Annotated in this window: 107 protein-coding genes, 2 pseudogenes and 4 riboswitches; of the genes and pseudogenes, 18 read left to right on the forward strand and 91 right to left on the reverse strand. The window is 31.7% G+C overall.

Annotation, left to right across the window (positions count from 1 at the left end; translation table 11 throughout):
* Positions 1–36: 36 nt before the first annotated feature.
* Positions 37–765 carry an HAD family hydrolase gene (locus T473_RS0106830; RefSeq protein WP_024621225.1) on the forward strand — a complete coding sequence of 243 codons (729 nt, stop codon included), beginning with the start codon at positions 37–39 and terminating at the stop codon, positions 763–765.
* A 207-nt stretch (positions 766–972) separates the two neighbouring features.
* Here the strand turns inward: T473_RS0106830 and T473_RS0106835 are convergent, their stop codons facing one another.
* The 17 genes from T473_RS0106835 to T473_RS0106920 form a co-directional block, all read right to left on the reverse strand.
* Positions 973–1,464: a hypothetical protein gene (locus tag T473_RS0106835; RefSeq protein WP_024621226.1), complete on the reverse strand. Its 492-nt coding sequence runs from the start codon at positions 1,462–1,464 to the stop codon at positions 973–975.
* A gap of 9 nt (positions 1,465–1,473) precedes the next feature.
* A complete protein-coding gene (locus T473_RS0106840; protein ID WP_024621227.1) occupies positions 1,474–1,881 on the reverse strand; it encodes a hypothetical protein in 408 nt (135 codons plus the stop codon).
* Between the two features lie 121 nt (positions 1,882–2,002).
* The gene (locus T473_RS0106845) at positions 2,003–2,851 is read right to left on the reverse strand and encodes a DUF5685 family protein (RefSeq protein WP_024621228.1); all 849 of its coding nucleotides are present in this window, start codon (positions 2,849–2,851) and stop codon (positions 2,003–2,005) included.
* Between the two features lie 183 nt (positions 2,852–3,034).
* Complete coding sequence (locus tag T473_RS17230; RefSeq protein ID WP_024621229.1) at positions 3,035–3,697, reverse strand: helix-turn-helix domain-containing protein; 663 nt, start codon at positions 3,695–3,697, stop codon at positions 3,035–3,037.
* A 103-nt stretch (positions 3,698–3,800) separates the two neighbouring features.
* A complete protein-coding gene (locus tag T473_RS0106860) occupies positions 3,801–5,192 on the reverse strand; it encodes a M20 family metallopeptidase (RefSeq protein WP_024621230.1) in 1,392 nt (463 codons plus the stop codon).
* Positions 5,193–5,294: 102 nt separating this feature from the next.
* Positions 5,295–6,038 carry a glutamine amidotransferase gene (locus tag T473_RS0106865; RefSeq protein WP_024621231.1) on the reverse strand — a complete coding sequence of 248 codons (744 nt, stop codon included), beginning with the start codon at positions 6,036–6,038 and terminating at the stop codon, positions 5,295–5,297.
* A gap of 14 nt (positions 6,039–6,052) precedes the next feature.
* Positions 6,053–7,327: a M20 family metallopeptidase gene (locus T473_RS0106870; RefSeq protein ID WP_024621232.1), complete on the reverse strand. Its 1,275-nt coding sequence runs from the start codon at positions 7,325–7,327 to the stop codon at positions 6,053–6,055.
* Positions 7,328–7,383: 56 nt separating this feature from the next.
* Positions 7,384–8,379, reverse strand: a complete 996-nt coding sequence (locus T473_RS0106875) for an ABC transporter permease (protein ID WP_024621233.1) — start codon at positions 8,377–8,379, stop codon at positions 7,384–7,386.
* Positions 8,363–9,874, reverse strand: coding sequence for a sugar ABC transporter ATP-binding protein (locus tag T473_RS0106880; RefSeq protein ID WP_024621234.1), 1,512 nt, complete (start codon positions 9,872–9,874; stop codon positions 8,363–8,365). The genes T473_RS0106875 and T473_RS0106880 overlap by 17 nt, the downstream gene beginning before the upstream one ends.
* 128 nt (positions 9,875–10,002) lie before the next feature.
* Positions 10,003–10,956, reverse strand: a complete 954-nt coding sequence (locus T473_RS0106885) for a substrate-binding domain-containing protein (protein ID WP_024621235.1) — start codon at positions 10,954–10,956, stop codon at positions 10,003–10,005.
* A 190-nt stretch (positions 10,957–11,146) separates the two neighbouring features.
* Entirely contained in the window at positions 11,147–12,037 is an 891-nt protein-coding gene (gene rbsK / locus T473_RS0106890) for a ribokinase (RefSeq protein ID WP_024621236.1), read from the reverse strand.
* A gap of 35 nt (positions 12,038–12,072) precedes the next feature.
* On the reverse strand, positions 12,073–13,089 hold the full coding sequence (locus T473_RS0106895; RefSeq protein ID WP_024621237.1) for a LacI family DNA-binding transcriptional regulator: 1,017 nt from the start codon (positions 13,087–13,089) through the stop codon (positions 12,073–12,075).
* Positions 13,090–13,298: 209 nt separating this feature from the next.
* Positions 13,299–13,562: a hypothetical protein gene (locus T473_RS0106900; protein ID WP_024621238.1), complete on the reverse strand. Its 264-nt coding sequence runs from the start codon at positions 13,560–13,562 to the stop codon at positions 13,299–13,301.
* Between the two features lie 91 nt (positions 13,563–13,653).
* Complete coding sequence (locus tag T473_RS0106905) at positions 13,654–14,727, reverse strand: DUF362 domain-containing protein (RefSeq protein ID WP_024621239.1); 1,074 nt, start codon at positions 14,725–14,727, stop codon at positions 13,654–13,656.
* Positions 14,728–14,760: 33 nt separating this feature from the next.
* The gene (locus tag T473_RS0106910) at positions 14,761–15,228 is read right to left on the reverse strand and encodes an RrF2 family transcriptional regulator (protein ID WP_024621240.1); all 468 of its coding nucleotides are present in this window, start codon (positions 15,226–15,228) and stop codon (positions 14,761–14,763) included.
* A 23-nt stretch (positions 15,229–15,251) separates the two neighbouring features.
* On the reverse strand, positions 15,252–16,034 hold the full coding sequence (locus T473_RS0106915) for a sensor histidine kinase (RefSeq protein ID WP_161627542.1): 783 nt from the start codon (positions 16,032–16,034) through the stop codon (positions 15,252–15,254).
* Between the two features lie 98 nt (positions 16,035–16,132).
* A complete protein-coding gene (locus T473_RS0106920) occupies positions 16,133–16,501 on the reverse strand; it encodes a hypothetical protein (RefSeq protein WP_024621242.1) in 369 nt (122 codons plus the stop codon).
* Between the two features lie 367 nt (positions 16,502–16,868).
* Here T473_RS0106920 and T473_RS0106925 point away from each other — a divergent pair, with 367 nt between their 5' ends.
* Complete coding sequence (locus tag T473_RS0106925; protein WP_024621243.1) at positions 16,869–18,095, forward strand: HD-GYP domain-containing protein; 1,227 nt, start codon at positions 16,869–16,871, stop codon at positions 18,093–18,095.
* A 141-nt stretch (positions 18,096–18,236) separates the two neighbouring features.
* On the opposite strand, the gene htpG is transcribed toward T473_RS0106925, so the two are convergent.
* The 52 genes from htpG to purE all read right to left on the reverse strand — a co-directional run bounded on the left by htpG (position 18,237) and on the right by purE (position 65,466).
* Positions 18,237–20,198, reverse strand: a complete 1,962-nt coding sequence (htpG, locus tag T473_RS0106930; RefSeq protein ID WP_024621244.1) for a molecular chaperone HtpG — start codon at positions 20,196–20,198, stop codon at positions 18,237–18,239.
* A gap of 86 nt (positions 20,199–20,284) precedes the next feature.
* Positions 20,285–21,607 carry a tetratricopeptide repeat protein gene (locus T473_RS0106935; RefSeq protein ID WP_024621245.1) on the reverse strand — a complete coding sequence of 441 codons (1,323 nt, stop codon included), beginning with the start codon at positions 21,605–21,607 and terminating at the stop codon, positions 20,285–20,287.
* Positions 21,608–21,742: 135 nt separating this feature from the next.
* Positions 21,743–22,096 carry a FliM/FliN family flagellar motor switch protein gene (locus T473_RS0106940; RefSeq protein ID WP_024621246.1) on the reverse strand — a complete coding sequence of 118 codons (354 nt, stop codon included), beginning with the start codon at positions 22,094–22,096 and terminating at the stop codon, positions 21,743–21,745.
* Positions 22,097–22,099: 3 nt separating this feature from the next.
* A complete protein-coding gene (locus T473_RS0106945) occupies positions 22,100–22,981 on the reverse strand; it encodes a FliM/FliN family flagellar motor switch protein (RefSeq protein WP_024621247.1) in 882 nt (293 codons plus the stop codon).
* Positions 22,982–22,999: 18 nt separating this feature from the next.
* Positions 23,000–23,761, reverse strand: coding sequence for a flagellar hook-basal body complex protein (locus tag T473_RS0106950; protein ID WP_024621248.1), 762 nt, complete (start codon positions 23,759–23,761; stop codon positions 23,000–23,002).
* A gap of 19 nt (positions 23,762–23,780) precedes the next feature.
* Positions 23,781–24,551 (reverse strand): flagellar hook-basal body complex protein, encoded by a 771-nt coding sequence (locus T473_RS0106955; protein WP_024621249.1) that lies wholly within the window; start codon positions 24,549–24,551, stop codon positions 23,781–23,783.
* 11 nt (positions 24,552–24,562) lie between these two features.
* Positions 24,563–24,748, reverse strand: coding sequence for a hypothetical protein (locus tag T473_RS0106960; RefSeq protein ID WP_024621250.1), 186 nt, complete (start codon positions 24,746–24,748; stop codon positions 24,563–24,565).
* On the reverse strand, positions 24,733–25,146 hold the full coding sequence (locus T473_RS0106965) for a DUF6115 domain-containing protein (RefSeq protein ID WP_038300383.1): 414 nt from the start codon (positions 25,144–25,146) through the stop codon (positions 24,733–24,735). The genes T473_RS0106960 and T473_RS0106965 overlap by 16 nt, the downstream gene beginning before the upstream one ends.
* Positions 25,147–25,148: 2 nt before the next feature.
* Positions 25,149–25,952, reverse strand: coding sequence for a sigma-70 family RNA polymerase sigma factor (locus T473_RS0106970; protein ID WP_242825882.1), 804 nt, complete (start codon positions 25,950–25,952; stop codon positions 25,149–25,151).
* A complete protein-coding gene (locus tag T473_RS0106975) occupies positions 25,949–26,746 on the reverse strand; it encodes a flagellar biosynthesis protein FlhF (protein ID WP_024621253.1) in 798 nt (265 codons plus the stop codon). The genes T473_RS0106970 and T473_RS0106975 overlap by 4 nt, the downstream gene beginning before the upstream one ends.
* Positions 26,747–28,798 carry a flagellar biosynthesis protein FlhA gene (gene flhA, locus T473_RS0106980; protein WP_024621254.1) on the reverse strand — a complete coding sequence of 684 codons (2,052 nt, stop codon included), beginning with the start codon at positions 28,796–28,798 and terminating at the stop codon, positions 26,747–26,749.
* Positions 28,799–28,868: 70 nt separating this feature from the next.
* Positions 28,869–30,680 carry a fused FliR family export protein/FlhB family type III secretion system protein gene (locus T473_RS0106985; RefSeq protein ID WP_024621255.1) on the reverse strand — a complete coding sequence of 604 codons (1,812 nt, stop codon included), beginning with the start codon at positions 30,678–30,680 and terminating at the stop codon, positions 28,869–28,871.
* Between the two features lie 9 nt (positions 30,681–30,689).
* Positions 30,690–30,959: a flagellar biosynthesis protein FliQ gene (gene fliQ / locus T473_RS0106990; RefSeq protein WP_024621256.1), complete on the reverse strand. Its 270-nt coding sequence runs from the start codon at positions 30,957–30,959 to the stop codon at positions 30,690–30,692.
* Between the two features lie 15 nt (positions 30,960–30,974).
* Positions 30,975–31,637, reverse strand: coding sequence for a flagellar type III secretion system pore protein FliP (fliP, locus tag T473_RS0106995; protein ID WP_024621257.1), 663 nt, complete (start codon positions 31,635–31,637; stop codon positions 30,975–30,977).
* A gap of 4 nt (positions 31,638–31,641) precedes the next feature.
* Positions 31,642–32,001, reverse strand: coding sequence for a flagellar biosynthetic protein FliO (locus T473_RS0107000; RefSeq protein ID WP_024621258.1), 360 nt, complete (start codon positions 31,999–32,001; stop codon positions 31,642–31,644).
* Positions 32,002–32,013: 12 nt separating this feature from the next.
* Positions 32,014–32,427: a flagellar basal body-associated FliL family protein gene (locus T473_RS0107005; RefSeq protein WP_024621259.1), complete on the reverse strand. Its 414-nt coding sequence runs from the start codon at positions 32,425–32,427 to the stop codon at positions 32,014–32,016.
* A complete protein-coding gene (locus T473_RS0107010; RefSeq protein WP_024621260.1) occupies positions 32,417–33,130 on the reverse strand; it encodes an OmpA/MotB family protein in 714 nt (237 codons plus the stop codon). The genes T473_RS0107005 and T473_RS0107010 overlap by 11 nt, the downstream gene beginning before the upstream one ends.
* The gene (locus tag T473_RS0107015; protein ID WP_024621261.1) at positions 33,120–33,956 is read right to left on the reverse strand and encodes a motility protein A; all 837 of its coding nucleotides are present in this window, start codon (positions 33,954–33,956) and stop codon (positions 33,120–33,122) included. Before T473_RS0107015 ends, T473_RS0107010 begins: the two co-directional genes overlap by 11 nt.
* A gap of 27 nt (positions 33,957–33,983) precedes the next feature.
* Positions 33,984–34,889 (reverse strand): flagellar hook-basal body complex protein, encoded by a 906-nt coding sequence (locus T473_RS0107020; RefSeq protein WP_024621262.1) that lies wholly within the window; start codon positions 34,887–34,889, stop codon positions 33,984–33,986.
* 3 nt (positions 34,890–34,892) lie between these two features.
* Positions 34,893–35,408 carry a flagellar hook assembly protein FlgD gene (locus tag T473_RS0107025; protein WP_024621263.1) on the reverse strand — a complete coding sequence of 172 codons (516 nt, stop codon included), beginning with the start codon at positions 35,406–35,408 and terminating at the stop codon, positions 34,893–34,895.
* A 16-nt stretch (positions 35,409–35,424) separates the two neighbouring features.
* Positions 35,425–36,681: a flagellar hook-length control protein FliK gene (locus tag T473_RS0107030; RefSeq protein ID WP_024621264.1), complete on the reverse strand. Its 1,257-nt coding sequence runs from the start codon at positions 36,679–36,681 to the stop codon at positions 35,425–35,427.
* Positions 36,682–36,721: 40 nt separating this feature from the next.
* Positions 36,722–37,141 (reverse strand): flagellar export protein FliJ, encoded by a 420-nt coding sequence (gene fliJ / locus T473_RS0107035; RefSeq protein ID WP_024621265.1) that lies wholly within the window; start codon positions 37,139–37,141, stop codon positions 36,722–36,724.
* Positions 37,142–37,475: 334 nt separating this feature from the next.
* Positions 37,476–38,819, reverse strand: coding sequence for a flagellar protein export ATPase FliI (gene fliI / locus T473_RS0107040; RefSeq protein WP_024621266.1), 1,344 nt, complete (start codon positions 38,817–38,819; stop codon positions 37,476–37,478).
* The gene (locus T473_RS19075) at positions 38,819–39,208 is read right to left on the reverse strand and encodes a FliH/SctL family protein (RefSeq protein WP_242825883.1); all 390 of its coding nucleotides are present in this window, start codon (positions 39,206–39,208) and stop codon (positions 38,819–38,821) included. The genes fliI and T473_RS19075 overlap by 1 nt, the downstream gene beginning before the upstream one ends.
* Positions 39,209–39,258: 50 nt before the next feature.
* Positions 39,259–39,549 (reverse strand): hypothetical protein, encoded by a 291-nt coding sequence (locus T473_RS19080; protein WP_242825884.1) that lies wholly within the window; start codon positions 39,547–39,549, stop codon positions 39,259–39,261.
* Positions 39,533–40,588, reverse strand: coding sequence for a flagellar motor switch protein FliG (gene fliG, locus T473_RS0107050; protein WP_029791596.1), 1,056 nt, complete (start codon positions 40,586–40,588; stop codon positions 39,533–39,535). The genes T473_RS19080 and fliG overlap by 17 nt, the downstream gene beginning before the upstream one ends.
* A 14-nt stretch (positions 40,589–40,602) precedes the next feature.
* The gene (gene fliF, locus T473_RS0107055; protein WP_024621268.1) at positions 40,603–42,168 is read right to left on the reverse strand and encodes a flagellar basal-body MS-ring/collar protein FliF; all 1,566 of its coding nucleotides are present in this window, start codon (positions 42,166–42,168) and stop codon (positions 40,603–40,605) included.
* A 23-nt stretch (positions 42,169–42,191) separates the two neighbouring features.
* The gene (fliE, locus tag T473_RS0107060; RefSeq protein WP_024621269.1) at positions 42,192–42,515 is read right to left on the reverse strand and encodes a flagellar hook-basal body complex protein FliE; all 324 of its coding nucleotides are present in this window, start codon (positions 42,513–42,515) and stop codon (positions 42,192–42,194) included.
* A 9-nt stretch (positions 42,516–42,524) separates the two neighbouring features.
* Positions 42,525–42,929, reverse strand: a complete 405-nt coding sequence (flgC, locus tag T473_RS0107065; RefSeq protein WP_024621270.1) for a flagellar basal body rod protein FlgC — start codon at positions 42,927–42,929, stop codon at positions 42,525–42,527.
* Between the two features lie 4 nt (positions 42,930–42,933).
* Entirely contained in the window at positions 42,934–43,251 is a 318-nt protein-coding gene (locus tag T473_RS0107070) for a flagellar basal body protein (protein ID WP_024621271.1), read from the reverse strand.
* 244 nt (positions 43,252–43,495) lie between these two features.
* Positions 43,496–45,652 carry a glycosyltransferase family 2 protein gene (locus T473_RS0107075; RefSeq protein ID WP_024621272.1) on the reverse strand — a complete coding sequence of 719 codons (2,157 nt, stop codon included), beginning with the start codon at positions 45,650–45,652 and terminating at the stop codon, positions 43,496–43,498.
* A gap of 435 nt (positions 45,653–46,087) precedes the next feature.
* Complete coding sequence (locus tag T473_RS0107080) at positions 46,088–46,936, reverse strand: flagellin N-terminal helical domain-containing protein (protein WP_024621273.1); 849 nt, start codon at positions 46,934–46,936, stop codon at positions 46,088–46,090.
* A gap of 109 nt (positions 46,937–47,045) precedes the next feature.
* Positions 47,046–47,270, reverse strand: coding sequence for a hypothetical protein (locus tag T473_RS0107085; RefSeq protein ID WP_024621274.1), 225 nt, complete (start codon positions 47,268–47,270; stop codon positions 47,046–47,048).
* 115 nt (positions 47,271–47,385) lie between these two features.
* Positions 47,386–48,882 carry a flagellar filament capping protein FliD gene (gene fliD / locus T473_RS0107090; protein WP_024621275.1) on the reverse strand — a complete coding sequence of 499 codons (1,497 nt, stop codon included), beginning with the start codon at positions 48,880–48,882 and terminating at the stop codon, positions 47,386–47,388.
* A gap of 15 nt (positions 48,883–48,897) precedes the next feature.
* Entirely contained in the window at positions 48,898–49,272 is a 375-nt protein-coding gene (gene fliS / locus T473_RS0107095; protein ID WP_024621276.1) for a flagellar export chaperone FliS, read from the reverse strand.
* Between the two features lie 19 nt (positions 49,273–49,291).
* Positions 49,292–49,504 (reverse strand): carbon storage regulator CsrA, encoded by a 213-nt coding sequence (gene csrA / locus T473_RS0107100; protein ID WP_024621277.1) that lies wholly within the window; start codon positions 49,502–49,504, stop codon positions 49,292–49,294.
* Entirely contained in the window at positions 49,504–49,890 is a 387-nt protein-coding gene (fliW, locus tag T473_RS0107105; protein WP_024621278.1) for a flagellar assembly protein FliW, read from the reverse strand. The genes csrA and fliW overlap by 1 nt, the downstream gene beginning before the upstream one ends.
* Before the next feature lie 14 nt (positions 49,891–49,904).
* On the reverse strand, positions 49,905–50,828 hold the full coding sequence (flgL, locus tag T473_RS0107110; RefSeq protein WP_024621279.1) for a flagellar hook-associated protein FlgL: 924 nt from the start codon (positions 50,826–50,828) through the stop codon (positions 49,905–49,907).
* Positions 50,829–50,839: 11 nt separating this feature from the next.
* Positions 50,840–52,120, reverse strand: coding sequence for a flagellar hook-associated protein FlgK (flgK, locus tag T473_RS0107115; RefSeq protein ID WP_024621280.1), 1,281 nt, complete (start codon positions 52,118–52,120; stop codon positions 50,840–50,842).
* Between the two features lie 12 nt (positions 52,121–52,132).
* Positions 52,133–52,549, reverse strand: coding sequence for a flagellar protein FlgN (locus tag T473_RS0107120; protein WP_024621281.1), 417 nt, complete (start codon positions 52,547–52,549; stop codon positions 52,133–52,135).
* Between the two features lie 4 nt (positions 52,550–52,553).
* Positions 52,554–52,829: a flagellar biosynthesis anti-sigma factor FlgM gene (flgM, locus tag T473_RS0107125; RefSeq protein ID WP_024621282.1), complete on the reverse strand. Its 276-nt coding sequence runs from the start codon at positions 52,827–52,829 to the stop codon at positions 52,554–52,556.
* A gap of 150 nt (positions 52,830–52,979) precedes the next feature.
* Complete coding sequence (locus T473_RS0107130) at positions 52,980–53,291, reverse strand: FliM/FliN family flagellar motor switch protein (protein WP_024621283.1); 312 nt, start codon at positions 53,289–53,291, stop codon at positions 52,980–52,982.
* Positions 53,292–53,322: 31 nt separating this feature from the next.
* Positions 53,323–53,745, reverse strand: a complete 423-nt coding sequence (locus T473_RS0107135; RefSeq protein WP_024621284.1) for a YaaR family protein — start codon at positions 53,743–53,745, stop codon at positions 53,323–53,325.
* Between the two features lie 6 nt (positions 53,746–53,751).
* Positions 53,752–54,456, reverse strand: coding sequence for a lytic transglycosylase domain-containing protein (locus tag T473_RS0107140; RefSeq protein WP_051365882.1), 705 nt, complete (start codon positions 54,454–54,456; stop codon positions 53,752–53,754).
* A 178-nt stretch (positions 54,457–54,634) separates the two neighbouring features.
* Positions 54,635–58,441, reverse strand: a complete 3,807-nt coding sequence (locus T473_RS0107145) for a phosphoribosylformylglycinamidine synthase (RefSeq protein ID WP_024621286.1) — start codon at positions 58,439–58,441, stop codon at positions 54,635–54,637.
* Between the two features lie 23 nt (positions 58,442–58,464).
* On the reverse strand, positions 58,465–59,715 hold the full coding sequence (gene purD / locus T473_RS0107150; protein WP_024621287.1) for a phosphoribosylamine--glycine ligase: 1,251 nt from the start codon (positions 59,713–59,715) through the stop codon (positions 58,465–58,467).
* 10 nt (positions 59,716–59,725) lie between these two features.
* Positions 59,726–61,261 (reverse strand): bifunctional phosphoribosylaminoimidazolecarboxamide formyltransferase/IMP cyclohydrolase, encoded by a 1,536-nt coding sequence (gene purH, locus T473_RS0107155; RefSeq protein ID WP_024621288.1) that lies wholly within the window; start codon positions 61,259–61,261, stop codon positions 59,726–59,728.
* Entirely contained in the window at positions 61,254–61,847 is a 594-nt protein-coding gene (gene purN / locus T473_RS0107160) for a phosphoribosylglycinamide formyltransferase (RefSeq protein ID WP_024621289.1), read from the reverse strand. The genes purH and purN overlap by 8 nt, the downstream gene beginning before the upstream one ends.
* The gene (gene purM, locus T473_RS0107165; RefSeq protein WP_024621290.1) at positions 61,841–62,917 is read right to left on the reverse strand and encodes a phosphoribosylformylglycinamidine cyclo-ligase; all 1,077 of its coding nucleotides are present in this window, start codon (positions 62,915–62,917) and stop codon (positions 61,841–61,843) included. Before purM ends, purN begins: the two co-directional genes overlap by 7 nt.
* Positions 62,918–62,922: 5 nt before the next feature.
* Entirely contained in the window at positions 62,923–64,278 is a 1,356-nt protein-coding gene (gene purF, locus T473_RS0107170; protein WP_029791598.1) for an amidophosphoribosyltransferase, read from the reverse strand.
* A gap of 11 nt (positions 64,279–64,289) precedes the next feature.
* Positions 64,290–64,985 carry a phosphoribosylaminoimidazolesuccinocarboxamide synthase gene (gene purC, locus T473_RS0107175; RefSeq protein ID WP_024621291.1) on the reverse strand — a complete coding sequence of 232 codons (696 nt, stop codon included), beginning with the start codon at positions 64,983–64,985 and terminating at the stop codon, positions 64,290–64,292.
* A 4-nt stretch (positions 64,986–64,989) separates the two neighbouring features.
* Positions 64,990–65,466, reverse strand: coding sequence for a 5-(carboxyamino)imidazole ribonucleotide mutase (gene purE / locus T473_RS0107180; protein WP_024621292.1), 477 nt, complete (start codon positions 65,464–65,466; stop codon positions 64,990–64,992).
* A 312-nt stretch (positions 65,467–65,778) separates the two neighbouring features.
* On the opposite strand from purE, the gene T473_RS16425 reads away from it, so the two are divergent.
* Positions 65,779–67,698, forward strand: coding sequence for a glycosyltransferase family 2 protein (locus T473_RS16425; RefSeq protein ID WP_024621293.1), 1,920 nt, complete (start codon positions 65,779–65,781; stop codon positions 67,696–67,698).
* A gap of 30 nt (positions 67,699–67,728) precedes the next feature.
* Positions 67,729–68,831: pseudogene (wecB, locus tag T473_RS16430) on the forward strand (non-hydrolyzing UDP-N-acetylglucosamine 2-epimerase).
* A gap of 98 nt (positions 68,832–68,929) precedes the next feature.
* Here the strand turns inward: wecB and T473_RS0107200 are convergent.
* From T473_RS0107200 to T473_RS0107215, 4 genes and pseudogenes are all read right to left on the reverse strand, one after another.
* Positions 68,930–69,847, reverse strand: a complete 918-nt coding sequence (locus T473_RS0107200) for a hypothetical protein (RefSeq protein WP_024621294.1) — start codon at positions 69,845–69,847, stop codon at positions 68,930–68,932.
* Between the two features lie 165 nt (positions 69,848–70,012).
* Positions 70,013–70,627, reverse strand: coding sequence for a TetR/AcrR family transcriptional regulator (locus T473_RS16435; protein WP_051365883.1), 615 nt, complete (start codon positions 70,625–70,627; stop codon positions 70,013–70,015).
* Between the two features lie 12 nt (positions 70,628–70,639).
* Positions 70,640–71,673 (reverse strand): annotated as a pseudogene (locus T473_RS16440) (ABC transporter permease).
* Positions 71,657–72,391, reverse strand: a complete 735-nt coding sequence (locus tag T473_RS0107215) for an ABC transporter ATP-binding protein (RefSeq protein WP_024621295.1) — start codon at positions 72,389–72,391, stop codon at positions 71,657–71,659. Before T473_RS0107215 ends, T473_RS16440 begins: the two are co-directional and overlap by 17 nt.
* 274 nt (positions 72,392–72,665) lie before the next feature.
* On the opposite strand from T473_RS0107215, the gene T473_RS0107220 reads away from it, so the two are divergent.
* Complete coding sequence (locus tag T473_RS0107220; RefSeq protein WP_024621296.1) at positions 72,666–73,502, forward strand: alpha/beta fold hydrolase; 837 nt, start codon at positions 72,666–72,668, stop codon at positions 73,500–73,502.
* A 139-nt stretch (positions 73,503–73,641) separates the two neighbouring features.
* A riboswitch (Fluoride riboswitch) is annotated at positions 73,642–73,706 on the forward strand.
* 74 nt (positions 73,707–73,780) lie between these two features.
* A complete protein-coding gene (locus T473_RS0107225) occupies positions 73,781–75,037 on the forward strand; it encodes a voltage-gated chloride channel family protein (protein WP_024621297.1) in 1,257 nt (418 codons plus the stop codon).
* A 33-nt stretch (positions 75,038–75,070) separates the two neighbouring features.
* Here T473_RS0107225 and T473_RS0107230 read toward each other — a convergent pair whose 3' ends face one another.
* Positions 75,071–75,955 (reverse strand): DMT family transporter, encoded by an 885-nt coding sequence (locus tag T473_RS0107230; protein ID WP_024621298.1) that lies wholly within the window; start codon positions 75,953–75,955, stop codon positions 75,071–75,073.
* A 282-nt stretch (positions 75,956–76,237) separates the two neighbouring features.
* Between T473_RS0107230 and T473_RS0107235 the strand changes: the two genes are divergently transcribed.
* From T473_RS0107235 to T473_RS0107245, 3 genes are read left to right on the forward strand one after another with little or no spacing between them, the layout of a single operon-like run.
* Positions 76,238–77,074, forward strand: coding sequence for a DUF3100 domain-containing protein (locus T473_RS0107235; RefSeq protein WP_029791601.1), 837 nt, complete (start codon positions 76,238–76,240; stop codon positions 77,072–77,074).
* Between the two features lie 2 nt (positions 77,075–77,076).
* Positions 77,077–77,547: a hypothetical protein gene (locus tag T473_RS0107240; RefSeq protein ID WP_024621299.1), complete on the forward strand. Its 471-nt coding sequence runs from the start codon at positions 77,077–77,079 to the stop codon at positions 77,545–77,547.
* Between the two features lie 25 nt (positions 77,548–77,572).
* Complete coding sequence (locus T473_RS0107245) at positions 77,573–78,886, forward strand: amidohydrolase (RefSeq protein WP_024621300.1); 1,314 nt, start codon at positions 77,573–77,575, stop codon at positions 78,884–78,886.
* A 112-nt stretch (positions 78,887–78,998) separates the two neighbouring features.
* On the opposite strand, the gene T473_RS0107250 is transcribed toward T473_RS0107245, so the two are convergent.
* Entirely contained in the window at positions 78,999–80,285 is a 1,287-nt protein-coding gene (locus T473_RS0107250; RefSeq protein ID WP_024621301.1) for a hypothetical protein, read from the reverse strand.
* A 242-nt stretch (positions 80,286–80,527) separates the two neighbouring features.
* Positions 80,528–80,606: riboswitch (ZMP/ZTP riboswitch) on the forward strand.
* A gap of 55 nt (positions 80,607–80,661) precedes the next feature.
* Here T473_RS0107250 and T473_RS0107255 point away from each other — a divergent pair.
* Complete coding sequence (locus T473_RS0107255; RefSeq protein WP_024621302.1) at positions 80,662–81,174, forward strand: folate family ECF transporter S component; 513 nt, start codon at positions 80,662–80,664, stop codon at positions 81,172–81,174.
* Positions 81,175–81,258: 84 nt separating this feature from the next.
* Here the strand turns inward: T473_RS0107255 and T473_RS0107260 are convergent, their stop codons facing one another.
* Both T473_RS0107260 and T473_RS0107265 read right to left on the reverse strand, forming a co-directional pair.
* Positions 81,259–81,573 (reverse strand): DMT family transporter, encoded by a 315-nt coding sequence (locus T473_RS0107260; RefSeq protein WP_024621303.1) that lies wholly within the window; start codon positions 81,571–81,573, stop codon positions 81,259–81,261.
* Positions 81,573–81,917 carry a DMT family transporter gene (locus tag T473_RS0107265; RefSeq protein ID WP_024621304.1) on the reverse strand — a complete coding sequence of 115 codons (345 nt, stop codon included), beginning with the start codon at positions 81,915–81,917 and terminating at the stop codon, positions 81,573–81,575. The genes T473_RS0107260 and T473_RS0107265 overlap by 1 nt, the downstream gene beginning before the upstream one ends.
* A gap of 54 nt (positions 81,918–81,971) precedes the next feature.
* Positions 81,972–82,067: riboswitch (guanidine-I (ykkC/yxkD leader) on the reverse strand.
* A 345-nt stretch (positions 82,068–82,412) separates the two neighbouring features.
* Between T473_RS0107265 and nadB the strand changes: the two genes are divergently transcribed.
* From nadB to nadA, 3 genes are read left to right on the forward strand one after another with little or no spacing between them, the layout of a single operon-like run.
* Positions 82,413–83,924, forward strand: a complete 1,512-nt coding sequence (gene nadB / locus T473_RS0107270) for an L-aspartate oxidase (protein WP_024621305.1) — start codon at positions 82,413–82,415, stop codon at positions 83,922–83,924.
* A 6-nt stretch (positions 83,925–83,930) separates the two neighbouring features.
* Positions 83,931–84,785 (forward strand): carboxylating nicotinate-nucleotide diphosphorylase, encoded by an 855-nt coding sequence (gene nadC / locus T473_RS0107275; protein WP_024621306.1) that lies wholly within the window; start codon positions 83,931–83,933, stop codon positions 84,783–84,785.
* A complete protein-coding gene (gene nadA, locus T473_RS0107280; protein WP_024621307.1) occupies positions 84,773–85,870 on the forward strand; it encodes a quinolinate synthase NadA in 1,098 nt (365 codons plus the stop codon). Before nadC ends, nadA begins: the two co-directional genes overlap by 13 nt.
* A 138-nt stretch (positions 85,871–86,008) precedes the next feature.
* On the opposite strand, the gene T473_RS0107285 is transcribed toward nadA, so the two are convergent.
* From T473_RS0107285 to T473_RS0107320, 8 genes are all read right to left on the reverse strand, one after another.
* On the reverse strand, positions 86,009–86,647 hold the full coding sequence (locus T473_RS0107285; RefSeq protein WP_024621308.1) for a thiamine phosphate synthase: 639 nt from the start codon (positions 86,645–86,647) through the stop codon (positions 86,009–86,011).
* Positions 86,647–87,750 carry a 2-iminoacetate synthase ThiH gene (thiH, locus tag T473_RS0107290; protein WP_024621309.1) on the reverse strand — a complete coding sequence of 368 codons (1,104 nt, stop codon included), beginning with the start codon at positions 87,748–87,750 and terminating at the stop codon, positions 86,647–86,649. Before thiH ends, T473_RS0107285 begins: the two co-directional genes overlap by 1 nt.
* Positions 87,751–87,795: 45 nt before the next feature.
* Complete coding sequence (locus T473_RS0107295; protein ID WP_024621310.1) at positions 87,796–88,566, reverse strand: thiazole synthase; 771 nt, start codon at positions 88,564–88,566, stop codon at positions 87,796–87,798.
* A 20-nt stretch (positions 88,567–88,586) separates the two neighbouring features.
* Positions 88,587–89,408, reverse strand: coding sequence for a sulfur carrier protein ThiS adenylyltransferase ThiF (thiF, locus tag T473_RS0107300; protein WP_024621311.1), 822 nt, complete (start codon positions 89,406–89,408; stop codon positions 88,587–88,589).
* Position 89,409: 1 nt separating this feature from the next.
* A complete protein-coding gene (thiS, locus tag T473_RS0107305; RefSeq protein WP_024621312.1) occupies positions 89,410–89,601 on the reverse strand; it encodes a sulfur carrier protein ThiS in 192 nt (63 codons plus the stop codon).
* Between the two features lie 77 nt (positions 89,602–89,678).
* The gene (gene thiC / locus T473_RS0107310) at positions 89,679–90,980 is read right to left on the reverse strand and encodes a phosphomethylpyrimidine synthase ThiC (RefSeq protein WP_024621313.1); all 1,302 of its coding nucleotides are present in this window, start codon (positions 90,978–90,980) and stop codon (positions 89,679–89,681) included.
* Positions 90,981–91,122: 142 nt separating this feature from the next.
* Positions 91,123–91,234, reverse strand: a riboswitch (TPP riboswitch).
* Between the two features lie 82 nt (positions 91,235–91,316).
* Positions 91,317–91,703, reverse strand: a complete 387-nt coding sequence (gene mscL, locus T473_RS0107315; protein WP_024621314.1) for a large conductance mechanosensitive channel protein MscL — start codon at positions 91,701–91,703, stop codon at positions 91,317–91,319.
* A 286-nt stretch (positions 91,704–91,989) separates the two neighbouring features.
* Positions 91,990–92,829 (reverse strand): histidinol-phosphatase HisJ family protein, encoded by an 840-nt coding sequence (locus T473_RS0107320; RefSeq protein WP_024621315.1) that lies wholly within the window; start codon positions 92,827–92,829, stop codon positions 91,990–91,992.
* 368 nt (positions 92,830–93,197) lie between these two features.
* Between T473_RS0107320 and pdxS the strand changes: the two genes are divergently transcribed.
* The 3 genes from pdxS to T473_RS0107335 all read left to right on the forward strand — a co-directional run bounded on the left by pdxS (position 93,198) and on the right by T473_RS0107335 (position 95,243).
* Positions 93,198–94,076 (forward strand): pyridoxal 5'-phosphate synthase lyase subunit PdxS, encoded by an 879-nt coding sequence (gene pdxS, locus T473_RS0107325; protein WP_024621316.1) that lies wholly within the window; start codon positions 93,198–93,200, stop codon positions 94,074–94,076.
* 101 nt (positions 94,077–94,177) lie between these two features.
* Positions 94,178–94,771, forward strand: a complete 594-nt coding sequence (locus tag T473_RS0107330; protein WP_024621317.1) for a DedA family protein — start codon at positions 94,178–94,180, stop codon at positions 94,769–94,771.
* 127 nt (positions 94,772–94,898) lie between these two features.
* Positions 94,899–95,243 (forward strand): RidA family protein, encoded by a 345-nt coding sequence (locus T473_RS0107335; RefSeq protein WP_024621318.1) that lies wholly within the window; start codon positions 94,899–94,901, stop codon positions 95,241–95,243.
* A gap of 359 nt (positions 95,244–95,602) precedes the next feature.
* On the opposite strand, the gene rsiV is transcribed toward T473_RS0107335, so the two are convergent.
* Positions 95,603–96,457, reverse strand: a complete 855-nt coding sequence (rsiV, locus tag T473_RS0107340) for an anti-sigma-V factor RsiV (RefSeq protein ID WP_024621319.1) — start codon at positions 96,455–96,457, stop codon at positions 95,603–95,605.
* A 1-nt stretch (position 96,458) separates the two neighbouring features.
* Positions 96,459–96,953: an RNA polymerase sigma factor gene (locus tag T473_RS0107345; protein WP_024621320.1), complete on the reverse strand. Its 495-nt coding sequence runs from the start codon at positions 96,951–96,953 to the stop codon at positions 96,459–96,461.
* A 310-nt stretch (positions 96,954–97,263) separates the two neighbouring features.
* Between T473_RS0107345 and T473_RS0107350 the strand changes: the two genes are divergently transcribed.
* Together T473_RS0107350 and T473_RS0107355 are read left to right on the forward strand one after the other, a co-directional pair.
* Positions 97,264–98,133: a CAP domain-containing protein gene (locus T473_RS0107350; RefSeq protein WP_024621321.1), complete on the forward strand. Its 870-nt coding sequence runs from the start codon at positions 97,264–97,266 to the stop codon at positions 98,131–98,133.
* 184 nt (positions 98,134–98,317) lie between these two features.
* Positions 98,318–99,289, forward strand: a complete 972-nt coding sequence (locus T473_RS0107355; protein WP_024621322.1) for an alpha/beta hydrolase — start codon at positions 98,318–98,320, stop codon at positions 99,287–99,289.
* Positions 99,290–99,371: 82 nt separating this feature from the next.
* On the opposite strand, the gene T473_RS0107360 is transcribed toward T473_RS0107355, so the two are convergent.
* From T473_RS0107360 to T473_RS19405, 4 genes are all read right to left on the reverse strand, one after another.
* Complete coding sequence (locus tag T473_RS0107360) at positions 99,372–100,736, reverse strand: sulfurtransferase (RefSeq protein WP_024621323.1); 1,365 nt, start codon at positions 100,734–100,736, stop codon at positions 99,372–99,374.
* A gap of 149 nt (positions 100,737–100,885) precedes the next feature.
* On the reverse strand, positions 100,886–101,497 hold the full coding sequence (locus T473_RS0107365) for a pentapeptide repeat-containing protein (RefSeq protein ID WP_029791604.1): 612 nt from the start codon (positions 101,495–101,497) through the stop codon (positions 100,886–100,888).
* 237 nt (positions 101,498–101,734) lie between these two features.
* The gene (locus tag T473_RS20090) at positions 101,735–101,896 is read right to left on the reverse strand and encodes a LytTR family transcriptional regulator DNA-binding domain-containing protein (protein WP_077173585.1); all 162 of its coding nucleotides are present in this window, start codon (positions 101,894–101,896) and stop codon (positions 101,735–101,737) included.
* Positions 101,897–102,097: 201 nt separating this feature from the next.
* Entirely contained in the window at positions 102,098–102,217 is a 120-nt protein-coding gene (locus T473_RS19405) for a Y-family DNA polymerase (protein ID WP_077173586.1), read from the reverse strand.
* Between the last annotated feature and the right edge of the window lie 105 nt (positions 102,218–102,322).

Here is a 102,322-nt window from a genome sequence, read left to right on the forward strand (position 1 = left end):
ATAATAATATAAAATGATTAATTTAGGGGTGATTTTTTGGGAAAAACGGCGGCCTTTTTCGATATAGATGGAACTTTGTATAGAGATTCACTAATGATAGAACATTTTAAAAAACTAATTAAATACGATATAATCGATCAAAAAGACTGGTACAGCAATGTGCGAGATACTTTTATGGACTGGGATAAAAGACAGGGAAACTACGATGACTACTTACTCGAGGTAAGTGAGCTATATGTTAGATCAATTATAGGGCTGGATACTACATGCATTAATTTTACAAGCGATCAAGTTATAAAGTTAAAAGCCGATAGAGTTTATAAATATACTAGATCTAGAATTGACTCGCATTTAGCACAAGGGCATATTGTAATTTTCATTTCAGGTAGCCCAAATTTTTTAGTTGAGAAGATGGCTAAGAAATACAACGCTACTGATTTTTGTGGAAGTGAATATATTTTTGAAAATGATGTTTTTACTGGTAATTTAGTTCCTATGTGGGATTCTGAGAGCAAAAATACTTCTATAAATAATTTTACTAAAAAATACGATATCAATCTTGAAAATTCATACGCTTACGGGGATACAAATGGTGATTTCAACATGTTGAGACGTGTCGGAAAACCAATCGCTATAAATCCTACAAAAGAACTTTTAAAAATGATAACTCTCAACGGAAATATGAAAAACAAAACTAAGATTATAGTTGAGAGAAAAGACCTTGTATATTCTCTAGTCCCAAGTGTTGAAATTGTCGATATCTAATATATTATTGCAAAGATTTAAGCTTCTCAATTAATACTTATACATTAATTGAGAAGCTTTAAATTCTAAATATATTATTGTTTTACAATTTTTTGTTAACTATATAGTTCCTTTATATATTTGTCTTTAACCTCTTTATCCAAATATTTTTGTAGGTATAGCTTCTCTGCTGATATCGAACTATCACATCTACTAGATTTAACTCACTTAACCTCTAAAAATCATTTTTCTAAGTTTTTGATTGTAGTAATTGATAAATAATGTATAAGCATAATCATAAACCAAAAATACCACTTGAAACGCTAAAATAATGAATATATTCATTCGAATGTAGACTATAGCTCTAAGCATAAAATAAAGTGTAAAAATAGCTATATTTGCAAATACCAACTTCAGAACATACTCTAAGTATATTGGCCTGTCTTTTTCAATCAAGTATTTTACTATACCATAAATCGCAAAAGTACAAATATATACTACCCAGTGTACTTTATTTGACATAACTAAAAATCCAAGTAATGCTGACCCCATATAGAATGCAATTCCTGTTTTTAAACCCCACTCCATTACTACAACTGCTACAAGAAGAGATGCTAGACCCATCAAAAACATTGTATTATTAGGAATTATATTTATCAAAAACAGCAGTATTACATTTACTGCCAACAACATTCCACCATAAGCTATTTTCTTATTCATATTCATCACCTAACAACAAGTTATAAGATCTCCTCCGCAACATTCACAACATGAATCTAAACACCATAATTTACAACATGTATCACAGCAGTCATCACCGCAACAACAACAACATCCACCTAGATCGCTTTGGCGTCTTCTATTGTAATTATCAGCTCTATCATTGTAATTATTTCTATATTGAGTATAGTTGTCAAAAGCTCTATTGTACTCTCCATTATTTGGATCCATAAATCTAGCTCTTTTAATATAGTCTTCTCCTTCTTCATAGAAACCTATATTCATTGCAGATATTCCAGATAAATAGTACCACTCAGCACACTTGTCAGATATCGACTTTAAGAAATTGTAAGCCTTTCTAAATTCCCTATTGTCTATCATTCTTCTAACTTCAATAAAACCGCCATTGTTATACATTTTTTGTTCTCCCCTTTCAAAGTACTTCTTAGTTTGCCTAAAAACTACATAATTTCCCAGGAAATTATACACAATATTAGTAGTTTCAGTTTAACTAAATACTATTTTCGATGTTTTTATTTTAATTATTCTGTTGATTTATTTCACTATTTTCTTTGTTTAGTATTTTCCTATATCTAAGGTAAACCCCAGAGTATATTATATTCTCAAGTATATTCCTATTGACTTTTAAATCTAGACTATCAACTGCATCTCCCATTAATCCAAGTGAAAAACTTATTATTTTATCTACTCTTTCTCTTAACTCATCTCTTCTATCGACATATTCTTTAAATGGGTTATAGCTTCCTTTTTTTATATCCTCATTCAGATCTTCAAAAGCATCTAGTATATAGATGTACTTTCCTATGTTAAACCCTACTGTTCTGAGCCTTTCCTCGTACTCGTCTTCTCTATATGCAAATATCTCACTCATCAGATTTCCAAAAGTATTTGATACTTCATCTATATTTATATTACCATCTTTTTCAAGCCTATCTAGCTCCTGAAGTTGATCTTTTATATATTCAGCTTTATCGGGATATTTTTCATAAGCATTTTTTATTTTACCTTTGTATATATTATATGCTAATTTATTTTTAATACCTCCCTCATCACGAACATTGTCTTCCAATTTATAGTAAGTGAGTAATATATTCATAATTGCTGCGTATTCTGTAACTTCATTTATAAGAACTTTATTCTTTTTAATAGGAGATGAAATACATGTCTCTTCAGTCACAACTGACTTAGGTCTATATATTGATGACAATAAAACGATCAAAAAAGTTATATCAAAATTTAATGAAAGTCTAGATATCTCTCCGTGATTTCTCTTAAGGCATTTACATAGACCACAGTAGTATGACTTGTAATGGTCGTACTCTCTAAATGTTAAGTCCATCTTGTTTATTTTTACATAACCAAACATATTTATTCCCTTCTAAATTCTATTTACGTAGAAATTAATATCTTATAGTATAACATTTTTTTCTGAATATTTCTAACAACAAAGTGTTACATTTAGATTAGAATTTGATTAAAATAAAAGAACAACATAGTAATAATAAATCTATGCTATCCTTTTCATCGTTTATTTATTTATATTCTCTCTTCATTTACAATCGTCTATTTCAATATCAATTAATCCGCGTTTTTTGATTTTCACGTTATATTTCAGGCGATAATTTTTTTCTTTATTAGCTATTGCTTTGTAAATTTCTTCAATTTCATTTTTTATATCCTCTTCAGATGCGTACCATCCTAACATGACAGTGTTCTCTCCCCAGAAAGTGTGCCTATCAATACCTAAAAGCATTGCGTAAGGTTGATTTTTTTTAGGTTTAAAAACTCGAGATACATTAAATTTATAGTATGATGATAAAATTTTTCCTGTACAATCAATAATAGATATTTTATCGGTATTATTGTTATTATTACGGTCATTGCTGCTATTGTATATATTGCTAGTATAGACTTTTCCACCTTTAATATTTCTATTTAAATTTTCTTCGGAAATAGCTCTATATTTAACATTTAATTTTTCATCAACTGACTTTATACCACTATCTATTATATCGACTTCATCATCAAGCAGATAATCATAAGTTACATCGAAAACTTTTACAATCTTAGTTAACTTTTCATGATCAGGGACTGAACTCCCATTTTCATATTTTGAAATAGATTGCCTTGATACATTCAATATTTCCGCTAATTTTTCTTGTGACATATTATTTTCTACTCTTAAAAATTTAATTTTCTTTGATAATGTCATTCTTTCACCCCCATGGATTAATTATAGATTAGAAGCGAAAAATTAAAACCAATTTATAGTTGCATGTTGCTACTTTTAGTTGCAATAATATTAATTTAAGACGCTACAGTATAGGTTTGTATATAAAATCGCCTTTTGTTTCTACTAACTCTGCTTTAGCCTTTTTAACTAATTCTTTGTCATTCATTACATCTACTACCGTACATGCTATAGATTTAGATGCTAATAACATAGCTTTAAATCCCATATCAGATCCGGCACTTGAACACGACTGCCAAGTATGAGCTGAAACTCCTATAGGCCAAACTGAGCATGAACACTGTGCAGTTGGAACCATATAACTTATATCTCCTATATCTAGAGATAACGGTATACAGTTATTTTGAACTACAGTATCATCAGTAACTTCGGTGTGTAGGTATTTATCAATTATATTTAAATTTCCACTTAGTACGTTTGCAACCATGCCTCTGTCAGATTTAGATATCTCTTTAGTCAATGCTTTTGCAAATTCGATGTCTTTATCATTGTATTTTTGTGTACCAATCGCCTTCATATTTTCTGAAAGCACATCAGTTAAAGCACTGTTTGGAATATAGTCATAAACACCGCTTATTACCTCGTACTCCATCTGCGTACTAGTCATAATCGCTGCCCCTTTAGCAACATCTACAACCCTTTCAAATACACTTTGTACATGCTCCATCTTAACTCCTCGAACGTAGTACCAAACTTCTGCAAAGGCCGGAACTATATTAGGCGCTCCCCCACCATCTGTAATTGAGTAATGTAATCTACAGCTGTCAAATATATGCTCTCTTAGATAATTACATCCCACATTCATAAGTTCAACTGCATCAAGAGCACTTCTACCATTTTGAGGAGCCTGTGCGGCATGTGCGCTTATTCCCCTAAATCTAAATTTAATTGAATAGTTCGCAAGTGTAGGAATTCTTATAGGTGTATTTATATCAAATGGATGCCAACTAAATGCACAGTCTATTCCATCAAAACAGCCTTTATCTATCATGTATATTTTACCTGATAAATCCTCTTCTGCCGGAGTTCCAAAGTACTTTACTGTTCCACTTACCTTTCCATCCTCAATCATCTTTTTAACGGTTACAGAGGCCCCTAGCGCTCCTGTTCCAAGTAAGTTATGTCCGCATCCATGTCCCGGTGCTCCTTCTGTGACAGGTTCTTTAACCGTTGAGACTTTTTGAGATAACCCAGATAAAGAATCGTATTCGCCAAGTATACCCATAACCGGCTCTCCACTTCCGTAAATAGCTATAAATGCAGTATCCATGCCATCCACTTCTTCAATTTTGAAACCCTTGCTTTTTAAGTACTCCTTGTGTAGATTTGATGCAAAGTATTCCTTGTATTGAAGCTCTGGATTTGACCAAATTTGGTCTGAAATATCTCTTAGTTCATTTTCAATACTGTCAATGTAGTCTACTGTCATTTGCTTGTTTGGATCAAGATTGCTCATAGTTGTCATCTCCTCGTAATATATATTAATCATTCTTTATATTACAAAAACCTCTTGTAAAGTCAAAACGAGACTATTCAAGAGGTTTTAAAGTTCATATAATTATTTAGTTAACCAGTTTACCATATTAACCCATAGTGTGTTGTAGTATTCCCAATCAGTGAATTCTTTTGGTCCCCAGTGAGGAGCACAGTCAGAACTGAATATAGCTGATTTACCTTTACCGAATTCTCCAACTGCAACAAATGGATCTCCACCTATTGTAGCTAAAACTTCGCAACCTTCTTTAGCTATAGTCTTATTATATCCTAAGAATTTTGGCCACTCTGTCGGTATACCTTTTAAAACATCGTGGTTTGAGTTTACTATTACAGGAGTTATTCCCGCTGGTCTTTCTACTCTGTCGTCTTTATCTATCATTGTTACAGGAAGAACTTCTGCAAGAGCAGTTTCCCCGTAACGAGTTTTTGCATCTATACCAGTAAATGACATGTATCCACCTACCATTATTAGAGCTCCACCATCTCTTACGTAATCGCTTAATAATGCTAATCTGTCAGGATTTGAATTACAATCTACGAAAGTGCTGTTTGATAGTAAGAATGAGTTAGAACCTATATCTGAAAGTATTATACAGTCATACTCTTTTAATCCTTCCATTTGGTATGGGAATCCATCTACAGCTTCATGAGCTGGCATATGAGTAACTTCATATCCACCTGACTCTATACCTTCTTTGATCCATTTTACTGCTACTTCGTAGTGAGAAGTTACAAATGTATCAAATCCCTTTATATGAGTTATATTCTTAACCCAAGATTCTCCAACAATTAAAACTTTTTTCATTCTTTTGTTTCCTCCTATTTTGATAAGTTTAAGATCATGCTTGCATACATAAGTATGCTCTCTAAATAGCTTTCTATCTCCACATATTCATCTACAGAGTGACACTGATTAATTGAGGCTGGTCCTAATATAATAGTAGGAATTTCTGCCATATTTTGCATTATTCTAGCATCATTACCCGCTGTAGATGAAATGATTTTAACTTCTCTATCAAGCGTATCTTCAAGTATTACCTTAGTCTTAGTTACAAACTCAGACTTTGTATCAATTTCAAAACCAAATCCTGATTGAGATATTGTTATCTCTGGCATATTCTCTCTTAGCCAACTATCCCCTTCAGCTCTAGTCTTAATAGTGTTAAATATATCTTCTACAACTTGATCATAGCTCATAACTGTAGGTAAGAAATGCGCCATAGCTTTAAAAGTGCATTTACCCGCTACAGTTGAAGCTGCATCTCCGCCTTGTATAACTCCTAGATTTATTGTAGGAGCAGGAAGCAGTGGATGCTTATATTTCATAAGCCAGTTGTGCTCAAGTTCTTTAAGATCCTGTATAAGCAACATAGCTTTTTCTATTGCATTAACACCTTTCCATTTGCTACCGGCGTGAAGGGCAACACCCTTGACATCTACATCAAATCCAACAAATCCCATATGAGCGACTATCATGTTCTTTTCTGAACACTCGCATACAACACAATAATCTCCTTCAATACCATTCATTACAGCGTTTACAGTACCATTGCCTCCACCTTCTTCGTCACATACAGACATGACTTTAACAGTTCCTGGAAGCTCTAGTCCACTATCTTTTATAAGTTTAACTGCCATAAATGGTGCTATAAGACCTGATTTCATATCAGCGGCACCAAGGCCGTAGATTTTCCCATCAACCTCAGTACCTGTATATGGATCGTATGTCCATTTACTTAGATCTCCTGCTGGCATAGTATCTATATGTCCATTAAAAACAATTGTTTTACCTGGGTTTTTTTCACTATACTCACAAATAAGGTTGTATCTATCATGGTCTTTATAATTATGACCAATATTTCCTTCTTTGTTTATTTCTCTTGATTTCAAAATTGTCTCTTCGCTCATATCTTGACGTTGAGCTTCAAATCCAACTTCTTTTGCAAGCTTTTCTAAATAAACTTGTCCTTCTTTTTCATATCCACCGAGTACACCGTGACCAATATTTTCTGTCTTGATTCCAATTAGACCTTTCAGATCCTCAATATACTCTTGTTTGTTTTTGTTTATAGTATCTATTAAAATTTTTTTCATAATAACCTCCAAATATTAGGCTATATAATCCTAACTAAATTACAACTTTTTTAAATTTAGTTAGAGTTTGCTTTTTTTAATTTTAGGTTATTGATCCATATAGCAAATAACATAACTAAACCTTTTATAATCATTTGATTGTATGAAGAAACACCTAATAAGTTTAGACCATTTCCAAGTATACCTATTATACCGACACCTATACATGTCCCAAGTATCGAACCAGAACCACCCATCATGTTAGTTCCTCCAAGTACAACAGCTGCTATAGCATCAAGCTCAGCGCCATCACCAACTGTTGGAGATCCAGAAGCTAGACGAGAAGAAAGTATAATACCTGCAAGAGCAGTAAGTACGCCAGCTAAAGCGTAAACTTTCACTATTACACTTGTTACTTTTACACCGCAAAGTCTCGCTGCTTCTGGGTTTCCACCTACAGCAAGTACGTGTCTACCAAATGAAGTCTTTTTAAGTAAATAATGACCTGCTATAACTACTACAATCATTATTATTACTGGTATAGGAATTGGACCTATGTATCCTCTACCTATCATTTTAAATGCGTCTGTATTTACAGATATTGGTCTACCACCTGTAAACACGAAACTAAGACCACTGATAATAGTAAGCATTGCAAGCGTAACGATAAATGGTGGTAGTTTTTGTGTAGAAATAATTAAACCTTTAACTACACCTAATATACCACCTATACATAAAGCTAATATTATACCAACCCATATAGGCATATTGTAATTTACTACAGTTGCAGCCCATAAAGTACCAGTTAAAGCTATAACAGCACCAACACTCAGGTCTATACCTGCTGTTATAATTACAAATGTCATACCAACTGCTAGTATCGCATTTATAGAAATTTGTCTCATAACATTTACTAAGTTATCCATTGTCAAGAAGTTAGATGAAGCTACACTCATAATTATAAATAGTATTATAAGCCCTGCTGCTGCACTACCTTGCTCTCTTAAAAAAGGAAGTACTTTACTCTTAAATGTCGGTGGCGTATTTTCCTCTTTTTTAGTTATTGAACTCATCAATCTTACCTCCAAAAGCTAATTTTAAAACGTTGTTTTCTACTTTTTCTTCACCTTCTAAAAATCCGCCTACTTTACCTTCTCTCATAACCATTATTCTGTCACTCATAGAGATGAGTTCTGGAATCTCAGATGAAATCATTATTATACTAACTCCATTTTCTACCAAGTCACCCATCAAATTGTATATCTCTGATTTTGCATTTACATCTATACCTCTTGTCGGTTCATCCATTATAAGTATGTCTGGACTCAATAATAACCATCTTGCAATTATACCTTTTTGTTGGTTACCACCACTTAAACTTTGTATAATCTGATTCATATTAGGAGTTTTTACATTTAGTGATTTTATATATCCATCTACTATTTCTTTTTCTTTAGCATTGTCAATAACTGACCCAAATTTAGAGATCTTTCCTAAACCAGGCATTGTTATATTTTCTTTTACAGTCATCTGTAAAAACAGACCGGTTTTCTTTCTATCTTCTGTTATCAAACCTATACCATTTTTAATCGCTACTGAAGGGTCCTTAAATTTGACTTCTTTTCCACTTAAGAACATCTTACCTGAATCGAATGAAGTTAGTCCAAATATTGATTCTACAATTTCACTTCTCTTACTGCCAACTAGACCACCAATACCAAATATTTCACCTTTTCTGAGATTGAAACTTACATCGCTGAAAACTCCATCTCTAGTTAAGTTTTCAACTCTCAATATTTCATCAGTAATCTCAACCTGTCTTTTAGGGAAAAATTGGTCTAACTTTTTATCTATCATTAAATTTACTAACTCTTCTTCAGATGCAACCTCTTCTGTTATAAGTGTAGTAATGGTTTTTCCATCCCTCATGATTGTTATTCTGTCACATATCTCGAATAACTCTTCCATTCTGTGTGATATATAAATTATACTCACGCCATCTTTTCTCAAATCTTTTATTAATCTAAATAATATCTCTGTTTCTTTCTTACTTATAGATGATGTCGGCTCATCCATTATCAATATCTTAGTATCTAAAGACAGCACTCTCGCTATCTCAACCATTTGTTTCTGTGCAATGCTCAAACTGCTTACTAAACTTTTTGGATTTATGTCGATTCCCATATTGTCAAAGATTTTTTTTGCTTCATCATTCATTTTCTTATCATTAGTTAAAATTTTTCCGTTTATTTCTTTTCCCATAAATATATTCTGAGCTACGGTAAGCTCGTCAAATACTGTTAATTCTTGGTATATTGCATTTATACCTATTTCTTTCGATATAGTTGGTGATATATGTTCAATCTCTTTGTCTTGGAAAACAAATTTACCTGATGTTTTAGCATGTGCTCCAGTAAGAATCTTTATAAGTGTAGATTTACCCGCACCATTTTCACCTAGTAAGGCATGGACTTCACCTTTTTCAAGATTAAAGTTTATATCGTCTAATGCTCTAACTCCAGGAAATTCTTTGGCAATATTAGTTAATTTTAAAATTGTATTGCTCATTACTTCACTCCTTATATAAAGGTTGTCCCAAAATTGAATGATTGATGATCTCTTTAAAAGCTAAAGATTATAATCAAATGTCATTTACATAAACCAGACAATTTTGAGACATCCTCTTGATGCACTTCCTATTTAAAATCTTTTACGTTTGCTTTATCGTATAGAACTACTGGTACTGGTAAGTTTTTATCTACTTTTTCGCCTTTAATAGATTTAACAACTGCTTCTACAGCCATACGACCCATTTCTTTAGGTTGTTGCTGTATCATAGCAAGTACTGTTCCATCAGTTATTCCTGATGCAGCTTCTTCTGTTAAGTCAAATCCTACTATTTTAGCTTTAGTGTTTTTAGAAGACTCAAGAGCTGCTTTTGCGCCAAGAACACTGTTTTCAGCTGTAGCGTATACTATATCTACATCTGGATTTGATTGTAGTAAGTTTTCTACTGTGTTTAGAGATTCTTCTCTGTCATATCCTGGTAAGCTGTTTAATATCTTTATATCTGCTGAATCTTTGAAAGCTTCTTTAAATCCTTCAACTCTCTCTCTTTGTATATGAGATTTTAACTCAGTTACTATAGCTATTTGAGCTTTGCCGCCTAAATCTTTATCTATATGTTCTTTTGTGTATTCACCTAATTGCTTACCTGCTGCTTTACTCTCTGTACCGATGTAAGTAAGTACATTGTCTGTTGTAAGTTTAGCATCAACTGTTGCTACTGGCACTTTTTCTTGTGCATTTTCTACTGCTGGAACTATTGCAGAGTTATCAGTTCCCATAACTATCATTCCGTCAACACCTTGTTGTAAGAAATCTTCTATTGCAGACGTTTGCTTAGCAACGTCTTGGTCTGGATCATTTACTATAACTTTTACACCAAGTTTTTCAGCTTCTTCTTTGATACCCTCATCAATATCAATGTAGAATTGGTGTTGCATTGTTATTGTAGATACCCCAATAGTAAGGTCTTTTTTGTCTTTAGAATCTTTCTTATCCGATCCTGAAGAGCTTTCCATAGAGCAACCTGTAAGAGCACCTAAAGCTAGTGCAGTTACTACCCCTAATGATAATACTTTTTTCATAATTAACCTCCATTTAGTTAAAATAAATTAAATAAAACTTGTCCCAAAACCACTTAGCCTCTATTTAGATATAATTCGTAAACTGCGTACTATTTATGTCTTAGACTTTTTTTATACCTAAAAAGTTTATCTCTAGAAGCAAGCAGATTTATTACAAATGTTTTAACTTAAAACCAATAAAACTAATTTTTTATTTGTTTTGTAGATACTTAAGCACTTCATCTTGCGTTGGCATTCCAGGTTGAGCTCCAAGCTTTGTAACAGATATACCCGAAGCAACAACTGCATATTCAACAGAATCGAAAAGCGACTTACATTCTGTTATGCCTGCAGATAATGCACCGTTAAATGTATCTCCTGCACCAGTTGTATCCTTAACATCTACCTTTATACTAGGTATATGTCTAACCTGCTCTCCATCATGGAATCTAACTCCATTACTACCCTCTGTTATTATTAATTTATTTGGGTATTTTGCTAAAATACTTGGTATTTCTTCTTGAGTATTAAATACAATTTTGTACTCATGCTCATTTGGTGTCAAATAAGATACTCTATCTATAATTTCACATGAAAGTTCTACTGCTGGCGCTGGATTAAGCAACACCTTTATTTTGTTTTCATAGCAGAAGTTTACAACATATTCAACAGTTTTAAGCGGTACCTCTAGTTGTAGTAGTACTATATCTGCCTTCAATAGTTCGTCTTCAAACTGCTTAACTATATCTATATCCAATTTCTCATTTGCACCTTGAACTACGATTATGCTATTGTCGTTATCTGAAAGCACAATAGATGCAACTCCTGATGATACTCCTTCTTTTTTAGTTATCAAATTTGTACTTACATTGTTGTTTTCAAAGTTTTCAAGCATTTGATCACCAAAAGCGTCGTATCCCAAACAAGCTACAATGCTGACATTTCCGCCCAATTTTGATGCTGCAACTGCCTGGTTTGCTCCTTTTCCTCCAGGTGAGGTAAAGAAATCATTTCCTAAAACAGTCTCTCCACTTTTAGGTCTCTTATCAACTGCGCAAACCATGTCTAAATTTGCACTTCCTACAACTATTATATTTCCCATTCTTTTACTCCTTCATGTAGTCTCTATATGTCTATCTACAATTTTCTAGTTGATTCTCTAACTACTAACTCTGGTTCAAAAACCATGTCTTCTATAGAATCCGTATTATTGTTCGTATTTTCTAGATTTTTTATGAGGATTTCTCCAGCTTTATATCCAATATCGTACGAAGGCTGTCTTATTGTAGTAAGCGATGGACTTATCATACTAGACATATATATATCATCAAATCCAATGATGCTAACATCCTGTGGAACATTAAGCGCTCTACTTTGAAGGCCTTTCATAACTCCAATTGCAATAAGGTCGTTTGAGCAGAAAATTGCTGTAAAATCTAATTTTTCTATACTTCGGATAAAATCAAATCCCCACTCGATTGTGAACTGGCCTATAACTGCACTTTCAGGATACCATTCGATACTGTACTCTTCTAATGCTTTTTTATATCCTCCCAATCTATCTGATGCAATTTCGTTTTGGTTTGGACCACTCAAATACAATATTTTTCTGTGTCCATTGTCTAAAAGATATTTTGTTGCCTTATATGCACCATCAAGGTTGTTTACTCTTACTTTTCCCTTTAAATTTTCTAGATTTATATTGATATTTTTATCAATTAGAACTGTAGGTATTTTTATATTGGTATAACTGACTTCGTCCAAATTCGTGTTTGAAGAAGCCGCAAATATTATTCCATCGATTTTTCTCTCAAGTAAAGTAGTTATCCCTGCTTGTTCTCTTTCAGCATCTTCATCTGTATTACAAAGAATTACATTGTATCCGGATTCATGTGCTTTATCTTCTACTCCTCGAGAGATATCTGTAAAAAATGGATTTCGTATATCTGGAATCAAAAGTCCAATAGTATTAGTTTTCTTTGTTACTAAACTCTGAGCCAATTTATTTGGAACATAATTGTGTTCCTTTATAATTTTAAGAATTCTCTCTCTTGTTTCTTGGCTGATACTCTCATCTTTGTTGTTAATTACCTTTGATACTGTTGTCTTAGAAACACCAGCTAACTTACCTATTTCCTTTATTGTAACCCCCAATGTCACACCTCCAAATTTTGGGTAACCGGTATAAGTAAACGGTTACCTAAAATATTATCATAATAGTATTTTGAATACAATAGTTTTGATTTTTTATTTTGTAAAATTATTTCCAATTCTTTAAATTTTCTAAGTAAAATAAAATTCACCTTAATACAGCGCTAAAAAAGCACTGCAAAAGGTGAGATATACATAAGATTTTTCTTTTTTTACAATATGAATTTAGATTTTGTTCCATCACTTTTTTCTATGGTAATAACCTCTAGGCCACTATAATTTTTAAAGAGCCATTTTATATTATTCATACACTTATTCACCTGATTTTTATTTAAGTTGTTTATAAAATACTCTTTCCTTGTTTCTTCATATTCTTTAGTAGTTAAAAAATTTCTAAGAAAAGTAAATGCAAAGACATTAGGTATGTTGTTTACATTTGCTTTTTTACTTTTAATACTTTCACTATATATTTTCATTATAGATACCTCACATATATTTTTATTTGATAACACCCTCATAATCTTTATATGCATTTAAATTAAAAAGTATATAGTATTTTAAAACTTTTTAAATTTTTATTAACTCGTATTCTTTATTTCCCATACCCATCTCGTAAGCGTAATCAATTATCCTTGTAGCATTTATATCCGGATGAGCATGTTTAAATACATCATGTCCCATTTCTTTTACTACTAAATCATAACATGCTTGTTCAATAGCGATTGGGTCTGTTGAGGCAACTATCCCTATATCATTTGCTATAGGTCTACCTGACCAAGCAACACAGTCACATAGCGGAGTTACATTCATAATAAAGGAAATATAGCCAACCTTTCCTTCTTTATTTGAAACAGCACCATAAGCAAATTCCGCCATTTTTTCAATGAAAACGCTTTCGTCGCTTTCCCATTGAACGTTTATAGCCCTTGTTGGACAGACTGTTGGACATTCTCCACATCCATAACAAAGATCATGATCAATATTAGCCTTTTTATCTATTACTTTTATGGCTTCTCTAGGGCAACTCGCAACACACTTTCCACATCCTACACATTTGGCATCTTTTACTGAAGGTGTCACATCAGAATGTTGCATTTGCTTACCAGCTGCACTTGCACAACCCATTGCTAAGTTCTTTAGAACTCCACCAAAACCAGCCATACCATGACCTTTAAAGTGACTCATAACTATCATGGATGAAGAATTATATATTTCTCCACCGATCTTCACTTCATCGAAGTGTTTTTGACCTATCTTTACATTTTCATAGTTTCTACTAAAAATTCCATCCGCGATGATTATAGGAGCATCAACAACTGGATACGCAAATCCATTTTGTATAGCTGTTGTTATATGATCTATAGAATTTGTTCGGCTTCCAGTATAAAGTGTATTTGTGTCTGTTAAAAACGGCTTTGCACCACATTCTTTAACCTTATCTACAACCTGTCTAACAGCAAGGGGATTCATGTAAGTTGTATTACCCTTTTCCCCGAAATGCAGTTTAATTGACACTAAATCATTTTTATCTATAAAACTATTAAACCCAGCCTTTTCAAATAGCTTTCTAACACTATTTAACAAATTTTTATTTTCTGCATTTGAATATAAATCACAAAAATATACTTCTGATTTTTCCATAAGTTCCTCCTATTTAGTAATTCATCAATTAGACTATTTTTCACAATCTTCAGTGTCAGCATCTTCAGTACCTGAACTTTCAGTATTCTTTTCATCGTACATAGTCAAAACCTCATATAGTGTGTACTTAGACATTTCATTCATCACTATCTTTTGTATTCTACAAAGTTCCCTGTTTACCATACAAACCTTATCACCAGTATTATTTGCACAGTTAAACCCATCTTCAAGACAATCATTTATAAAAATGTCGTCGTCTAGAGCACTAATTACGTCGAGTAAAGTTGTTTGTTTGGTATCTGATAGAAGCTTGTATCCTCCATTTTTGGCACCTACTGATATGGATATAATATTGTTTTCTTTTAGTTTTCTAAATACTTTATATCCAGCATCTATTGGAATATTTTCATTATCACAAATAAATTTTATCGTACGAGTTTCGCCATCCGCTAATGCCCGTATAGTACGTATGCCATAATCAACTTCTCTGGTTATTTTCATATTTATCCTCCTATCAATCTGGTTTAATTGTCTTTACTAAATAATGTCATGGATACCTTAAAAATCTTTTCATCATGTTCAGTATTGAATATCCCATTGTACTTCTTAACGATTTCTTTTAAGTTATTCATCCCTAAACCATGATCGCGGTCGTTTCCCTTTATTGTTTTAAATCTAGAACCATCTTTTCTCACTATTCCACTGTAAGTATTCGATATTTCAATAGCGAGCACATTAGATCTAGAGTTTACAATCAATAAAATCTTTCTGTTATTGATAGGCATTCGTTCACAAGCTTCGATAGCATTGTTGAGTATGTTTGAAAAAACAGAAGATAAATCTACATCATCTATATTTAAATTTTCGACGTTATTTATCTTATATTCAAAATTTATATTTAATCTCTTGGTCTTTTCTATCGCCCCTATCATTACAGCATCGATTATCTTATTGTTAGTTATCTGCTCATATGGAATATCAAAGATATTCTCCGTTAAGCTATTTATATACCCAATAGCGCCTCTGTAATCACCTTTTTTAATTAGCGTTAATATTAAAAAATTATGATTTTTAATGTCATGTCTAAATCTACGTGTTATTTCTATGTATTTTTCATATGACTCATAGTGCTCTAACTGTAGCTTTAACTGGCCTTGAAGGTCATTGATTACATTTAGATATCTACCAACTTTTGATAATTCCTGAATAAAAATCATAACACAAAAGGATAGTAAGAATATCAATATTACAGACAAATCATTAAATCCGCTATCATAATCTAAACTTAACCTAACATATTTGTACATATACAATATCTCAATCAGTATAACTGTGATACAAATGATTAAATTTACTTTTTGTGGCATTGTATTGAATTTATCTCTTTTTTCATATAGTTTTGTAGCTACCAATGATATAGAAAAATGACAATCAATAATACTCCATAAAATTTGGACATATCGCCCATGTAGATTGAGATATATCTTATTATCATAATTGATATAATATGTGAAAATTCCTGTAAAAATGTATACTGCACATTTTTGTACACTGCATAAATTGCAGGTCTATCCATTACAACAATCGTTAACATTGAAGTCATAATTAGAAAAGTTATACCTACTGCTAAATTTCCATTTAAATTTTGCTCAATTATCCTTATTGATAAAAATATAGGAAATACATAGAGCATTGTTAAATGTCTGCTAATTTTTAAATCGTCACGATATACATAAAAACATGCTGCAATTAAAGTTATAATAATATCTAGCATAATACCCCGGCCCCCTTAAACACCTTTAGTGATTTTATTATTGTTTCATATAATAAATATTCACTCCCCTAAAGTGAAACCACTAATATATGTTCGTCCAATATTCTCAAAAATAATTTTAACATACTTAGATATTTTTTAAAATAGATTAGAAGTATTATAAACTCAAGCGTTCTTTTTATGAAAATAGCTATTTTTAGGCATTATTGTTATACCGGATCTCAAATTAAAATTACAAATTCTGAAATTTCAACAGCTTGTAGTCTTTTATAGATATACATAATAAACCAACAATGCTATAATAAATACAACTTATTTTAACCCAGTAATATTTTCTATTTCACTTATGTTTTTAGGAGGTAACCAAATGAGAGATGTAATTTTGGGTAATGGTTCTCATGAATCAGCCGATAAAAAATATCTACAAATCAAATCAAGCGAAAATACTAATATGGCAAAATTTAGCCTATCTCTGTATATTTTAATAACCTTATTTTATGCAACAACTAAAATTTTCTCTAATATCGCTATAGATACAAAATATATAATATTTACATATTTAGTTCTATTAGTTCCAATGGTTTTAGTTTTAGGTCTAACATTCACAAAGTTCGGACAAAAATATATTGTATACATACTTTCAACGCTATCTATATACTCTGGTGCTTATCTCTGCTATATGCTTGTAATGTTTAAATTTAATGTAATCTATTATATTGGATTATTTTTTATTTTTTTCTCTGTATATTCGCTATTTAATTTAGGTAGTAAAATTACCCATATAACGGGTTGGAGCATTACAATTTTTTATTTCGTACTTTATTCATTGTTTAGTAGCAAATTTGACACTGGATTTATAGGTACTTCTATTTTCCTAATAGGAATTAATGGAGCAGGTATTGCCAGTTACTATTATAGAGAAGAAAGACTTCATAAAATTTTTTTACTTGGTGTTGAAACATCAAAAATCAACCAAAACTTATCAAAAGATATTGAAATATTAAAGACAAAACTACATGATTCTAAAGAAGGTTTAAGCTATACGATTGAAAATATTATAATTGATATAGATGAAGATTTCGGACAATATATAAGAAGAATAAAAGAGTATATCAAGATTGTTTCTACTTCATATGCAGAATCAAACCTTTCAGATGATCAAAAAAATGATTTTATCGACAACATGTGTTATGCAGCAACATTTCACAGAATAGACGATTTTTTGATTCGATTTAAAAAAGAAAAATCTTCTAATTCCAAAGAAACTTTACAAAAAATTATAGCTCTTTATCCAAATGATGATGTTATGAAATACGTGTCAATCATTGAGAGTAGCTATACTGAATTTTTTGATGGTTCTGGATCACCTAAAGAATTAAGCGGATGCGAAATCCCGATTGAAGCACGTATAATGTGTGCGGTAGATTTGTACGACGAATTTACAACAGCTAGAGATCCTGAAATGGATCATTTCCAATCATTACGAGAACTTGAAAAATGTAGCGGGAGTATAATAGACCCATATATCTACGATTTATTCGTTCAAAATTCTGAGAAACTTGAAGATATTGCAGAGTCTCCTCAATTTAGTTAATATGATTTATGTTATTATAAATAGCTACACTAAAAGAAATTTACTATTTCCTTTGGTGTAGCTATTATTTATATTGTCTAAAATCTATTTTCTAGCATCAGCAAAATTTATAAACTATATTGAACTAATAAATTAAACTAATTATATTGATATTATCAGGTTCATGAGCTTTAAGTTTCTTTTTATAAATTCATTCATCTCTGAAGGTTCTAGTTCTTTATTCGACATTAACGCTAGATCGACTATTTGGTTACATAAAAGATCTATTGTTTCTTTTTTATATTTATCTTCTTTATCGCTATTTTCTAGATCCACTATTTTGTTTACAATCGAATTATTAGCGTTAATAACTAGAGTTTTTTCTTCTTCAATGTTAACTCCAAAATCAACTCCTGCAAAGTTTGATTTCATCTCTGACATCCTTATAGAGTCCTCTGAAATCAGTATTATTGCCGGAGTTTCTTTCCCTTTAAAAGACTCCACTTTACAGTTTTTGATTCTTCCACCTACTGAATCTTTGAATATATCTTCTATAGCCGATTTACTTTTGTCGCTTACAACATTTGTGTCTGTTGTGTCTTTTCCATCACCTGTGTTTAGTACGTCGTTCAAATCCGAATCAATTCTGCTAAACTTAACCCCGTTTTCTTTAAACTCTATAAAAGATATAAAGTTTACATCTATTGTAGAATCTAGCACTACAGCATTGATATCGTAATCTTTAAACATTTTTATATACTGGAATTGCTGCTCTTCATTGCTAACGTAGAAAACTTTATTCTCATGTTTTTCTTTATTTTCTTCTAAATACTCTTTAAGGGTGATATGTTTTTTATCTATTGTTTTGTACATTATACAGTCTTTTACTTTTTCGTAGAAACTCTCATCTTTTAAACAACCGTATTTTATAAATAGTTGAATATCATCCCAAAACTTCTCATACTCTTCTCTTTCGTTTTTAAATAGAGATTTCAATTTATCTGCTACTTTTTTTACTATATGTTTTGATATCTTACCTACTTCTCTATCATTTTGCAAGAAACTTCTGGAAACATTTAGAGGTAGATCTGGACAATCTATTACTCCTTTAAGTAAAAGTAGAAATTCCGGTATTATTTCTTTTATATTATCTGCTACGAAAACTTGATTATTGAACAGTTTTACTTCGCCTTCTCTTATTTCAAATTCATTTTTAAGTTTAGGGAAATACAATATACCTTTTAGATTAAATGGATAATCAACATTTAAGTGCATCCAAAACAGAGGCTCATCTAATGCGTTAAACACCTTTTTGTAGAATGCAATATACTCCTCGTCTGTACAGTCTTTTGGCGCTTTTAACCAAAGAGGACTTATATCGTTCAAAGGTTGCTGTTTATCTTCTTTAACCTCTGCTTGTATATTTTCTTCTATTACGTCCTCTTCTTTTGTCTTCTCAACATTTAATTTTTCTTCTTTTACTTTCACTTCATCTACTAAAAATATCTCGACAGGCAAGAATGAACAATACTTAGTTATTATATATTTAACAGTATAATAGTCTAGGAATTCTTTGCTGTCTTCTGATAGATACAAAGTTATAGTTGTACCCCTTGAATTTTGAAAGTCTGACTCAATTATTTCATATTCAGTTCCACCTTCAGATACCCATCTGACTGGCTTAGATGATTCAACGAAAGACATCGTATCGATTTGTACTTTATCAGATACCATAAAAGAAGAATAAAATCCTAGTCCGAAGTGCCCTATAATATCATTAGGCTCCTCCATCTTGTCCTTGTATTTGTTAAAGAAATCTTCTGCCCCAGAAAAAGCAACTTGATTGATGTATTTTTTTACTTCTTCTGCTGTCATGCCAATACCATTGTCAGTAAATTTTATAGTCCCTTCACTATTATTTACTGATACTGTAATTTTGTAAGCTTCTTCTCCTGAGTTTGGTATCTCTCCAAGTGATTTTAATCTTTTGTACTTATTTACAGCGTCGCAACCATTACTAATAAGCTCTCTGATAAAAATGTCCTTATCAGAATATAACCATTTCTTAATTATCGGAAAAATATTTTCTGTATGAATTGAAATACTCCCTTTTTCAATACTCATAATCATCCCTCCATTAAATAATAATTTTATATATTTTATTATAATTAAAATATCAACTTTGTTATGTTATCACCCTGTTGAGTATGCTATTTTTTTAATATTTCCTGAACTTTTGAATTGTTGTATAGACTATCTGGAAGCCTTTTCTTAAATTCTCTAAATACATCTTTAGACTTTTCTAATTGGTCATTTTCATAGTAAATTAATCCTAGATTATAATAAGACTCTTCATAATACGGATATTCTTTATTGTATTTTTGTATATACATAGAGTAGTATTTTTCTGAATCACTGTATTTTTTCAATTTCTGGCTAAGATTAGCAACTTGATAGATTGATTCAGATATGTATTTCTTGTCGACACTATTTTCTACAACATCTTTATATAGATTTATAGCCTTATAGTACTCCTTGTTATTTTTAAATTCAATAGCCTTTTTGAAAGACTCTTGATCAAATATGGTAGATTCTTTTTTAGATTTATCTTTTTTATTTTTAGTGTTATCTTTTATATCTTCAATCTTTGAACTTTTATCTTTATCTGTTTTATCCAAATCTTTTTCTTTATCTATTTTTTTCTCTTTAATTCCTACGTCTTGATTTGCCTGTACACTAGGAGTATATTTTGTTATATCCTTTTTTAAGTTTTTTATTTCATAAGTGTTATAAACTAGTACAACTAATAACAATATAAATACTATGAAAAATACATATCCTTTATTCATAAATTTCTTTCGGAAATCGAGTTCTTTTTCATAATATACTTTTTTATCATTATTTAAATCTGATATTCTTTGTGTATCTGAGCCGTTATCTATGTAGCTATAGTTACTTTCATTGCTTCTTATTCCGCTCACTTTTTCCATAAAGTCATTGCCATCAAAGATTTCGTTTCCTCTATCTAATGCGTATATTTTATCTAAATATTTTTGTGCCTTCATTGTCCCGTGTACTTCTCTACAGACCTTATAAAGTATAAAATTCGGTTCTATTAGATAGCTATCCTCTTTTTCGATTTTCTCAAATCCTCTAATTGCGTTTTCATAATCCTCTTGATTTGCAGCTTTTATAAGATTATTGTACTCTTTTATAAAACTAGAAAATTTATCAGATAAAAATATTTCTATATATTTTTTTGCTACTTCATTCTCTTCTATTTTCAAACATTTATAAAAACTCTCAAATGATTTATCAAAATCACACTTAATTAAATTTAAAATTCCGTATAAGTTCATTGCATCGGTGTTATTTTCATCTATGTAAAGACTTTTTGTTAAAGATATATAAGATCTAGTAATATCGCCTGCTTTTATCAAGTCAATCGATTCATTGTATAATTTGTATGAGTGCGTATCTTTGCTATTTTTATCAAAATTGTGTAAATCATATTCTACATTAGTGAACAGCAATAATTTTCCTCCAATCTCTCTAAAAATCTAGGGGTTGCCCCAAAATGTGTTGTTATTTAACTCTATACAAAATTGACTTTCAAAATCGAATAGCATTAAACTTATTAACTATCATCTTTAGGACAACCCTATGATTTATATAAATGTTTTGACTAATTCGTCTCCTTCGACAATACTAGTTATCTTAACTCCAAAATTCAAATCAACTACCACCACTTTGCCATATGCGAGAACTTTATCGTCAATTAAAATTTCAACATCTTGATCTACAAGAGCATCTAATTCCATTAAAGATCCTTTCTGTAGTGACAGAATCTCTTTAAGTTTCATCTTCGTTCTACCTATTATTACTGACAATTCTAAATTTACATCTAGTATTCTAGATAAATTTTCATTTATAAAGTCACCTTCTACATTCTTACTGTTTGCAATCTCTTTATTTAAAAGTATCTTTGCATCTTCATTTGATATAGTTTTACTACCATCCATAATCTACACCTCTTTATTTACAGAGTCTAAAACTTCCAACCCTCTTTTACTATTGATAATCCCCGGCTTTGCTGTATACGATTTTATATTTTCTATGTATATATCTGCGGGATTATTGATGCCTTTGTCTGTAATTAATATATCTCCTTCTTCTAACTTAAGTAAATCTCCTATAGTAATATTTACTTTGCCTATTTCCACACATAAATTTAGGTTCGCATCATACACACTTTCTTTTAATTTTGATGAAAACTCTTCTGGATCGTTTGTAAATTTATCTACTATATCGTTCTCTGGAAGATAGTTTTCAAGCCACTCCTCCATACTACTGTACGGCATACAAAATGATATTTTGCCTATATTCATACCTTTGTGATCTACATCTACATCTGATATACAACTAGAATCACTTGGAATGAAAAACTGTGGCATAGCAACTTTTGTATAAATTCCTTCCACTTCTATAGATTCGAATTTTTCTGGAATATACAGCTTCTCCATGAGTTTATTGACCAAATAAGTTAGAACATTTTTATCGACATCGGTAAAAGTTCTATCTAAATCTTCAATATTACCATCGCCACCAGATGCTATATCAACCCATATCAACGCTACTATTTTATCAATTTTTAATAAGAAACTTTTGGAAATCGGCTTTATGGTAACTTGTACAACAATTGATGAAGCAGATAGTTTATCAAAAAAATCTTGATAGCTAGACTGTTCAATTTCCACAACCTTTAAACTCGATCTATATTTAAGTTCATAGTTTAGGTACATATTGGATTTTCTACAGAAATCATCGGTTAGTATACTTATATTTCTTATATTTTCGCTAGAATATCTCTGCGGTTTTCTAAAATCATACTCTCTAGTTTTATTCATATCTATTACACATCCAGACTATTTAGATCTTAAATTGTTCGCCATCGACCACATATCATCGGCGACATTCATACCTTTTGAGTTAAGTTGAAAAGCTCTCTGTGTTGCTATCATTTCAACCATTTCATCTTGCAAACTTGCATTGGACATTTCTAAGAAACCTTGTTCAATACTTGATTCATTCTCTACATATAAAGCGGCTCCGTCATTTAATTTATATTGACTATCTCCAACAGAAACAAATGCTTCATTGCCAACTGAATTATACAAATTAATTTTTCCTATATGATTTTCGTCAATATAGATATTTCCGTCCTTTGCTATATTAAGATTTTCATTAGTTATGTTGCTATTTGCATAGTTAAATCCTGCATTAAATTGTACATCTAGCTTATTACCTCTTGCATCTACAATGTTTCCTGCTTTATCAACACTGAAGTTTCCATCTCTAGTGTATAAATAATTTCCATCATTTTTTATAACTCTGAAAAATCCATCTCCATCAATCGCTAGGTTAGAACTTATTTCAGTAGACCTAATAGCTCCTTGCGTAAAATCTCTTATCGGAATTGTTACTTTACTTCCTGTACCAGTGTCTATCTTATTCTTTCCAGTTGGATATGTCTTTCTATTTAAGGTCTCATTTACTAAGTCACTAAATTCAATATTTAATTTTTTATAACCGACAGTATCTACATTCGCTATATTGTTTGATACTACATTTAATTTTTCTTGATTGGAATTCATTCCAGCTCTGCTATTATTTATTATTGTATACATACTAGATTCCCCTCACTATCTATACTGCTCCAATCTGATTAGCTATTTTATCAAGTGTAGAGTCAATTGTCTGAATGACTTTTTGACTTGCCTCGTATTCTCTCATATACATCATCATATCGGTTACTTCAGAAATCATGTCGACATTTGATGTTTCAACAGCGCTTTGTACTGTCTCAACTCCATCAGTTGCTATCTCACCTTTTCCGGTGTACACATTATTTCCTACTTTATTTAATTCGGCATAATCGCCAATGTCGACTATATTAAATTTGTACATTTGAGTATTATTTATTGATATTACATTGTCTCTAGAGACTTCAAATGTTCCACCGTTGACTTGAATAGGTTCTACTGCTCCAGTCTGTACATTTGTACCCAAAACATAATAACCATCACTAGTAACTAGCTTTCCCATAGTGTCTTCTCTAAAGTTTCCATTTCTTGTGTAAAACTGTTTTCCATTTTTATCCTCTACCTTGAAAAATCCCTTGCCGCTAAGTGCGATGTCCATTTTATTGCCCGTCTGCTTTACTACACCTTGTGTGTAATTTACTACAACATCGTCCATAGCTACTCCTAAGCTTATATTGCCTAGAATTTGTTTATGACCTTTTCCACCCGCAAACCTATCTCTATTTGATAAACTAACTTCGTCGAAACTTTTGGATATCAACTTTTCGTTTTTATACCCAATTGTATTTATATTTGCTAAATTATTGGTAATAACAGCTTGTCGTTTTTCGTTAGTTATCATAGATGATACTGATGTATATAGACCTCTTAACATCCTTAAGCCTCCTATTCAACAACCTTCATTTCGCTTGGATACTTCATTCCAAGTGCCATAGCTCTCTTCTCTATATCAGCATCGCTTAAGGTTCTTGTATTAAATATAATTGTACTAAGTGCAGATATAAGGATTCCAACAGCTATTCCAATTAAAAATTTTTTATCTATGCTGATAATTCTTATTCTTTGTAACAACTTATTATTAATTGCAATTCCCCCTTGCCAATATCAAAATTTTTGCATATTTGTTCTTCTGTATAACCTTGTTTTAACATCGACATAATATCTTTTATTATAGATTTATTTTCCTCTATTTTTTCTGTTTCACCTAGTTCTTCCACTTCCATTAACTCTGCTAATTTTTCCAGTTCTTCTAGCTCTGCTAGTTTTTCTTCGAATTTGCAATTAGATATTTTCTCTAGAAAGTTAGTTCTCTTTTCTTCAAAGAATAATTCACGTTTCTTGTATTTATTGTCTAGTACTTTATCATAACTTTGATATGTATCACAGTCGATCTTCTTTTCTCTTCTGTCTATTATAAAAACAATAAACAATATAGATATCCCTATAAACACCAACACTATCTGTGTCATAATCAATCATTCCTCACTGAGTATTTCATCTTATCTATCTCATATTTTAGATTAGTTATAGCTTTACGATGCAATTGTGATACTCTAGATTCTGATACTTTAAGAACACTAGCAATCTCCTTTAAATTTAACTCATCGTAATAGTACAGTGACAACACTAGTTGTTCCTTATCTTTTAAATTTGATATAGCTTTTGAAAGTATCTCTGCTTTTTCATTTTCATCGACAATACTACTTGGGTTTTCATCATCACTTATTTTTAGAAATCTTTCAATATTTTCACTTGTATCTTCAAATATAACTTTATCTAAAGAATATGTACTCAACATATCTATATCCGTCTCAATTTCTGAAACATCCATCTTTGTTATGTTTAATTCATCTGCTATTTCACTAATGCTCGGTTCTCTAAATAGTCTATTTCTTAAATTCTCAACTACTTTATTGTAGTTATTTATCCTAGATATCCTCTGTTTTGAAATAGGTTGCTGTCTTCTTATTTCATCTAATATTGCCCCTTTGATTCTTATATATGAATAAGTTGAAAACTTTGCATCTCTCTCAACATCGAATCTATTAACCGCATCAATTAATCCTAATATACCTGTACTCACTAGGTCATCGAACTCAAGCCCTTTGTTTGGAACAAACAGTTTATTTGCTATGCTCTTTACAAGGGGAATATTGTCTTTAATTAATTGTTCTCTATCAAAAACAACACATTTTTTACTATCTACATTATTAAACGGCTCAGCAATTGACTTATCAACTACTAATTTTCTCAACATATACGCTTGATCCATCATATACATTCAGCCCCCAAAAATAATCTTATTATTTTATCCTTATCCGGTTTCAAAATATCCGCTGGGACATTTTGCCCAGTTGTCAGGTAAGAAATAGGTTTTTTTGAATGATTTAAAATATTCATTATTGAACCATATGTAGTAGTTTCATCTAATTTGCTTATTACTAAACTAGTGAAATTTAAGGGTCTATAAGCGTCAATTGTCGATTTAACACATCTATCATTTGTTGTACAACTTAGAACTAGCAACACCTTCTTATCGCCAACTTTTTCTATATATTCTTTTAATTCTAAAATTTTTTTAGTATTTGTATAGCTTCTTCCTGTGGTGTCTATCAGTATAGTGTCGCAATCTTTCATATGCTCTAGAGCTTCATCCATTTCTTCTTGAGTAATAACTCCTCTAAATGGCATATTCATAATATCTGCGTAAATCTTTAATTGTTCAACTGCACCAATTCTATAAGTGTCTGTAGTTATTAAACCAATTTTTTTATGTTCATTAAACAATAGATTCGCGGCAATCTTAGCTACAGTAGTTGTTTTTCCCACACCGGGTGGTCCAACTAAAACTACTCTTCCTTTTAGATTACTCATATCTATTTTTATACTATCTTTTAAAACCTCTACTACATCAAAACTTAAATCTTTTCCATTAAATTTCTTTTGGTCAAGTTTTAGCTTCATCTCTCTGATACTAACTTCATTAAAATCAAGATTGCTCAACTTAAAACAAATTTTTTCTACTCCACTAGCCCTTTTATCTTTGCCAGATTTGTCCGATGCTATCATCTAGATTTCCACCACACCTTCTGCCTTGATTTGGATATCATTTGGTATCTCATTTAATGACAATACCATTAGATTTGGAAATACTATCTCAGTCAACTTTCTAAATGGCGCTCTTATTTTAGGAGACACCACTATAGCCGGAATATTATTGTTAAAGTAAACCGTCCTAATAATCTCTTGTATACCTTCGAATATTTTATTAGAGTATTCTGGATCAATTGCAGGATAATTACCATTTATAGATCTCTGTATATTATCAGAAATCATATCTTCTACATCTTTACTCAATGTGGATATAACAATAGTATTGTTATCATCTACTAAATTTGCACAAATACTCCTGTTTAGAGCAATTCTCACGTACTCTGTTAAGACTTCTAAATCTTTTGTACCTATAGATTGATCCGCAAGAGTTTCAAGAATAGTTACTCTATCCCTTATACTAACTTTTTCCTTAAGAAGGTTTTGAAGTATTTTTTGTATTTCACCTAATGTCATAAGATCCGGGATAAGCTCTTCAACGACAGCACTGTAATTTTCTCTAGTGATATCAATTATATTTTTAACTTCTTGCCTTCCCAAAAGTTCATGAGCATTAGATTTAATTACATCCATTAAATGAGTAATCAGGATAGTTGCAGAATCTACTATCGTGTAACCCCTTAATTCTGCTTCCTCTAATTTATCTTTATCTATCCATAAAGCTTCCAGACCAAAAGTTGGCTCTGTGGTCTTGATTCCATCTATACTAAAACCCTGATTTACAGAATCCATACATAAAACCATGTTGGGTATAATTTCATAACTAGAAACTATATTTCCCTTGATTTTGATATTGTACTGGTTGGGATTTAGCTGTAGATTATCTCTTATTCTTATAGGCTGTACGATTATTCCCATATCTATTGCACACTGTCTTCTTATTGAAGCTATTCTCTGCAACAAGTCGCCACCGCTAGACTCATCTGCAAGCGCAATAAGTCCATATCCAATTTCGACTTCTATTACTTCTACATTTATTAAATCCTTTACATCTTCGGCTTCATTTTTATCAGCTGAAACCATATTCGCATCTTCAACTATATAATCATCAAGCTCTTCCTCAGAATCTTTAGATAGAAAATATCCCGAGACTATGGCACCTATCCCTAAAGAGAAAAATGCGAATTTAGGAAGGCCTGGCATTATCCCTAAGATTATAAGTACAATCCCTGTGATAATAATTGCCTTTGGTATAGAAGTTAATTGTTTCCCAACCAAAGTACCAAAATTATCATCACTAGCTACTCGAGTAACTAAGATCCCTGATGATACAGAAATCAACAGCGCTGGTATTTGGCTAACTAAACCATCACCAATAGTAAGTCTAACAAATGTCTGACCTGCCTCTGTTAAAGTCATGTCCATCATTAAAACTCCAATAATAATACCGCCCACTATATTTATTAGAGTAATTATTATCCCTGAAATAGCATCTCCTTTTACGAATTTAGATGCTCCATCCATAGAGCCAAAGAAATCTGCTTCTTGTTGCAGTTCTTCCCTTCTTTTTTTAGCCATATCTTCATCTATAGTTCCAGAGTTTAAATCTGCATCTATACTCATCTGTTTCCCAGGCATCGCATCCAGTGTAAATCTTGCTGAAACCTCAGATACCCTTCCAGAACCATTGGTTATAACTACAAATTGAACGATTATTATAATAAGAAATATAATAATACCTACAACATAATTTCCGCCCACAACAAAGCTCCCAAACGCTTCGATTACATTTCCAGCATATCCTTCACTAAGTATTAATCTAGTTGAAGACATATTTAGTCCCAATCTAAATAATGTAGTTATCAATAGCATAGTTGGAAATATAGATAGCTCAAGAATATTTTTTGTGAACAAAGTCATAAGTAATATTAGTATAGATAAACTTATGTTGACAGATAACAATAAGTCTAGTAAAAATGTTGGCAGTGGTATTATTATCATCAGTATGATGCACATAACACCTAAAGCTACTATGATATCTAGTTGGCCTTTCAGGTTTACTTTTTTCATTGTTTATCCTACCTTCTTAACGATACATTTATGTTACTATCGATATTTAGTTTTTTATTTCGATTTCTTTTTATTTACGTATTGGTTTATATCTGTTTTTTATTTTGTAGACTGCTACTAATATTTCTGCAACAGCCTGATACATTTCTTCAGGCACCTCTTGGTCAATTGCAACATTTTTGTACAAAGTTTGGGCCAGAGGTTTATTCTCCATTATTTCTATGTTGTGCTCTGCTGCTATCTCTCTTATTTTAAAAGCTAACTTATCTGCGCCTTTTGCAATTACTACAGGAGCTTCGTCGACTCCTTTTTCATACTTTATTGCGATCGATATATGCGTAGGATTGGTTATTATAACCGTAGCTTTAGGCACTGCCTGTATTCTCGTCTGCGATGATATTTCTCTTTGCTTTTGCTTAATCTTAGACTTTAGCTGAGGATCTCCCTCTGATTGCTTATACTCATCTTTAATTTCTTGCTTCGTCATCCTTATTGATTTTTTATAAGTAAATTTTTGAAATAAAAAATCAGCTAATGCTATTACTGATAAAGCAATGCAAATTTTCGTAAGTATTTCAAATACCAAATCTTCAATTTCATAAATAAGCGTTGGAATATATACGTTGCTTAATTTTATTACTTCCATGTATTTATTTTTATAAAACGAATACCCAATATATCCTAGTACCGCTACAATAAATAAATTTTTGACCAAAGTCCCTAAGTTTTTCATAGAAAAAATATTTTTAAGTCCTTTGATTGGGTCTAATTTAGAAAGTTTAGGCTTCAAACCCTCCGATGTAAATAAGATCCCTGATTGAAGTAAATTTCCAGCTACACCAAGAACTAAAAAAATTGAGGCAATAGGTAAAAATAATTTTAGTATATAAGTTATCCCATTTATGACAATATGTTGAATTCCACCATAGGTTAATTCTGTATAGTAATTAAATGTAAGAAATTCAGACAATACCCCGGTGAATGAATTCACCATAAATTTTGTAAGCGATGGCAATAGAATAGTAAACCCTACTAATGTCAAAGCAGATGTTACTTCTTTACTCTTAGCTATATTTCCTTTTTTTCTTTCATCCTTCTTTTTCTTCAGAGAAGCATCTTCTGTTTTTTCAGATGAGAGCATAAATACCATTGCTCCTGCTTGAAATGTCCCATCGTACATATTCGGTATCTCTTTAAATAAACTGATTATCTCGTTGATAATAAGTGGGAGTACCATCATCAGTAATGTCATACCTACTAACAATTTTAAAGGCATCCCGATCAACATTACATTTAATTGAGGTACACTTCTGGATATGAGCCCCAGTATAAAATCGGCCAGAATCAAACAAATTATAATCGGTATAGCTATTTTAAAACCGATCGAAAAGCACTGCACAAATATATCAATTATGTATTGAGTGTTGTATATCAAAATCCCGCTTCCAATCTGAATAACTTCGAAACTATACTTTATTCCACTTATCAATATCTGAAATCCATCTATGCTGAAAAACAACATAATTGCAATCCAATTCATTATATTTTCCGTAAGGGTAGTCTGAGAATTCGATCCTGGATCGAATATACTCAGCATAGATAGACCCATTTGGAAATCAATTAAGCTACCTGCAAATCTAATACAATAAAAACATATATTTGTAATGTATCCTAATATAAGTCCGGTCAATGTTTCGGATATACCACATAAAATAAACTCTACTGTACTGTCTGTATGTTCTAATAATTGAACATCCATATTAAATGTTAAAAGTACAGATATCATTATAGAAAAAATCACCTTAAAAGCATTTGGAGTACCTTTTGGAAATAGCATTGTAAGAGAGGCAAAAAATGCTAACACTCTAATAAATACATACATTTAGTCCTCCTACTTTGTTATGAGCTTTATCATATCAAATATCTCTACTGTAAAAGTCGATAGCGTTCTCAACATCCAGCCGCCTAATACCGCTATAATAAGCAGTATCCCAATTAGCTTTGGAACAAATGTAAGCGTCTGCTCCTGTATCTGTGTTGTAGCCTGAAATATACTTATAGCCAGGCCTATTACAAGCGATACAATAAGGACTGGCGATGCTATCATAATAGCTGTGAATAGAGATTTTTTTACAATACTCATTATAATTAATTCACTCATAAATTTTCTCCTACCTTAAAAACCCATAATCAACGATTTTATAACCAAATTCCATCCATCAACCATGACAAATAGCAGTAGTTTAAATGGTAAAGATACCATTGCTGGTGGAAGCATAAACATCCCCATAGACATTAATATACTTGCTACAACAAGGTCGATTATTAAAAATGGAATATATATTAGAAAACCTATTTGAAACGCTGTCTTTAGTTCGCTCGTAACAAATGCTGGTAAAACAACACTTAGTGGAATATTGTCCCTTGTAAGTTTTTTATCCTTTAAATCTGCTTGCTCTACAAAAAGATCCAAGTCCTTTTGTCTCGTTTGTTTTAACATAAACTTTCTAATCGGTATCTCCGCTCTATTTAGCGCAACTTCCATAGTGATTTCCTTTTTTTCATAAGGTTGTATAGCATTTTTATTAATTTCATCAGTCACAGGTCTCATTATAAAGATCGTCAACACTATTGCTAATCCTGCCAACACCTGACTAGGTATTGCCTGTGATGCTCCTAAAGCTGATTTTAAAAATGACAAACTAATTACCAATCTGACAAAGCATGTCATCATAAACATAAGAGATGGCAAAAACATCAAAATTGTCATAAAAATAAATAGCTGCATTGCCGGCGTATACTGCGCCTTACCCGCAATTAAATTAGATAGTAATTCCATCTTTTTAGTCTTCCTTTTTTACGATTTTTTCAAAATATTTTCCAAATTCGTTTTTTAAATTGAAATTTTTAAAGTTTATATCCGAGTTTTCTTTAAGATTTTGATCAATCTTAAGAACATCCTCTTCAGTTAAATCTTTTAACTTTTCTACACCCGATGGAGTAGATGATACAACACATCCACTCTCTCCAATTTTCAATACAATGATACTATTATTCTTACTGATATTTAAAACTTCTAGTACTCTTATATATTTATTCTTATAACTACCGAGCAATGTTTTTTGGCTCATTTTAAGAGATATAACAATCAAAAATATTACTATCGGAATAAACACCAGTATTTTAATCACATAAAGAAACATACTAATCACCCTTTATTGAACTACTAAGTTTGTAAAATATACTTCACTAACTGTACCTGATCCTAACCTTTCGTTCAGTTTTTGTATTAATTGTTCCTTCAAATTATCTAAATTATCCGAAGAAAAATCTCCAGCTTTTTTAGACATCAAAAAATTAATTATTACATCTCTTACTAGAGGTAATTTTTCTTCAAACTTTTTATCATTAGAATTGTATTCTATACTCATAGTTGACTTTAAGTATCTAGCAGAACCCTCATCAGATAACTTAACTAATATCTCATCTTCTAAATCCAAAATTGTTGTAGTAGTATTTTCCTTTGTCGTATTGGATATATTTTGTCCAAACATAGCATATCCTGCACCAAGTCCAAGTCCTACTACAATTAATAGCACTATTATAAAAAATCCTTTTTTACCTTTCACTTTTACCCTCCTGAAGTGTAGTTATAAGAATATTAACCCTTCTATTTTCAGATCTATGATCACTTGAATCATTTACTTGTATTGGCTTATATTCACCGTATCCTGTAGCAGAAAAAAGATTTGGACTCATTCCCCTTTCTTCTACAAAATACCTAACAACACTTACTGCTCTATTAGCCGATAACTCCCAATTGGTTTCACTTGTCCTAGATCCAACCGGCACATTATCTGTATGTCCTTCTATTACTATCTGGTTCTTCATATCTTTTATCATCTCGTGAACTTCTTTTAGCATATCTTTACTGTCGCTTCTCAAATCAGTTTTTCCTGAGTCGAATAATATTGAATCTTCCATTTCCAATAATATTCCCCTCTCGTCGTTTTTCAATTTAATGCTTCCATCAAGTTCTTTTTCATTTATTTCTTTCTGCAATTGCTCCTGTACTTGTGCCTTCTGAGATTCATTTGTAATAAAACCTTCTAAAGCCTCTTTATCACCTAAACTAGCACTTCCATTCATAACACCCTGGCCTTGAAATTGTCCTTTTAAAGCGTTATTGACATCATTGAATTTTTCATTATCTACACTCGCCATAGAATAAAGCAATACAAAGAAAGTGAGCAATAACGTTACGGTATCAGCATAAGTCGGTAACCACGCATCTAGATTTACTGAAGTCTTTTTTTTATTTCTACGAGACATTTCCAGCTGCTCCTTCTACGAATGAATTAGACCCAGAAGATTTAAGTTCACTAAAGTACTCAACCTTTTCATCATTTGAAAGGTATGAAAGTAATTTTCCTTCTAATATTCTGCTGCTATCCCCTAGCTGGATGCTGATTATCCCGTCCATTATCATTTCCATTGTAATTACTTCTGTTGATAATTTAGCTTCAATGTTATATCCAATTGGATTTAGTACAATACTAGACATAAAACTTCCATAAAATGTAGTTATTAATGCCTTACCCATACCAGCAGCAATCATGTCTGGTGAAGTCAAATCTGATAACATCTGGATTAGACCTACTAAAGTTCCCATCATTCCAAATGCAGGTGCATATGAGCCCCATATTTTAAACATTTCTGAATACTTACCAGTACTTGATTCATATTCAGCGATTTCATTTTCTAGGATTTCCTTTACTACTTCTTGTTCTACTCCATCTATCGAAAGTTCTAACCCTTTTCTCAAAAAAGAATTATCTATACTTTGTAAGTCATCATCTAGTGCCAATAAGCCATCTCTTCTAGCTTTTCTAGATAGCATCTTAAACTGGTTCAACAATTCAACCTTTGAAGAATCTCCATTTGTAAATGAATACTTTAAGGCTTTTGGAATTAATTTAACATCCTCTACAGGATAAGTTATAACTATAGCTCCTAATGACCCTATTACAGTTATTAAGATGGACGGGAAGTCGTAGAATATTTTCATGCTACTTCCACCAGATACACATGCCCAAAGTATTAATCCTATGGATACAACAAGACCTAATGGAGTTAAAATATCGCTTTTTCTCCTCATTTTCTCCCTCTCCTAATCAAAAGTAAATTATCTCTTTAAGTTTATAATGTCTTGTAGTATTTCATCTGATGTTGTTATAATTTTACTACTAGCCTGAAATGCTCTACTAGAAACAATCATCTCTGTAAATTCCTCTGCAAGGTCTACATTAGACATCTCTATGGATCCCTGTTTTATTACACCACTTGCTCCTTCAATTTCTGGATCTCCAGAGTTTGCTGAAGGAGAGAACAAGTTCCCACCTTGAGCATCTAATCCTGCGGGATTTTTAAAAGCATATATTTGAACTTGTTGTGTTCTCTCATTAGTAGCAATTGTTCCAGCAGGAGTTCCTGATGGTGTTTTAGGTGGTATATCATACACCTTGTCAGTTGTCTGCCCATCTGCTAATGAGTATGTAATAACACCATCTTTAGATATTGTGTACGACACTACATCTTGTATTGTGCCATCTTTAGGACTAACACTTTGAATAGGAATTTCTATTATTCCATCTGCAACCGCTCCACCTTTTGGAGTTATCTTGCCCTGCAAAATAAATCCTGAAGAGTTTACAAGTCTACCTTGTTCATCTAATCCAAAAGATCCATCTCTCGTATACAGAACTTGACCGTTTCTTTCAACTGGAAAATACCCCTCACCGTCTATTGCTAGATCTGAAGAAATACCTGTTGGCTGAAGCCCACCTTGCAACATATTTTTTACTATAGAAGAAACTTGAGTCCCAATACCTACTTGTCCTAAGTTTGTACCTCCCATAGCTGCTGTTGGTGCACTTGAATATATCATAGTTTGATAAAATGAATCCGTAGTTCTAGCTGTTGATTTTTTAAATGCTACTGTACTAACATTAGCAACATTGTTACCAACAACATCTAATTTAGTTTGATTCGCTTTTATCCCGCTTATTCCCGAATACATTGCTTTTATCATAGTCTACACGCCCTCCGAATTGTTTTTACCACTAATTTTCAATAAATCTTCATATTTAAAAGACTTAATCTCTCCGGTATCATTTAACTTTACATCTAGGTAAATAATCCCATCTTTAATATATGTAGATTGTACTTCTCCTACATAGTTTTCATTCTCCGAACCTTCTTCTCCCGAATTCTCATTTGCAATCTCTACTTCTTTTCCTATAAGAGATGTCGCCATACCAAGAGCAGAGTTTATTAGATTAGCATTTCCAAAAGCCAATAATATCTCCATATTTGTATTCATATTCATCATTTGCTCTAGTCCCGAAAATTCTGCCAACTGCGATACGTATTGAGATGGATCTTGTGGGTTTAATGGATCCTGATTAGCCATTTGAGCTACAAGTATCTTCATAAACATTTCTTTATCTACCGCACCACTAGATCTTTGCTCCGTCTTACTTTTATTTTCAACTGAATTGTTCTTTGCAACACCTAAAGAATTCGCATTAAATGAACTTATATTGTCCATAAATAACCTCCTACATCTAAGCTAATACATCTAACCTATCGTCAGTATTTTCATTGATTTTATCTTCCGTGTTTATATTTTCTTTATCCTCGCCACTAAAAGATTTCTTGTTTTCTCTATAGCTGTGTTGATCAAAATCTTGTTTGGATAAATCAAACTGATGTGTTCCTTGATCAGATATATTTACCGTGATTTCTTTTAGATTTATATTGAGAGATTCAAGATGCTGTTTCAAATCCAATGTGTTCTTATTAACTAAATCATATACATTTTTATTTGCAACAGTAATTATTCCGACCATCTCACCATCTTGTTTTGACAACTTTATGTTCATCTCTCCCAGTTCATCTGGTTTTAATCTAATTGTCATCTGCTCTAATCCATTCGATTTTATGTACTTGACAACATTGACTATATCTTGTTCAATGTTTGCTCTTGTGATGTACGATGGTAGTTTGTCAGTAGCTATATCTCCAAGCTTAAACTCCTTGTTTTGCGCTAAATTCGCATCGTGGCTTGGCTCAACAACCGCACTGAATTCACCCGATAAATTATTCTTGTAATTGTTTAAATCGGCTATCTTTTCTAAAACTACGAGACTTTCATTTTTTGATAATTTATCATCTATTACGCTTACATTCATATTCATACTTTTCAAATTAAATATTTCTAAGTATTGATCATCTTCTACTGATAAATCATCCTGTGAACTGAAATCAAAACCTTTATGCTCGATTATATTTGAGATTTTATTTTTAATTACTTCTAAATTTTTCTCCAAAATCTCTTTTTCTTCAAGAGGTTCCGACTCTTCCAGCATCATGTCTATCAACTTTTCCAGCTTCGTAATTCCCTCATCCTCAGAGTTTAATTGTTCTAAATCTGCAACTGTAATTGCTGATTTTAGGTCATTTAAGATTTTATTTAATTCTTCTCGACCATCTAATTGATCTATTAATTTGACATTACTATTAAGTTTTCCTAAATTATAAGTATCGCTAAGACCAATCGTTACTTTAGGCAACTCTTCAGTCTGATTTAATATACTCTCTAAAAAAGCATATAAAAGAGAACAATCTTCCTCACTAATTTTATTGCTATCTAATTCTTCTTGGTCCTTGTTTTTTTCCAATTTTTTATTGATGCTACCTAGTTTATCGGTAAACTTATTTTTATTTTTTTCCGAGATATTTTTAAAAGTTGAAAATGTATCGCGTACTTCGTTCTTTTTTTCACTGAAGGCAATAGACTCAGAATTAAAATCTAGTTTCATACAACACCTCTTACGCTTATTTATACTGTTTCTTTTCTCCTTATAAAATTAAAATAGCAAATTCATCACTTTCGATCTGCTCTTTTAAATTTTGCTCTTTCAAAAACGATCTATATTTATTTTCTTTAAGTTTTTCTAGAGATTTCACTTCAATTCTTCTCTCTATCAACTTACTTTTATTTATTTCAACTTCTTTAACAGATTGATTAAGTTTATCATTTGTATCTTGAATAGAGTTATCGAGAAGTGTTATGTAATTTCTCGTTAACTTTTGTGATACTCGATCTCCATCTATCTGCATATTCATATATTTATGGTAACTTTTTTCTAATTTTTTTAATTGATCCTCAATGCCCAACTTATTATTTTGAGATTGAAGCAATTCTCTCTCCGCTTCTCTTTTATCATCAATCTTAATATCTAAGACTTTCTGAAGTTTAAATTTAAAGTTCTTCTCCATGCTAATTCACCTTATCGTCGTTAATTTAAAGTTTGAGTACAACAACTAATATCATTTTAAGTATTCTGTTTAAAATGACGATAAATGGGCATTAATGAGTTATAGCTTCAATTGTATATTGCAGCTGACAGGACTTATTGATATTTAAATAAATATTGATTTTCACTGTTTGTCGATACTCCGCTTTTGTTATATGTTTTTAGATACTGTATTCATCTTCAACATGTTTGCAATATCTATTAAGCATTACCATACCAATTGAACATTTGCGGGGTATTGATTACCTGTCTAACACTGAAAAATAACATTTTATAATCAATCTAATCATGCCTTTCTACAAATTTTGATTAATATCTTCATCAAATACTGCCTTTAAACCCACCATAGCGCTCTCAAATGTACATCCTTCATTAGTTCCTTGTTTTAAAAAGTCAACAATTGGATGGTAGTATTCTATTGCTTTATCTATTTTTTTATTTGATCCAATTGTATATGCCCCTATATTAATAAGCTCTTCAGCTTCACGATAATCAGCTAGTATACTTCTCGCTTTAGATACGGTATCTAAATATTTTTTATCAACTATATCATTCATAAGTCTACTTATACTACTTAAAACATCAATAGCAGGATATTGGTTTTTATGTGCCAAATCTCTTGACAAAATTATATGACCATCTAAGATACCTCTAGTTGAATCAGCTATAGGCTCATTAAAATCATCACCATCGACCAATACTGTATAAAAAGCTGTTATAGAACCTTTTTCAGACGTTCCGGATCTTTCCATAAGTTTTGGAAGCATTGCAAATACAGATGGAGTATAACCTTTTTGTGCTGGCGGTTCACCAATTGCTATTCCTACTTCTCTTTGTGCCATAGCAAATCTAGTAACCGAGTCCATCATAAATATCACTTTTTTACCTTGATCTCTAAAGTATTCAGCAATGGCTGTAGCTGTTAATGCACCCTTTAACCTAAGCAGTGGTGGTTTATCTGAAGTTACACAAACTACTACAGACTTTTCCATCCCTTCTTTCTTCAGGTCATTTTCAATAAAATCCCGTACTTCTCTTCCTCTTTCTCCTATTAAGGCAATTACATTTATATCTGCGCAGGCATTTTTAGCAATCATAGCCATAGTAGTACTCTTACCTACCCCACTACCTGCAAATATACCTATTCTCTGACCTTCTCCACACGTGGTAAAACAGTCTATAGCCTTTATCCCTGTTGTCATTACATTTTTTATTTTTTGTCTTTTCATCGGATCTGGAGGTTCATTATTTAAATTGTACCTATCACCCATACCATTGAGATTAGTACCATCTAATGGATTTCCTAAACCATCGAGAACTTTACCTAACATTGCATCACTACATACTACACTAAGCGGTATTCCTTTAGATACAACCTTGCATCCTGGTGATATAAGAGACAACTCACCTAAAGGCATTAGTATAACTTCGTCACTTTTAAAACCGACTGCTTCACAATTAATTGGTTGATTCAGTTTGTTGTATATTACACATAACTCACCTACAAAAGCCTTTATGCCTTCCACTTCAACAGTAAGTCCAATTATTTTCTTTACTTTACCTTCAGCAATAGTAAGCTCTAAATTATTTACTACCTTACTAACTTTATCGAAATCTATCTCTATGAACTTTTCTTCCATTACGCATTTCCTCCTAAAAGCTCCTCTTTTAGTTTGCTAATAGCACAGTCAATACCTAATATTACTCGCCCATTTTCTCTTTCTATCACAGCATTTCCCTTTTCTAAACTGTCATCAGCTACAACAAATATGTTTCTTCCTAAAGGTAATTCTTTTTTCCAAGAGTTTAGATCTTCTCTAATATCTTCTTCGTAGTAAGAATTGCATTTAACTATAAAAGTTGAATCCTGCTCATATTCAGAGATAATGTTCTTTAGTAATTCACCCATAGATTCTTTGTCGTCAAATGTCTTCCTTAAAACAGAACTTGCTATATCGATAGCTAAGTTTATTACATCTTTATTTTTTTCCTTAAGATAGGCTACAAATTCTCTTTTCGATCTAAACAATAATTCATCAGCTTCATTTCTTATTTTTAAAGCTTCTTCTTTTGCTTTATCTACATATTCAGTATAAGCCTCTCTATACCCATCTTCGTATCCATTTTTTTACCTTGATCGTAACCTTCCATATATGCACTTTTTTCAATTTCTTTAGCATTTAATTTGGCTTCTTCAAGGATACGTTCTTTTACCTCATTTAATTTTTGTTTGTATTCATTTATATTTTCGCTTAAGATATCTTCAGATTCACTATCTCCTGTGTCTTTATCTACATAGAAGTCTGATAAACTGAGTTTACCTTTGCTCTGAGCCACTTTGCTTTTAATTACTCTATCTGACAAATTCATCTCTAGAATTCCTTATTATATTGATTGATCCTTCTTTCTCAAGCTTCCTTACGATATGTACAATAGACTGTTGTGATTGCTCTATTTGGGAGTTTTTTACTGTCCCAAGTAGTTCTATTTCTTCTTTCAAAGCCTCAGCAGCTCTACTAGATTGGTTTTTATATACAGTATCAACGATATCTTCTCTTGCGTCCTTTAGAGCAAATGCTATATCACGCATCTTAACTTCTTTTAAAACTTTCTGTATACTAGATTTATCTAGTTTAACCAAATCTTCAAACACAAACATATTCTCTTTTATTCTCTCTGCTAGTTCTGTATCTTCATTTTCTATTTTTTCCAGCAGATTTTTTTCCGTCCTTCTATCTACATTGTCTAAGATATCTACTAATGCAGTAACTCCACCAGCAGTTTCACTTTCGCTATTGTTTATCGATTTAAGTTTTCTTGTAAGGCTCTCTTCAATTATTTTAATAACTTCGATCGGTACTGAGGAATCATTTCCTATCTTAACAGCTACTTCTTTTTGTAGTGGTAAAGGAAGCTCAGACATTACGGCTGCAGCTTTTTCCGGTTGTATATGGGCAAGAGTAATAGCTATAGTCTGAGAGTTTTCATCCATTAGTATATTTATAATACTAGGAATATCTGCTTTCCTGACAGCTAAAAAAGGTCTCTGCTTAACGTCTTGAAGTATACCTTCTAAAAGTTGCTCAGCCTTTTCATCTCCTAAGGCTTTGCTTAGCAATCTCTTTGCATAAGACATACCACCTGCAATATCAAAATCCTTTGCCTTATTTACCTCTATAAATTCTTTTAATATCTGCCTCCTATTTTTTGAAGATACATGGTGAATATTTGCAATTTCTAATCCTATTTTTTGAATTTGGTCATCTGGTAAATCTTTGATGATCTCATTCGAAGTCTCTGGCCCCAAAGTCATCAATAAAATAGCTGCTTTTCTTATTCCACCTTCTTTGTATTCTTCTTCGATATCGCTCATATCAAAAGCACTTATGTCATTTTTCTCTTCGTTCAAAGGTATCACCCCTCTTACTCATTTAGCCAAGTCTTAATTATTTCTGTAACCTGATCAGGCTTATCTGACGCATACAATCTAACTTCATCCTCTAGAGATAGATCTTCGCCATCCACTATGCGGTTTGCTCTTCCCACTGTTTCATCGAAAGTCGACTGACTTTCCGAATCTATTAGATTTGCATCGTAGTCTTCATCATATTCATCTTCACTTTGCTTTTTATTTTTTCTTATTACTAAGAAATATACTGCTGCTAATACAATTAGCGAAGTAACAATAAAAATACCTAATGCAAGTAACTTAGCTTTAAGCTCTTGTGCTTTTATCTCTTCAATCTCTTTTTTTGCCTCTGCTTTTCCTTCTGGATCAAAATCCATAGAAGTTACGAATAAATCGTCTCCTCTTTTTTTATCGAGACCTATCGCATTGTATACAATATCCTCAACATCAAACAATACTGCTTTTTTGACTTTTCCATCAATTACAATAGATGTTGTTAGTCTTTTGACTTCACCTGGAGCTTTAATAGTATGAGTTTCTGTTTTACCGGTTTCGTACTCATAGCTTTCTTCTAAAGATTCCTCTTTATTATTTGTGTAGTTATTTGCAGCATTTGTCATATTGTCATCTACAAGTCCTGCGTTATTAACGCCTCCTTGAGATGTATTTTTCATTTTAGTCTCTTTTATTGCGACTTTATTTGGATCAATTTTTATTTCAGTCTGTTCTACAGAATCAAAATTTAAATCAGCACTTACAGTAGCTTTTACCTTCCCTTTCCCAAATATAGGTTCTAACATATTTAAGATTGATTTTTCCAACTCAAGGTTTAAAGCACTTTCTGCCTCTTTAGCTTCTTTTATATTTGTATTTACACCTGTTTTATTTTTACTAGCACCCGCAACAAATAATCCTTCCGACAAAAGATTCATCTTGTCATCTATAACTTCAACATTTTCCTTTGCCATATTATCGACACTTCCTGAGACTAGAGAAACTATAGATTTAACTTGATTTTCATCAAGATCTGTACCTTTTTTTAAGATTATATATACCGCTGCTTTACCAGGTTCTGACTCTTTTTCAAATACAGATTTTGTTCCTGGTGTTATATGAACTCTTGCTCCATCGACTTGCGGAAAACTTTTTATAGTTTTCTCAATTTCTCCTTGGAGCATTCTCTGCTTCTTTAGTCTAAATTCTTCATCAGTAAGTCCCATAGAAGAACCCTCATCCATTAGCTCAAACCCTTTAGATCCATTTGAAAACTCTGGTGCCAATTCAAGTCTCAATTTATCAACTTGATTTTTAGGAACGTAAACAGTATTTCCTTTTATTTTTGTCTTAACACCATCGGACTCTAGATTTTCAACTATTTCAGCTGCATCTTGCGCATCTATATCAGAAAACAAAACATCGTATTTGTTTTTGTTGATATAGCCAATAGTAAATACTACTGCTAGTAAAACTGCCAATGCGCTTGTAAATATTGCTATTTTGACGCCCTTTTTAGAAGATTTAAATTTTTGAATTAGAGGATCAATTTTTTGTTTTTTAATGTCTTTGACGCTAACTTTCATGGTATACTCCTCTACCCAAAGTTCTATATTTGTACTTTATACATTTCTTGGTACGCATCATAAATTTTATTTCTCACCTCTATGAGAAGTTGCATTGAAATTTGTGCTTCTTGACCTGCCAACATAATTTCGTGCATAGATACGTTTTCACCTTTAATAAATTGCTCTGTCTTATCACTAGACACTATTTGATATTGATTAACTTTATCAAGCGCATCAGATAGAACATTTGTGAAACTAGATTTCTCTACACCTAAATCAATATTTTGTGGTGTATTCCCAATATTTCCAGCTATATTTGTCGCTTGTGCAACATTATTGAGCTGATTTACATCTATTATCGGCATATTTGCAACCTACTTTCCTATCTCTAAAGCTTTTGAAATTATAGTTTTTTGTGCATTTAGAGTATCTACATTAGACTCATAAGATCTTGAAGCAGCTATTAAATTTGACATTTCTACTAGTATATCTACATTAGGATATTCTACATAACCTTCATCATTAGCATCAGGATGAGTCGGATCGTATACTTTCCTTAAATCGGATTTATCATCTACCACGCCTGTAGCTTTAACCCCTAACATTCCTAGCTTATTGTCATAATTTTCTTCAAACATTGCCACTTTTCTTCTATAGGCCTCTCCATTTGGACCTCGAGTAGTACTTATATTCGCAACATTCGAGGATATGACATCCATTCTCAATCTTTCTGCAGATAAACCGCTTGCACTTATTCTCAAACCACTAAATACACTCATCTAACTACCTTCCTCCTATAACACTTTTAATCATAGATAGCTTTCCATTTGCCATGGTGACTAGAGCACTATACTGTAAGGTTGTCGCTGCTTGATTGACTTTTTCTGATTCAATATCCACATTGTTTTTGTCAACTCTCATTGATCTTGATCTATCTACTTTTACTTCTATCTTTGGTGTATTACTCTCTAGTGTCTCCTCAAAGCTTACATACTTTCTTTTATAGCCTGTAGTGTTTATATTAGCTATATTATTAGCAATCGTCTGACTCCTTAGATTCGAAGCATCTAGTCCAAGTTTTATCAAGCCGTAACTCTCCATCTACTACCTCCTTTTTTAATATTTTTTAAATTATCATATTAATTAAAATTTAATTTTAAGGCATTAATAATATAATTTACATATTATTATATCATTATGATAATTTTTTTGGTAAATTTTTGCATATTTTTATAATAATGGATATGGTTCATCATTTTTTTTATAATATACAATTTCAAGCTTTTTCAAAGATTGTTTTAAATCTTATTTAATATTTTTTATATTGTATGAAATTTAATTAACCTTATCCTATACAATAGGAATCTCCTAACTTTACTTTTAAATAATTTATATTGTGGATAGTATCTTCATTGGTAAAGTCCATTGACAGTGCTCTTTTAAAAGCAAGATCTGCTTCTTCAAATTTATTGTCGAGAATAAGTAATATTCCCTGTATATTTAGTACTCTTACATTTTCATCAAATTTACTTAAATATTCCGTTAAAAGACTATTTGCGACTTGTACTTCTCCAACATTAATCATATTCTCTATATTATCTAAAAACATATTCCTAAGTTTTTTTAATTCTTCTGTCTCCTTCATCTCTTCCTGTAAATCCTCAATTATAAGCTTAATTGCTTTTGCATACCTTGGATACTCATATAAAAGAGACTGTAATGTTTCTATAGATATATGTTCTTCAAAACGATAAGCTTCATTAAAAATTTTAAACTCTATTACAAATCTATCTACATCATTATTAACATATTTTAATAATTCATGATCGTTAAAATTTTTGTACAGACTGCCTATATATTGATATGAATACATTGCATAAATATATAATATCTGTTTATACCTACTATCATAAAGAACTCCATTTTCTAAAAGTACTTTAGATAATACTCTATAGATTCTTATTTTATTAAAATCATCTGTATTTGGCTGCGACATTATATATTGGTACAGAACAAACGATAGATCTTTATTGTGTTCTAGTTCGTGCTGCATATACTTCTCAACCCAAACTGAATCGAAATCATAAAATATCTCTAACAAATTTTCACCTTTGCTTATAGCTATATTTATAACTGGGCTGTACAAAATATTTTTTTCATTTTTCAGTATTTTTCTACATTCTTCAATAGATACATTACTTTGTAATCTAGCTTTATTTAGTTTGCCGTAATTGTCATATAAAGAAGATAGTTTATCGTAAATGCAATTTTTATCTTCCTCTTTTAAAGTTCTTATAAAAATTTCGATATTATTGTAAAATATATTCTTCTCTAACTTTGAATTAGGAATTTCTGCATAATAATCTAATATCTCATCACTTTTATTTAATTTATCTAGTGATGCAAATACTAGTTTATATACATTTTTTTTATTTTCAAAAGTATCTATACTTTTATATTTTTCAAGTACTTTTTCGTATTCTTCGAATACATAGTGCATCTCTATCAGTTCTATTATTACACTATCTCTATTTGATAAAGTTACACTATCAGTTAACATGTCATTCGCCTGTGTACTCAGTTCATAGTTATCTAAAAGATATAAGTATCTTTCATAGTAAAGCATGGAATTCTCCATATTACCTAAATTTTTCTGAACTTTTCCCAGGAAATAATAAATATCTATATTATTTTTATCTTCTTCTATGTATCTTAGACAAATTTCTTCGCATTTTTTGTACTTACCATTTGTAAAATACAGCAATACCAATGTCGAAGTTACATAGCCAGGTATAATATTTGCATCTTCATATATTTTGTATGATTTTTCTATATATTCTAATGCCTCTTTGTCCTTTTTTTCAGACATAAAATTTTTCCCAAGTTGATAATTTAAATACGGTTCATTTGGTTTATCTTTTAATTCCTTGACTAAAATATCGTAATTTCTCTTAATTTTATTCATTCTGAATTCTTCATCTACAAATAGATAGCCGTAGTGATTAAACTTAGATAACCTTCTAAATAACGGTTCAGAGAAAATAGGTTGTTCATGAATCTTCCCAGTATATTTAAAGCCTGATTTTCTAAAAATCCTAACTAATTCTACTGAACTTTCATAATTATTGAGCTCTGTTTTTCCATTCATTATATTATTTACTTCTATTGAGGCGGAATTGTATATTTTATGCATGTCGCTTTTAAAAAACTCTATTAAATCTTTGGATTCGTTGAGAACTTCGTCTGCATCGATAACAAGTAACCATTCACCTGAAGCATAAGAAATAGATTTATTTCTCATACACCCAAAATCGTCATTCCATTCGCAGAAATAGACTTTATCTGTAAAAGTTTTTGCTATCTCTACAGTTTTGTCTGTTGATCCTGTATCAAGTATTATGATTTCGCTATCGATAGAATCTGTTATAGGCTTTAAGGCATTTAAAGTTTTCCGAAGAAACCGATCTTCGTTTTTTACCATCATTACTACACTAAGTAACATAAGCCACATCCTTTCCTTCATAAGTTGATACATTTTTCAAACTTAACACAAAAAATAAAGGAACTGTCTCAAAATTGATCAATCGACTAATTTACTCCATACAATTCTAAAAAATGAAATAAACGTCTTTTTAGCAAAACACTCGATCAATTCTTGGATTCAACCTTGAAATAAAGCTCAAGTTTTAAAATATAAAAACTTTTTATAAATTACAATAAAAAGTTTTTATATAAATAAAGTCATGAGACATCAGTCCATGACTTATTTATATACTTTATATTTTTATATACTTAAGCCATCTCCATGGGTTGATCCACCAAAATCGATTGAATAATACGGCTAAATGACAACAATATTGCTCTGCTTAATTTGCAAAGCAACTCCGATAAATCAATCAATTTTGAGACAGCCCCTTCAATAAAATAATTCAAATTATTAGTTTAGTAATTGTAATATACTTTGTGGTTGTTGATTAGCTTGCGCTAACATTGATTGGGACGCTTGCGCTAATATGTTTAGTTTAGATAATTGAACCATTTCACTTGCAACATCAGTATCTCTTATTCTTGATTCTGCAGCAGTAACGTTCTCTACAGTATTAGATAAGTTTACTTGTGTTGACTCAAGTCTATTTTGTTGCGCACCGATAGTTGATCTTGCAGAGTTTATGCTAGCAAGAGCGCTATCAATATTCGACATCATAGTTCTCGCTGAAGCAGATCCTTCAATAGTTCCAGCTTTCATAGAAGCTATAAGGTCTGAAGTTATTCCAGCATCTGCCATTATACTTGAAGTGTTAACTAGACTTACACTTATTTGATTGTCTGTTGATCCGCTTGAACCAACTTGTAAGCTTAATTGTGAAGTTGTCCCATCTAACAACTGTTTTCCATTGAATTCTGTAGTTTTAGACATTCTAGCTATTTCTTCACTTAATTGTGTCAATTCATTAGCTATTTTTTCTCTTTCTGAAGCAGTATTAGTCTCATTTGCTGATTGAACAGCTAGTTGAGACATTCTCTTTAAAATATTTCCTGTTTCTTCTAAAGCTCCTTCAGCTGTTTGAACTACAGATATACCATCTTGTACATTTAGTCCTGCTTGATTTAAACCTTTAATTTGATTTCTCATCTTTTCAGAAATTGCCAAACCTGCAGAATCGTCAGCAGCTCTTTTAATTCTTAGACCAGAAGATAACTTCTCCATAGATCTACTTTGTAAAGCTGTGTTCTTATTCATTTGATTGTTTGCTATTAAAGCATTTACGTTGTTGTTAATTCTCATTTTATTTACCCTCCATAGTTTTTGTCGACATCCTTGTCATAAAATATAATCCGCATTTGTAAGCATATAATTACTTACAATATAATAATCGTCCAAACCATATAAAACTTTATACTTTTTTATCAAAAATATCTATTTTATTTCTAGAAACCCTAGAATATCCGATATTTCCCTGTTTTTTACAGTTGTATTTGATCAATTCTTGTTTTAATCTGTCTAATCTATCATTAAAAAGTCTTTTTATCTTCTCATCCACTTCAGACAGTTTTTTATCATTATATATTTCAATAAATTTATCTTTTTCACTCTCATCTATACTTTCTAGCAACAGCATTCGCTCATCCAATTTTTCATCTATCTTTAAATACTCTTCATTTTCTAGTAATTCTATCAGTTCAAGTGATTTTTTTCATACATAACACTTTTATCCTCTATGCTGTTCATTAAATCTACACCTGATTAAAGTAGTTCATTTGTGCATTGTATTTATTAAGGGATGCTTCTAGGTTTGCAAACTGAGCATATAATCTACTTTCTCTTTCTTTCATTTTCTCAATTAACCTATTTATTATCTGCTCCTGGTCATTTATTTCTTTTGAGTATAAATTATTTGCACTTGTCGCTGATTTATCTATTCCAGATTTTTTTGCAAGTATAGATGTCGAACTGCCGGCATATTCGTAAAGTGTATCTTTTACTTTTTCAAACAGACCTTTTTTGCTAGAATTACCCACTAGTATTTCTTTTACTTTATCTCCATTTTGTTCAAGTGCCTGCCTAAATTTATCCTCATCGAAGTCAATTTGACCTCTTTTATTGTAATCTTGGGCTACTGTTAGTCCCATGTCAGATAAATTAAATCCAGCATCACCTATATTTCCAAATATATCTTCACTCAAATCTTCGACAAATTTCCTAAGCTCATCGTCATTTTTAAGAACTCCTTCTCTAGCCTTTTGATTCCAGTTCTCTATTTCTTTCTCACTCATTTCTTTCTTTTGTTCATCTGTCAATGGAGCAAAGTCCTTTGCCTTTTTCTGAATGACAAGAGTGTACATTTTGTCTAATAAGCCATTGTACTCTTTAATAAAAGACTTCATGTTATCAACTGAATTGCCGCTATCTACTATTGATGTAAGTTTAGACTCGCCAACAGAATTAACATTATACGATATATTATCTATTATAAAATTATTTTTATTTTCATTTAACGCCCTGATTACTTCGCCTGTAACCGAGTCTTTAACTTCGCCTTCAAGATTTTTACCACTCTTTGTATAAACTCCATTTACACTAGGCCCTAAATCTTTAAGATCTGTAGTAGTACTATCTGATACTATACCGTCTATAAAGTCTCCGCCGATCTCAAACTTTGAGTCAGCTCCCTCTCCACTTCCAGAAATTATCAGCTCACCCCTCATGTCATTAAAGCTAGCTTTTATACTCCCATCACCTTCAAATGCTTTGTTGATCTTGCTTGCAATATCCTTTTCTGAATCAGCTATATCTACTTCAATATCTTTTCCATTTATAGTTATTATGCTCGATCCAGAAGCAATCTGTTTTTTTATTGAATCCATGCTTATAGATATTTTAGGTGGTTCAGCGACCTGTGTAATGTCAAAAGTATAATTAATTCTATCTGTTCCAGAACCAGATACAGCAGTAATTACATCTGTATTTGAACTATTTATTTTGAAAGTAGAATAATTTTTGTCAGATAACAAATTGTTATTTGATGTCATACTAAAATACTTATCGTACAATGATTTTGCATCTTTAATTATATCTCTGTATATCTCTTGCTTCCACTTAGTTCTCTGTTGATTTTGCTTTGCTTTATCGACTTGTTCTTGGTTTTTAACCAACATCTCTTTAATTATTTTCTCTGTATCTATTCCACTTCCAGATAAACCTGTTATCCTAACTGGGTTTATACTCGCCATAAAAAATCCTCCCCACTATCTAGCATTTTCGTCTACTTCATACCATAAATCTCTAATTTGCTCTATTAGTGGCAATAATTTATCTAAAATCTCTGCATCCTTCTTAATATTAGCTTTCATAAGCTCTTGTCTTATAAAATCATAAACATCATATATATCTGTAGTCCAACCTCCTACGCTCGTATCTAAAGTAGACATAAGCTCGATAAATATGTTTTGTACTCTAACTAATTCTGAATGCGCTTTATTAATATTTTTATCCAATATTGCCAATCTAGCTATTTTAGTGTATTTAACTGCCCCATCTAAAAGCATTAAAAGCAGTTTATTTTGAGTTGCTGTATTCACTTCATTTTGTTTGTATGTATTATATGGATTAGTTTGATTCATTTTTTACCTCACAGTGAATTTACTTTAATAAATCTGATAGATTAGATTTTTTATTTATTGCCTTTATATTTTCTTCTTTTACTTTTTCATAAATTTCTTTTCTTAGAATACTTACATCTTTAGGTGCTGAAATTCCCAATTTAACAGTGTTGTTGTCAACACTTATAACTGTAATTTCTATATCATCACCTAGCAGTATTGTATCATCTTTTTTTCTAGATATAACTAACACTATTTATCACCCCTTAATTTGAAAGGAGTTTTTATATCGTATTTATCGTTTTGTATTACAATTTGAGATGCTAATTCCTTGTTTATATTTAAAACGATAGGAGCTCTCATGTTTACAGTCGATGTAGCAAGACTTTCCCCTAGAGTTATTATATTTAACAATATTACATCCTCTGGATTTTCTATCTCAAGATCCTTAATATCGCTATCACTTAGATCTATTTCATAATCTTCATCAACAGCAAAAGGAGAAATAGATAAAAAACTTATATTTTTATCCTCCGTTGAATTAATCTCATTGAATAACGGATTAGCTTCTACATCCAGTATTTCAAACTTATTTAAATTGTCAAATCCTAGTAATGGCTTTCTAAATTCTACGTTCATAATTACCTCTTTCATTAAATATAATCAAGTATTGTACTATTGAAAAATTGTGTTGTCGTCTTTAATGTCGCAGTATATACAAATTCAGCTTCTTTTAACTTAGTTAATGTAGTCGCGTAATCTGCATCTTGTTTTTTTGATAGCGCTTCTTTTATAACAACTAAATCGTCTCCATTTTTATCCTTTAAGGCTTCAAACTGTTTTGTCTTAGCACCATTTTGTGCTCTAGCTCCAGATATATCAGCTATAATCTTTTCCATTTTATCTAAGAATACAGTAGATAGATTTTTATCACTGTCATCTCTTACAGCCAATTCCTGAGATAAATCGTTTAAATCTTTAAACAGGTCATTAGATCCAAATATATCTTTAAGAGTAGTATTGAAATTACCCTTTACCCCAGATCCTAGATCTAGATGTAGGTTGTTGTCCATCTTACTAGGATCCAGATTATCGCTTATTTTTATTGTTATGGCACCAGTCAAAGCATCTATCTCATATGTCACAGGAGCTTCATCTGTATCTGTTCCAGAGAATATATAGTCCCCACCATGGGATGTATTTAGGGTATCCACCATTTGTTTCATTAAATTATCAATGTTATTTTTTATTTTATCTAGATCTTCATCTGTATGAATTCCATTTCCACTCTCTATTAATAACTTTTTTATATCAGATGTTATTTTTCCAAGTTGATCGAGCGCATTATCAGTTTGATCCATCCATTCAATTCCCTCATTACAGTTTTTTTCATACTGTTCTACTGATTTAACTTCATTTCTCATGTTTAAAATTTTAGCGGTATTAAACGGATCATCTGATAGTCTATTAACTTTTCTTCCAGTCACAATACGCTGATTTTCTTTATCCATTTTCTGAAGATTATTTTGTATAGAATTTAAATGGCTTGTATTCATCATGCCGTTACTTATTCTCATTGAAAGCCTCCTTATCTTATAATTCCGTTTATAACTACATCTAATAGTTGGTCTACTGTAGACAATACTTTTGCACTTGCAGTGTATGAGTGATTTAGCTGTATAAGGTTAACCATCTCCTCATCTATAGAAACACCTGATACACTCATTCTAAAATTGTCTACTTCTGTCAGCAGACCCCTTTGATTTTTTTCATCCTGTACAACTTTGCTAGAGTCTATTCCTATTCTCTCAGCATAGTTATTATAATATTTGTTTATAGTGGTTTCTTCACCATTCATACTAAATTTTTGATTTTGTACATTTCCAACTGCTTTTGCTTGTTCAGATGTTATATCCATTAAGTATGGGTTATTTTTTATAGTCTCCTCTACCTTTATCAATTTGTCTGCTGGAGGATTCCCTTTCTCAAAAAAAGTTCCACCATAAGCATTGTTAACTTGATCTACAATAGTGTCTGACAAAGTTTGTAAGCCCTCCATGTACTCATTTAGTTTTCCATCCATATCATGATAACCTTGAAGTGATCCTGACACTTTAACTCCGTTGTTAAACGCATCTTCTAACTCTGCTCTATCTAATTTTCCATCTGCAATCATTGCAGCAACATCGTTATCTTGAATATCCAATTTTGAGCTTAGCTCGTCTAATATCCTGTCTTTTTCATCTAGTAAAGTATTTGGATCAGATCCACTTGCATTTACCAAATCAATTTGTCTCTCTATCTCTTTTAAAGAATCCAACATTCCATTAATTTGTTCAATTTCAGTGTCGATATTTCCGCTAATTCCTTCTTTTAGATTGTTTAATTTATTGTAGGCATCGCTCAAAGCATTTGCTAAATCTAAACCTTTTTCAACGACAAGGTTTTTACTGCTTTTGCTAGAAGTATTTTTTGATAATTCTTCCCATCCAGAGAAAAAATCTTTTAGCTTTGAGGAAATCCCATAATCACTTGGTTCCTTTATTATACTTTCTATTCCATTGTAGTAATCGTACTTTACATTGGTTTTCCCATAGTTATGAACTTCGCTTCTGTATTGATGGTCATAAAATGCGTTTCGTGCTCTAGTTATGGCTGATATTCCAGCACCTGTACCCATTTGTCCACTGTTTGTTATATTATTTCTCGATGGATTATAAAGTGCACCCGATGATACTATTTCAGCACGTTGTCTTGAGTATCCTGGAGTATTTATGTTTGCGACATTGTTAGATGTTGTCTGTATTGCCTTTTGATGTACTCGCATTCCAGACTCAGATGTCCTAAGTGTTAAAAATAATCCTGACATTTGTTTTTCCCCCTATCTACTTATCTGACCTTTAGCATTATAAGTACTTACTTCTGAATTTTTCGGCTTCATAAACTCCATCAATCTCTTAGTGAAATTTAATTCTTTCTTTATCAGATCTACATTAAATTTTTGCTGGCTAGATACCCCTGTAATCAATATCTTTATTTCTCTATAGATATTTTTCAAAAAAGTATCCTCCGTTATTTCGATAAATTCTATAAATTCGCTATCCTCGCCAATTATTTGTCTTCTTTTTATTTCTATTGTAGCCAGATTTCTACTTGCAGACTCTAACTTCTTATTTAGTTTGTTTAGTTTTTTTATATCCTTTTTCAAAATATAATCTAACTGAACATCTAATAAATTTATCATATTATCTAATTCTTCTTTTTCCTCGTAAAGTACAACCTTCAAATCAGCAATCATTTTTTTATCCTTTCACTATACCCAACATCTTTTTAGCTATTTTATTTGAATCTATTACATATGTTCCATTTTCAATGGCTTTTTTGATTTTATCGGTTTTTTTAATGTCTATGTACTCATTTATTGTCTCTGTTGTAATCAACATTTCTCTTGCTACTGGTGATAATTCTATCTTGTCTATACTTGTAACTGAACTTACATCTTTACTATTATAAAACGTTGAAATATTCTCTTTATAGCTATTCACAGCTATATTTAAATTGATATTTTTTATATCCATAAATGATCCCCCAGATATTCTCCTTATACAGTAATTATCGTCTATTGAGTGAAAATATTTAATGTTTCTGGACTATTTGTTTAAATTTAAGTACAGAAAAAGACTAGTTATATTATATAAACTAGTCTAATCGTTTTTAAATTTTAAATTTTAATTTAAACTTGAATTTTGCACATCCAATACCTTTACTGATATGTTATTGTCAAATACTACACTCTCACCACACGCTATCTTTTTATCATTTAGATATATATCTAATTTTTCATCTATGTGCTTATCCAATACAATTGTAGATCCATTATGTAATCCAAGAATATCCCTTATACTTTTTGTAACACTTCCAATAGAAACCGATACTGAAACTTCTGCATCAAATAAATTATGGTTCGAAGTCAATACACCTGTTTCTCTTTCCACTAACTGATCAAATTCAAGTTCATATACTTCTTCTGTCTTATTCATATTTTTCTCCAACTTTGATAAAATTTTTTAATTATCTATAAAGATCTATCAACAGACCTTGTACCTCATCAACTAATGATATTATATTTATATTATCTTTTTCTTCATTTAAAAGTTCCTTAGTTAAGTGTTCAAGCTTCTCATCTACTACTTCTACTGTCTTAAAATACTGCTGCTCCCAAAAACCGCTTTTATTATTTAACGTATAAGTATATTCAACAGCCGACTCTAAATAATCTTTGATAGCCATTTTATATTTTTTTATATCTAAGTAACTTTCAGTTATTGTAAGCCTCTCTCCTAGACTTTTCACTTTTTCTAAACTCTGCTTAACATCTTCAAGCGACTTTTCCTTTTGGATATAGTTAAACTTCTCATTAAACTTTTTATATCCATCTATCTTTCTTGTTTCATATATTGTGGATGGCTTTAATTTTAGATCCTCTATTTTCATATCCGACTACCCTAAATAATGCTTCATTACTTTAGGCACGTAATTTTGAGTTTCTTTAGGCATTTTATATATATCATCCGGAGAAACGACCCCTCTTTTTCTCATTCTTGTAGGTCCTCCATTATATGCCATCAACGCCATTTTTACATCGCCTTTATATAAATCTAAATACTCTTTTATATGTCTAGTGCCACCATCAATATTTTCTTCAATGTTAAACGGATTTTTTACATTTAAATCTCTACAGTTTTCGGGCATTAATTGCATTAGCCCCTTAGCACCTGCTGAAGATACTGTATTTGGGTTGAAATTGGACTCTACCTTTATTATCGCCTTAATAAGGTTTTCATTAACTCCATATTTTTTAGATGCTAATGCTACTGCGTTCTCTATTCTAGCCTTTGTATCCACATCTTTACTAGTAACATTCACTACTTTCTCTGCCATATTATTGTTATTAAGTGGTTCTCTCATATTGCTTAGGTTATCTAAATAATCTGTCATAAACTCATTTTGATTTCCTAAAGCATTATTCTGTTTAGATCTCTGGGATAAAGCTAATAACAATCCCTCTACTACCAGACTAAATATATCTGTACCTTTATTACTGCAATCACAGCTATTTGTGCTATTGTTTAAATTTGTACCTGTAAGTGTGCCCGTGCTTAACAAATTGCTTATCTCAAATGACATAAATTCTTTCCTTTCCATTATAATAATCCTTAAATTATTTCGAATAATGCAAATTATGCTATGTTTATATCATAATAAACATAGCATAATTATTTTAGCACAAGAATTATTTATAATCCACGATTTTATAAACCATTGTTTTTTAGTCGACTATTAAAACGTAGTATTTTCAAGCCTTTCAGAGTACTTTATTAATTTATTTAAAGTAGTTTACACCGGATTCAAATATCTTTTGATCTTTTTCTCCATAGATATTCTTAATAACATTATTTCCTAATCTTTCAGAGTGTCCCATCTTTCCAAATACTCTTCCGTCTAAACTAGTTATACCTTCTACCGCATAGAATGAACCATTTGGATTAAATTCTACATCGTAAGTGGCTTCGTTGTTAAAATCTACATACTGAGTTGCAACTTGTCCATTTTCTATTAGTCTATTGATCATTTCTTCGTCTGCAACAAATCTACCTTCGCCATGTGATATCGGAATGCTGTGAATGTCGCCAACTTCTGTTTGAGCTAACCAAGGAGAATTATTTGATGATATCCTAGTTCTAACAATTTTTGACTGGTGGTGTCCAATTTGATTGTAAGTAAGCGTAGGTGATTTCTCATCTATTGTTCTTATCTCACCATACGGAACCAAACCTAATTTTATAAGCACCTGAAAACCGTTACAGATTCCAAGCATTAAACCATCTTGTTTTGTCAAAAATTGATTTATAGCTTCTGTTACTCTAGGATTTCTAAATACTGTAGCTATAAACTTACCAGAACCGTCTGGCTCATCTCCAGCACTAAATCCTCCTGGAAGCATAATTATTTGCGATGATTTTATCTCGTCTACCATTGTATCTATCGAGCTTTCTATATCATTTTGGTTGAGATTTTTAAATATTTTTATACTAGTCTTAGCTCCTGCATTCTCAAATGCTCTTGCTGTATCATACTCGCAATTTGTTCCTGGGAAAGCAGGTATAAATACTTTAGGAGACACTGTCCTAAGTAGTGATTTTTTAACCTCACCTGTTGACTTATAGCTAATAGTCTCTATCCTAGATTTGATATCCGATGATTTTGTAGGGAATATGCTCTCAAGCGTATTCGCATAACTTTTATATAATTCATCTAGATTTATATTCTCTCCACATATAGATATTATTTCTTCTTTTGTAGTTTTGCCGAGTACAATGTAGTTGTGAGCCTCTAACTGGCTTATAACATTCTCACCAAGCTCTAATATTATACTTCCGTAGAACGGCTCAAACAATTTCTCTTCTCCAAACTTTTCTTCCGCTTCTTTAGAGAATTTAAATCCTATTTTATTACCAAATGACATTTTACTTATAGCTTCACCTATTCCTGCAAATCCCACTGCACATGTTGATAACACATCGCCATTGTGTATAAGTGATCTAACTTTATCTAAATTAGATTTAAATTCTTCAAAATCCAATACATCATCTTTGCCTTTTTCTGTGTATAACATAATAACTTGTGAATTATTTTTCTTAAAGTCTGAAGAAACCACTTTTGAAGCATCCACAGTGTCCACAGCAAATGACACTAATGTAGGAGGAACATCTATATCTTTGAATGTGCCAGACATACTGTCTTTTCCACCTATTGCAGGTATCTCAAGTTTATTTTGTGCATAGTAAGCACCTAATAATGCTGAAAATGGTTTACCCCATTTTATAGGATCATTTCCTAACTTTTCAAAATACTCTTGGAATGTTAGTCTAGCTGTTGAGTAGTTTCCGCCTACAGCTACCAACTTAGCTATAGAATCTACAACTGAGTAAAGCGCCCCATGAAATGGACTCCATTTCCCTATTCTAGGATTATAGCCATAAGTCATTATTGTAGATGTACTCGTCTCTCCGCCTAACACTGGTATCTTCGCTACCATAGCTTGAGAAGGTGTACTTTGATATTTACCACCAAAAGGCATAAGTACAGTTCCAGCTCCTATTGTGCTGTCAAACTTATCTATAAGACCTTTTTGAGAGCAAACGTTTAAGTCAGACATTACTTTCTTAAACCTTTCTTTCATACTGCTTCTATCTATTTTATCTAGTATCTCATTTTTTCCAAAGAATTTTTTTTCTTCATCAACCTTAGTCACGTGTACATCTGTAGTTTGTTTTACACCATTTGTATCAAGAAATGCTCTGCTTATGTCAACTATAGTTTGACCGTTCCAAAATAGTCTCATATATCCAGTATCCGTAACTGAAGCAACATGAGTAGCTTCTAAGTTTTCTGCAGAAGCCAATTCTATAAATCTATCTTTATTCTTCTTGTCAATTGCAACCGCCATACGCTCTTGAGACTCAGATATTGCGAGCTCAGTACCGTCTAATCCTTCGTATTTTTTAGGTACTAGATCAAGATTTATATCTAGACTGTCTGCTATCTCACCTATGGCTACACATACTCCACCTGCTCCAAAATCATTACACCTTTTTATCATTTGCACAGCTTCTTTATTTCTGAAAAATCTCTGTATCTTTCTCTCGTTAGGGGCATCACCTTTTTGAACTTCAGCACTGCAAGTAAATATAGACACTTCACTATGCTCTTTTGAAGATCCAGTTGCTCCTCCACAGCCATCTCTACCTGTTTTTCCACCAAGTAAGACTATTATATCTCCCGGCTCTGGCCTTTCTCTGACCACATTTTCTTTTGGAGCCGCAGCTATAACTGCACCGATTTCCATTCTCTTAGCTACAAAATTCTCATCGTAAACTTCTGAAACTTGTCCAGTTGTAAGACCTATTTGATTTCCATACGAACTGTAGCCATTAGCAGCCTCTGTAGTTATTCTTTTTTGCATAAGCTTGCCTGGTAAAGTCTCCTTTAAAGACTTTCTAGGATCACCGCTTCCAGTAATTCGCATAGCTTGATATACATAACTCCTTCCTGAAAGCGGATCTCTTATTGCCCCTCCTAAACAAGTAGCTGCTCCACCAAATGGTTCTATTTCAGTTGGGTGGTTGTGAGTCTCGTTTTTAAACATTACTAAGTATTTTTCTATTTTTCCATCTATCTCAACATCAACATTTATACTACAGGCATTTATTTCTTCGCTTACGTCTAAATCTTCAAGTTTTCCTTCTTTTCTAAGCTCTTTCATTGCGATCGTTGCAATATCCATTAAACACATATCTTTATCTCTATCTACATAAACATTCTTTCTAGATTCTAGATACATGTTGTATGTATCTTTTATTACATCTGTGTACTTTCCTGACTCTATCTTTACATTCTTTATCTCAGTCATAAAAGTTGTATGTCTACAGTGATCAGACCAATAAGTATCTAATACTTTTATCTCTGTAACAGTAGGGTTTCTGCGTTCTATATCTTTAAAATACTTTTGGATATGTTTTAAATCATCAATAGTCATCGCTAATCCAAAGTCATCTAAAAACTCTTCTAATTTATTTTGTGAAAAATCGTTGAATTCATCCAGCACTTCTACTGGAGAAGGTACCTCGTAATTAACTTTTAAAGTTTCAGGTTTTTCCAAACTTGCTTCCCTACTGTCAACTGGATTTATACAGTAGTCTTTAATTTTAGCAAAATCTTCATCGCTTATATTTCCACCTAAAATATATACTTTTGCAGTATTTATTTCAGGTCTGATTCCGTTATTTAAAATCTCAACACACTGAGTCGCCCAATCACCTCGTTGATCGTACTGACCAGGTAAGAACTCTATAGCAAATACTTTTTCACCATAAGTACTAGGTAATTCTTCATCGTACACCGCGTCTAGATTTGGCTCTGAAAATATCGTCTTTATTGCGTCATTATATATATCTAAAGAAATACCTTCTATATCGTACCTATTTAAAATCCTTACATTTTCTATGCTACTTAAATGCAGATTTTCAACTAAATCCTTTTTTAGAGCTATGGCTTCAAGATTGAATCCATCTCTCTTTTCTACTAGAACTCTCCTAACGCTTAAATCTACATCAACAGTATTTGGCATAATACATCCTCCATTTTTGAAAATTATATTCCTATATCTGTTCTATAGTGCATTCCTTCGAAATCAATTCCTTTGATGTTTTGGTATACTTTCTCTGATGCCTCTTTAACTGTAGAGCCTTTTGCTGTTACACCTAGTACACGTCCACCATTTGTCACTAATTGTCCTGAATCGAACTTAGATCCACTATGGAATACCACTATATCTTTATCTAATTTATCAAGTCCAGTAATTTTTTTACCCTTTTCGTAGCTACCAGGATAACCTCCTGATGTCAACATTACACATACAGATTGGCTATTGCTATACTTTATCTCTATACTATCTAATTTATCTTCCAAAATTGCACTTATTATCTTATTAAGGTCTGTTTCAAGTCTAAAAAGTACTGACTGAGTTTCTGGATCCCCAAATCTAACATTGTACTCAAGTACTTTCTCTCCTTCTTCAGTTATCATAAGCCCGACAAATAGGATTCCTCTAAACTTTAGACCATCTTTTTTAAATCCATTTAAAGTTTTCTCTAGAACTTCGACTCTAATTTTTTCAGCCAGTTCATCTGTATAAATTTCACTCGGAGAAAAAGTTCCCATACCTCCTGTATTAGGTCCTTTTTCATGGTCATAGATCTTTTTATGATCTTTTGCACTAACCATAGGAACTATAGTCTTGTTATCTACAAAAGCAAGTATAGATGTTTCAATTCCAGCTAAAAATTCTTCCACTACTATTTTTTCTCCAGCAGCTCCAAATTGTTTAGTTTCCATCATGCTTTTTAAACTTTCGATCGCAACTTTTCTATTTTCACAGATTATTACACCTTTCCCAGCAGCTAATCCGTCTGCTTTTATAACAACTGGATATCCAAAGTCATCTATCTCGGCAATTGCATTATCTATATTTGTGTACTCTTTGTATTTCGCTGTTGGTATACCATGTCTTATCATAAATTCTTTAGAAAAAGCCTTACTTCCCTCTAATTTAGAACAATCTTTATTTGGACCAAATACTTTAAGTCCTACTTCTTCAAATTTATCAACTATTCCCATAACTAAAGGTACTTCTGGCCCAACTATTGTAATGTCAATATTTCTTTTCTTTGCAAAATCAATCAAACCGTCAATATCGCTGTCACTTATATCAATACACTCTGCAACTCTACTAATACCTGCATTACCTGGAGCACAGTATATATCATGGACACCCTCTTCGCCTTTAAGTTTCCAACATATTGCGTGCTCTCTACCTCCGCCACCTACAACTAATATATTCATAATATCTCTCCTAGTGTTTAAAATGTCTTATTCCCGTAAATACCATAGACATCTTATATTTATCACAGGCCTCTATTGAGTCTTTATCTCTGATTGATCCACCTGGTTGTACTACTGAAGTTATTCCGTATTCATGTGCTAACGCAACACAATCACCAAATGGGAAGTACGCATCTGAGGCTAATACTGCCCCTGTAAAGTCTTTTTCATTATTGTTTTCTAACGCATTCTTAAGTGCCCAAATTCTCGAAGTTTGACCACAACCAAGTGCTAACGTCTGTCCATCTTTTACTACTGCTATTGCATTAGATTTCAGATTCTTAGCAATTTTCATTGCAAACTCCATATCTTTTAGCTCTCTATCACTTGGTTTTGACTCTGTTACTACTTTCATTTGTTCAAATAAAGCATTGTTTTTATCTTGAACTAACAATTTGCCATCTAAATACTTCATTTCGAATGGCTGTAGACTGTCTTCAATTTTACCTATTTTTAATACTCTCAAGTTTTTCTTTTGATTAAGTATTTCAAGTGCTTCTGGCTCGTAATCGTATGCTACTACTATTTCTAAAAATATTTCATGTAGTTTTTCTGCTGTTGCTTTATCTACCGTTGAAGTTATACCAACTATTCCACCGAATATTGATACTGGATCTGCTTCATAACATTTTGTATAAGCTTCAAATGGATCTTTACCCAATCCAACACCGCATGAATTTGCATGTTTTATTGCAACTGCAACAATCTCATCGCTATCTTTAAATTCTCTCATAACTTCTAAACAACCGTGAAGATCATTTAAGTTATTGTAAGAAATCTCTTTTCCATTTAACTGCTCGTAATTAAGTATAGGGTTTTTAGAACTTGAATCTGAATACAATAAACCGTTTTGATGTGGGTTTTCACCGTATCTAAGTGTATGCTCTCTTTGGAAGCTCATATTAAGTATATTTGGATACTTATCTCCAACTTCTTCGGCGAAGTAATTAGATATTAAGCTATCGTATCTACCAGTAGTTGAAAAAGCTTTGTACGCTAAATTCTTTCTGTCCTCTACCGTTAAATCATCTTTTCTAAGTTTATCTATTATATAGTCGTAATCGTTTATATCCACTACAACTGCTACATCTTTGTAATTTTTAGCTGCTGATCTTATCATTGAAGGTCCACCAATATCTATGTTTTCAATTATTTCATCGTGACTTTTACCTGCTTTTAATGTTCCTTCAAAGTCGTATAAATTTACAACTACTATGTCTATTGGTTCAATGTTGTGCTCTTTAATAGTGTCTACATGATCTTTGTTATCTCTTTTGTATAAAATACCACCGTGAATCATAGGATTTAGTGTTTTTACTCTTCCGTCTAGTATCTCTGGAAACTTTGTAACATCATCTATTTGAATTACATTTTCAACTTGCTCTTTTAATACTCTGAATGTATTTCCTGTTGAAACTATTTGATATCCTAAACTGCTGAGTTGTTTTGCAAAATCTACTACACCCGTTTTATCTGTAACGCTTATCAAAGCTCTTTTTTTATTCATTTATTAACACTCTCCTACCTTCAACTTTTAATTTGTTTTCACAGAAAAGGCTAAGACTTTCTTTAAGTATCCTATGCTCAACTTCCAGAACTCTCTTTGCGAGACTTTTTGCATCATCATCTACTTTGACCGCGACTATATCCTGCATAATTATCGGGCCTGTGTCAGTTCCTTCATCTACAAAATGAACCGTGGCACCAGTGAATTTCACTCCGTAGTCAATTACTCCTTGGTGCACTTTTTCTCCATAAAATCCCTTACCACAAAATGCAGGGATCAATGAAGGGTGTATATTTATCATTTTGTTTCTGTACTCATTTATAAATTTAGGGCTTATTATTTTTAAATAACCTGCCAAAACTACTACATCTATATCTCTATCTTTTAATATTTCAATTATATTGTCTTCATTGGATTCGTATATTGCTTCTATTTTGTTATTTCTAGCTCTTTCTAATCCATAAGCATCTTTTTTATTTGAAATTACAACCTTTACTATTCCTTCAATTTTTCCTGAATCAGTTCCATCGATTATTGATTGTAGGTTTGTACCTCCACCTGATATCAAAACGCCTATATTTAGCATAATTCAACACCTTGGTGGCTATCTACAACTTCTCCGATTATATATGCATTGTCTTTAAACAACTCTTTATATTTATTATCAACAAAGGCTATGTTGTCGCTTTCTCTTGAGTTTATAAAGTCTACTAAACCCTCAGCTTCTTCTTTATTTACAATCAATACCAAACCTATTCCCATATTAAAGCTCTTGTGAAGCTCTCTTTCATCTACTGCATCAAATTCTTCAATCATCTTGAATATGGCTGGTTTATCCCAAGATTTTTTATTTATGTCTAACCCTAGACCTTTTGGTATTACTCTAGTTATATTTTCTATAAGTCCACCGCCAGTTATATGGGCTACGGCCTTTATATTATGTTTTTCAAGAATATCTAAAGCTAATTTAACATATACCTTCGTTGGAGTTAAAAGAGCTTCTCCGACTGTCATTCCTAATTCTTCAACGTGCTGATCCATTTTATAGTTGTAAGTATCTAAGAATATCTTTCTTATAAACGAAAATCCGTTACTGTGTACTCCACTAGATGAAATCCCTACTAGCATATCTCCTGATTTTACATCTTTACCAGATACTATCTTTTCTTTATCTGCTATACCTATTGAAAATCCTGCTAGATCGTAGTCGTCTTGACCGTACATTCCTGGCATCTCTGCTGTTTCTCCTCCGATTAATGCACAACCTGACATCTTACAACCATCTGCAATGCCGCCCACAATTTTTTCTATGTGCTCTGGAACTAATTTTCCAAGAGCTATATAATCTAAGAAGAACAGTGGTTTAGCTCCTTGACATATTAAATCATTTACACACATTGCGACTAAGTCAATGCCTACAGTGTCGTGATTTTCCATCATTTGAGCAATTTTCAGCTTTGTTCCAACTCCGTCAGTTGATGCAAGTAAAACTGGCTCTTTCATAGATATAAAATCTTTAAGACTGTACAGTCCACTAAAGTTACCTAAATCTCCTATTACGTTGTTGTCATAAGTACCTTTTATTTTCTCTTTAATAAGATCTACTGCTCTGTTTCCTTCATCTATATCTACTCCAGACTGCTTATATGTCAACATATAACCTAGTCCTCCTTATCAATTATTTTAACTGCATAATCTCCATCAAAACAAGCCTTACAGAAAGTCGTTTCACTCTCTGTAGCTTCCAACATTCCCTCTATATCTAAAAATTTAAGCGTGTCACAACCTATATGTTTTCTCATCTCCTCAACAGTATGATTTGATGCTATCAGGTTCGATCTATTTGGCGTATCAATTCCATAAAAACACGAGTACTCAACAGGTGGTGATGTCACTCTTAGATGTATCTCTTTGGCTCCTGCTTCTCTCAGTGATTTCACTAGTCGTTTTGATGTAGTCCCTCTAACTATAGAGTCATCTACCAAAACTATAGATTTCCCTTCAATCATTCTCTTTAAAGGATTTAATTTTATCTTAACTGCTATTTCTCTCTCTTCTTGTGTAGGTTTTATAAAAGTTCTACCCACATATCTATTTTTTACTAAAGCTTCACTTACTCTGACTCCACTTGCATTTGCATAACCGAGTGCTCCTGGCCAACCAGAATCGGGTACTGGAACTACTATATCTGCATCAATATCATCATTTTGTGCAAGCCTTTCTCCACATTTTACTCTGAAGTCATAAGCGTTTACATTATCAATAGTTGCATCATTTCTTGCAAAGTAGATATGTTCAAATATACAGCTTCTCTTAACTGACTTTAAGTTTTCTGAGTAATGGTAAGACTTTAATTTTCCGTCTTTTACTACTATTATTTCACCAGGCTCTACGTCTCTAATTACTTCTCCACCAAGTATATCTATAGCACAGTTTTCAGATGCGAATATATATTCATCACCCTTTTTACCCATTATAAGTGGTCTAAATCCATTCGGATCTCTTACTGCAACTAATTCATCATCGCTAAGTATTACAAGTGCATATGCGCCTTTAATATAGTCCATAGTAAGTTTTAAACTTTCTACTATATCTCCTTTATAATATCTAGCTAGTATATACAAAATAACCTCTGTATCAGAATCAGTTTGAAACATGTACCCATCTTCTTCAAGCATGTCTTTTAGGTAATTTGCATTAACTAAATTACCATTATGTGAAATAGCTAGATTTCTCTTTCTGCAAGTTCCAACAAATGGTTGGCAATTAGAAATATGACTACCACCTGCTGTTGAATATCTAACATGTCCAATTCCTATATTTCCAATTAGGTTTTCGATTTCTTCTTCCTTAAATACTTCACCTACTAACCCCATATCTTTTTTATATTTAATTTTCTCGTCGCCCATAACAGCCATACCACAGCTTTCTTGTCCCCTATGTTGTATAGAAAAAAGACCGTAGTACAGTTCTTTTGATACGTTTTTATCGGAGTAAATACCTATGATCCCACACATAAAAACCCCTCCTATTTATTCATTCTTGAAAGGACTTCTGTGTAGCTCTCTATAAGTCCGCCAAGATTTCTTCTGAATCTATCTTTATCAAGCTTTTCATTAGTGCCTACATCCCAAAGTCTGCATGTATCTGGAGATATTTCATCTGCCAATATTATATTTCCGTCAGCGTCTTTACCAAATTCTATCTTAAAATCTACTAGTTTTAAATTTAATTTTAAGAAGAAGTCTTTTAATAATTTATTTATCTTTAAAGTCTCTTCTTTTAAGTATTTAAGCTCGTCTCTCTTTGCAAGTTTCATTGCTACTGCATGGTCTTCATTTATCATCGGATCATTGTAATCGTCGTTTTTATAGCTCAACTCAAATATAGGCTCATCGAGAACAATACCTTCTTCCATACCTACTCTCTTACAAAATGAACCTGCTGTTATATTTCTTATGATCACCTCAAGTGGTAATATTTCTACTTTCTTAACCAACATCTCTCTCTCTGACAAACTTTTTATAAAATGTGTTTTTATCCCGTTTTCGTTTAACATTTCAAAAATTATAGTAGATATCTTGTTGTTTAAAATACCTTTTGAATCTATTTCAGCTTTCTTTTCTCCATTAAATGCTGTTGCATCATCCTTATAGTAAACCACATACTCGTTTTCATTATCTGTTACATAAACTTGTTTCGCTTTTCCTTCATATAATAACATTCCTTTACCCCCTTAAACTTTTATCATCTTCTAATACTTTTTGAGCCATCAAGTTTCTGTATTCTTTTAAATCTTCTTTAAGTTTTGGATATTTAAGTGTCATGATTTGAATTGCTAATAGTGCTGCGTTAAGTCCTAAGTCTATAGTTACGGTTGCTACTGGTATACCTTTAGGCATCTGTACTATTGATAATAATGAATCTAATCCATCCATAGTAGATGATTTTATGGGTAAACCTATAACTGGTATTAAAGTCTGAGCGGCTATAACACCTGGCAAGTGAGCTGCTTTTCCGGCTGCTGCAATTATTACATCTACTTCATCTTCTACTTCCGTTATAAACTCAGTTAATTGAGTAGGAGTTCTGTGAGCTGACAACGCTCTAACCAATACCTCAATACCGAATTTTTCTAAAAGCTTTATTCCCTCTTCTAATTTTGGGTAATCAGATTTAGATCCCATTACTACTGCTACTTTCACTTAACTTCACCATCCTTATTTATATTAAAATTTATAATCATTTTTTATTAACACGAATTATATACTTAAATTTTATAATAATATACAGCTTTTTTCAAGCTATTTTTGAATTTTTCTAGAAATATTATTTTATGATCAGCTTTTAATGTTCGTGTTTTTTAATTAAATATACTATATTTTACTATTTATTTAATTATAGTTCAATTCTATAAACTATTTAGCCCAAATTACATAAATATGTATAGAGCGGACTGTTCAATCATTTAATAATAATATATAAATATTATCGATATTTAAGAGGAGGGAATATAATTGTCAGACTTAAAAAAAGTTTTGATAGGAAGCCCCATACACCAAACACCAGATATTTTAAAAGAGTTTCTGATATCGCTAAAAGAGTTAAATAAGAGCGATTTTGATATTAGCTACTACTTTATAGATGATAATATTGAAGAAATTTCTTCGGATTATCTCAAAAATTTTAAAGAAAGTGAAAAAAATGTAACTCTTATTGCCTCAAATTTCCAAGATAATTATGTAAAAAATGAACATACTCACATGTGGAGCTCTAATCTTGTTGATAAGGTAGCAAATTTCAAAAATGAAATTATTAGATATTCAATTGAAAATAATTTTGACTACCTTTTTTTTATCGACTCCGATTTAATAGTAAATCCTAGAACATTGAACCAACTTGTAGGAGATAACAAAGATATAATATCTAATGTGTTTTGGACTAAATGGGAGCCTAACACAATTGAAATGCCTCAAGTTTGGTTAATGGATTCATATGATATGCACGATGATAGTATTCCAACGGATCATGCACAGCAAACTATGGAGTTTATTAATAAGATGAGAATACCTGGAGTTTATAAAGTTGGTGGACTTGGAGCATGTACTTTGATAAGCAAAAAAGCGCTCTTAGCCGGTGTAAGTTTCAGCAAAATATACAATCTCTCTTTTTGGGGAGAAGATAGACATTTCTGTATAAGAGCCGCTTCTTTAGGACTTGAGCTTTATGTAGATACTCATCTTCCTGCTTACCATATCTACAGATATGCGGACCTCGATGGCGTAGAGAATTACAAAAAAGATACAATAGCTAAAAATAAAGATCTAATTAAATTCAAAGTGTTAAATAATATAACAAAGGGAATCAACGCTTTAGAAACATACTCGTATCAAACTGAATTTTCTAATGAATTTTTAGTATACTTTACTTCAAATGAGGGAAGTAAACAATTGGCTTTGATTAATAGTAAAAAAGACAATGTAAAGTCTAATAAAATAATTAACAGAGCTAGCATAACTAAGTGCGACTTTGACTTTAATATAAACGATACGAAAATTGACTGTGATCTAGAATTGACTGTAGATGGATTTAAAAACTTTAAAAGCTATTACAATAAGTACTCTGCTAGGTGTAGGTTAGAAAAACAAAATGATGGAAACTATCTGATCGATGAATTTATTATTGAAAATGAAATCACTCTAGATAATGCACCTATTGTTAGATATTTTAGAGAAAAACCTACACTTACTTTATCTATGATTGTAAAAAACGAAGAAGGTAGATATTTAAAAAAAGCACTTGAATCTGCTAGGGAATATATCGACAATGCAGTAATAATAGATGATGCCAGCACAGACAATACTATAGAAATATGTAAAGAGGCTCTCAAAGGTATACCTCTTACATTAATTTTAAACAAAGAATCAAAATTCAGCAATGAAATTGACTTGAGAAAACAGCAGTGGAGAGAAACTATAAGTACAGATCCCGATTGGATACTATTCTTGGATGCAGATGAAATATTTGAAGATAAATTTAAAGACAATGTCAATGAATTAATGATTAACTATGATATAGACAGTTATATGTTTAGACTTTACGACTTTTGGAATGAAGATCATTACAGAGATGATAATCTCTGGCGTGCGCATAATTCTTATAGAGTTTTTATGATCAGATATCAAAAGAATTTCGATTACAAATTCAATGAAACAGCTCAACACTGCGGAAGAATGCCCTACAATGTCGGAGAACTTCAATACTGCCTTTCTAACATGAGATTAAAGCATTACGGTTGGTCATGTGAAGAAGATCGCATCGAAAAATACAATAGATATTTAAAACTAGATCCAAATGGTGAATTTGGGTCATTAGATCAGTATGCTTCTATCCTCGATGAAAATATAAACTTGACTAAATGGGATGAAAACAGTTAGAATTTGAGTAGAAAGTTTAGGATGGTGAAAATAGTGAAAATAAAAGTTTTAACTATATTTGGAACTAGACCTGAAGCTATAAAAATGGCTCCTTTAATTAAAGAGCTTCAGCTTCACGACAGTATCCAAAGTATAGTATGCGTTACGGCCCAACATAGACAGATGTTAGATCAAGTTTTAAAAACTTTTGATATAACTCCTGATTATGATTTAAATATAATGAAAGATGGCCAGACATTAACTGATATAACATCAAAAGCTTTATCGAGTTAGATAGCGTAATGAAAGAAGTTAATCCAGACTTAGTTTTGGTACATGGTGATACAACTACTACTTTTGTAGGAGGGCTATCGGCCTTCTACAATAAAGCAATGATTGGCCATGTCGAAGCTGGACTCAGAACATATGATAAGTACTCCCCTTTCCCTGAAGAGGTAAACAGACAACTAACAGGAATTTTAGCAGATATTCATTTTGCTCCAACGGAACATGCTAAAGAAAATCTATTAAAAGAGGGAAAAGATATAAATAAAATATTTGTAACAGGAAATACAGCAATTGATGCACTTAATACTACTGTAAGTGACGACTACCATCATGAAGTATTAGATAAATTAAAAGATGACAGAATGATTTTATTGACTGCACATAGACGTGAAAATCTAGGTGAAAACATGTATAGCATGTTTAGAGCTATAAAGAGAATTGCTGATGAATTCGAAGATGTTCAAGTAGTTTATCCAGTCCATTTAAATCCTGCAGTTAGAAAAACTGCACAGGAGGTATTTGGAGACGACAATAAGATACATTTAATTGAACCACTGGAAGTATTGGATTTCCACAACTTTATGAGTAAATCTTATATGATCATGACAGATAGCGGTGGAATACAAGAAGAAGCACCTTCTCTAGGAAAACCAGTATTAGTACTAAGGGATACTACCGAAAGACCTGAAGGGGTCGCTGCTGGTACATTAAGGTTAGCTGGTATTGACGAAGATACAATATATTCTCTTACCAAACAACTGTTAACGGATGAAGATGTCTACAATAAAATGGCAAAGGCTTCAAATCCTTATGGCGATGGAAAAGCTAGTAAATATATAGTACAGCATATTTTAGATTTATTCTAAACACAAATTAAAAAGGATATATCAATTCAAAATTGATATATCCTCTTTATTTTAATACTTTTATACTACTATATATCTCATCTAAACCTATAATAATATTATCTTTGTCTAGATTTATAATAATTATGATATTTATTATAATAGTTATTACCGCTATATTTCATCTTGATTTCTCTATCGCTTTTCTGTGAACCATAGGAATCATTGTAAGAATTGTTTTCATAACCATATAATGGTTTATGATGATCGCGCTCTTTATCTCGATCACATTCATCGTGGCAGTCACATTTATCATGGTGGTCACATTTATCATGGCAGTCGCATTTATCGTGGTGGTCACATTTATCGTCGTGTTTTTTGTCGGATTTACACTTATCGCCAGTGCGAATAATAAATTCAATTGCTATTTCTCTAAGTTCATCTATTAATTTCTCAACTTGATCTAACTCTTTAGATAAATCACAAGTTAAACACTTACAGAAAGATGAAGATACTCCACCAAGGTTACAACAACTTCTATTGCAGAATATAATCAGGATGATTATTTTAGCTATAATAGCCAAAATTAGAAGTATTAGTTGTAGTAGTACACAGAATAATTCTCCTACTAAAGATTCATGTCTATCGTTACAGTTTACTTGTCTTATTGCATCAGCTAAGCAACGGTTAAGTTTTAAAGCTCTTTCTAATTCTTCTTTTAAAGAACAGTTTTCTATTAAACCACTTTCTATTAATTCTTCTAATACTCTAGAAAGGAATCCCAATATTCCCCTATCAGAACTGTAATCAAAAATTTCATCTACTTCTTTTACTAGCGCTGCTGATTGCAAATTACCTCCTACTAAAATATACTGAATTATATTCCATATATAACAAGGTGTTATTTGATATAGATCACTTTCCACCTTTAATGATTCTAATTTTTGTTGAGGTATTATATCAACTAATTTTCTTAAATCTGCAGAGCAAGCTTCTAAATCTGATTTATAGTTATTTAAAGTTTTAGCATTATCCATTTATTTCACTCCTATATATTATTAGGATAAATTTCATACCCTAATATAAATATATTAAATAAACAAATTTTTGACACTAAAAAACAATATTTCTTAAAAAATTGTATAATATAAGCATATTTTCACATTAATCTGCAGGACTTAATGCTCTAATAATAATTTGAACTACCATTTCTTTTTCAATTTTATCATCCATTCTAAATTCGGGTATAAGATAAATCTCGGTATAAAATATCCTAATACAGTTGTGATAATTATACGAAAAGCTGTCATAGTTGGTATATCAATAATATCGCCTTTTTCTTTAAATTTATAAAATAAATTTTTAATCTTATTATATCCGTACTCATAAAATAATGACTCAATTTCGTCCCTTATATATTCTTGTGACATAAACTCATTTACAAGTATTTTTAAAATAGGTGTCTCTTTTTTTGCAAACTCAAATCTATCATCTACAAAAGCTCTTATAAACATTTCAAAGGTGATATATTCTTTGTTTAATACAGTTTCAGAAAACTCTTTGAAAAATTTGGGTGCCATAAATCTAATAAAAGATGGAAATACAACCGCATCCAATAAACCTTTTTTAGTTCTGAACTGTCTAAAAATACTTCCTTCTGCTACCCCAGCCCTTTGAGCAATTTCTGCAGTAGATACTTTTTCGTATCCTTTTTCACTAATTAGTTCTACAGCTGCAATCAAAATATTTTGCTGTTTCTTTGTCAGTTTTCCATCCTTGTTATTGTCATTTATAATATAATCAATCCAATCGCTCATATAATTACCTCTTTACCATATTCTATGTTTTTTAAGTGCAAATACATTCAATACACCAAAAACCACTGTAAATCCTAGCAACACCAATAAATTTGGTGCCACATCGTAAAGTGAAGCTCCGCATGTCATTACATCTCGAAGTGCTTCACCTGCATATGTTAATGGCATACATTTCGATAAAATCTGTAGTGCCTCCTCCATATCTCTTATAGGGAATATTCCAGCAAAAAACGCCTGTGGAACTATTACAATCGGTATAAATTGAATTACTTGAAGTTCATTATTGCAAATGCCGATATAAACATTCCAAAACTAAGAGCACATAGTGCAATTACTATACTAATCACTAAAATTAGACCGATATTACCTACATTGTATATTTCTAATACCCATATGCTGTACGCCGATATTATAGCGGATTGCAAAATAGTGAATACTCCAAATCCTATTAAATATCCTAAAACTACTTCGTATCTTCTTATCGGTGTAGCCAATAATCTCTCCAGAGTACCTGTTGTACGCTCTCGTAAAAAACTAACTCCAGAAATTAAAAATACAAAGAAGAATATAAAAAATCCTATAAGTAAAGGTCCTAAGTAATCAAGTGTATTCATATCATCTGACCCGTAATAACTATCTATTTTAAGTTCTAAAGAGTTCATCTGAGCTGGTACGTTTTTCTTTATAGCGCTTTGGATATCTTTTACCACTTGCGAAATAATAGAGCTATCCGATCCATTAAGTAAAATATTTATCTTTGAACTCTCTTTTGTTATATACGCATCTAGATCTTTTTCTTTAAATTTTTCTTCAGCTTCCTTTTTTGTCATAACATAGATATTTTTATCACTTTCCATATAAGAAAGCATCTCTTCTATCTGCTCATTTTCTATGCCAATATTTACACTAGCTTCATTATTAGTAAATACAAAGTTCATAAGAGTCAGTATAAGTATTGGAGCAAATATCAACAGGGCGAGTGTACGTTTATCTCTAAAGAACTGTCTTATAATCCTAGTTACAATTGCATTAATTCTCATATACATCTCCCCCTAACTTCAAGAATGCTTCCTCTAAAGTACTACATCCATGCTCATTTATTAATTCTCTTGGAGATCCAACAGATATACACCTACCACCTCTAATCATAGCGAGTGTATCGCAGTTTTGAGCCTCATCCATAACATGTGTTGTCATTAGGATTGTAACTCCTGATTCTTTTAGGCTTCTCAATTCATCCCATATTTGCTGTCTAAGGAGTGGATCCATTCCGACTGTAGGTTCATCTAAAACAAGGAGTTTTGGTCTATGTAAAAGTGCTATTGCTAAAGACAACCTTCTTTTCATTCCACCAGAATAATTTGCCACTACTTTTTTGCTATCATCATTCAAATTGACAACCTTTAATGATTCATATATTCTACCTTTCCACTGTATTTTTGGAACTTTATACAATTGACAGTAGAACTTCATATTTTCCTCAGCTGTCAAATCTGTATACAGTGCATCAGCCTGAGCTGTATAGCCAATATCTTCTATAACCTCTACATTTGGTACCTTTCTATCCATTATATATATTTCTCCACTATTAGCCGATTCCATCCCCATTATAAGCCTAATTAAAGTTGTCTTTCCAGCTCCAGATGGACCTAACAATCCGAATATTTCTCCATTTTTCACTTCGAACGAGATATCTTTTAGTACTTTCTGCTTCTTATAATGTTTAGATACACCTTTAATTTGAATACAGTTTTCACTTTCCATATCTTCATCCCCTTACAATACATTCTAAATGAGTATTCACTCATTTTATTTTACCATGTTGATATTTATAACACAATAACAAAATGAGTGATCACTCATTTTGTTGTCAAAGTATTTTAAAAAACGAAAAATTATAGAAGCATTAGCCCCTATGGTTGTTATGATTCTTTATCTATTATCTAATATATCATTTGAGCTATAAATATAAACTAAAACATATTAATATAATTTCTATAATATCCTATTAATAAAGAATGTTTTTAGGAGGTTTTTTATGAAATACTATATAAGAGTTGAAGACAATGTTAGGATTTTCGCTGAAGATTTAAATCCAACCGCAAGTAAAACACTTTTTTTTATCCACGGTTGGCCTCAAAACCATAAAGTCTTTGAATATCAGATCAATAGACTTATAAACCTTGGATTTAGGTGTGTTGCTATAGATCTTAGAGGTTTTGGTAATTCAGATAGCCCTACAGATGGCTACGACTACAACAGGATGGCTGATGATATTAAAGTTGTAATCGATACACTTAAATTGAACAACATTACTATAATAGGACATTCTATGGGAGGGGCAATAGCTATAAGATATATGGCTAGACACAGAAACTACGGAGTTTCTAAATTAATTTTAATCGGAGCTGCTTCTCCAAAGTGGACTCAAGGAGAAAACTGGAACTATGGTTTTAGCGTTGATCAAGTTGATGATATGATAAATCAACTTTACAATGACAGGCCAAAACTTATCAGGATTTTCTCTGAAATGTTTTTTTATCAGTATATAAGTACTCCTCTAGCTGATTGGTTCTCCGCTATATCCCTATCTAGCAATAGCTGGGCTACTATTAAATGCTTAGAATCTCTTAGAGACGAGGAAGAGTTTGACGATTTACCAAAAATCTATGTTCCTACATTGATACTTCATGGAACTCATGATCAAATATGCCCATTTGAGTTAGCAGAATATATGAATAAAAGTATTCAAAGATCTAGATTAATTCCTCTTACAGAAAGTGGTCATGGCTCCTTCTACGAACAAAGAGATACGGTTACTCAACAAATAGCTGATTTTGCTAATGAAAATATAATTACGCCTAGATTCGTTTAGTTTAATACTTGCGTATTACCTCAGAAACATTATCCTAGCAAACATTAACACCTAGTTTTGACTCTATAAAATTATAATTAACATTTAGTTACTTACTATTTGTATTTTAACAAAATAAATGATAATATTAAAATATAATAATTTAATAGGTGATGGTGTTCGCCTTTTAAATATCAGTAAATGATTGATGACGCCTACTTAAATATTGGGACTTTATGGTTCCTCTATTTAAGTAGGCATTTTTTGATTGTCTATTTTAAAATCAGGAGGTGAAATTTTTGAATTCAGAATTCAAAGAATGTATTAACAACGCAAATTCTATCTCTTTTTACCTTATAAAATGGCTTATAGTCTCTCTTGCAGTCAGTATACTAGTTGGATCTCTATCTGCCTTTTTCTTAGTGAGTCTAGATTTTGTAACGATAAAGCAAACCGATTATAAGTGGTTATTATTTTTACTACCTTTTGGTGGAGCATTTATCTCCTTCTTGTACAAAAGATTTGGCAATAATGCTATTAAAGGCAATAATTTAATTATTGAACAGGGTAATGGAGAGGAAGAAAATATACCATTACGACTTGTTCCTCTTACACTTTTTGGAACACTTGTAACTCATTTATTCGGTGGGTCAGCTGGCCGTGAAGGAACTGCTGTACAAATGGGTGGTGCTGTAGCTGAATTGACTGGTAAGATTTTTAAATTTAATAAATTTGACAGAAAAATAATAATTATATGTGGTATAAGCGCTGGATTTAGTTCTGTTTTTGGCACTCCATTAGCTGGAACTATCTTTGGTCTTGAAGTTTTATCACTTGGACTTATTAAACATGACGCTCTAGTGCCGAGTTTTTTCTCTGCATTCTTTGCAAATATAGTAACTTTAAGCTACGGTGTTAACCATACACACTATAACATTGGGGTTATACCTGAATTAAATCCAATCTTAGTTTTAAAATTAATAACAGCAGGTATAGCATTTGGTCTAGTTGGTCTTGCTTTTAGCCTTTCTATCGCTGTAATTAAAAAATTCTATATAAAATGGATGCCAGACCCAGTTATCAGATCATTTGTAGGTGGAGTTGTCGTGATATTGCTTGCTTTTTTAGTAGGAACTAGAGACTACTTAGGACTAAGCCTACCACTTCTTCAACATGCCTTTGATGGAACTTCAGAGATGTTCGCATTTTTATGGAAACTTGTATTCACTGCTTTTACTCTAGGAGCTGGATTCCAGGGAGGTGAGGTTACACCTCTATTTGAGATAGGTGCAACACTTGGCTCTACCCTGTCTACAGTTTTATTGCTACCTACTGCATTTTTGGCTGCACTTGGATTTATAGGAGTTTTTACTGGAGCTACAAATACTCCGATAACTTGCTTTATTATGGGCATTGAATTATTCGGCTCTGAAGGTGCAGTATACATTTTCTTAATATGTGTAATAAGTTATTTATTCTCAGGCAACTCAGGAATTTATTCATCGCAAAAAATTTCAATAAAAAAAGGCCCCTTTACCAATGATAAAGTGACTTAAAACCTTTAGATTTTATTTATAGAGACAAGGATATTAATCCTTGTCTTCAATTTTATCAAGTTTTTTATTGTATAGAAACATATAAAACGAAGCAATAAATACTATTATGTATCCAAGCACACTAAGTGTATCTGGAAATTGATTGAATAGTAGAATACTAAGTATTGCTGAGAATATTATGTTTGTGTAATCGAATATAGATATCTCCTTGGCTGGTGCATATTTATATGCAAGAGTTATTCCAAATTGACCTAAGCTAGCAAAAGTTCCCGCTAAAAGCAGATATACAAGTTGCAGCCATGTCATAGACTTAAATACAAGTATAAATGCAGGGAAAGTTGTCACGAGTGAAAATACCGAGAAGAAAAATACGATTGTATAGTACTCCTCTTTATCCTTCAAAACCCTCAGACATGTATACGCTGCACCTGCAAATAATGCCCCTAATATAGCTACTATGTACGGTACTAAGTCTACTGAAAATGTTGGTTTTATAATAAATAAAGACCCTATAAATGCCACCACAAGAGATGTTATTTGCTTTGCATTTATTTTTTCTTTTAAAAACAATGCACTTAGTATAATAACTAGGAATGGGCTTAATTTATTGATCATATTTGCATCTGATAGCACCAACTTGTCAATTGCATAGAAGCTAAAAATAACTCCCAATGTACCAAATAGCGATCTATATATAAGAATTTTTCTATTCTCCTTTTTTCCAGTCATACTTCCCTTATGTTTTATAATTAGATAAAGTGCCACTGTTGCCGAAACCAAGTTTCTAAAAAATACTTTTTGGAAGTTTGGAAGATCACCTGCAAGCTTTACAAAAGCTGACATTAAAGCAAATCCCAAAGCTGAAGCTGTTATAAATATAATACCCTTTACTCTATCTGATTTGATTATATCTAGCATAGCATTTCTTCACATCCTTTCTTAAATTTTAAAACATTTAGTATAATTATAGTATACTTTATTAATATCTGTCGAAAATTTGATAAATAAAAGTTTTAACTTATTATTCATACCCTAAAAAGAATAAATTACTCACATCTTAATAAAACAATATTGACAATTAGTATTTTTTAACTTATTCTCATATTAAGGACATATTTAGGTTATGTCCTTAATATGTAGGAAATCGTATTCTAGAGGAATGATCATTTCCTAAAATTAATAAAAAGTTTGGAGGAGAATATGGAAAATAGCAAAAAGTACTTTATCAATGCGTTTTTAACATGCGCAGTAATCGTTATCATTTGCGAATTTATAGGTCAAAGAAATGTAGGTATAGGTTCGTTTACTATGGCGTTATTCCCAATGTTGTATGCAGTTATAATTGGACTTATAATAACACCAGATCTATTAGGTAAAAAAATACCTGTGTTAAAAAAATTTATTAATGAAAAAGAAATCAATATCGCTGGGGAAGTCGTTGGGATTGCCCTAGTTATGCTAGGTATAAAATACGGAACTACAGTTGGACCAAATATACAAAATATTGTTCAAGCTGGTCCAGCATTTATAGCTCAAGAATTTGGGCATATACTTGCCCCAATTGTCGCACTTCCACTAGCTCTATTGTTTGGTATGAAAAGAGAAGCTGTCGGAGCTACAGCAAGTATTAGCCGTGAACCATCACTTGGCGTTATTTCTGAAAAATACGGAATAAATTCACCTGAGGGAAGCGGTGTACTTGGTACATATCTTATGGGTACGGTTTTGGGAACTATATATTTCAGCTTTTTAGGATCAGTATCAATATACAGTGGACTTCATCCCTATGCTTTAGGTATGGCATGCGGTGTTGGTAGTGGTAGTATGATGACAGCTGCTTCTGCATCACTTTCTGCAATGGTTCCAAAAGGTATGGAACAAACTATACTTTCATATGCAGCAACAAGTAATATGATGTCCAGCATTACAGGAATAATATTTTTAGTATTTGTATCTCTACCACTTACTAACTTTCTATACGATAAATTAGAACCAGTTTTAGGAAGAAAGAAAAAAAATGTCGAGGAGGGTGAATAACAATGTTTGGAAAAATAGATTTTAAAAGGAGCTCGTTTCAACTACTTGTAATGACATGTGTAGGAGCGATTATACTTCTTGGACAAAGAATAAGCTTAGGTACTCCTGTAATGAAAGCCCTACCTGGTATGATTATGGTTATCGCTGCTGCTATGGCCGCTATGATTTTAAAAGACCTATTTCCTAAATCGATATTCCCTGCATTTGGATTCGCTACTATACTAGGTCTATTACTTAGTATGCCGTACAGCCCTACTGCAAAGGTTTTTCTAGAAAATACAGACAATGTCAACTTCATGGCAATAACTACTCCACTACTTGCTTTTGCTGGTATATCAGTTGGAAATAAAATAGAACAGCTTAAAGAAATGTCATGGAAAATTATTGTAATTTCGATGTTGGTATTTACAACAATTTTCTTCGCCTGTGCAACTATAGCACATGTAGTATTAAAACTTCAAGGAAGAATATAACTTAATATTTTGGAGGAAACGTATTATGAATAAAGAACAAATAAAATCATTAATTATCAATACCATCGATGAGAATAAAGATAAAATAACTGAAATTAGTCATGGTATCTACGAAAATCCTGAGTTTGGATATAAAGAATTTAAAACTACTGATTCTGTATCTAAATTTTTAGAAGAAGAATTAAACTTAGATGTAGAAAAAAATATTGCTGTAACTGGTTGTAAGGCGACTGTAAACAGCGATAAATCTGGTCCACATATATCAATTCTAGGTGAATTAGATGGTATCTCATGTAAAGATCATAAAGATGCCAATGAAATAGGAGCATCTCATACTTGCGGACATAACAACCAAATAGCGGGTATGCTTGGTGCCGCAGTCGGCCTTATTAAAAGTGGCGTACTCGACTCTTTAGGCGGTAAAATCACTTTTATGGCTACTCCTGCTGAAGAATTCATTGAACTAGAATACAGACAACAACTTAAAGATAATGGTGAAATAACTTATTTTGGTGGAAAACAAGAACTTGTTAAAAGAGGACATTTTGATGATATAGATATGTCTATGATGTTCCACTCATCTGATTTAAACGGAGATCTAGCGTTAGTTGGACCTGAAAGTAATGGATTTGTAGGTAAAAAGGTTCAATTTATAGGAAAAGAATCACATGCTGGTTCAGCTCCACATGAGGGAATAAATGCTCTTAATGCAGCGATGCTTGCTATAAACAACGTTAATGCACTTAGAGAAACTTTCCAAGAAAAAGAAAGAGTTAGATTCCATCCAATTATAACTAAAGGTGGAGATATCGTAAATGTAGTACCTGCTGATGTACATATGGAATCATATGTAAGAGCCAGAACTATAGAAGGAATGAAAGATGCAAGTGAGAAAGTAAACAGAGCTTTAAAAGCTGGTGGATATGCTGTCGGTGCCGATGTTAAAATAACTGAAATTCCTGGATATTTACCAATAATAAGATACCATGAATTCGATGATCTTTTTAGAAACAATCTAATCGAATGCGGTGTTCAAGGCGATAAAATCATTGATGGCGGAGACTTTACAGGATCGTTTGACTTCGGCGATATATCTCACTTGATGCCTACTCTACATCCAATGGTAGCAGGTGTTAAAGGGGCTCTACACACTAGAGATTATGAGATCATCGATGAGGAACTAGCATATATAGTTCCTGCAAAAGCAATGGCATTAACTGTTGTCGATCTACTATTTGACGATGCGAAAAAAGCCAATGAAATATTAGCAGACTTTACTCCTGCTATGTCAAAAGAAGAGTACTTAGAATTTTTATCACAATACGATAAAACATTATAAAATATACAACATATAAAAAAGTCTAAATTACATTTATATAATAATCTAAAAAGAGGATGCGGTGGTGATATTTAATCATCTTTAAGCATCCTCTTTGTAATACAGTAAATTATTAAAATATTATTTCGATCAAGTGCCTTGGTCTTCCCACTCCATTGCTACTCTCTTTTGCATATATCTTTCCAAAATTAGCAGATACTATTTTATTTAATATACGTCTAGCGCTTCTTTCACTTATATCTAGATAATCGGCAAATTCTTTAGCATCGTAAACCTTACTCTGTCTAATTTTATTTATTGATATGATCTTTGATACAGATTCACAACTTAGACCTGTTTTTTCCGAAATTTCAATAACATTCTTATCAGTAGAGGCTATAGAATAATCTAATTGTTTTTTGGATTTTAACGGCCCTTTCAAATTTTCTTTTTCATCTATTAAAAATATATCCTTATTATTAGAGTTTTCACTGCGTTTTGCAGATTTATACGCATTAGTCTCCGCTTGGTACGCCGTAAACCCAATACCTATTCCAGTACACAAAACAAATCCCATAGATTTAATACTATTTTTCAAATCCCATAACATATTGTAGTTATCTATATTCTCTGCAGCACCTTTATGTGCAAACACGACATATTCATCACGTCCAAATTTGAATATCGCTCCTTGCAACTCTTTTACATACTCTATTACCTTTTTATCTATCTCTGCCATCTTAATCATATCAGAATAGTACTTTTCTTTTTCTTCACCATATTCGATAAGCCTCAGCACTTCAACTGCTATTTGAGAATTTTTAGCTTTATTCAACTTATATCTGCTATTAATCTTTTCATAGCTAGCTTTAATTGCTGGAACCGTTGCTTGAAGTCTATATACTGGGTAACCTAATTTCTTTAATTCATTATATACTCCACCAAAGCCTGTTAACATTAAATCTATTTTATTATTTTTATATAAATCAATATGCCACTTAACGTACTCATCCTCATGTGTTTCACTTGAAAATGGCTTTGAATAAACTCTCTCAATATCGATGTTGAATTCCGTTAGAGTGTCCACCAACTCCTCTTTTTCCACAACATCTAAACTAAACTTATCGTATTTAATATTATTTTTATTGACTTCCCACAAAGCTTTTGTAATGCTTGTCCCACCCCTTGAAACAAATGTGTGTGGCTTCTTTAATTCATACTTTGCGCTAATTGCCTCATATACACCACAGCCAGTAAAAATAAACGCATCACATTCTTTATCACATATTTCCATAACTTCAATAGCTTGATGTACTTTTTCTCTTATATATAAATTTATCTCTAATCCCAAATCTAAATTACTAAGGCATTCTTTTATTATCACACCTGAGTCTTCTGGACCGACAATTCCTAATTTCATATTTAGCCCTCCCTATATATACCACATTATTATTATCACTTAATACAGTGTATATTACAACATATATACATAATTAATAAAATCATTTTAATGAAACAATAGAATAACCCAATAAGCTTTCTATTTTAAAAAAATAAAGAGGTTATTTAAATTTAATTCTATATGTCTCTTTTTATACATCCAGCACATTAAATTTGAATATAACATAAACTTGACAAATATATATTAAATTGCTATTTTATTAATAGTTATACAACTGACGGAAGTGGAATTGACCACATGAAGTATAGCAATTATTAGCCGACCGTCTGGGCAAAAGCTAGAATGTGTTTGGCTTTTTTTGTCTTTATAATTTATTTAAAAGGAGAATTTGTCTATGAAAAGAAGTAAAGTTAAGAGAATGGTTATTATGGGAATTTTAATCGCGTTACAGATTGTATTATCGCGTTTTTTATCCATCAATACACCAATTGTTAGGATAGGATTCTCATTTTTACCCATTGCAATTGCTGGCATTATGTTCGGTCCTCTATATACTGGAATTGGATCAGCAATTAGCGATATTTTAGGCGCAGTATTATTCGGAACAGCTCCGTATTTTCCGGGATTCACACTATCCGCATTTCTATCAGGAGCAATTTATGGAATTTTTTTGCATAAAAAACCTAAAAAATTATGGAGAGTTTGTTGTGCTGTAGCAATTATAAATATTTTTATAAGTTTACTACTTGGAACATACTGGTTATATATGATAACTGGCAAAGGATACTTAGCCTTATTACCTAATAAGATAGTTCAAAACGTAGCAATGTTCCCAGTAAAAGTGATCGCAATTTGGTTGATTGCATATAGAGTTGTAGATATACAAACGGATAATACATTAATCTAGCAGTATTCAAATTTGGGTTCATAAAGAACCCAAAATTTGATAGAAATTGATTTTGAAATGATTTCTATCCTTATATAGATCTCCCTAAGATATTAATTTTAGAGCAATCACGCTAAGTAGTATGACGCATATAAATAATATTCTTAAAAACGATTTCGATTCTTTAAAAAATATAATTCCTACTAAAGCACCACCAAAAGAACCTATACCGGTCCATATTGCATATGCAGTAGCCATAGGAAGGTAATTCATAACATAACTCAAAAGCGAAAAACTCGCAGTAAAGAATAGAATAAGAAGAAAAATATTTTTTTTGCTTCTATCTTCTTTTAATTTTCCCATCATTGTAACACCAAGCATTTCGAATAGTCCAGATGTAACGAGTGCAAACCAATACATTATTCTTCAATCTCCTTTCTTCCACGCATATCTTCTTCAACTTTTAGACCTATAACACCCATAAGTAGTGTCACTGTGAACAGCAGCTTTAAAGGAACTACTGGCTGACCAAATAAAATAATTTCTGATAATGTACTTCCAAATGTACCTAACCCCACAAAAACAGAGTAAGCTGTACCTACTGGAAGCTCTTTAGAAGCATTAATCAGAAAATAGAAACTTCCGAAAATAGCTATACTGGTTAATAAATACTCTAGTAGGCTCCCAGAGTATTTTAAACCTATAACCCATACAATTTCAAATACTGCACCTATAATAATTTTTCCCCACGGGTTTATCTTCATATTAATGCCCCCTCTCAAAATTTGCAAAATAAAAAAGCCTGGAGAATAGAAAATAACTCCCAGGCTTTTATCCTTCCGTGTACAAACTATCGTTTGCGATTTCTCTCGGACCAGCTTTGCAAAGCAAACGGAACCCTAGAAATCTTTAAGTCATAATAATATATCACAAAATTTTAAAGCGGTCAATAACTTTGAAATTTTTTGCAATACTTAATAATGCTTCAATATAAATAACCCTTTATTATTGTTATTTTTTTATCTATAGGACTGCGAAATCTTTTAAAACATAGTTATCTACTTACTTTTGCAATCTTAATATAATCCTTATTCAAAACGCTAAATACACAACTCATTTATTGATAAAAAATAGACAATATTTTGAAGCTTAAATTGTTTAAATTCCCTTGTTTTTTGTACTATTTTGTGTAAAATATATACTTAAGATGCAAATTTATTTTTAAGTATGTCAATTAAATATTTGGGTGGTGAAAAAATTTGCAAAAGAAAAAAGTGTTAATAATCGGTAGCGGTATTTCAGGATCTATGGCTGCAAACCTACTTCAACGCAATTTTATCGTTACTATTTTAACAAAAAAAGCGATAACCGATTCAAATTCCATGTTGGCTCAAGGTGGTATAGCCGTAGCTTTAGATGAAAATGATTCTTCGAAAGATCATTATGAAGACTCTTTATCTGCAGGTTGTTTTTACAACGATACCCAAGCCCTTAAGCAACTAGTAACAAAAGGCCCCAAAGTACTACAAAATCTTATAAATTCAGGTATGGATTTTGATAAATGTTCAGATGGTGCTTTTTCATACGGACTTGAGGGAGCTCACAAAAGACCTCGTATACTTCATATTTGCGGTGATAAAACAGGTAATAAAATGACATCTTTTTTGCATTGTAACTTGCGGAATGTGGATATAAGAGAAAACACAACAGTCATAGAGATATTATCTAAAGACAATACTTGTTTTGGCGTTAAATTACTCAACTCCAAAAATGAAATTGAACTACTTTATTCTGATTACGTGATTTTAGCTACTGGCGGTATTGGTCAAATGTACCCTCTTACCACTAATTCCGAAACAATAACTGGCGATGGAATAGCTATGGCATATCGTGCTGGATGTGAATTGAAAGATATGGAGTTTGTCCAGTTTCATCCAACACTACTTTCAATTGATCATAGTTGTTACGGCCTAATATCTGAAGCTGTTCGTGGCGAAGGTGCTACACTTATAAGAGAAGATGGCAGCAAAGTCATGAAAGGAAAACATGACTTTGAGGATCTAGCGCCTAGAGATGTGGTCAGTAGAGAAATATCATCGGAAATCCATAGTGGTGAAAAGGTTTTCTTAGATATCTCTGGTGTACCTGATTTTAAAGAAAGGTTCCCTGCTATTACTGAGAATCTAAAGAAACATAATATTCCATTTGAAAAAACAAAGCGGATACCTATTCATCCTGGAGCTCATTTCTTTATGGGTGGAATCAAAACCGATTTAAATGGAGAAACCTCAGTAAAAAATTTATTTGCTATCGGAGAAACTGCATGTACAGGAGTACATGGTGCAAATCGCCTAGCAAGTAATTCACTATTGGAGGCTATTGTTTTTGCAGAAGCTACATCAAAAACAATCCTGGATAGAATTAATGATATTGATTCAATTAATCCTTATTGTGTCCAGAAAATCAATTCAAGTGAAGCATATAATTGTAGAAATGGCGCTTCTACTGAAAAAAGTGTTAATTTGCCCAATATAATTGAGCTACAACAAAGATCTTGGGAAAGTATAGGTATTACTCGCTCTGAAGAAAATATATCCAATTTTTTAGATTGGTTATCCAATTACGACTTTTTATCTCCACTAAGTAATAAACATTTAAACAAAGAAAATTTCGAATGCCAAAACCTTTGTTTAATCGCACAGCTTATTGCTAAAGCCGCACTCAAGAGAAAAGAAAGTATAGGTGCTCACTACATTACGAAAGGAAATTAAACAACAATGAATTTACTTTTAGCAAAAGAAAAAATTAATGAATTCTTATTAGAAGACATTGGCAGTGGTGATTTATCTACCAACTCAATTTTTGATAAAAACGATAAAGATGATGGTATTTTTATTGCAAAGCAAGATGGTATTGTAAGTGGAATCGATATTCCGAATATTGTTTATGAAATCCTAGGAGGACAAGCTTCCTTTACACCCCATAAGTTTGATGGTGAAACTGTCAAATCAGGTGAAACTATAGGTGTAGCATCTGGTTCAATTCAATCTCTATTGACTGGTGAACGTGTTATATTAAATTTAATGCAGCGAATGAGCGGTATTTCGACTGTTACTGCTCAAGCAGTTAAAACTTTAGACGATCCAAATATTAGGATATGTGATACACGTAAAACGGCACCTGGTCTTAGGATGTTTGATAAATACTCAGTACGAATGGGTGGCGGATATAACCACAGAGTTGGACTTTATGATGGTGTTATGTTAAAGGACAATCATATTGCTTATGCAGGTGGAATTCAACAAGCGGTAGAAAAGGTCAGAGATAAAATTGGGCATATGGTGAAAATTGAAGTTGAAGTAGAAAGATTAGATCAAGTTAAACAAGCAGTTGATTCAGCAGTAGATGTAATCATGTTTGACAATAGATCTCCAGAAGAGGTAAAAGAATTTGCTAAATATGTCCCAGCACATATAACTACCGAAATATCTGGTGGAATTAATCTTCAAAATATAAATTCATATAAGGGAACTAATGCTGATTATATATCGCTTGGATTTTTAACCCATTCAATCAAAGCGTTAGACATTAGTTTTAATCATATAAAAGGAGATAAGATATGGAGACCATAAAACTATCAACAGAAAATACCTTACCAACATATTATTTTGAAGCTTCAAAAGAAGAGCTAGAACAGAGAATATTAAAAGCTAAAGAAACTTTAGGAGATCGTTTATTATTGTTATCTCACCATTATCAAAAGGATGAAGTAGTAAAATTTGCAGATGAAACCGGAGACTCACTTCAGTTAGCTCAATCCGCTGCTAAAAATAAAAAAGCTGAGTATATTGTTTTCTGTGGCGTTCATTTTATGGCTGAGACAGCAGATATGTTGACTGAAGACTTTCAAAAAGTTATTCTTCCGGATTTAGATGCAGGATGTACGATGGCAGACATGGTAGATGAATCTGATCTAGAATTAGCATGGACTAAATTAACTGAAATCTTTGGTGATATTCTACCTTTAACATATATTAATTCAACTGCTGCAGTGAAAGCTTTTGTAGGAGATCATGGTGGCGCTACTGTAACATCAGGCAATGCTGAAAATATTATTACATGGGCATTAAGTCAAGGTAAAAGAGTTTTCTTCATGCCAGATCAACATTTAGGCCGTAATGTCGCCAATAGTTTAGGTATTGCTCTAGATGATATGGCTACTTGGGATTTTATATCTCAAGAACTACAATATGATGGCAATATAGAAAAATGTAAAGTAATACTATGGGATGGCTTCTGTGCAGTTCATCAACAATTTACTCCTGATCATGTTAAAAATATGAGAGAAAATCATCCTGATATAAATATTATTGTTCACTCTGAGTGTTCACATGATGTGGTCAAACTTTCAGATTCCCATGGCTCAACGAACAATATATTAAATGCTGTAGAAAATGCAGCCCCTGGAACTAGCTGGGCAATCGGAACAGACAACAACTTAGTTGGGCGTATGATCGAGAAATACTCTGATAAAAATGTATATTCTCTCAATCCTATTTCATGTCCATGTGCTACTATGAATAGAATTGAACTTCCCCACTTAGCATGGGCAATAGATAATATAATAAATAACGATGTGAAAAATCAAATTATCGTAGAAGATAAAATTAAAGTTCCAGCATTAAAGGCTTTAGATCAAATGTTATCACTTAGTTAAATATTGTGGTTGACTCAAAACACATTAAATCATTGATTTCTCTACTACAAATTTAATAGACTGATATTTAAATATATACTAAGATTATTCAATTTAAATATCGCTTATATTAATGTTCAATGTGTTTTGATTGGTCAATCACCAATTACATACAGTATAATCAGAAATAGTTTTTCTAATATTTTTAGATTCCATAAATGTAGACATTACTGCAAAATCGTCACTGTATCTTAATACTTCCGATACATTAGTAGGTATAATTCCCCCCAAAGCTACTATTTTGATATCTGTAAGCTTTCTTGAGTTTTTTAACAGATTTAATCCCTTTGCTTCTAGACCTATTTTGCAATTTGTTTCGTATATATGAGATAGCGTTATATAATCCACTTTAATTCCTGTCTTATCTACAATATCATTTAATTTTATAACTTCATCAACACTATGAAGAGATAGTCCCAATATTTTACTGCGTTTAAAATAGTACTCTTTTTCTATTAGATCCAAGAATAGCCTAAACGGCAGGTGCATTCCATCGAAATCTAACTTTAGATATAATTTTGTATTGCTGTTTATTATAAAGTTAGTCTTCACTTCTATTCGTTCGAAGAATAATTTATCAACGATATCTCTTATTTCTAAACATAGATTCTCTAAGTCTTTATCAGATAAATCTTTTTCTCTTATAATAATATTTTCTACTCCAAAATTTACAGCTTCTTTTATAACCTCAAAATACCTTTCCCTACTGCAAAGATGTCTATTTGTTATAAAATACATCAAAATCTCTCCCAATCTTTAAATACATATTGGTAACCTATAGATTTCAACATATTATCGACATCTCTTATTGAACAATCTTCTTCAATTTCAAATTGAGCTGTATCGTGCTCATCCTGTGAATGACCTCCAACATCAGTAGTAACGCTAGCACTTAGTCTTGCTACTCCTAAAGGCATAAGATGTTTCCTAAACTCTAAATTTTCTCTTGTTGATACATTAAGGGCTGAGTGTGGATCAAATAATCTCATACACGTCATGACTTGATATAAATCTGCATCACTAACTTCTACTATACCTTCGAAAGAACCCTTAAACGGCTTTATTCTCGGTGCTGAATACGCCAACTCTATATGAGGATAGATAGTCTTTAAATATTCACCATGAAGTATCGTTAAAAACGCGTCTTTTCTAAATTCACTTAACCCCAAAAGCGCTCCAACAGATAGACTCCTCATTCCAGCTATAGCTCCTCTTTCAGGTGCATCGAGTCTAAACTTAAAATCAGACTTAGGACCATTTATATGTACTTCTCTGTACACATCTTCGTCATATGTTTCTTGATAAACAGTTAAGCTATCTGCACCCTTATAAACAAGATGCTTATACCCCTCTACTTCCATCGGATATACCTCTATACCTATCGAAGGAAACTTTTTAGATAAAAGAGCTACCGCATCACCAATATACTCTATACTTGAATGGTATTCGCTTTCACCGGTCAAAATTAAAATATGCTTAAATCCTTCATGCGAAATAGATTTCCCTTCTATTTCGATCTCTTCCATATTCAGTTTTTTTCTCTTTATACCGCTTTTTATATTGTATCCACAGTATACACACTCATTAATGCAATAATTCGCTATATACATAGGAGTGTACAAACATACTGTTTTACCCATATACTGCATAGCTAACTTATTAGCCTTCTGTGCCATAGCTTCCAAATATTTTCTAGCTCTTGGTGATAGTAAATTTAGTAAATCAAGGTGATCTAACTTATCTTTATCCAAACTTCTAAGTATATCCGAATCTGAGACCTTATCAAAGTAGTCGCTAAAATCGAAATCTCTGTACTGGTCAATAACTTTATAAAAACTCATTCTGTTCATCCTTCCTAATATTCATACAGTTAGAAATTATTACTTCTATGCTTCAGATAAAAATCCAGTTAACGGCGATGACGCGCTGGCAAGATCCGATACAGCTCCTGTTTTTGCAATATACGCATTTCTTCCACCCTCCACAGCATATTTAAATGCCTTAGCCATCTTAACTGGATCGCTGGCAGATGCGATTGCGGTGTTAACTAAAACTGCATCCGCTCCCATCTCCATAGCTTCCATAGCTTGAGAGGGTTTTCCAATTCCCGCGTCGACTATTATTGGAATATCCAATTCTGAAATCATGATTTTTATCATTTCCTTCATTTGAAGACCTCTATTTGAACCGATTGGAGCTCCAAGTGGCATAACAGCAGCTGCCCCTGCTTCTATCAAATGTCTTCCTGCGTATAAATCAGGTGACATATAAGGTAATACTACGAAGCCTTCATCAGCTAGAATCCTCGTAGCTTTTATAGTCTCTTCATTATCTGGAAGCAGGTATCTAGTATCCGATATAACCTCTATTTTTATAAAATCTCCGCAACCCATTTTTCGTGATATTCTAGCTATTCTGACCGCCTCATTGGCATTAGTTGCCCCAGATGTATTAGGAAGTATTTTTATATCTTTTGGTACGTATGTAAGTATATTTTCTTTTTTATTATCTAGATCAACTCTTCTTAAAGCCATTGTTATAATTTCACTGCCACTCGCTTCTATAACTTCCGGAATTATTTCGTTTGATCCATACTTACCAGTTCCAACTAAAAGTCTACTGCTAAACTCATAACCGCCTAAAACTAATTTATCCATTGCATTTCCTCCTATAAAAATTATTTGTATATTTCTTCAACTATAATTTGTACAGCTAAATTAGCCATGTGATTTGCACATATAGATACCCTTGGAGCCATAAGCCCTTCACCAAATTTAGCTTCATTTACAAAATCTCCGCATATATAAAACCTATCCCTTATCTTTTTTGACGTTATTATATTAGAATCATAATATCCTGCCATTCCAGAGGATGCAATAAGGTATTTTTCACTTATTTGTATAAGTGCATAGTTGCATATTTCAGCTTTACACTTGGGATCGTCAAAAGCTTCAATTATTATATCTACATCGTCGAAAAATCCACTTCTTCTCTTTGTATCAAGAAATTCTTTATCCACAAATATATTTAACGTTTCAATTCCTATAAAAGGATTTATTTTATTAATATTTTCCTTCATTGCTGTTGTTTTGTTCTGACCGATATCGCCAATAAAATACTGTTGTCTATTCAAATTTGACGGTTCAACTACATCGTAATCTACTAATACTAATTCTCCAACTCCTACTCTAGCAAGAGAGATAGCTATATTAGACCCCAGACCTCCCAATCCAAGTATAACGACTTTACTCTGCTTCAGCTTCCTGTGTACATTAGGTGTGTGTCTTGCAACCATCAAACTTTCAAGCTCCTCATCAGATGGAACTACACCTCTCTGGATAAGAGTAACCCTGTCATTATCTCTTAGTCTCGTATCTTCTTTTATTGGAAACCCATTTATCACTAACACATCACTGTTTTTATTGAAAATATCTCTTACTCCATATGCAGTTATACCGTCGTCAACTGTCTTTAAGTTTTCATTTATGTAAATATCCATTTTATCCGCCCCCAACAAAACTGATTATTTCTACGAAATCTTTTTCGTCCACGATATAGCTATAAAGCTCTTCTTCTAAAATATTACAGTTTAACTCGACAACTACTCTGTTTTTATCCAATTTATAGCTTTCCAATATGTCTAGAATAGTTGTACCTTCTTTGAACTCCGCATCTTTTCCATTAACCTTCATTAAATCACCTCCTATCTTAAAATTATTTTATTTATATATTAAAATTTTGCAACATAGTTTTCTCTATATAATTTTCTCTATATTAAGCTAAATTCTTCATCATTCAATATCTTTTTGACTGTTCTCATTGAGCACATCTTTCCACACATTGTACAGCTATCTTCGTGAGTTGGTTTTGATTCTTCTCTGTATCTAGTTGCCTTTTCGGGATCAATTGCCAATTTAAACATCTCAGACCAGTCTAAATCCGCCCTTGCTTTACTCATTTTGTCGTCCCACTCTCTGGCACCTTTTACATTTTTAGCTATATCACCAGCATGTGCAGCTATCTTTGTCGCTATAATTCCTTCTTTCATATCCTCTAGATTAGGTAATCTAAGATGTTCAGCAGGAGTTACGTAGCATAAGAAATCAACACCTTTTGCACTTGCGACGGCACCGCCTATCGCACTAGTTATATGATCATATCCAGGGGCGATATCTGTTACTAAAGGTCCTAATACATAGAATGGAGCCTCATGACACAATCTTTTCTCTAAAACTACATTTGCCTCAATCTCGTCTATAGACATATGCCCCGGTCCTTCTATCATAACTTGTACATTTCTCTCCCAAGCTCTTTTAGTAAGCTCACCTAGATTCACAAGCTCTTGTACTTGTACTGTGTCCGTAGAGTCAGCAATAGATCCAGGTCTACAAGCATCACCTAAGCTAAGAGTTACATCGTACTTCTCACAAATATCAAGTATTTTATCAAAATTAGTGTATATTGGATTTTCCTTATCATTCAATTCCATCCATGCAAATAATAAAGATCCACCTCTCGATACTATGTGAGTTAGCCTCTGATTATTTCTAATTTTTTTACATACATCTCTAGTTAGACCAGCATGTATAGTTATAAAATCTACCCCATCTATAGCATGTTGCTCAATGACATTTAAAAATTCCTCTTCTGTAATATCTTTTAGTTCTTTATCTAAATATCCAATTGCGTCGTACATTGGGACAGATCCAATCATAGCTGGTGACATATCCACCACTTTTTCTCTAAATTCCCTAGTCTTACCGTAATTGCTCAGGTCCATAATAGCCTCTGCCTTCATATCAATTGCTGTTCTAACTTTTTCAAGCTCTACCTCAATATCCTTGCAATCTCTAGATATACCTAGATTTACATTTATCTTAGTTCTCAGATTTTTACCTACACCTTCTGCACTTAAAGATTTATGGTTTTTGTTTGCTGGTATAACTATTTGCCCCTTCGCCATAAGCTCCATAAGTTCTCTTACATCCATCTGCTCTTTCTTAGATACTTCGTTCATCTCTTTTGTTACTATTCCTTTTCTTGCTGCATCCATTTGTGTAGTATAATTCATATTATTTCCTCCAAATTTTATATTTAAAAACAAAAAAGTGCTTATCCTTGTTCAGGAAAGCACTTATACACTCAAATTAATTTGGATAAATCTAAAAACACTCAATATAAATAGTCCTAGAGTATGAGAAAAATCCGTATCATAAAAGTCTTATGAGCTTCCCTTCGCAAGCATTATCTTGATCAGGTTCTTAGGGTTTGTAAGTTACGGCTTTATCTCTCAGCTATCCAATCATAGCGCCCCTAGCTATTCGTCTAAATCATATATGATTTTTATAGGTTAAGTTTATCACAGTAAAATCATTAATTCAACATAATAATTTTTTAGTAGTATTTATTAGTTTTGTTCTTTCAATAAATCTCTTATTTCTTTTAAATACTCTTCTGTATGATTTACCTCTGGTTTGACAACCTCTACAACTTCTTTTTTCTTCATAAGTGAAGTCGAAACCTTTAAAAATATAAATACTGAAAATGCTATAATTAAAAAGTCTGTTACAGATTGAATAAAAATTCCATATTTAATAGCAGAATCACCCACTATTATTGATAAATTTGTGAAGTCTAAACCACCAAGTAACACTCCAATCAGCGGCATTATAATATTATCGACAAGCGACGATACTATCTTGCCAAAAGCACCTCCAATAACAACCCCAACTGCAAGGTCTAATACATTTCCCTTTAGTGCAAATTCTTTAAATTCTCGCATCATTTGTTTCATTTTATTCCTCCAACAAAAAAATTGTATAAGTAATGTTATAATAACTTTGTAAATAATATTATAACATAATAATATCTCTATTATTCTACCTTAAACTGAACCCAGTCTAATCCTTTTTATAATTTCCAATCGATAAAATAAAAAACCACACCCTAAACCTTGATCCAATAAAGTTAAATAATTATTGAGCTGCTCTACACAAATTTAGATGTGTAAGATCTTTTAAATTCTGTAAATTAGAATTTAATCAATCAAAATTTTGGGTGAAGCTTTTTACACGATTCCGTTATACTATGTGTTTAATTGTCTCTTCACCTACATTAATGAACTTTTCCCCAATTTTTAAAAATTTAGGCTTTCTATTCTCGTATATACATATATATTTATATCCAATATAATTTAAAATTTCATAAACCTTATCAAAATCACGACATATATCTTCGGATCTATGCGCATCTGAACCTATTGTTATTATCTCCCCTCCAAGTTCTTTATATCTTTTCAAAACTTCAATACTAGGATGTGTTGAATCTACCTTATACCTGTAACCTGATGTGTTTATCTCTATACCTTTTCCCGCTAACAATATTTCTTTTAATACTTCATCTAATATATTTTTGTAGTCGTCGTAAACATATTTACTTTTTCTGTATTGTCCATATCTTCTTACATAATCTAAATGCCCATAAATATCAAAGTTGTTATATTCTCTTACTGTGCTTACAATGCTCTCATAGTACTTTGTATACGATTCTAATTGAGTCAAATTTTCAAAGTACTCATCTCTACTGACATGTTTATTATCTATTGTGTGTGTTGAACACAAGACAAAATCAAATGGATAAGAGTTGATAATAACGTCAATTTCATCTTTAACAACTCTTTGGTATCCAACTTCAACTCCTGTAAGTAAATTAATTTCATTTTTGTATTTTTCTTTACACTCTAGTATTTTATTTATATAGTTGTTGAAATCCAGGCTAAATTTATCCTTATTGTACTCTAAATGATCTGTTAAAGTTAAATATTTTACACCAAGGTCTATCGCTCTTTCTATCATTTTATAGATATGATCTCTTCCATCATTTGAAAAACGTGTATGAACATGACTATCAGCTTTATACATATAAACTCCCCTTTCCTAAATACTATCTTAATTTTATTTTATTTGAAATTTGTTAAAGCTATATAAAAACAGTGTTAATCCGCAGTTAATATTGTTAAACTAATTTATCTATTACAACAAAGACTCATGTTATATTAAAGACTTAACACTATTTTATTAAACTTAATAATTTAATTATTTATATATACTTTTTATTAGTAAATATTCATAGTATAAATCTAATCGAAATTTACACCACATTGTTTCGGTACAATGTCTATAAAGTACCAAATTCAACTAATCTTATTGAATAATTAAAACCTTTATACTAATATTTAATCAATTGATTGCAATCACATTTACTATAATTTTAATTTTTGGAGGTAATTATGAGTAATAGATATAAAATAGACAAAAACGTGGCTCAAATGTTTAAAGGTGGAGTAATAATGGATGTAACAAACGTTGAAGAAGCTTTAATTGCTCAAAATGCAGGAGCTTGCGCTGTAATGGCACTTGAAAGAGTACCTTCAGATATAAGAAAAGATGGTGGAGTCGCTAGAATGTCTGATCCAAGTATGATACAAAAAATTCAAGAAGCTGTAAGTATACCTGTTATGGCAAAAGTTAGAATAGGTCATTTTGTCGAAGCTCAAATTCTTGAAGCCTTAGATATAGATTTTATAGATGAAAGTGAAGTATTGACTCCAGCGGATAAAGTATTTCATGTAAATAAAAATGATTTTAAAGTACCATTTGTTTGTGGTGCTAGAAATCTAGGTGAAGCTCTTAGGAGAATTGGCGAAGGAGCTTCAATGATAAGGACTAAAGGAGAAGCTGGAACTGGCGATGTAGTTGAAGCAGTAACACATATGAAAACTATGACTGCAGATATCAAAAAAATAGCCTCACTTGGAGAAGATGAGCTTATGAATTCTGCAAAAGAATTGGGTGCTCCTTATGAATTAATTAGATATGTACATAAAAATAAAAAATTACCGGTCGTGAATTTTGCTGCTGGTGGAATAGCAACTCCCGCAGATGCTGCTCTTATGATGCAGCTTGGATGTGACGGTGTATTCGTTGGATCTGGTATATTTAAGTCTGACAATCCACAGAAAAGAGCAGAAGCCATAGTCAAGGCTGTTATAAACTACAATAATTCAAAGTTTCTGGCTGAGATATCAAAAGATATTGGTGGAGCGATGAGCGGAATTTCAGTATCATCTCTTCAAGAAGAAGAAAAATTAGCTGTTAGAGGCTGGTAATTCATTTAAAATTTAGTTGATTTTTACTTCTCTATAATATATTATTTTATATACATTAATATATAAATAGTGTGTGGAAATATTATCTAGGAGATGTAATTATGGATTTAAATATTATTATAGAGAACTTTGTAAACAGCTATGGAGTAGTAAGTATATTTATCTTAGTATTTCTTGAGTACGCTAACTTCCCTATTCCAAGTGAAGTAATACTACCCATGGTAGGGCTTATAGGTAAAGAATACAATATAGATATATTTTCACTTATTTTATTATCGACTTTAGCAGGACTAATTGGTTCATTATTAAACTATTGGATAGGCTATTATTTTGGAGAAAAAGTTGTTAAATATGTAGTAAATAAATTTCCAAAGACTAAAAAATCAATTTCAGCTTCAAACAATTTTATGAAAAGATATAGTAAAATATCGGTTTTATTAACAAGATTCGTCCCTTTAGCGAGAACAGCCATATCTCTTATCGCTGGTGTGGCAAGGATGAATTTAGCAAAATTCGTTATATTTTCAACTATAGGTATATTTATATGGAACTGTCTATTAATAACTGGTGGAACCTTTATTAGTGAACTGTTTAGGCTAGAATATATTACAATTGAAGTATTGCTGGCATTAATATTAGCAATAGTTATTATATATCTTATAAAAAAACTGTATGATATCTACCGCGATAAATAGAACTTAAAAAACTACAATAAAAGTTCTATATATTTTAAGTTTATTTTTAATATAACTTATAATGCTAGAATAATCTGTGTTTTTGTATTATAATTTTATTAGCTATTAAATAGGAGGTATTGTATATATGGAAATCAAAAGATATGAAGGAACTGGAAGAATGAGTAGAGCTGTTGTACACAACAACACAGTTTACCTATGTGGACAAACTCACGCTGAAGGCGATGTAAAAGAACAAACTACAGAAGTATTAAAGAAAGTTGAAGATCTATTAAATAAATACGGTTCTGATAAAAATCATATATTATCAGCTAATATATATTTAAGAGATATGAAAGATTTCGCAGACATGAACTCAGTTTGGGATGCGTGGATAGAAGATGGAAACGAACCTGCAAGAGCTTGCGTTGAAGCTAGAATGGCTAGAGAAAGCTTATTAGTTGAAATAACTATAGTTGCTGCAGTTAAATAATTACCTATATAAGAAGTAGACCTTAATGTAATATAGATATAAAGTTTTTTTATAGTGAGCATCTAATGATGTTCGCTATTTTTTTATTATAAACTTAAATTAATAATACTGATGAAGAAAAATTTATTTGTGATACCTCTTAAATAATTGAAACATCTATCTTATAAAATAAAAAAGCCATCTATTAAATAGATGGCTTTAAGGGCTAGCGTATACTTGCAATTGATGCAAGCTCCCACTGATCTTTAGTATATCTCACTTTAGGTTAAATGTAAATATAATTATTATTTATATTTAATTTTACTTATACAACAAATTATACATGTTTTAAATATATAAGACTTTATTATTATAAATTCCTATAATAATCCACCTAAAACAGCCTCCGGAATGACAAATTCGACAGCTCCCATATATCCTGGCGCTACTTCATATTCATCAAATGATATCACTAACTGATTTTTATCATTTATATAAAAATCTTGATTCTTGTCTATCTTGTCAAAACTATCCATTTCATTATCGCTTATATCGATAAAATATACTTTGTTGCTATCTTTTTTCATTTGAGATCTCATCTGATCTTTTATATTTTTACTTATAACCTCGATATACTTATCATTTTTGAATAGCATAGGAAGTGTTAATACAATCTTTTTATTTTTATCTATATTATAATGTTTTTTTGTTGTATATGAAGAAGCTTGAATTTCCAATTTTTCTCTTTCTATAGATAATCTATCTTTTGTTTCGCTCTTAATAATATAATCTGTATTTACATATTTATAAGCCCTTTGATCTAAGTTTATCTCTTTTGATAAATCATCATACAATGCCTTCCCCTCACTAATAAAACTTTTATTTATTCTTTTTTCTAAATCCTTATCATCTAATCCCTCTATTGCTGGTACCTTTATATTTGCTTCACTATTTCCTTCTTTTATTTTATATTCTTTAACTATAACAAGCTTTACAAGCTGTGATAATACAGGTACTTTTGATATAGTTTCTGCAAATACTGGACTTACATTTATTAATATAACTATTGTTAAGACAGATGCTAATGCTACGGAAAATCTTTTTTTAAATATTAGTGACTTTTTTCTATTTACCCTACTACTTTTTATTTGATCTTCTATGATAGTATATAAGTTTTCTGGTATTGGAGTGCTCATATACTCATTTTTTAGTTTATTTAACCTCTTATCACTCATACTAACTTCTCCTTTCACTTTCTATATTTATTCTTAATTTTTTCAAACCTTGATACAGTCTGGTCTTAACTGTATTAACATTTTCATCCAATATTTTTGCAATCTCTTCTATCTTTAAATCTTCAAAGAATCTGAGTACTATTATAATTCTATATTTTTCTGGAAGGTCATCCAGATTCTTTTTTAGATCTAAATTCGTATGATCTTCGTAACTTTCGATTTTTTCTAATTGCTCTTTTAACAAAAAATCACTATATTTCTTATTTCTTCTCAAATAATCAATGCTACAGTTTACAACTATTCTATAAAACCACGTTTTTATAAATTTAATTTCCTTTAATTTTTCTACAGAGTTTAATGCTTTATATATAGAATCTTGAATAATATCGAGGGCATCTTGCTCATTTCTCACATAGCTGTACGCTACTCTATAAAAATTTTCGCGATTTTCTATTATAAACTCTTCTACTTTCTTTCTTTTTAGAGTTTTAAACATCTTTTAACCTCTCTTCCATAAATCTTAGTACATTTTGTAACACCCATTTATTAGACGCTGAATTTGCATGTAAAAGTTTTTAAAAAACATATATTTTTCTATTGGCAAGCTTTTTTTAAACTTTTTTCAAACTTTTTTAAAATTTTATATCACTATATAGCTAATGTTCAGCGTATTTTTTTGCTATTTACATATCTTTACAGTAAAAAATGGCTATTTTATATGTTAGTATAAATGCACAGGGTACCCCTACACTAAAAGTTACAATTTAGTAACAATTTTAGAATCTTCAAATTAAGAGGTGTTTTATATGAAAAAGAATATACCAACGAAATTAAAGACATTATTAGCTTTAGGAGTAGTAACTATAGCAACAGCTTCTAGTGCTGTTCCTGCAAGTGCTTTATCTCTACAAAACTGTACAAATTTAAACAGCAAAACTGTAAGTTGTAGCAATGCTAAGTATAAATATGCAGCGAAACCAAATTGCTCTTCTAAACCAGAGCTTAATACAAGCAACGATAATTCAGGCTCTACTAACAAACCAGACAATAATAAATGCAACAATAACTCTGGTTCTAGCAATGAGACTAATAACAATGACAATAACGGTTCTACTAATGAAACTGATAACAATAATAACGGATCTGGCTCTACTAATGAGACTGATAACAACAATAATAATAACGGTTCTGGCTCTACTGGTGAAACAGGTGAGAACAACAATAATGGATCAGGTTCTACTAATGAAGCTGAAGAAAACAATGGTAACAATAATGAATCTCAAGCTGGAAACTTCTCAGCTCAACAAAAAGAAGTTGTTGATTTAGTAAATGTTGAAAGAAGTAAAGCAGGTTTAAGTCCTCTTACACTTGATTCAGAAATATCAAGCGTAGCTACAAAAAAATCTCAAGATATGATAGACAACAACTACTTTGATCATAATTCTCCAACTTACGGTTCTCCATTCGATATGATGAAAAAGTTTGGAATAAGCTATAAAACAGCTGGTGAAAACATAGCAATGGGACAAAAAAGCCCTAAAGAAGTTGTAAATGCTTGGATGAATTCTGAAGGACATAGAAAAAACATATTAAATGCTAATTTTTCTAAAATAGGAATTGGTGTTGCACAAAAAGGAAATGGTGCAATTTACTGGACACAAATGTTTGTCGGATAATATAAATAAGTTCTGGTACATATTTAAATAGGGTCGTCTCAAAGTTAATTTTCAAATTAGCTTTGAGGCCACCCTATTTTTATATCTTTTCATATATTTTCTATTATTCTACTATACTATAAAATAGCTCTCTATTTTAGTATGTTATATATTTTTAAAAGAAATAAATAATTATGGAGGATATATGAAGAAATATAAAAAAGTGATACTTATTATACTTTTTGTGATCGCGATATTGATAATCATAGCTGGATTTGTTGTTGGCAACATGTTTTATAACTTAGCGCTAAATCCAACTACTGATAAATCATCAGTACTAAATGCCCCACACAATTCAGGAGATATTGCTCCTGATGTCGACTCATCTGGTGATATAGAAAAGACAAAAAGTGAAGAATGGTTTAAAAATATTGGATTTAAAGATTTGTATATTCAAACATTTGATGACCTTAAACTTCACGCCTATAGTATACAAAATACAGATCAATCAAATAAATACGCTATTATTTGCCATGGATATGGTGGCCAGGGATCACTAATGACAAAGACTGCATCTCGTTTCTACAGCATGGGCTTTAATGTTTTACTTCCCGATGCTAGGGGACAGGGTAAAAGCGAAGGTAATTATATAGGTATGGGTTGGCATGACCGTCTTGATGTAGTCTCTTGGATTGATGATATCGTACAGAAAGATCCAGAAGCTGAAATAATCTTATACGGTGTCTCGATGGGAGGGGCTACTGTTATGATGGCTTCTGGTGAAGATTTACATAAAAATGTAAAAGCTATTGTAGAGGACTGTGGCTATACATCTGTCTGGGATGAATTCTCATACCAGCTTAAAGAAACATTTAATTTACCAGCTTTCCCATTTATGAATTTTTCATCGGCAGTTACAAAACTACGTGCAGGTTACACTTTAGGTGAAGCAAGTGCTTTAGACCAAGTTGCTAAATCTAATACTCCTATGATGTTCATACATGGAGATAGAGATACTTTTGTTCCTTCTTTAATGTTTGATGAAGTTTACGACGCTGCTAAAGTGCCTAAAGAGAAACTCTATGTTAAAGGTGCAGGTCATGGTGAATCTTCCAATATAGCTGGTGAAATGTACTGGAATAAAGTCGAAAATTTTCTATATAAGTACTTAGATTAGAATAATGTATAAAAGATCAGAATTAATAGAAAAAATGAGAATCTGATATCTATCAGATTCTCATTTTTGTTTTTTCTAATAATTATTTCTGAACTCCAGTTTCAACTGGATTGGCGGGATCAGTACTCCATCCTATCCATCCATCACTGTATAGAGAAGAGTTTTTAACACCGATGACATCTGCATATGTCATTACTTCAGCTGCTCTCCATCCACTTCCACACATAAATATAAGGTTTTTGTTAGTATCAATTTTTGATTTATCCCAGAGTGCCTTTATCTCATCTGCATTTCTCATAGTATTATCTATATTACGGTAATCTTCTAGAGTTGTGGAACTTGTCCCTGAATATCCATAAACAGCCCCAGGTATACGACCTTTTTTATCATGATAACTGTAACCAGAAATTTTACCTTCGAACTCGTCTTTTGTTCTGTCATCAACTAAAGTATATTCTGGATTTTTCAAATGCTGTTTAAGCTCTGGTATTGTGTCAATCAGATCTGGATTCGCAGGTATTGTAGTACCAAAGTCAGTTCCTGGTGTCTTTTTATTAGATTTAGTTTCTAAATCATACCCTGCTGAAACCCATGCGTCATTACCTCCGTTTAGAACTCTAACATCATTTACTCCAATATATCTAAGAACAACTGCTACTCTGTATGAAGCCATCGTATCCGGACCTGTAACTATAACAGAATCATCTTTTTTAAATCCATAATCTAAAGCAAACTTTTCTAAATCCTTATCATTAGCCAACATCCATGCTGGTGGTGGCTCTATTGTATCCGTATTTATATGAACACTTGTAGGAACATGCCCTTTCAAGTACGCTTCTTTTTCTTCACCCCAACTAGCTTCTACTATTTTTACATTTTTAGAATTTTTAAATGTCTCAGTAGTTTTTCCGTCTACTACATCTTTTACAACTTTTGCAGGCACTATTAATTCATAATTTTCATATGATTTCATTGGCAATTTATCGTCATTTGCCCATTCTTTTACATCGTATGTGTATATGTTCTCATAGCCTTTTTTTGAAAGATAATCCGCTACTTTATTTGCATCTTTACCATTAGAATCGTACAATACTATATTTTTATTTGATTCAATGCCTTTTGTTTTTAAAGCCTTCTCTAGGACTTTCTCTTTATCTTTGTTATCAACTGAAAGCCAGTTTGCAGAAAAATCAACTGCTCCGTCAATATGGCCTCCTCTTTCTTCTCCATCTAATACCCATCCATTGTAAGAATCATTTAGTCTAGTATCTACCACAACCCAAGATTTATCATCTAAATTAGTTTTTAGATCTTGCGTAGATATATTTTTGTAAGCATCTGACCCCTCATCTTTTTTTGTTTCGCCTTTGCTACAAGCGACTAACAAGAATACTCCTATAATAAGTATTACACTTAGTAGCAATTTCTTTGCTGATTTAATTTTCATTGTAATCCTCCTATTAGAAATTTTATATAATTTCCTAATAATATACTAAGATAAAGTTAACTAAATATAAAGAAAATTAGATATTAACTATAATCAATAAAATCTATATCGTTATTATCTATACATCTCCATATACAAAAATACATAATTTATAAATAAGCTATGGCTTCTTCTCTTGTCATAAAAAAGTGTATCCCTTCCGTAGAATCACTCCAGCGATCATCATTAAAACCACTTGGAATAGCCATTTTTCCTACTCGGTACTTAAAATTGCCATCTGCATAAGATATGGCTTCGTCAAATGATTCTTTGTAGTCTATACTTTTAATAGACAACACTTTTGCCTTATCGCATCTACAAGCATTGTATGTAGCTGAACATCTCTTCGCATCTGCTGGGATCAATAGCTGTACTACTCTAAAGTTAAAGCACTTTTTCCATCCAATAAATGCACCTTCCTCAGGGCAAGACATTTTATAGTACTTAGTGTTGTCATTAAATACTATACCTTCAAGCAACGCGCCTTCTAAATTCGATCCAAATATATTGGCTCCCTCTATATTTACCTCTGTTAAATTACAGTTACGAAAATTTGCTCCGCTCAAGTTGGAATTCTTAAAACTTGATTTCCTTAGATCTATATTATGAAAATCAAATCCCTGTAAATCCATATTATCAAAAGAAGTCATACTTAGATCAATTGATTTTTCTCCTCTTTTATCCAATATCTCTATCAATTCTTGTTGTTTCATACATCTCATAATCTACACCTCATTCCATTTGGACCATATATAACAGATATATTTTTTTCTTAAACTCAATTACTATCTTCTGGGTCTTTTAACATAAAAATCATCCCTTTTTGTTCTATTATAATGGCACCAAATAATGACACTTCTGTATATCATGACTTTACTATAGTTAATAGTTTAGTGTCAATATTAACATTATGGCACCAGGCTATTACTATATAATATATAATATATACACGCTTTTTATCATGAAATTGTAGCCCATGGGTTATGCATGTTATAATATTGGTAAATAACAGGAAAAATTACGTACTGCTTTACCTTACAAACCTTATCCAGATTAACTAAATAACTCTTGTGACATCTATAAAATTCATATTTATATAAATCTTTTTCTAGAATGTTCATACTAATTTCTTATATCGAAATACTTATCAGTAGCATGGACAGTAGTATTATTTTTCTGAACTTCTATATACAATACATCATCCAATAGAATTTTATAAGTCTCTGTTTTTCCAGAAAATATAATGTAGTTCTCTTTTTTATTGTTTATCTTCTTATATCAATTTGTTGTTATCATTATATTGCGCAATTACTAAACTAGTCTTATTGAGATTCTTCTTGGCTTCCAACTGCTAATGGTTTGTCTCGGAGGGATGGATTATCTAGGCACTCTACACTAGCGTAAAAGTTGTTCATATCCGAATGTAAAATAATTCGATCCATACAGTCACCTCATCCTTAAAATTAATAGAATATTATTTCTGTTATATTTGTTATTTACTAATTCTAACACTAGTAAATTATGGATATATAATGATTTATATAAAT

The organism is Clostridioides mangenotii TR (assembly GCF_000498755.1).
GTDB classification, from domain to species: Bacteria; Bacillota; Clostridia; order Peptostreptococcales; family Peptostreptococcaceae; genus Metaclostridioides; species Metaclostridioides mangenotii_A.

What these genes read in the sequence shown, in the direction of transcription:
- T473_RS0106835 (WP_024621226.1), bottom strand. Translation starts at nt 1,464, where the DNA reads ATGAATAAGAAAATAGCTTATGGTGGAATGTTGTTGGCAGTAAATGTA.
- T473_RS0106840 (WP_024621227.1), bottom strand. Translation starts at nt 1,881, where the DNA reads ATGTATAACAATGGCGGTTTTATTGAAGTTAGAAGAATGATAGACAAT.
- T473_RS0106845 (WP_024621228.1), bottom strand. Translation starts at nt 2,851, where the DNA reads ATGTTTGGTTATGTAAAAATAAACAAGATGGACTTAACATTTAGAGAG.
- T473_RS17230 (WP_024621229.1), bottom strand. Translation starts at nt 3,697, where the DNA reads ATGACATTATCAAAGAAAATTAAATTTTTAAGAGTAGAAAATAATATG.
- T473_RS0106860 (WP_024621230.1), bottom strand. Translation starts at nt 5,192, where the DNA reads ATGAGCAATCTTGATCCAAACAAGCAAATGACAGTAGACTACATTGAC.
- T473_RS0106865 (WP_024621231.1), bottom strand. Translation starts at nt 6,038, where the DNA reads ATGAAAAAAGTTTTAATTGTTGGAGAATCTTGGGTTAAGAATATAACT.
- T473_RS0106870 (WP_024621232.1), bottom strand. Translation starts at nt 7,327, where the DNA reads ATGAAAAAAATTTTAATAGATACTATAAACAAAAACAAACAAGAGTAT.
- T473_RS0106875 (WP_024621233.1), bottom strand. Translation starts at nt 8,379, where the DNA reads ATGAGTTCAATAACTAAAAAAGAGGAAAATACGCCACCGACATTTAAG.
- T473_RS0106880 (WP_024621234.1), bottom strand. Translation starts at nt 9,874, where the DNA reads ATGAGCAATACAATTTTAAAATTAACTAATATTGCCAAAGAATTTCCT.
- T473_RS0106885 (WP_024621235.1), bottom strand. Translation starts at nt 10,956, where the DNA reads ATGAAAAAAGTATTATCATTAGGGGTAGTAACTGCACTAGCTTTAGGT.
- rbsK (WP_024621236.1), bottom strand. Translation starts at nt 12,037, where the DNA reads ATGGGAAATATAATAGTTGTAGGAAGTGCAAATTTAGACATGGTTTGC.
- T473_RS0106900 (WP_024621238.1), bottom strand. Translation starts at nt 13,562, where the DNA reads ATGAAAATATATAGTGAAAGTATTAAAAGTAAAAAAGCAAATGTAAAC.
- T473_RS0106905 (WP_024621239.1), bottom strand. Translation starts at nt 14,727, where the DNA reads ATGGAAAAATCAGAAGTATATTTTTGTGATTTATATTCAAATGCAGAA.
- T473_RS0106910 (WP_024621240.1), bottom strand. Translation starts at nt 15,228, where the DNA reads ATGAAAATAACCAGAGAAGTTGATTATGGCATACGTACTATACGGGCA.
- T473_RS0106915 (WP_161627542.1), bottom strand. Translation starts at nt 16,034, where the DNA reads ATGTACAAATATGTTAGGTTAAGTTTAGATTATGATAGCGGATTTAAT.
- T473_RS0106920 (WP_024621242.1), bottom strand. Translation starts at nt 16,501, where the DNA reads ATGCTAGATATTATTATAACTTTAATTGCAGCATGTTTTTATGTATAT.
- T473_RS0106925 (WP_024621243.1), top strand. Translation starts at nt 16,869, where the DNA reads ATGAGAGATGTAATTTTGGGTAATGGTTCTCATGAATCAGCCGATAAA.
- htpG (WP_024621244.1), bottom strand. Translation starts at nt 20,198, where the DNA reads ATGAGTATTGAAAAAGGGAGTATTTCAATTCATACAGAAAATATTTTT.
- T473_RS0106940 (WP_024621246.1), bottom strand. Translation starts at nt 22,096, where the DNA reads ATGGATGGTAGTAAAACTATATCAAATGAAGATGCAAAGATACTTTTA.
- T473_RS0106945 (WP_024621247.1), bottom strand. Translation starts at nt 22,981, where the DNA reads ATGAATAAAACTAGAGAGTATGATTTTAGAAAACCGCAGAGATATTCT.
- T473_RS0106950 (WP_024621248.1), bottom strand. Translation starts at nt 23,761, where the DNA reads ATGTATACAATAATAAATAATAGCAGAGCTGGAATGAATTCCAATCAA.
- T473_RS0106955 (WP_024621249.1), bottom strand. Translation starts at nt 24,551, where the DNA reads ATGTTAAGAGGTCTATATACATCAGTATCATCTATGATAACTAACGAA.
- T473_RS0106965 (WP_038300383.1), bottom strand. Translation starts at nt 25,146, where the DNA reads ATGACACAGATAGTGTTGGTGTTTATAGGGATATCTATATTGTTTATT.
- T473_RS0106970 (WP_242825882.1), bottom strand. Translation starts at nt 25,952, where the DNA reads ATGATGGATCAAGCGTATATGTTGAGAAAATTAGTAGTTGATAAGTCA.
- T473_RS0106975 (WP_024621253.1), bottom strand. Translation starts at nt 26,746, where the DNA reads ATGATAGCATCGGACAAATCTGGCAAAGATAAAAGGGCTAGTGGAGTA.
- flhA (WP_024621254.1), bottom strand. Translation starts at nt 28,798, where the DNA reads ATGAAAAAAGTAAACCTGAAAGGCCAACTAGATATCATAGTAGCTTTA.
- T473_RS0106985 (WP_024621255.1), bottom strand. Translation starts at nt 30,680, where the DNA reads ATGTATGTATTTATTAGAGTGTTAGCATTTTTTGCCTCTCTTACAATG.
- fliQ (WP_024621256.1), bottom strand. Translation starts at nt 30,959, where the DNA reads ATGAGTGAATTAATTATAATGAGTATTGTAAAAAAATCTCTATTCACA.
- fliP (WP_024621257.1), bottom strand. Translation starts at nt 31,637, where the DNA reads ATGGAATTACTATCTAATTTAATTGCGGGTAAGGCGCAGTATACGCCG.
- T473_RS0107000 (WP_024621258.1), bottom strand. Translation starts at nt 32,001, where the DNA reads ATGTTTCTTTATGTGATTAAAATACTGGTGTTTATTCCGATAGTAATA.
- T473_RS0107010 (WP_024621260.1), bottom strand. Translation starts at nt 33,130, where the DNA reads ATGTCTCGTAGAAATAAAAAAAAGACTTCAGTAAATCTAGATGCGTGG.
- T473_RS0107015 (WP_024621261.1), bottom strand. Translation starts at nt 33,956, where the DNA reads ATGAGGAGAAAAAGCGATATTTTAACTCCATTAGGTCTTGTTGTATCC.
- T473_RS0107020 (WP_024621262.1), bottom strand. Translation starts at nt 34,889, where the DNA reads ATGATAAAAGCAATGTATTCGGGAATAAGCGGGATAAAAGCGAATCAA.
- T473_RS0107025 (WP_024621263.1), bottom strand. Translation starts at nt 35,408, where the DNA reads ATGGACAATATAAGTTCATTTAATGCGAATTCTTTAGGTGTTGCAAAG.
- T473_RS0107030 (WP_024621264.1), bottom strand. Translation starts at nt 36,681, where the DNA reads ATGAAACTAGATTTTAATTCTGAGTCTATTGCCTTCAGTGAAAAAAAG.
- fliJ (WP_024621265.1), bottom strand. Translation starts at nt 37,141, where the DNA reads ATGGAGAAGAACTTTAAATTTAAACTTCAGAAAGTCTTAGATATTAAG.
- fliI (WP_024621266.1), bottom strand. Translation starts at nt 38,819, where the DNA reads ATGGAAGAAAAGTTCATAGAGATAGATTTCGATAAAGTTAGTAAGGTA.
- T473_RS19080 (WP_242825884.1), bottom strand. Translation starts at nt 39,549, where the DNA reads ATGAATTTGTCAGATAGAGTAATTAAAAGCAAAGTGGCTCAGAGCAAA.
- fliF (WP_024621268.1), bottom strand. Translation starts at nt 42,168, where the DNA reads ATGAAAGTTAGCGTCAAAGACATTAAAAAACAAAAAATTGATCCTCTA.
- fliE (WP_024621269.1), bottom strand. Translation starts at nt 42,515, where the DNA reads ATGCCGATAATAGATGTAAATCAGCTCAATAATGTTGCACAAGCGACA.
- flgC (WP_024621270.1), bottom strand. Translation starts at nt 42,929, where the DNA reads ATGAGTGTATTTAGTGGTTTGAGAATAAGTGCAAGCGGTTTATCTGCA.
- T473_RS0107070 (WP_024621271.1), bottom strand. Translation starts at nt 43,251, where the DNA reads ATGGAGAGTTACGGCTTGATAAAACTTGGACTAGATGCTTCGAATCTA.
- T473_RS0107075 (WP_024621272.1), bottom strand. Translation starts at nt 45,652, where the DNA reads ATGTTACTTAGTGTAGTAATGATGGTAAAAAACGAAGATCGGTTTCTT.
- T473_RS0107080 (WP_024621273.1), bottom strand. Translation starts at nt 46,936, where the DNA reads ATGAGAATTAACAACAACGTAAATGCTTTAATAGCAAACAATCAAATG.
- T473_RS0107085 (WP_024621274.1), bottom strand. Translation starts at nt 47,270, where the DNA reads ATGCTGTTGCTAGAAAGTATAGATGAGAGTGAAAAAGATAAATTTATT.
- fliD (WP_024621275.1), bottom strand. Translation starts at nt 48,882, where the DNA reads ATGGCGAGTATAAACCCAGTTAGGATAACAGGTTTATCTGGAAGTGGA.
- fliS (WP_024621276.1), bottom strand. Translation starts at nt 49,272, where the DNA reads ATGAATCAAACTAATCCATATAATACATACAAACAAAATGAAGTGAAT.
- fliW (WP_024621278.1), bottom strand. Translation starts at nt 49,890, where the DNA reads ATGAACGTAGAATTTAGAAAGCCATTACTAGGATTTGACAATTTAAAT.
- flgL (WP_024621279.1), bottom strand. Translation starts at nt 50,828, where the DNA reads ATGAGAATAAGTAACGGCATGATGAATACAAGCCATTTAAATTCTATA.
- flgK (WP_024621280.1), bottom strand. Translation starts at nt 52,120, where the DNA reads ATGTCAGGATTATTTTTAACACTTAGGACATCTGAGTCTGGAATGCGA.
- T473_RS0107120 (WP_024621281.1), bottom strand. Translation starts at nt 52,549, where the DNA reads ATGATTGCTGATTTGAAGGTTGTACTTTACGAGGAAAAAGAAGAATTA.
- flgM (WP_024621282.1), bottom strand. Translation starts at nt 52,829, where the DNA reads ATGGATATAAAAAATATCAATTTAAATATAGCTGTGAATAGCTATAAA.
- T473_RS0107130 (WP_024621283.1), bottom strand. Translation starts at nt 53,291, where the DNA reads ATGAATAAGACAGAAGAAGTATATGAACTTGAATTTGATCAGTTAGTG.
- T473_RS0107135 (WP_024621284.1), bottom strand. Translation starts at nt 53,745, where the DNA reads ATGAAAATAGAGGATCTAAAATTAAAGCCATCCACAATATATGAAACA.
- T473_RS0107140 (WP_051365882.1), bottom strand. Translation starts at nt 54,456, where the DNA reads ATGGAAAGGAAAGAATTTATGTCATTTGAGATAAGCAATTTGTTAAGC.
- T473_RS0107145 (WP_024621286.1), bottom strand. Translation starts at nt 58,441, where the DNA reads ATGCCAAATACTGTTGATGTAGATTTAAGCGTTAGGAGAGTTCTAGTA.
- purD (WP_024621287.1), bottom strand. Translation starts at nt 59,715, where the DNA reads ATGAATATATTAGTTGTAGGTGGCGGAGGTAGAGAGCACGCAATATGT.
- purH (WP_024621288.1), bottom strand. Translation starts at nt 61,261, where the DNA reads ATGAATAAAAAAAGAGCTTTGATAAGCGTTACAGATAAAACGGGTGTA.
- purN (WP_024621289.1), bottom strand. Translation starts at nt 61,847, where the DNA reads ATGCTAAATATAGGCGTTTTGATATCAGGTGGAGGTACAAACCTACAA.
- purM (WP_024621290.1), bottom strand. Translation starts at nt 62,917, where the DNA reads ATGTTGACATATAAGCAGTCTGGAGTAGATATAGATGAAGGAAACAGA.
- purF (WP_029791598.1), bottom strand. Translation starts at nt 64,278, where the DNA reads ATGTGTGGGATCATAGGTATTTACTCCGATAAAAACGTATCAAAAGAA.
- purC (WP_024621291.1), bottom strand. Translation starts at nt 64,985, where the DNA reads ATGTTATTATATGAAGGAAAAGCGAAACAAGTTTATGTAACAGATAAT.
- T473_RS0107200 (WP_024621294.1), bottom strand. Translation starts at nt 69,847, where the DNA reads ATGGATAATGCTAAAACTTTAAATAACTATAAATCAGATTTAGAAGCT.
- T473_RS16435 (WP_051365883.1), bottom strand. Translation starts at nt 70,627, where the DNA reads ATGAGCGATTGGATTGATTATATTATAAATGACAATAACAAGGATGGA.
- T473_RS0107215 (WP_024621295.1), bottom strand. Translation starts at nt 72,391, where the DNA reads ATGGAAAGTGAAAACTGTATTCAAATTAAAGGTGTATCTAAACATTAT.
- T473_RS0107220 (WP_024621296.1), top strand. Translation starts at nt 72,666, where the DNA reads ATGAAATACTATATAAGAGTTGAAGACAATGTTAGGATTTTCGCTGAA.
- T473_RS0107230 (WP_024621298.1), bottom strand. Translation starts at nt 75,955, where the DNA reads ATGCTAGATATAATCAAATCAGATAGAGTAAAGGGTATTATATTTATA.
- T473_RS0107235 (WP_029791601.1), top strand. Translation starts at nt 76,238, where the DNA reads ATGGAAAATAGCAAAAAGTACTTTATCAATGCGTTTTTAACATGCGCA.
- T473_RS0107240 (WP_024621299.1), top strand. Translation starts at nt 77,077, where the DNA reads ATGTTTGGAAAAATAGATTTTAAAAGGAGCTCGTTTCAACTACTTGTA.
- T473_RS0107245 (WP_024621300.1), top strand. Translation starts at nt 77,573, where the DNA reads ATGAATAAAGAACAAATAAAATCATTAATTATCAATACCATCGATGAG.
- T473_RS0107250 (WP_024621301.1), bottom strand. Translation starts at nt 80,285, where the DNA reads ATGAAATTAGGAATTGTCGGTCCAGAAGACTCAGGTGTGATAATAAAA.
- T473_RS0107255 (WP_024621302.1), top strand. Translation starts at nt 80,662, where the DNA reads ATGAAAAGAAGTAAAGTTAAGAGAATGGTTATTATGGGAATTTTAATC.
- T473_RS0107260 (WP_024621303.1), bottom strand. Translation starts at nt 81,573, where the DNA reads ATGTATTGGTTTGCACTCGTTACATCTGGACTATTCGAAATGCTTGGT.
- T473_RS0107265 (WP_024621304.1), bottom strand. Translation starts at nt 81,917, where the DNA reads ATGAAGATAAACCCGTGGGGAAAAATTATTATAGGTGCAGTATTTGAA.
- nadC (WP_024621306.1), top strand. Translation starts at nt 83,931, where the DNA reads ATGAATTTACTTTTAGCAAAAGAAAAAATTAATGAATTCTTATTAGAA.
- nadA (WP_024621307.1), top strand. Translation starts at nt 84,773, where the DNA reads ATGGAGACCATAAAACTATCAACAGAAAATACCTTACCAACATATTAT.
- T473_RS0107285 (WP_024621308.1), bottom strand. Translation starts at nt 86,647, where the DNA reads ATGTATTTTATAACAAATAGACATCTTTGCAGTAGGGAAAGGTATTTT.
- thiH (WP_024621309.1), bottom strand. Translation starts at nt 87,750, where the DNA reads ATGAGTTTTTATAAAGTTATTGACCAGTACAGAGATTTCGATTTTAGC.
- T473_RS0107295 (WP_024621310.1), bottom strand. Translation starts at nt 88,566, where the DNA reads ATGGATAAATTAGTTTTAGGCGGTTATGAGTTTAGCAGTAGACTTTTA.
- thiF (WP_024621311.1), bottom strand. Translation starts at nt 89,408, where the DNA reads ATGGATATTTACATAAATGAAAACTTAAAGACAGTTGACGACGGTATA.
- thiS (WP_024621312.1), bottom strand. Translation starts at nt 89,601, where the DNA reads ATGAAGGTTAATGGAAAAGATGCGGAGTTCAAAGAAGGTACAACTATT.
- thiC (WP_024621313.1), bottom strand. Translation starts at nt 90,980, where the DNA reads ATGAATTATACTACACAAATGGATGCAGCAAGAAAAGGAATAGTAACA.
- mscL (WP_024621314.1), bottom strand. Translation starts at nt 91,703, where the DNA reads ATGAAACAAATGATGCGAGAATTTAAAGAATTTGCACTAAAGGGAAAT.
- T473_RS0107320 (WP_024621315.1), bottom strand. Translation starts at nt 92,829, where the DNA reads ATGTATAAAGCTGATAGTCATGTTCATACACGTTTTTCAAATGATGGA.
- pdxS (WP_024621316.1), top strand. Translation starts at nt 93,198, where the DNA reads ATGAGTAATAGATATAAAATAGACAAAAACGTGGCTCAAATGTTTAAA.
- T473_RS0107330 (WP_024621317.1), top strand. Translation starts at nt 94,178, where the DNA reads ATGGATTTAAATATTATTATAGAGAACTTTGTAAACAGCTATGGAGTA.
- T473_RS0107335 (WP_024621318.1), top strand. Translation starts at nt 94,899, where the DNA reads ATGGAAATCAAAAGATATGAAGGAACTGGAAGAATGAGTAGAGCTGTT.
- rsiV (WP_024621319.1), bottom strand. Translation starts at nt 96,457, where the DNA reads ATGAGTGATAAGAGGTTAAATAAACTAAAAAATGAGTATATGAGCACT.
- T473_RS0107345 (WP_024621320.1), bottom strand. Translation starts at nt 96,953, where the DNA reads ATGTTTAAAACTCTAAAAAGAAAGAAAGTAGAAGAGTTTATAATAGAA.
- T473_RS0107350 (WP_024621321.1), top strand. Translation starts at nt 97,264, where the DNA reads ATGAAAAAGAATATACCAACGAAATTAAAGACATTATTAGCTTTAGGA.
- T473_RS0107355 (WP_024621322.1), top strand. Translation starts at nt 98,318, where the DNA reads ATGAAGAAATATAAAAAAGTGATACTTATTATACTTTTTGTGATCGCG.
- T473_RS0107360 (WP_024621323.1), bottom strand. Translation starts at nt 100,736, where the DNA reads ATGAAAATTAAATCAGCAAAGAAATTGCTACTAAGTGTAATACTTATT.
- T473_RS0107365 (WP_029791604.1), bottom strand. Translation starts at nt 101,497, where the DNA reads ATGAGATGTATGAAACAACAAGAATTGATAGAGATATTGGATAAAAGA.
- T473_RS20090 (WP_077173585.1), bottom strand. Translation starts at nt 101,896, where the DNA reads ATGAACATTCTAGAAAAAGATTTATATAAATATGAATTTTATAGATGT.
- T473_RS19405 (WP_077173586.1), bottom strand. Translation starts at nt 102,217, where the DNA reads ATGGATCGAATTATTTTACATTCGGATATGAACAACTTTTACGCTAGT.